This is a genomic window from Bacteroides pyogenes (assembly GCF_014196225.1).
Classification (GTDB): domain Bacteria; phylum Bacteroidota; class Bacteroidia; order Bacteroidales; family Bacteroidaceae; genus Bacteroides; species Bacteroides pyogenes_A.
This window is the reverse complement of sequence record NZ_JACIDI010000003.1, coordinates 57,672-173,014: the sequence shown is the minus strand read 5'-3', so window position 1 is coordinate 173,014 and position 115,343 is coordinate 57,672. Positions and strand designations below refer to the sequence as shown.

Below are 115,343 nucleotides of genomic sequence, written 5' to 3'. Positions count from 1 at the left end.
TATTGTTTATAGACTTCAAAGCTATATCGGAAAGATTGTACTTAGCTTGGATAAAACTCGCAAGATGCTTGCGGGTTACTTCATACTTTTGATAGGTAGATGCAGATTTAGATAGACCTATAAGCTGCTTCACATCATCATTGTGCTTCTGAAATAAATTCAGCAACGTTTCGTGGTTCTCCGTATGCCCTAAAAATTCATTCTTGATTTGCTCGGCAGTAACATAGTTTTCTCGCCGTTGCCGTTCATGGTAGATTTGGTGTAATGATGCTTTAATGTCTTCCAGTAACTTATTGAGTTGTGCGCAGGACTTCCCAGTTGCTTTACCAGCTTTCACACTCCAATTATCGGGATGGATACTTTGTTTGGTACTAAACTGGCAAATTTTTCCATCAACGGTAATTCTTGCCATGATTGTTACCTCTCCATTACGTTTTTCTGACCCTTTTTTTAGGTAGAAAAGGACTTTGAATGTACTCTTCATAATCTCACTTTTTAATGTTACAAAACTACTTTTAATGTGTTAATTGTGAGATATATACAGGCTGTGCAAATTTGGACAACGAGAGGTCATTTTTGGACAAATCGTTACCGTTTTTGTCCGGTATGGAATCGGTAACGATTTAGGCACAGATTTGTGTCTTTTGAGGTCTTTTTGGTGTCTTTTATACTGGACAAAATACAAACAAAAAAAGCCTACAAATCATTGACTTGTAGGCTTTTGTCTGTTTATTGTCTGTTTTTGTCCAGACCTTCCAGCGGAGAGACAGGGATTCGAACCCCGGGTACCTCGCGGTACAACGGTTTTCAAGACCGCCGCAATCGACCACTCTGCCACCTCTCCAAAAGCTTCCCGGCACGGAAGCGCTTTCTTTCAAAAGCGGTGCAAAGGTACGAATCCTTTTTAAATATGCAAACGTTCTATCTCTTTTTTCGTAAATAAATCGTATTTTTGCAAACCATTAGAAATTTAACAACTGTAAATAAACAAATTGACACAAAACCCATAGCAACTATTATAAATAAAAAAACAAGATGATATATCCCAAAAATTTCGAACATAAAATAGGATTTAAACAGATCAGGCAATTACTGAAAGAGAAATGTCTAAGCACTCTGGGGGAAGAACGGGTTGCTGAAATGAGCTTCTCTCAAAAATACGAAGAAATAGACGAGAAGCTAAATCAAGTAACGGAGTTCGTTCGCATTATCCGAGAAGAAGACAGTTTCCCGGATCAATTCTTTTTTGATGTCCGCCCATCGCTCAAACGAGTACGAATAGAAGGGATGTATCTGGATGAGCAAGAATTGTTCGATTTGCGGAGATCGTTGGAAACTATTCGAGATATCGTACGTTTTCTGAACCGAAATGAAGAAGAGGAAAATACTCCATATCCGTCATTAAAACTGCTGGCAGGGGATATCGCAGTGTTTCCTCAACTGATTGGCAAAATAGACGGCATTCTTAATAAATATGGAAAGATAAAAGACAATGCTTCCGCCGAACTTGCCCGTATACGACGCGAGCTCTCCAATACGATGGGAAGCATTTCCCGTTCACTAAACCAAATTCTACGCAACGCACAATCGGAAGGATATGTGGATAAGGATGTCGCTCCAACTCTACGTGACGGTCGCCTGGTTATTCCCATTGCTCCGGGACTCAAACGAAAGATAAAAGGAATCGTTCACGATGAGTCTGCCAGCGGGAAGACCGTCTTCATAGAACCGACGGAAGTAGTGGAAGCTAACAACCGCATTCGGGAACTGGAAGGAGAAGAACGACGGGAAATCATTCGCATTTTAACTGAATTCTCAAATATTTTGCGCCCTACCATCCCCGAGATTCTACAGTCGTATGAATTTCTAGCAGAAATAGATTTTATCCGCGCCAAAAGTTTTTTTGCTATACAAACGGGAAGTTTAAAACCGGCAATAGAAAACAACCGCTTAATAGATTGGACAATGGCAGTACATCCTTTGCTTCAAATGTCATTGGCGAAACATAGTAAGAAAGTGGTCCCCTTGGATATAGAACTCAACCGAAAGCAACGCATCCTTATTATTTCCGGACCGAATGCCGGAGGAAAATCGGTATGCCTGAAAACAGTCGGCTTGCTACAATATATGTTGCAGTGCGGAATGTTGATCCCCGTACACGAACGCAGCCGCGCCGGCATATTCAGCAGCATATTCATCGACATTGGCGATGAACAGTCTATCGAAGATGATTTGAGTACTTATTCCTCGCACCTCACCAACATGAAAATGATGATGAAACACTGCAACGAAAGCAGCTTGATACTGATCGATGAGTTCGGAGGGGGGACAGAACCGCAGATAGGCGGCGCTATCGCCGTAGCTGTTTTGAAACGTTTCAACGAGAAACAAACATTCGGAGTGATTACGACTCACTATCAAGATCTTAAACATTTTGCCGAAGATCACGAAGGAGTGGTTAACGGCGCAATGCTATACGATCGGCATTTAATGCAAGCTCTCTTTCAACTGCAAATAGGGAATCCGGGGAGTTCGTTCGCTGTGGAAATAGCACGAAAGATAGGATTGCCGGAGAAAGTCATTTCAGACGCATCTGAAATCGTGGGCAGTGAATATATCAATGCCGATAAATATCTGCAGGACATCGTACGCGACAAACGTTACTGGGAAGGAAAGCGCCAAGCGATTCGGCAACAGGAAAAGCAAATGGAGGAAACGATTGCCCGTTACCAAAAAGAGATGGAAGAACTGCAAAAATCACGAAAAGAAGTCATCCGTCAGGCGAAAGAAGAGGCGGAACGAATGTTGCAGGAATCGAACGCGCGCATTGAGAATACAATTCGTACCATCAAAGAAGCTCAAGCTGAGAAAGAAAAAACCAGAATGGCGCGACAAGAGTTAAGTGATTTCCGCACTTCGCTGGAGACGATTGCTTCCAAAGAGCTGGAGGAGAAAATCGCGCGTAAGATGGAAAGGCTGAAAGAAAAACAGGAGCGGAAGAAAAACAAGAAAAACGCTCCCCGCCCGGAAGCGCCATCCACTGCCGTTATTGCCAAACCGAATCCTATCAGTGTTGGCGAATACGTAAAAATAAAGGGTCAATCCAGCACGACCCCAACTCGCCCATGCGCAACGAAGGTTGGCGAATACGTAAAAATAAAGGGTCAATCCAGCATTGGGCAAGTGATGGAAATAATTGGGAAGAATGCCATAGTAGTTTTCGGAAGTATTAAAACCACTGTAAAGACCGAGCGCCTGGAACGTACGCAAACTATACCCAAAACCGAAGGAATTGCCAAAAGTACTTTTATCAGTACACAAACACACGATCGGATGTATGAAAAGAAACTTAGCTTCAAGCAAGATATCGATGTTCGAGGGATGCGTGGAGACGAAGCCTTACAAGCCGTCACTTACTTTATCGACGATGCCATTCTAATCGGCATGGAGCGCGTACGCATTCTTCACGGTACAGGAACAGGCATTCTCCGCACCCTCATTCGCCAATATCTGTCAACAGTACAAGGTGTCCGGTCTTTTTCAGACGAGCATATACAATTCGGAGGAGCGGGAATTACAATAGTCGATTTAGAGTAACTTGAAATATTTCATCAGAACTCCTTGTTCTGATGATGAAAACAACTAACTTTGCTCGTAAGACACAACAAGCCTCGCTCCTATTTAAAGAAATATCTGCAAAACTGACAAAGAATATGAACAACAACCTCTTGAGTGAAAAGCTTATCTATACAGGGGAAAGCACTACCCCTACGCATCTTCATCTCTGCACATACAACGCTATCAAAATGAAGGAAGCTAACGGAAGCAGCCTGCAAGCACTTGACGCAACTTTAGATGAAGAACAGATTAACTGGTTGCAGGTACATGGAATGAATAATACTGAAACCATCCGACAGATTTGTGAACGTTTTGAGATAAACTTTCTCACTTTACAAGATATTCTTAATGCAAATCATCCCACTAAAATAGAAGAAAGCGAAAAGCATATTGTCTTGATATTAAAAATATTCAAAATTGAAAAGAAAAAAAATGATGGAAATAAAGATATACAAGAAGGAGAAGAAAAGGAAAAGCTTCAACAACAGGTCTGCATTATTTTAGGAAACAATTTTATTCTGACTTTTCTGGAAGAAGAAACAGATTTTTTCGACGATGTAATCAACGCTTTACGAAACGATATTCTCAAAATAAGGCAACGGCAGAGTGACTATCTATTCAGTGTACTTCTGAACAGTGTAATGAGCAACTATATTTCCACAGTCTCGTTCATCGAGGATGCTCTTGAAGATTTGGAAGAAGAAATGCTCAATATTACCGATGAGAATAAAATTGGAATCCAGATTCAAACACTTCGCCGTGAATATATGATGATAAAAAAAACGGTTTTACCGCTCAAAGAACAATACGTTAGATTATTACGCACCGAAAATCTGCTTATACATAAAGCCAATCGTATTTTTTTCAATGACGTAAACGATCATTTGCAATTTGTACTTCAAACCATTGAAATTTGCAGAGAAACCCTCTCTTCTTTAGTCGACCTTTATATTTCCAACAACGATTTGCGAATGAACGATATAATGAAACGTCTTACCATTGTATCTACTATTTTCATTCCGCTTACATTTCTGGCAGGAGTATGGGGGATGAATTTCGAAAACATGCCCGAACTCAATTGGAAACACGGCTATTTATTAGCCTGGATATTAATGCTTATCATCGGAGTAATTGTATTCATATACTTTAAAAAAAAGAAATGGTATTAACAAACGCCCTATTAAAATATGAAATCAATCAAAGAACTATATCGCATAGGAACAGGCCCATCGAGCAGCCACACTATGGGACCTCGCAAAGCTGCAGAAACTTTTCTCACGCGTTATCCCGACGCCGCTTCATTCAAAGTTACACTCTACGGAAGTCTGGCCGCTACCGGACAAGGGCACATGACGGATGTGGCGATCATTGACACATTACAGCCTACGGCACCGGTAGAAATCGTATGGCAACCGAAAGTTTTCCTGCCTTTTCACCCCAATGCAATGACTTTTGCAGCATTCAACGCCAATCATAAGCTGTTGGGAAACTGGACTGTTTATAGCATCGGAGGAGGCGCTCTTGCAGAAAACAATGAAACATCGACTATCGAAAGCCCTGAAGTATATGATATGCATCTTATGACCGAAATATTGGGCTGGTGCGAACAAACAGGTAGAAGCTATTGGGAATATGTGAAACAATGCGAGGAGGAAGATATTTGGGATTATCTGGCTGAGGTATGGAACACAATGAAAGAAGCCATACATCGTGGACTGGAAGCGGAGGGAGTACTCCCCGGCCCGCTAAATCTACGACGCAAAGCCTCAACCTATTATATTCGTGCAACAGGATTCAAACAGTCGCTACGTTCACGAGGACTCGTTTTTGCCTATGCGTTGGCGGTAAGCGAAGAGAATGCCTCCGGTGGTAAAATCGTCACTGCTCCCACTTGCGGTTCCTGCGGAGTAATGCCGGCGGTGCTCTATCATTTGCAACAAAGCCGGGAGTTTAGTGACATGCGCATATTGCGTGCATTGGCTACAGCGGGCTTGGTGGGAAACATCGTCAAGCACAACGCATCCATCTCCGGAGCCGAAGTGGGCTGTCAAGGAGAAGTCGGCGTAGCTTGCGCCATGGCTTCAGCAGCTGCGAATCAGTTGTTCGGAGGCAGTCCTGCACAAATCGAATATGCTGCGGAAATGGGATTGGAGCATCATCTCGGAATGACTTGTGATCCGGTATGCGGACTGGTTCAAATTCCTTGTATTGAGCGTAATGCTTACGCTGCCGCCCGTGCTTTGGACGCAAATCTCTATTCGGCTTTCACCGATGGCATGCACCGTGTTTCTTTCGACAAGGTAGTGCAAGTTATGAAACAGACCGGGCATGACCTTCCGTCGCTCTACAAAGAAACCAGTGAAGGAGGATTGGCAAAAGATTATCAGCAAATGTAATCTGCAATATATTAAAGAATAAAGAACCTATGGATAAACATATATTTCGCCCCAAACCATCCGCATGGATATGGATATGTTTAGCAATGTTCGCCTTTATTATTTTTTTCTTTTTGTATTCAATTAAGCATGAAAGAAATTACTTTCTTATGGTAATGTTATTTGCACAGTTCGCCGTTTGCTTCAGGATATCACAAATATAGAACGTAAGTACACAAAAAGAAGAACAGCAAGATATATTATTGTGCACTATGCCAGCGGACAAATGTTTCACAACTTCTTTGAGATAGACGGAAAAATGTTCGATGTAGAACAGATGCTGCAAGTAATACAGAAACACTATCCGGAAATTACTATCCGGTAGTAATATTGTTTCAATCAAAAACAGGCAGGGAATAAAAACTCTTGCCAGCGAAATCCGTGGAGATTAGCGACAACAACATTACTCTATTCTCATTCTCAACGGGAGATAATATCATTCTCCCGTTTTTTCATCATAATCTTCCTCCAGCGATTCGACCCTTTCAATACTTATCCTGCCATCAGAAGTAACAATAATGGCAAGCGGGACATATAAATCGGTCTGAGGGTAGCAGACACTGGCGGCATAAACAATGCCATGCGAAGTTGTTTTATCGAATACAAGTCCTTCCAGAATAGATTTTTTCAAAAAATCGAGCTCAACTACAGACGCAAAATCAGCTTTTGTAAATGTCTTGTTCAACACCGTTTCACCACTTCGCGTCAGCTTCAACGTAATCTTATTGTCTACATAAATGTCTCCCATGTCATTGGTTACATGCGGAAGAGTTTCGTCGGGCATACGCGAAACCACCGAACGATATTCTTTATCTTTGAAGTTAATCCGGGTCTCGACCGTAGAAACCTGCATACGCTGCAATCCGTCGGCATCTACAGAATCCATTCCTGTAATGTTCGAGATTTCCTTAGCACTTCCTCCTTTACTGCTACAAGCCGCCGCAATAAACGACAACGACAAACCAAGTATGCAAATAACCTTTTTCATCCTGACTCTATGTATTGATATCAAACGCAAAAATAGCAAAAATCAAGTAACAAAACCTATTCTTTAATCATAAAACTATCTGATTCTTATTTTTTTTGTCTAATTTTGACGGCAAATTTTAGAAAAACAAAGATTAGCTATGAGTGACAAGAAAAAAAGGTATATTCTGCCTGAAGAAGAAATTCCGCATTACTGGTATAATATACAAGCCGACATGGTAAACAAGCCGATGCCTCCGTTGCATCCGACAACCAAACAACCGTTGAAGGCTGAAGATATGTATCCCATCTTCGCCGAAGAGCTGTGCCGTCAGGAACTGAATCAGACTGATGCCTGGATTGAAATTCCTGAAGAAGTGCGTGAAATGTACAAATATTATCGCAGCACCCCACTCGTACGTGCTTATGGATTGGAAAAAGCACTTGGCACTCCTGCGCATATCTATTTTAAAAATGAAAGTGTCAGCCCCATCGGTTCACACAAACTGAACTCGGCATTGGCACAGGCTTATTACTGCAAACAAGAAGGGGTGACAAACATCACCACCGAAACAGGAGCCGGACAATGGGGAGCCGCCCTCTCCTATGCAGCTAAAGTATTCGGTTTGGAAGCAGCCGTTTATCAAGTAAAAATCAGTTATGAGCAAAAACCCTACCGCCGCAGCATCATGCAAACTTTCGGAGCGCAAGTCACTCCGTCGCCTTCCATGTCTACACGCGCGGGCAAAAACATTCTGACTGCTCATCCCAATTATCAGGGGTCACTGGGAACAGCTATCTCGGAAGCCATCGAATTGGCACGTGTCACTCCCAATTGCAAATACACACTGGGATCGGTACTCAGCCACGTCACCCTGCATCAAACAGTAATCGGCTTGGAAGCCGAAAAACAAATGGAGATGGCAGGCGAATATCCGGATATGGTGATCGGATGTTTCGGCGGCGGTTCAAACTTTGGCGGAATCTCTTTCCCCTTCATGAGACACAACATCCTGAACGGCAAAAAGACCCGATTCATCGCAGCAGAACCTGCTTCCTGCCCTAAACTGACAAGAGGAAAATTCCAATACGATTTCGGTGATGAAGCCGGATATACTCCTTTACTTCCGATGTTCACATTGGGACATAACTTTTCTCCGGCTCATGTTCATGCCGGTGGTCTCCGTTATCACGGCGCAGGCGTTATTGTTTCTCAATTGCTGAAAGACGGTCTGATGGAAGCTACCGATATTCCTCAATTGGAATCATTCGAAGCCGGATACCTGTTTGCCCAGATGGAAGGAATTATTCCGGCTCCGGAATCTTGCCACGCCATTGCATCCGCCATCCGCGAAGCAAACAAATGCAAAGAAACGGGAGAAGAAAAAGTCATCCTTTTCAATCTCTCCGGACACGGGCTTATCGACATGGCTTCTTACGACAAATATCTCTCGGGCGATCTGATCAATTACTCACTTTCTGATGAAGACATACAAAAGAGTCTGAATCAGATAGGCGACTTATCCAAATAAGAAAAACATACAGTTTTTCATTCTATATCACCGGGTATTAAAAAGATATGATTATCTTTGAGGCAAATTTAATTGTTTAGAACTTAATTAATGTTCAGCCTCAAAGATATCATTTTCTACCTGCTCTTCTTATGTGTCGGAGCAAATTTTACTTTTGCCGCTTCGGATCAGATTACTTTTTCTCATATATCGATTAACGAAGGACTGTCGCAAAGTACAGTGTTCTCGATAGACCAAGACAAGCGAGGCAACATGTGGTTTGCCACATACGACGGAGTAAACAAATACGACGGCTATGCCTTTACTGTATACCGACATGATGAATCGAATCCCAACAGCATACCAAACGATATCTCAAGAATAGTCAAAGCAGACAGTCGGGGGCGTATCTGGATAGGAACACGCGACGGTTTATCATGTTATGACGAAGAAAAAGATCAATTTAAGAACTTCTTTTATCAGAAAAAGAGCGGACACATTTCCGTCAACGCCATTGCTGAAATCACTCCCGACCAACTGCTTATCAACACTTCCGAAGGGCTTACTCTTTTCGATGTAAAATCATCTGTATTCACCGCAGCCCCACTTAACCGACAAATGCGTGAATTACCCGTTTCCACCTTGTACAGATCGGGAAACCACATTTATATCGGAACCTTCAATAAAGGACTTTTCTGCTATTCCGTGTCGGAACGTACTCTTCAGAAAGTAACCCCAGCACTCGACGACAAACAGATTCAAGCTGTACTACAGCAATCTCCTACACAAGTATGGGTCGCCACCGAAGGACATGGACTTTTTCTCATCAATCCAAAAACAAAAAAGGCTAAAAATTATCTCCATTCCGCATCCGATTCAAAAAGCATCAGTTCGAATTATATCCGCTCTCTGGCACTCGACGGACAAAACCGGCTCTGGATAGGTACACTGAATGATTTGAATATTTTTCAAGAAGGAACCGATTCGTTTATATCCTACGGTAGCAGCCCGACGGAAAACGGAAGCCTGTCGCAACGTTCTGTACGTAGCATATTCATGGATTCGCAAGGAGGCATGTGGCTGGGTACTTACTTCGGTGGTCTGAACTACTACCACCCTATCAGGAACCGCTTTAAAAATATACGTCGTATACCCTACAAAAATTCGCTCAGCGATAATGTGGTGAGCTGCATCGTCGAAGACAAGGATAAGAATCTATGGATCGGTACAAACGATGGAGGATTAAACCTATACAACACAGCTAACGGGCAATTCACACATTACACCCTGCAAGAAAGCGAACGGGAAAGAGGTATGGGTTCCAACAATATCAAGGCCGTTTATCTGGATGAACCCGACGGACTGGTATACATAGGAACACATGCCGGAGGATTGAATATTCTTCATCGCTCCACCGGCAAGGTAGAGCACTTTGACCAAAAAAACAGCGAACTGATAAATGAAAATGTATATGCCATTCTTCCCGATGAAGAAGGCGGATTATGGCTCGGAACATTAGGCGCGCTTGTGCGATTCGAACCACGCAAGCAATCTTTCACAACCGTTGAAAAAGAGAAAAATGGAACTTTGTTTACCGCCAAACGGATTACTACATTGTTCCGCGATTCCGAAAAACGTTTGTGGATTGGAGGAGAGGAAGGAATTTCGGTCTACACTCAGCACAAAGGCGAATTGCAAAGAGAATCGGTCTTCCCAAAATCATCCATTACTGAAGCGTTTGTGAACTGCATTTACGAATCTTCCAACGGTATCTTTTGGATCGGTACACGGGAAGGAGTCTATTGTTTCAATGAGAAAAAGAAGAAGATCAACCGCTACACCACTGCAAAAGGATTGCCCAACAATGTCGTATACGGTATCTTAGAAGATTCTTTGGGACAGATATGGTTAAGTACGAACCGGGGAATTGCCTGTTTTCATCCGGAAACGGAAAAATTTCGCAACTTTACCGAATCGGACGGACTTCAGAGCAATCAGTTTACGTCTTCTTATTGCCGTACTTCCACGGGACAGATGTATTTCGGCGGTATCGAAGGCATTACAACTTTCCGCCCGGAGTTGCTGCTCGACAATCCTTATGCACCTCCGGTAGTCATTACACGATTACAGTTGTTCAACAAAACCGTTCGTCCCGATGATGAAACCGGTATCCTGACCAAAAACATCAGCGAAACGAAACGTATCACTTTGAAATCATCGCAAACGGCTTTTTCACTCGAGTTCGTCGTATCCAATTATATCTCCGGACAACACAATACGTTTGCCTACCAATTGGAAGGATATGATAAAGAATGGTATTACCTGACAGATAAACGTACGGTATCATACTCCAACCTGCGGCAAGGCACGTATCACTTCCATGTAAAAGCTGCCAATAGCGACGGCAAATGGAATACAACACCTACTACTTTGGAAATTATCGTTCTTCCGGTATGGTATAAGACGTGGTGGGCTCTCCTGTTGTTTCTCATTGCTTTCATAGCTTTTCTCACATTCGTTTTCCGCTTTTTCTGGATGCGCAAGAGTATGGCCGCAGAGTTGGAAATGGAACGGAGAGACAAGGAACACCAAGAGGAAATTAATCAAATGAAGATGCGATTCTTCATCAATATTTCTCACGAATTGCGTACGCCGCTCACCTTGATTCTGGCTCCGTTACAGGAGATTATCAACAGAATCAGCGACCGATGGACACGCAACCAACTCGAATATATCGGGCGAAACGCAAACCGTCTGCTTCATCTGGTGAATCAGTTGATGGACTACCGCCGCGCTGAGCTGGGTGTATTCGAACTCAAAGTGAAAAAAGGGAATGCTCACTGCCTCATTTCCGAAAATTTCCGATATTACGACAAGTTGGCTCGCCATAAGAATATTGCGTACTCACTACATTCCGAACTGGAAGAGAAAGAGATGCTTTTCGACCCGAATTACCTGGAACTTATACTGAACAATCTCTTGTCCAACGCTTTCAAATATACAGGAAACGGACAGAGCATCACCGTCACCCTGAAAGAAGACAACGGATGGCTGCTACTCCAAGTCAGCGATACGGGGATCGGCATCCCCATCAACAAGCAAGGGAAGATATTCGAACGTTTTTATCAGGTGGAAAACGAATATGTTGGCAGCGGCATCGGTTTGTCTTTGGTACAACGTCTGGTAGAATTACACCACGGACGTATCGAACTGGAAAGTGAAGAAGGCAAAGGAAGCTGTTTTTCCGTGCGCCTGCCGCAATCGATAGCAGTATATGCCGTATCGGAATTGGCCGACGAAGAGAATCCGGAAGAAGAGCAGGTATACTCCACCAATTCAAAAGAAATGTACTTCATCGACACAGAAACGGAAACAACCGAAGCGGTGGAATCACGCGATAAAAAGCGGGGAACCATCCTCATCGTAGAAGATAATCAGGAAATCAGGCATTACCTGACGAGCGGACTTGCGGAGCTGTTCAACACTTTGGAGGCCGAGAACGGTGAAAAGGCGCTGGAGATTCTAAAAGAAAACGAAGCGGATGTGATTGTGACCGACGTGATGATGCCTGTAATGGATGGAATCAAGCTGTGCAAGAACGTGAAACAAAATATTCGTACCTGCCACATACCGGTAATTATCCTCTCTGCCAAAACCGATATAAAACACCAAATGGAAGGATTGCAGGTAGGAGCCGACGACTATATTCCTAAACCCTTCTCGCTCTCTGTACTGACAACTAAGATACAGAATATGATGCGCACACGTCACCGAATGATCGAACGATATTCCAAATCTCTCGAAGTAGAACCGGAAAAAATCACTTTCAACGCTATGGACGAAGCGCTGCTAAAACGTGCCGTGTCTATCGTGGAGAAAAACATGGACAACGCCTCTTTTTCAACCGACGAGTTTGCCCGCGAAATGAACATGAGTCGCTCCAACCTTCACCTGAAGATGAAAGCCATCACAGGCGAATCGACTATCGATTTCATCCGCAAGATACGGTTCAACGAAGCGACAAAGTTACTCAAAGACGGCAGATATACGGTAGCTGAAGTCAGCACAATGGTAGGTTTCAACACTCCCTCTTATTTCGCCACCAGCTTCAAGAAATATTTCGGATACTTGCCTACCGAATATATCCGTAAGCTACGGGAAGGCAACTGAAAAAGTATTTAATACTGCATTAAAAGTTTCAGTCTCAATATTAAGTATATAGAGTAAAACTCTAAAATCGATATTATACAGCGCATAAAAGACGTAGAAAAACGTCTCTTACTTATAACTTACAAGCAAAATTACAATGGCTCTCACAAAACGGGAACTTTTTCAGTACCCTCCTTTCTAAACACAAATATTTTTTAGGCAGAAAAAGAAATCCGCCGTATTTCCACGACCGTTCGCATCCGATCGCCGACACAGCGTTTTGTTCAATGCGGTAAGTCAGCAAACACATAAAAGGTAATTCAACAAACCTGATATCAAATTCAACAAGATTAATATCATAAAATCATATTTAAACAAACCGTAAACAGTGCTGGAAGAGAGTTGCGACGAATTGCAGTAATTTTGCGAACAATAGACAATTTTATCATTCAATTCTAATCGAAAGAAGTATGAAGAACATCATTTTTTGCTTATTCGCATTATTCACATTGACCGGATGCACGGAAAATGACGACGAACCCTTTACCGGAGGGAATGGTTCGTTTACTATTCCACAACCGTATCCCGACAGCGTAATAGACTCGAAACTTTTCGATGTAATAGACCTCAATCGTACAGGTCTGGAAAAAGTCAAAGCACATTATGAGTCGGGAGAACTTTATTTTGCGACGCAAGAACTGCTAAACTATTATCGCCTGCGCAACCATGTGACCAACCCTTCCCTCTCGCTGTTTAATGTCACGGTATCGAGCGATGACCGCCTGAAAGCCGATTACGCAATGGATAAATCACGCTTTTTCGTCAACAATTTCTACGAAGACTCAGAGTCGAAAAAGCCATATTCGCTAGAAAAAGAAGGCAAAATAGACTGGGCATTCGTGCCTCAAAATGCCAGCGACGAATATCAAAAACAACTTCACCGCCATCAGTGGTTCATCCCCCAAGCCAAGGTATACCGTGTCACCGCAGATGAGAAATACATCCAATCGTGGATCAATGTATACACCGACTGGCTTAAGCAAAATCCGATACCCGCAACGGGGCCGAACACGACCACATGGTGGCAACTACAGGTCGCCGCACGCATCTCCGACCAAGTGGAACTGTTCGAATATTATAAAAACTCCGTTCACTTCACACCGCAATGGCTCTCCGTGTTTTTAGTAAACTTTGCCCGCCATGCCGATTTTCTAAAACAATACCCCTACAAAAGCGAAGGGAATATCCTCATCTCCCAAGCCAACGCATTGGCATACGCCGGAACATTGTTTCCGGAATTCAAAAATGCCGCAAGCTGGATGGAAGAAGGTTTCGGCATCCTCAGTCAACAAGCCGGCAAACAGTTTTTAAGCGACGGAATGCACATCGAACTCTCGCTTCATTACCATATCAGTACGCTTGCCGACTTTTACAGCGCAATGAAGCTGGCGGAAGCGAACAACCTGCGAAGCAAACTCCCCGCCAACTTAAGCGAATCGTTGGAGAAAGCCGCCGAAACCGTAATTCACTTCACCTACCCTACATTCTTCAATGCCAAAAGCAAAGAATATTGCGTGCCGGCGTTCAACGATTCGTGGAAAAGCAACTGGACACGCAGTGTATTGACACGCAACTTCAAGCGCTATCTGGAAATGTTCCCCACCAATAAAGACCTGCGTTACATGGTCTACCCGCAAGGCTCCGCGCCCGACACCCGTATGAAACTGTTCGACCGTGCCGGATTTTATGTGATGCGTAACGGATGGGACGAATCGTCTACCATGCTTATCCACAGCAACAATGCCAAGACATCCGAAGACAATCTGAAATTATACAGCCACAACCAGCCCGACAACGGGACATTCGAGCTCTATCACAACGGCCGGAACTTCTTCCCCGATGCAGGCGTGTGCAGCTATTCGGGCAATTCTGCCGCCAATGAGCTGCGCAAATGGTTTCGCCAGACTAAGGTACACAATACACTGACATTGGATGGAAAAAACATCACGCATGCCGATGGGCGTTTGCTGAAATCGGAAGAAGGAAGCAATGAGCTGATTGTCACCGAAAATGCAGGGTATTCGGACTTAACCCACCGCCGCGCCATCTTCTTTGTCGACAAAAAGTTTTTCGTACTGATAGACGAAGGGATAGGGAACGCTTCGGGAACAGTGAACCTGAATTTCAACCTACTCGAAGGAAACGAAAGCGAAGTAGTTGTCGACCAGCCTGCCAATGGTGCGCACACAGCTTTTACGGACGGAAACAACCTGCTGGTTCGCACTTTCAGCGACTCTCCGCTGACCTGCGTACCGTTTGAAAGCCGTGTTTCTTATGCTGTCGACGGAAAATACACCACACGCCGGGCATATTCCGTCGATATAAAAAAGGCAACCGACAAGACCGCACGTTACATCACCGTACTCCTTCCCGTCGAAGGCATTGCCGAAACGGCAACCGTCACGGCAAAGTTTACAGAAGAATACAAAGCCGAGGGCTCTTCCGTCGAAGTTACCGTCAACGGAAAGAAATATAATCTGGCATATACCTTATAATTTGCGAACATCATTAATCATCTAATATTCAACAACAATGAAGCTAAGACAGTTATCTTCAAGTTTATTAGCCTTTCTGACGGTGATACTTGTATCTGTAGCGGGCGTTTCCTGCTCCGATACCGAAACCACCGACGAAACCGGCTTTATCATTTATTATTCCGGAATGACCGACATCGGGCCATCCATGAGCGGAGTAATCGGCAGCCCTACGTATAAAGGCAATGCTCCGTCCGATTTTTCCATCACCGGCATCACCCTAAACGGAGAAACGGTGAACGGTGAACAATTCAGTATCGACCCGGCTACCGGAGCAATCTCCGTTTCAAGTAAAAAAGATACTCCGATAGGAATATACAGCCTGAGCATTTCCTGTGTTTCGAACGGAAAAACGTATCAGTTTAAAGACATCGTACAAGTAAATATGATGAAAGCCGTACCGGACGGAATCACAGTGGAACCGAACAAGCTTCAGGCAGAATATGCCGACGTAGCAGATCCGAACAGCGAAACGGCACTTCCCACGGCTCAGGTCAAAACAGACGGAAACCACGTATCAATCCGCAAATACGAGATAGCCCAAAGCGAATATTCCGATTGCTTCGCTATTTCTCAAACAGGCGAGATTTCCATTCTGAAAGGAAATCCCAAATTGGTGCCCGGAATCTATGTGCTGGCGCTGAAACTTACTACGGGAGCGACCGGAGAAGATGAAGGAATATTCGAGAATGCAGTGGAAATCAATATCACTTCCAAACCGCTGGAGCTGAAGTATTATCCCGACAACGGAAAGATAGAGGAAGAAACACCCCAAAGCGGTCAGACAACCTTCACAAGCAACGCTCCTACTCTGAAAGGTTCACCGGAAGGCATCGCATATTCCATCAAGAGTATCATGCCCGCTACCGATAAAATTACTATCGACTCCAAGTCCGGCGTATTGTCCGTTGCGGCGAACCACGGATTCAAAGCGAAAGAGAAGTTCGTTGTAAGCGTCCATGTAGCCAATGATTACGATAAGGAAGGGGTAGACTTCACAAACGTGTTTACACTCGAAGTCGTCGATTTCATCGCGCCCATTACCGACTTCGGATATCCCGACACAGAATGCGTACAGGCTGTGGAAACGGAAATAAAGCCCAATGCCGGCTTCAAAGGCGACGAAGTGAAGTTCGAGTTTGTCGAACCGGACCCTAAACTGGAAAGCGCACTGACTTTGGAAGTGGACGGGACAATCAGAGTAAAACACGGCAATGATATTCCTTTGGGCAATTACACCATCAAGGTAAAGGCCACCAACCCGAAGAGCGATCCCGAACATCCTGCCGTCGCAACGTTCACTCTCTCCGTCAAAGAGAATCCGAACTTCTTCACATACTTCCGCTACGGAAACAATATAGGGCTTACACCGGAAGAGAAGTATGCCGACCAGTTCAGGGTAGAAGCCGGAGGTAAGCTGAGCAGTGTACACCCCAAACCTGTAAAAACAGACGCAAAAGTTAAACTTCTCTGGAGCATTACGCCCATACATCAGGCTGCGGGAACGACTATCGATCCCGAAACCGGAGAAATAACATTAGCAGGTTTGAAAGCCTCTCAAACAGGAGCTGTTTTAGTAACCGCTACCGCCGGAGAAGGAAAAGCGGCTGTTTCTGTCACTCAGCCGGTATTCTTCAACTTTGCGCAAGAGTTGAGCGGAATACTTGTAGAGTATACTCCTTTTGTGATTCAAGCAAATCCTAAACAAAAGACCGTTTCGGTAGCGCCGACCGTAAAAGGAACGACTGTCACACCGGATTTCGTGATGGATTACCGCCGTTCGTTCAATTATTATCCGATTAAAGGTTCCCATAAGAAAGGGCAGCCTAAAGACAAAGATTCTTTCCTGTTCAAATTGTGGAGCAACTATTTCAACGGAGACGAATCGAAGACCGGAAGCAAAGACCCGCTTTCTTATTTCACAAACAAGAGCGATCTGACCAAACCTTTGGCTTATGTGGATAATAGCAACAACTTCACCATTGTGGTAAACCCCGAAAAGTGGACTGCCGACGGAGAGTATGCAAACGGATTGCTGTTCGGACAAATTCCCTTCTCGACGAAAGGGATAAAAGACTGCGACGACAGCAAAAACCCCAACAAGCATTTCCCGGTAGTGATTTGGCTGGATACAAAGTTTTAATATGTAACGCACTAATCTAAAAAGTATGCATAATATTTCAAATATAAAAACAATAAGCCAAAGAGGGTTTATAACCCTCCTGGCACTCATCATGACTATCGGTCTCTATGCTCAAAGCACAGCCAAAGGAGTAGTGCTCGATGAAACCGATATGCCCCTTATCGGAGCTACCATCATGATAAAAGGGCAGACCACTTCGGGCACCATCACCGATTTCGACGGAAACTTTACAATGCCGAAAGTAAAAAAGGGAGCGGTAATCGTCATCTCTTACATCGGATACAAGCCACAGGAAATTAAATACACAGGGCAACCCATCAAAGTGAAGCTGGAACCCGACAGCAAGACACTCGACGAAGTGGTCGTCGTAGGATATGGTTCGATGAAACGCGGCGATCTGACCGGCTCGGTCGCTTCGGTCGCTTCGAAAAACATCGAAGGCTTTAAAACCGGTTCTGTAGTGGAAGCTTTGGGAGGACAGATAGCCGGCGTGCAAATCACGCAGACGGACGGAACTCCGGGTTCGGGGTTTAACATCAATGTGCGCGGTGTGGGAACATTGACCGGCGACGCTACTCCTTTATATATCGTAGACGGATTTCAAGTAAGCAACATCGATTATCTAGCCAACTCGGACATCGAATCGATCGAAATTCTGAAAGACGCATCTTCCGCCGCCATCTACGGAGCCCGTGCCGCCAACGGGGTAGTCATGGTCACCACCAAATCGGGAAAAGCAGGCAAACCGTCCATCACTTACAACGGTTCGGCCAGTTACCGTAAGATTTCAAAAACACTCGACCTGCTCTCTCCCTACGAGTTTGTCAGGTTGCAGGGCGAAGTGAACGAGAAATACAAAGACACGTATTATAAACCGGGTAACGACGACAACGGCACGCCTTATATTTATCAATCGCTCGACGATTATACGGGTGTGAAAGGGATAAACTGGCAGGACGAGACTTTCAATCCCACCTGGTCGCAAGATCACAACATAGCCGTCAACGGAGGAAGCGAAGATACCAAATACGCGCTCTCTTTCTCACGATATGCCGAAAACGGAATTTTCAACAACAGCGGATTCGATAAAACTACCGCCAAGTTCCGGATTAATCAGAAGATAACCAAGCAGCTTTCGATGGACGCTACCATCAATTACGCCAATACGTTCAGAGAAGGAGCGGGCACTTCGGCAGACAACGGACGGTTCAACATGCTGGCTCAAATTCTGAGTGCGCGTCCTACGGGAGGATTAAAGATCGATGACGCCACCCTGCTGAACTCGGCCATCGACCCTGAGATGCTCGAAGACGGAACAAGCCTTGCTCAGGTGAATCCGGTGGTACAAACCGAATCGGTGACGAACACGAAACGTGCGGAAATGTGGTCGGGCAATCTCGCATTGACATGGCAAATCAGAAAAGGGCTGACTTTCAAGACAGCCGGAACATACAACACTACCAACAGCCGCGTGAACGTTTTCTACAAAAACGGTTCGAAAGAAGCGTTCCGTAACGGACAAAAACCTTACGGACAGACTCAAATGGGACGCGATGTGCGTTGGACGAACTACAACAACCTGACTTGGAAACAAAAAATCAAGAAGCATCAATACGACGTGATGCTGGGACAGGAAATCTCTTACCGGAGCAACGAATATCTGCTGGGGCAGGCGATGGATTTCCCGTTCGATAATCTCGGAAACGACAATCTGGGCATAGGAGCCACGCCGAGCAAAGTAGATACCGGCTTCGGTGAGAAAACATTGCTTTCGTTCTTTGCCCGAGGCAATTACAACTATAACAACCGCTATCTCCTGACGGCAACGTTTCGTGCCGACGGTTCTACCGTATTCTCAAAGAAAAACAAATGGGGATACTTTCCGTCCTTCTCCGCTGCCTGGCGTGTTTCGGAAGAAGCGTTCATGAAACCGGTGAAATGGATCTCTAACTTCAAACTTCGGTTGGGTTGGGGTACGGTAGGAAACGACGCTATTCCGAGTTTCCTTTCGCTCGATTTGTACGAGCCGAGCAAGTACGGCTCGGGAAGCACTACCATGACGGTATTGACTCCGAAGCAAATCAAGAACCGGAACCTGAAATGGGAAGGTTCTTCCACAGTCAATTTAGGTTTCGATCTGGGCTTCCTCGACAATCGCCTGAATGTTACTGCGGATTTCTTTATAAAAGACACCAAAGACCTCCTGTTGTCGCAATCGCTGGCGCATGTTACAGGATTCTCCGACCAGATGCAAAATATCGGTAAGATTCAGAACAGAGGATTCGAGCTGAGTGTGAACAGTGTCAACATACGGACCCGCGACTTCGACTGGCAGACTTCTTTCAACCTTTCGGTGATACGCAACGAACTGAAAGCGCTGGATTCCGGAGCCGATTACAGAACCACGCGTTCTCAATTCGACAGTAATTTCACGCAAGACGATTACATCGCTATCGTAGGACGTTCGCTGGGATTGATTTACGGATACGAATTCGACGGCATCTATCAGAGTTCCGATTTCTACACAACCCCCGAAGGCAGACAACAGCTGCGCGAAGGAATTACCGACAACACCCGGTACACACAAGGGGTAAGACCGGGTGTGGTGAAGTACAAAGACCGGAACGGCGACGGCATAATTACTACCGCCGACCGTACCGTGATCGGGAATACGCTGCCGAAATGGTTCGGAGGCATCACAAACAGTTTCCGGTTCAAGAATGTGGATTTGAGCTTCATGCTTCAGTTTAACTACGGAAACGACATTTACAACGCCACACGGCTGTATGCTACGCAAACCAGAAGCGGCAGACGGAATATGCTGGCGGAAGCGGCCGACCGCTGGAGCCCGACAAACGCTTCGAACAAAGTTCCGGCTTTCGACGGATACATCACCAACGATGTCTATTCGCGTTTTGTAGAAGACGGATCGTTCCTGCGTCTGAAAAATGTTACATTGGGCTATACGCTTCCGGCCAAATGGACGAAGAAAGCCTACGTATCGAAACTCCGCGTATACGCCACCGGACAGAATTTGTTCTGCCTCACCGGATACAGCGGTTACGACCCCGAAGTGAGCAGATACCAGGATCCGATGAGACCCGGACTCGACTGGGGAGCTTATCCCAGAAGCAAAGTATTTACTTTCGGACTTGATATTCAATTTTAAAATAAAATGAGCGCAATGAAAAAGATTTTATATATCATCATTTTATCTGTTTGCTGCACACTCTCCTTCTCTTCCTGCTCCGACTTGCTGGACGAGGAATCGAAAACGGAGGTTGCCAAAAAGAATTATATGAAAAACGCGGCGGAAGCCGAGAACGTATTGCTGGGCGTATACCGCAACATGGTGACCGACGCCATGTATGGATACAACATGTCTATTCTTTTCAATCTGGCGACCGACATCGCACAGGTGGAAGGAAGCACGAACGAGAATTTCCGTATCATTCCCACCAACTCTTTCCCTACCACTCAGGCGGAAGTGCAACAAACGTGGAAGACATTGTACAATGCCATCTACAATGCCAACGACTTCATGGAGGGGCTGGAACAGAAAGCCGGAAACTACTCCGACGGAGACAAAGTGCTGGCGCGCATTTATATGGCGGAAGCAAGAGGATTGCGCGCTCTGTATTACTTCGAGCTGGTGCGCCGCTACGGAAATGTGGCGTTGATGAGCACCACCCAAATGTCTCAACAGCCGCCTGCAACTTTCGAGCAGGCAGATCCGGCAAAAGTATACGAGTTTATCGAAGAAGACCTGAAGTTCGCCATCGACAACCTGCCGTATGCCGCGGACGACACATATCGCGTCAACAAAGAGTTCCGTTTCTCCAAAGGATCGGCTTTGGGCTTGCTGGCCAAAGTATACGCCACTTGGGCAGGTTATCCCGTAAAGGACGAAAGCAAATGGGAAGCCGCCGCACGCACAGCCAAAGTATTGATCGAATCGGGTAAGCACGGTTTGCTGAGCGACTTCGAACAATTGTGGAAAAATTCGGGAAGTAGCACATGGGACGCAACGGAGAGTTTGCTCGAAGTCAGCTTCTACACTCCCACTACCACGGGAGGAGCTTCGGACCCCTGCGGACGCATTGGCAAATGGAACGGCGTGAAGACCACAGTCATTGCGGGAAAGCGTGGCAGTTGCGCGGGCAACGTAAAGGTGGTGCATACTTTTGTACTCGACTGGCGAAAGAATGAAGGCGACCTCCGCCGTGACATATCCATTGCCAACTATCTTTACAATCCCGGCAAAACGCTTTACGCAAAAGGAAAGAACGATTCGGAAGAAACGGCTGCCGCTGCCGACCTCGACCCGGAAAAGAAACAGAAAGAGAAGCAGAATTATACTCCCGCCAAATGGGACATCGAGAAATACGTACCCCAGAGCAACGCGCTGATCAACAACGACAAATCGAACGTCAACTGGTACTTGCTCCGTTATGCCGACGTATTGCTGATTTATGCCGAAGCCGTCAACGAATGGAAGAAAGCTCCCGATGCGGAAGCGTATACGGCGGTCAATATGGTACGCCGGCGCGGTTACGGCAAACCGGTGACGGCAGCAGACAAGGCGGTCGACCTGCCGGAAGGTCTGTCGTATGAAAGCTTCCGCGAAGCCATTCATAAGGAACGCGCTTACGAACTGGCTTTTGAAGGGCATCGCCGCCTCGACCTTATACGCTGGGGCGTGTATTACGAAACAGTGAAAGAGACTTCGGTGGCGCTCGGACAATGGTGGACATCCGACGGATCGCCCAACTATGCGGCGGCGACTCCCGGATACACCACCAAGGGTAAGCACGAGCTCTATCCCATTCCGCAACGGGACATGGATCTTTGCAAGAAATTCATCCAAAACCCGGGCTGGGAAAAATAAAACTTACAATTAAACTTACTGACAACCATATTATCAAATGAATCAAATGAAAAAGAAACTTATTCTCTTAGCTTCGGTCGGCATAACGTTGGCTTCGTGCCATACTACTCCCCGGGAAGATTATCACTGGATACAGAAAGGAATCGATGCAGCTTCGGCACAACTCCGGTTGACGGCGGAAGAAATCCGGAGCACGGGACAACTCCCCCGCTCCATCCGTACCGGATACGATATAGACTTTCTGTGCCGCCAACTGGAAAGAGATTCGCAGACATTCAAAGATTCGTTGCGCGCCAACCCCGCTGCCGAAGAGATCGGTAAGCGCCGCCTTTGCGGAGTATACGACTGGACGAGCGGATTCTTCCCCGGATCTCTGTGGTATGCTTATGAACTCACGGGCGACGAAACGTTGAAAAAAGAGGCGACTCACTATACGAACCTGTTGAACCCGGTGCGTTATTACAAAGGAACGCACGACCTCGGTTTCATGGTCAATTGCAGCTATGGCAACGCCGAACGCCTTGCACCGAACGACACCATTGCGACGGTGATGAGAGAAACGGCGGACAATCTCTGCGGACGCTTCGACGATTCCATAGAAGCCATCCGTTCGTGGGACTTCGGGACGTGGAACTTCCCGGTCATCATCGACAACATGATGAACCTCGACCTTCTGTTTAACGTAAGCAACCGCACCGGAAACCCGAAGTACAAAGAGATTGCGCTGAAGCATGCCATGACCACCATGCGGCACCACTTCCACCCCGACTATACCTGCTGGCATGTGGTGAGTTACAACAACGACGGAACGGTGGAACGCAAGCAGACCCATCAGGGAAAGAACGACGATTCTTCATGGGCACGCGGACAAGCGTGGGCGGTGTATGGATACACCTCGTGCTACCGTGAGACGAAAGACAGCATCTACATGAACTTCGCCACGAAAATAGCCGATATGATAATGGAGCGTGTAAAGACCGAAGACGCCGTTCCTTATTGGGATTACGACGCTCCCGTCACCCGAGAGACTCCGCGCGACGCTTCGGCGGCAGCCATCACCGCTTCGGCAATGATCGAGCTGAGCACGATGGTACACAGCGGAAAGAAATATCTGGACTATGCAGAGAAAATCCTGAAAAGCCTTTCGAGCGATGCCTATCTTGCCAAAGAGGGAGAAAACCAAGGCTTCATCCTGATGCACTCTGTCGGCTCGCTGCCCAACGGCTCGGAAATAGATACTCCGTTGAACTACGCCGATTATTATTATCTGGAGGCCCTGAAACGGTTCATGGATTTGAAGAAACTGAAACTTCAGGACGGAGAAATCAAATCATTGTAAATTCCGGAAGCAGCATCGAGGTGAAGCAATACGTTCATTGAGGCGAAGCACTGTTTCAGCGAGGTGAAACAAAGTGTTTCATGCTGATGAAACAAAGTGTTCTATTCGGTGAAACAAAGTGTTCTATTCGGTGAAACAAAGTGTTTCATTCGGTGAAACAAAACGTTCATCACAATGAAACAGAGCTTCCGTCACAATGAAACAGAGCTTCCGTTACAATCAAACAGAGCCTCTATCACAATCAAACAGAGCCTCTATCACAATCGAACAGAGTCTCTCCCGCATCATTTACGGATGCGGAAGAAAGAAAAGAAACTAAAAAAACAAGAACTTCGGTATGAGAAAAAACATAGTTACATACATCGCTCTATGGATGATTGCCTGCTGCACGGGCAACGTCTGCGGGCAAGAACTGAGAAGCGAGGTATTCGGACTGCTCGACCTCGAACGTCCCGGCCTTGAAAAAGTGAAAACTCTCCACGAACAGGGGAAAGACGAAGAAGCGGCGGAAGCGTTGCTCGGCTATTACCGCGAGCGAACGGACGTGAGAACACCGGACATCGACCTGAAGCATATCAGCATCGGCAAGGAAGAGCAGAAATGGGCGGACGACGCGATGGAGCATACGTTCTTCGTACACAAGGGCTACCAGCCTTCGTACAACTACGGGAAAGACATCGACTGGCAATACTGGCCGGTAAAGGATAACGAGCTTCGCTGGCAGTTGCACCGCCACAAATGGTTCACTCCGATGGGGAAAGCCTACCGCACGTCGGGCGACGAAAAATATGCCCGCGAATGGACTGTACAGTATATCGACTGGATTCGGAAAAACCCGCTGGTGAAAATGAGCAAAAGAGAATACGAACTGGTGAGCGACGGCGAAATCAGGGGAGAAGTCGAGAACGTTCGTTTTGCCTGGCGCCCGCTCGAGGTGAGCAACCGCCTGCAAGACCAGACCTCTCAATTCCAGCTGTTCCTCCCCTCGCCCTCTTTCACTCCCCGATTCCTTACAGAGTTTCTGGTAAACTACCACAAACATGCCGTCCACATTTTGGGCAACTACTCCGATCAGGGCAACCACCTGCTGTTCGAGGCGCAGCGCATGATTTACGCCGGCGCGTTCTTCCCCGAATTCAAGGATGCCGCCGCATGGAGAAAAAGCGGAATCGAAATACTCAATCGCGAAATCAACGTACAGGTGTACCCGGACGGCGGACAATTCGAGCTCGATCCGCACTATCACCTGGCAGCTATCAACATCTTCTGCAAGGCATTGCGAATGGCCGATACAAACGGATTCCGCAACGAGTTTCCGAAAACGTATCTCGACACGGTGGAAAACATGATAATGTTCTACATGAACATCAGTTTCCCCGATTATACCAACCCGTGTTTCAGCGACGCCAAGCTGACCACCAAGAAAGAAATGCTCAAAAACTACCGCGACTGGCACAAACTGTTTCCTGAAAACAAAGCGATCCTCTACTTCGCCACCGAAGGAAAAGAGGGTGCTTTGCCCGATTATCTGTCGAAAGGATTCCTCACGTCGGGATTCTTCGTTTTCCGCAATTCGTGGAAAACAGACGCCACGCAGATGGTGGTAAAGGCGGGTCCGAAAGCTTTCTGGCATTGTCAGCCCGACAACGGAACATTCGAGCTGTGGTTCAACGGAAAGAACCTCTTCCCCGACTCGGGCTCGTACGTCTATGCCGGCGAGGGCGAAGTGATGGCGGAGCGCAACTGGCACCGTCAGACCGCTGTACACAACACGGTGACACTGAACAATCGCAATCTTGAAACAACCGAATCGGTGACCAGGCTCTGGCAGCCGGAAGGAGACGTACAGACACTCGTAACCGAAAATCCCGGATACAAGAACTTCAACCACCGCCGTAGTGTTTTCTTCGTAGACAACACGTATTTTGTCCTTGTCGACGAAGTGACAGGCAGCGCACGCGGCTTTGTCAACTTGCATTATCAGATGCCGAAGGGAGAAATCGCCAACAGTCGCGAAGACATGACCTTCGCGACCCGGTTCGATGACGGAAGCAATATGAAGCTGCAATGCTTCGGTCCCGAAGGAATGACGATGAAAAAGGAACCGGGATGGTGTTCTACGGCTTACCGTAAGCGGTACAAACGGATGAACGTGTCGTTCAACGTGAAAAAGGAAGATGAGAAAGCCGTACGCTACATCACTGTCATCTATCCCGTACGGAAGAGTGCGGATGCACCGAAGCTGTACGCCCGTTTCAAAAACAAAAAGTTCAGCGAAAACTCGCTGGAGGTGGAAGTAAAAGTGAACGGGAAGAAACAGTTGTTGCAGTATAAACTATAATATCCAAAGACACAATACCATGAACAGAAGAAGTTTTCTTAAAAATACAGGCTGGTCCTTTTTAGGACTGGCCGCTTCGGGCAGCTTGCTCCATTCGTGTGTAGCAGGCAGCAAGGAAGCGAAAAAGAGAATGCCGGGCGCAAGTAATTTGAAGTTGTACTGGGGCGACCTCCACAATCACTGCAACCTCACCTACGGACACGGAGATATGCGCGATGCCTTCGATGCCGCCAAAGGGCAGTTGGACTTTGTCAGCGTAACGCCTCATGCCATGTGGCCGGACATCCCCGGAGCCGACGATCCTCGTTTGAAATGGGTGATCGATTATCACACGGGAGCTTTTAAACGTCTGCGTGAAGGCGGATACGAGAAGTACGTCGCCATGACGAACGAATACAATAAAGAAGGCGAATTCCTTGCGTTCGTCGGTTACGAAGCCCACAGCATGGAACACGGCGACCACGTTGCGCTGAATTATGATTTGGACGCTCCTCTCGTGGAATGCACTTCGATTGAAGACTGGAAGCGCAAGGCTAAAGGGCACAAGGTATTCATCACCCCGCATCACATGGGTTATCAGGGAGGATTCCGCGGTTATAACTGGAAATGCTTCACCGAAGGCGATCAGACTCCTTTCGTCGAAATGTATTCCCGTCACGGTCTGGCAGAAAGCGATCAGGGAGATTATCCGTATCTGCACGACATGGGACCTCGCCAATGGGAAGGAACCGTTCAATACGGTCTGGAGCAGGGACATAAATTCGGTATCATGGCTTCTACCGACCAGCATTCGGGTTATCCGGGAAGCTATGGAGACGGAAGGATCGGCGTGTTGGCTCCGTCGTTGACGCGGAACGCTGTGTGGGAAGCCCTGAAGAACCGGCATGTATGTGCAGCCACAGGCGATAAGATACGAATAGACTTCCGCCTCAACGACGCGTTCATGGGTGACGTGATACGCGGAAACAGCCGGCGCATTTACCTGAATGTTGCGGGCGAAAGCTGCATCGACTATGTAGACATCGTAAAGAACGGACAAACCATCGCACGTTTGAGCGGGCCGTTGACACCGGTCGCGCCCGAAGGCGATACGCTCCGTTGCAAAGTAAAAGTAGATTTCGGTTGGAATCGTGAAGAGAAATACGTACATTGGCAGGGAAAACTGTCGGTGGATAAAGGAAGTATCCGCAGCGTCACTCCCTGCTTCCGAGGGGCGGCGTTCACTTCACCGCAAGAAGGCGAGACCGAGTTTCATACTCACGTGAACCGCATCCTGTCCATCGGTGAAAAGGAAACGGAACTCGACATGTACAGCACGAAGAATCCCAATACCACCACTGCCGCTACGCAGGCTGTAATTCTGGATGTGGAGATGCCGAAAAGCGGAAAGGTGATTGCGGAGTTCAACGGCAAGAAGTTCGAACATACATTGGGAGAATTGCTCGAAGGCTCACGCTCGCACTTCATAACCGGGTGGTTGAGCGAAGCGATTCTTTTCAACCGTGCCATGCCCGAAAGCTGTTTTACGATAGAACACTATATGGAGGACAAAGAGCCGCAACGGGATACGGATTATTATTATGTCCGTGTGCGCCAGCGCGACGGGCAATGGGCATGGAGTTCGCCTATCTGGGCGGAAAGAACATGACGGGAACAGACAGATCAGCATAAGCGCATGACAAATAAAGACAACAATCATGAAAAAGAGATACGCAATAGGAATCGATCTTGGCGGCACTTCGATCAAATATGCCCTCATCGACAATAAGGGCACGGTTCTGTTTCAGAATAAGCTGGCTTCGAAAGCCGAAGTTTCGGCGGAAGCCGTTATCGGCCAGTTGGTGAAAGCTGTAAAAGAAGCGAAAGAGTTTGCCGCCGGTCAAGGCTATACGGTAGAAGGTGTCGGCATCGGAACGCCGGGCATCGTAGATGCTTCCAATCGCATTGTGCTGGGAGGTTCAGACAATATCGAGGGGTGGGTAAACGTGCCGTTGGCCGACCGGATTGAGGCGGAAACGGAACTTCCCGCCGTATTGGAGAACGACGCCAATGCGATGGGTTTGGGAGAAACCATGTACGGAGCCGGACGAGGTGCGACATACATTGTCTTCCTCACGGTGGGAACCGGTATCGGCGGCGCCGTGGTTATCGACGGAAAGCTGTTCAACGGTTTTGCCAACCGGGGCACCGAGTTGGGACATATCCCTCTTATCCACAACGGAGAGCCATGTACGTGCGGTTCGGTGGGATGTTTGGAGCAATATGCGTCTGCATCCGCTCTGATAGGCCGTTTCAAGAAGCGAATCGCCGCGGCAAACATCACCTGTCCGGCTGAAGAGATAAACGGGGAACTCATTGTGCGGCTATACCGGCAAGGTGATCCGACAGCCATCGAGTCGCTCGAAGAACATTTCGATTTCTTAGGAAGAGGCATTGCGGGGCTGATTAATATCTTTAGTCCGCAGAAAGTTGTCATCGGAGGCGGATTATCGGAAGCGGGCGACTTCTACATCCGTAAAGTCAGCGAGAAGGCTCACCGGTATGCCATGCCCGACTGCGATATAAACACCGAAATCACGGCTGCTTCATTAGGCAACCGGGCAGGAAGTATCGGAGCGGCTTCACTCGCGCTCATGCGGTTTTCCGAAAGCAACGCTTTGTAATGCGAGCTGTCGATCGAGCCTCTCTTACTCATCATTGCAACGAATCGAACAAATACGTCAAACTAACTTTTTAAAAGATATGAAACACCTCTACATTCTCCTGCTACTGGCTTTGCTTCCCGGCAAGGGATACGCGCAAAAAAGCATAATGCGTCTCACACAACCCACCTTGATGCACGAAGTTCGCGAGACGCCTTCTCCCCTAAACGGGCAACACATTGCCATGAATCCCCCGAGATTTATGTGGCCCGACAAGTTCCCTCACTTAGGTGCTGTGCTCGACGGTGTGGAAGGTGAGGAACGCAAACCCGGAGTAACCTATCGGATTCGCATTGCCCGCGATCCCGAATTCAAATCGGGGCTGATCACAGCCGAACGGCGATGGGCTTTCTTCAATCCGTTCCGCCTGTTCGAAAAAGGAAAATGGTACTGGCAGCATGCTTATGTAGACAAGAACGGAAACGAGGAATGGTCGCCCGTATACCATTTTTACATCGATGAAAAGACGAAGACGTTCAATCCGCCGTCTTTGGAGGAAATGCTGAACAAGCTGCCCGGAGCGCATCCACGCATCTTGCTCGATGCCAAAGAATGGGACGATGTAATAGTCCGCAACCGGAACAATGTCGAAGCCCGCGCTTACATCCGGAAAGCCGGCAAATGTTTGTCGAGGCAACTGAAGCATCTGGAAGAAGAGATAGACACCAGCCAACTGGCAAAGCTGACGAATATCGTACAACGTCGGTCGGTATTGATACGTGAAGGACGTAAAATCGTAGACCGCGAAGAAGCGAACGTGGAAGCCATCGTACGGGCTTATCTGCTGACGAAAGACGAAAAATACTACCGGGAGGGAATGAAGCGGCTCACCGAAATACTGTCGTGGAAAGAGAGCAAGTTGTTTGCCGGCGATTTCAACCGCTCTACCATTTTGTCGATGTGCACTTCGGCCTACGACGCATTCCATAATCTGTTGTCTCCGTCTGAAAAGAAATTGCTGCTGGCGAATATCCGCGACAACGGACGGAGGTTTTTCAGCGAATATGTGAACCATCTGGAAAACCGCATTGCCGACAACCATGTGTGGCAAATGACGTTCCGCATTCTCAACATGGCTGCCTTCGCCACTTACGGCGAATTGCCCGAAGCATCGGTCTGGGCGGATTATTGTTACAACGAATGGGTATCGCGCCTGCCGGGATTGAACACAGACGGCGGATGGCACAACGGAGACTCTTACTTCCACGTCAACATCCGCACGCTGATCGAAGTGCCCGCTTTCTATTCCCGTATCAGCGGATTCGACTTCTTTGCCGATCCGTGGTATGACAATAACGCTCTTTACGTCATTTATCACCAGCCTCCGTTTTCGAAATCCGCCGGACACGGAAATTCGCACGAAACCCGGAAAAAGCCGAGCGGAACACGTGTAGGTTATGCGGAGGCTTTGGCGCGCGAACGAAAGAATCCGTGGGCTGCCGCTTATGTGAGAGCTATTCTGGAGAGGGAACCGGACATCATGAAAAGTACGTTTCTGGGCAAGTCGGGCGACCTGACCTGGTATCGTTGCACCACTCGCAAGGCGTTTCCGGAAGAAAAGCGTTCGCTGGCGGAACTTCCCTCGGCTAAAGTTTTCAACGAAACGGGAGTGGCTACCATGCACACTTCACTGGCGGAACCGGAGAAGAACGCGATGCTCTCCTTCCGCTCCAGTCCTTACGGAGCTACTTCCCATGCGTTGTCCAACCAGAATGCGTTCAACACATTCTACGGCGGGAAAGAAATATTCTACAGCAGCGGGCATCGTACCGGATTCACCGACGACCATTGCATGTACTCTTACCGGAACACCCGCGCTCATAACAGCATTCTGGCCGACGGGATGACACAAAAGATAGGAACGGAAGGTTATGGATGGATTCCCCGCCGATACGAAGGAGAAAAGATTTCGTATATGGTGGGCGATGCTTCCAATGCTTACGGGAAAGTTACTTCTCCTCTCTGGCTGAAACGGGGAGAGCTTTCCGGAACACGCTACACGCCGGAAAACGGATGGGACGAGAATAGAGTGGATCTGTTCCGCCGCCACATCATTCAGCTCGGTGCAACGGGTATATTCCTCATCTACGACGAACTGGAAGGTAAGGAAGACGTGAAGTGGAGTTACCTGCTTCATACCGTAGAGCTGCCGATGGAAGTAAAGGAGGATGCCGACAGAATCAGCGTAACCGGCAAGAACAAAGCGGGAGGCGTATCTGTCGCTCATCTTTTTTGCTCGGCGCCGACCGTGCAGGAGCTGACGGATACTTTCTTCTGCGCCCCCACGAACTGGAAAAACCAGACCGACTCCAAAGGAAAAGCGGTGAAACATCAGAACCACTGGCACTTCTCCGCCACTACCGCTCCGTGCCGTATCGCCCGCTTCCTGACGGTTGTCGACACGCACGGAAGCGACCGGCCGGATATGGAGGTAGTCCGTAAAAGAGATACGTTCCGGATAGGCGACTGGAGCGTGGAGTGCAACCTGAAGGAACACGGAAAAGCGGCGATATCGGTAAGCAACCGGAAAGAAAAGGTGTCGTTGACTTACGACGCCGGAAAGAAAGAAGGGGCGACCCTCGTGACCGAGAGAGTGAAAGGCAAACAGGTGGAACATACGCTCACGGATTATCTGCCCGACCTCGAGATATAAAGATACATGGCCCGCGATGTTTGCAAACATAGAAGGCATGAAAAGTAAGCAGAAAAACCCCGGTCCGTGCTTTTCATTCCGCTGTTTGCAAACATAGAAGGCAGGATAAGCGTTATCTTTGTAACGAATCATTCATAAACGAAAAAGAAAACATGAAATACATCGGAGCACATGTATCGGCATCGGGCGGCGTGGAACTGGCGCCTGTCAACGCACATGAAATCGGAGCGAACGCTTTCGCCCTGTTCACGAAGAATCAGCGGCAATGGGTAAGTAAGCCTTTGACGGAAGAAAGCATCCGTCTGTTTAAAGAGAATTGCGAAAAGTACGGTTTCAAACCGGAACATATTCTTCCGCACGACAGTTATCTCATCAATCTCGGCCATCCGGAAGAGGAAGGACTGGAGAAAAGCCGCACTGCCTTTCTGGACGAGATGCAGCGTTGCGAAGCCTTGGGACTGAAGCTGCTGAACTTTCATCCGGGCAGTCACCTGAACAAGATCGGCGTAGAAGAGTGTTTGTCGCGCATTGCCGAGAGCATCAACATGGCATTGGAAAAAACCGCCGGAGTAACGGCGGTTATCGAAAATACTGCGGGACAAGGCAGTAATCTGGGAAATGAATTTTGGCATTTGAAGTACATCATCGACCGTGTAGACGACAAGAGTCGCGTAGGAGTATGCCTCGACACTTGCCATACCTTCACAGCCGGCTATGATTTCCTGACGGACTATGACCGTGTTTTCGAAGAGTTCGACCGGGAAGTAGGGTTCGGCTATCTGCGGGGAATGCATATCAACGACTCGAAGAAAGCATTGGGCAGCCGTGTCGACCGCCACGACAGCATCGGTATGGGACTGATCGGGAACGCTTTCTTCGAACGGTTGATGAGCGATCCGCGGTTCGACAACATGCCTCTCATTCTCGAAACTCCGGACGAAAGCAAGTGGGCGGAAGAAATCGCATGGCTGAGAAAACTGTCCGTTGCGGCAACGGTTTGAAACGGCAGGGCCGTGACGGAATAATCCGGACGTATCATCCGTGCAACGGAAAAGCTGTTATTCCGAAAATAAATATCCGGCAGTAGAAACTCTGCAAGCAAAGCAGCCGCTTCGAAAAGATAATCTCCTTATCCAACCTTTCTTAAATTATGGAGCAAAGGTTGAATAAGGAGATTGCTATATCGTCCTTTCCGACGTATGTGATACGCTACATCGGCTTTTCCGTAAAATTCCTTTCAAGATTACTTACGAAAAGGACAATCTTTCTGTCTTTGACGATATCCGTCTCCCACTCTCTGCCCTCTCCTGCGGTCGTTTTTTTTTCCGAACTTATTCGCACCATTCTTCTCCATCCGGTAAACCTTCATAACCTGCCTCTGAGAAAGAAGTTTGCTGAATTCCCCGTAATATTTTTCGCGTATATCCATCATTTTACGACTTTGGGCAAACTGCTCCTTCAGCAGTTTGGCAATCTCGGCATCAGTCTTTTCGGAAAGCGGTGCAGTGTTGTTGTCAGATGCAAGAGATTTCTTCTTACTTGTTCCGGATATGCCATTTATCGAAACACAGCATTCGTGCAATTCCGTGAGGTATTTTTCGTACACAGGCGCAAATTTTGCAGCCGTAGCATCATCAAGCATCAGAGCTTTTACGGCACGATTTACCTTCATCTTTGTTATTTGCTCCCGGGTAGGAGCTTCTTTTTTCTCTTTATCGCCTTTGTTTTGAGCAAAAACAGATGAGTGCCCCACTATGAAAAGGGCAATTGCCATTACATAAACAATTTTAGTTCTCATAATCTTACGTTTTTTTTAGTTTTAAGATATATTGTTTTCAGAGAAGCTGACGAGCTCTTTCAACTCCTCGTCTGACAAATCACTGTTCCATTCGTTCATCGGCATTCTGAATCCCTGTTCGCGGTTCTATATACAAGTCTGCCGGGTTTGTTCTCCGTTAGTCATTTTTCCCAGGCTTTACCGATTAGAATACAGCAAAGAGAGAAAGTTAAACGGGAAGGAAGATTTTTGTTTTTTATTAACGAATGACTACCTGTTTCCATTCATGCTTTGTTAAGAAACATAACAGAATATATGGAGGGGTAAAATTAAGGGATATGGAGCATACCCAAGCCCCAAAGAAAACAAATAAAAAAACAGAAACAGGAAAAAACGAAATACAGAGTATGATGAGCGTACTCCAACCCGGATGATGCGCTCTCGCAGAAAGTTGAGAAGAAAATATTACCAGAATTTATTATGCTCCGTGCTATATTCAAAGCCGGCGCTTTTCAACCGGCTTACAATATCTTTCCGGTCTACATTCATATCTTCGCAAAGCTCGTCGAGCGAAGAATAACAATCACGCAATTTCGTATTGATAACGCTAAACAGTATCATCGGGTCTTTGGGCAATTCCATAACAAACAGCAATTTTGCTGCAAAAATACAATATTTCGTCCGAAATGTACCAATCAACAAGTTTTTTTACGGCCGATGATTCTCTTCTCCCTGCTTCTTTTATCAGCGGGATCGCTTTTTCAACTTCTCCACTGCATGCTCTAAAGATTCCGTGGGTTCGAGAATATTATAAGCTCCCCAGAAATCGGGATTCCAATATTCGAAAACCTTATCATAAAACACCTGTTTGGAGCCGAAAACTGCTTTGCCGGGTATCACGGAGCGTCCGGCTTCTTTTCTGTCTGTAACCACCATTTCGGTAAGAACGGTGTATCCGGAAGAGAATAACCGCCTTTTCCAATCGCATTTAAAGCGCATTTCATTGCGAATATAATTCAGGTATGTTTTTCCGTCGCGTTCGTTATAAGTAATCAAAAAGCTCACTTCCTGCGGTTTAAACCGCAACCCCAACGGCTTTTTATAAAGAATAGCCTGAATCGCTTTTATCTTATTGCTTATGTCGAGGCTGAATTCCGCACGGGTAAAAGCCAACTTCTCCCGGTCGACATACAATTTGCCGTAAAAGAGGGCGTAAGGCAATATCACTCCGGGCCGGAAACCGATCACATACTGCAAGCGGTTGTCAATCATTACAGGTTCTTCCATCCAGAGGTCATAGTGCTCCAAACTCTCCCGGTTCAGTAAAGCTTCGCTATTCTTCACTATATCGAGATAAAGAGACAGGTTAGGACCTCCTACCACCTTAACGGCCAGCGTATCGCTCAGCTTCGGACTCAACAAACGTCGCCCTTTATCGATCTTAACCTTGTCGAAGTCGGCCGTTCTCTCTTCATAAGACGTTTTAAGAATATCGATCACCGCCTCGGAGATACTGATATACCGCCGCCCCTTCTGCACGGTTTCACGATAGAATCCGGTCAACAAATCATCTTTCGTGCTGTAATTGACGGGGATTTTCTTTATCGCCTCCTCTACCACTGCCCGCGGATTATTCCCGAAAACGACGATCTCATGCAACAGGCTCTCCTGCGGAACCATCCATACCACGATCTCCGATTTCCGGTTTTCTTCCGGAGAGACACGAACATTGCGGTAACCGATATGAGAGAGCTCCAGAACCGGAGCAGTGTCTTCTTTTCTTATCTTCAACGTAAACAGTCCGTCGGCATTGGTCACAGTTCCAATGTGGCTCCCGAAAAGAGAAACATTTACATTCTCCAACGGTTTTTTACTTTGCTTGTCCTTCACCACTCCGGTAACGATAAGATAGCCTTCCATCTCTCCTTGTGCCCATAGATTAACTGTTCCTGTCGATAAAAAGCCCCATATCCACAAAACTAAAAGTATAACAGTGTTCTTCATTTTCATAAGGTTTTAATGGTAGTAACACGCATCATATACTAATATCGCAGAGGTTTATCTCGAATGCAAAAGATGTTAACCCTTTAATATATAAACAATTATTCTTTGCTTTTTTCTTCGTTTTTCATTATCTTTAGCCAATTATTAACACATTAATACAGATAAAGTATGGATTTGAAGAACTTAATTCAATCGGCATTGCCGGAACTCTTGAAAGGAAAAGTCGATATTCCGCAAGGACAGGATGCAAATATTTTCAGCGGTATCACGGATGCAGTAATGGGAGGTCTTAAATCTTCCGCCAAACAAGAAGGCGGAGCGGCAAATATTCTGTCGTTGCTGCAAGGAAAAAGCAGCGCAGGTTCCAGCCCGGTGACGAGCGCCATTCAGAACTTCTTTGCAAGCAACATTGCCGGGAAGCTGGGATTGGGCGAAGGGCTTGCAAACTCTATCAAAGATGCTCTGCCGGCAGTGGTAGACGGCATTGTGAAGAAAGTGGGCGAAGGAAATATCGATACGGCCTCTTTGGTTGCCTCGCTCACAGGCGACAAAGGCGGTATCATGGAGAGTATCAAGAATGCGGCTGGCGGATTGCTGGGAGGGTTTCTGAAGAAATAACCGGAATAATATCACTTTCCCCATATGAAGGGCAGAGAATGTCCGCCGGAAAGCAATGAACGTCTCATCCGGTTCTTTACCTGCCGCAAAGAGTTTGTCCGCCAAAGAGGGAAATGCAGACAAACAGTTTGCATATTTCCTTCGCGTCGCTCCTGATACCGGAACGATGACAAAGGGCTTATCCTCTTTCTTCTGCAGGAAGGATAGACAAGCTGTAGAAGGGCCATAAAAAACACAGCGGGATTTAAAAAAAAGGCGGCGGGCTTTGAAAAAAAGGCGGCGGGCTTTGAAATTAAACACGGTGATGTTTTTTTCAAAGCCCGCCGTGTTTTTTAAAGACTCAAAAGCTTATCTTTATTCTTTCCGGATTCTCAGGCTATTCCTCTTTATTGCCTATCTTCATCAAAGCAAGCCCGACGACAATCCAAAACAACTCCCGTATCCGGGTAATCAAAGCGGCATACACTCCATAAGCTCCTGAAAGGGAAAGTCCGCTCACGGCAAGCGCAAAACCACCCTCACGTCCGCCTAATTGCATAGGCAGAAAAAATAACAAGTTCGCCAACAACGAAGAGAATGCGGCAATCAGAATGCAATTGAGAAAACTTACATCCGTAGTCAGTACATTTAAAATCAACCAAATCTCCAGACAACTCAGCACACGTGCCATATACTCCAACAAAAGAGCTGCGTAAAAACTCCGTTTGTTTTGCTTATGCAAAAGAGCGATCTGGCGGTCGATGCTCTCCAGTTGTGCCCGGTGCGACTCTGCGAAGCGAGCCGCTTTCTTTCTCAGGAAAGGAATCCGGCTGCCCAAGCGGGTGAAAGCCACAGCCATTCCATACCGGTATCCTTTGAGCAAGAGCAGCCCGAGCAGCAAACAAAAGACGGTAATGGTTCCAAGCACGATACCCATTGCCGGACCCACAGAATATAAACAGACATAAAGCAAGACCGAACTGATCCAAAAGCAGAAATGCGAGAAGATATGCGTCATTACGTAGAGTATCACAGACGATGTAGCTCTCTCCAACCCGATGTAGGGTTTGAGTTCCATCACCCGGTAGGGTTCGCCTCCCATCAGCCCGACCGGAGTCACATAATTCAGGGCGAATCCCGTAACAGTATACTTGAAAAGACGCAGAAACGGCACTTTCGATTTACCCCCGCTACCGATAATGACATGCCACGACAAGGTATTGATGAGATAGACGAACAGCCACAGGAACAGGATCAAAGGCAGATAGACTCCCGCTTGCCTCAGATTTACCCAAAGCTCGCGGTAGTCCATATCGAAAGTGAGCAGCATAATCAAAACAGCCACCACGCCAAAAGCCAGAAACAGATTGCGGTATTTATTTTTCATCTCAGCGAATGTAATTGTAGTATGTATCGAAAAAACGCTTGAATCTCTTGCTTTTCATCAATCCTTTTTCAAAAATCAGCATCCCGAGAAGCGCACAGGCCACTCCAAGCACGACATCAATAATATAATGGTGGCAGGAATAAACGGCCGTAGCCCAGATTCCCGCCATAACAACAGCGAAAAGGGCGACCGCATACCATCTGCACCGATGGATAACGGCATAGGCAAGCGCGACCACCATGTATGCCGCATGCAGGGAAGGCACGGCTGCAAACACATTGGCGTTACGCCCGTAAATAGAGCCGAATATATTCATCCCCACCAGCGAATCGAATCTACCGAGTCCCGCCACATTACCCGGAGTATTCAGCATAGGCTCGAACCCGTATTCGATGGCATACCACGGAGGAGCCGCCGGATACAGATAATAGCCCACAAAACCGATAAGGTTGACAAACAGGAACACCATCGAAAACCTCAAATATGTTCTGCGGGCTTTCGTGAGATACAGCCAGACGCCGAACGCTATGGGAACAGGCACCCAGCAAAGATAAAAGATTCCTGCCAGAGCGTCTGCGAACGTCCAATGGCGTATGGCAAAATATTCGCACGGAATGAGCAGATCGCCCTGATACGTTATGCCGAACAGGCTCTTCTCCAAATGATACAACCCGGCCACATCCACCGGGTTAACCTCGTAATTGGGCCATATCCGCATCCAATCGTACGAAATGCCGAACACAGCGAAAGGGAGCAAAGCGACGGCCAGCTTACGGGTAGGCAAACCCAAGAAAAACAACAGCAAGTAAAGCCCTGCCATGAAAATGTGTTCCGCACGAAGTCCGATAAACAGTGCCGTAAGAAGGATGAAAAGCACTGTGCCTATCAATACGATTCCTGTTTCCTTCGGCGATGGCATTTTATTTATTTTCAGCATCATGATCCGCACCTCAGTTATCTTTCTTTTGGCCGTCCGCTTCCAACACTTTACGACAATGATTGATACGCACGAATGCAGTCGCATTGGCAAGAACCGCAATCAGAGTCAGAGGAACAACCAGAATAAGAATAGGATCGAAAGCCGTGACATGACCGAATATGCCCGTAAACAAGGCCCCCAAAGCAGTGAGAACCACCCGTTCGGGGCGTTGCATGACTCCCACCTTGCATTCGATTCCCAATCCTTCGGCACGGGCACGAACATAGCTCACCATCAGCGAGCCGATGAGGGCGATAAACGCGATAACCGAATAAAAGAAGTACCCTTCCATCAGCAGGAAATAACACAAGCCGAAGAAAGTCACCAGTTCGCTGTAGCGGTCGAGCACGGAATCATACAAAGCGCCGAACGCAGAACTCATGTTTCCTACCCGGGCCACGCGTCCGTCCATCATATCGAACAGACCGGCAAAAAGAATAATGCCCCCCGACCATCCGAGATATGAGAAATCTCCGTGTTCGGCATAAATGCTTGCATATACGAGTATGCCGGCTGCCACGGCATTCAAAAGGAAGCCTGCCGTGGTAATGAAGTTGGGAGTAATCCCGATTTTAATCATCCCCTTTATCACCGGGTCGATTATTTTATAAATCAACTGCTGTAAATAGTCTCTGTAGTTCATATTTTATTTTCTGTTTATTTTCTATTTCGTCTTTTAAACAGCCTTTTCGTATGGATGCTTCTATATACGAAAACCCGCTGCATGTTGTAATTCCAGATAAGCGCCACAAGAACCGCCACCGCAAGTTTAGGCATAATAAAGAAGTCGCTGAAGTATAAACTGAGCTTGTCGCGCACCCACGGAATCCTTCCCAGCGACTCGGTCAGCATATAGGTTCCCCATGTATTCAGCAGAATGCTGCAAATCCACACAAGGATAAACTTCACGGCTACGTTCGTCTTCTTCCCTTTCGACTTGAATGTCCATTTGTAATTGATGACACAGTTAAGAATTCCGCCATAGATAGCTCCCGCCAGAGTAGCATACACATAATATACATCAAACAGCCTGACCAGAAGAATCGTTACCAGAAAATCGGCAACCGTAGACATCTGCGCAGAGAGTTGCGCCCGTAAAAACATAAATATCCCGCCCTTACTCGAAATCGTCCGCCCGATCCGCCTCAACCAATCACCCATCTTACTCCTGCCAACAAGATAAAACTGTATAACCCTGCCAAAATATCATCCATCATCACTCCCACTCCTCCGCCAAAGCTCTCCATCTTCCGTATACCCCAAGGCTTGAATATATCAAAGACACGAAACAGGCAAAACGCCCCGAGCACATACCAATACCAATGAGCGTCATCAGGCACTGCCAACAAAGGAATCCATACACCGACCATTTCATCTATCACCACGCGTGAAGAGTCTTCGCCCCAATAAGGCTCCAATTTGTCTGCCGCCCAAATGCCGGCAAAAGTAAATGCTGCGGCAAGAAAAAGGGTAAGCCACCAAAGGAAGGAGTACGCAAGCGAATGATAGAGTATTATCCAAACGACGGAAGCCAGCAACGCCCCGGCCGTACCGGGCGCAACAGGAGAAAAGCCGGCGCCGAAGCCTGTACCTACAAGAACTGGTAGAAAGGGCGGTTTCATTGAAAGTAGGTTTGGAAAAATAAATTATACTAAATAAGCATTATATAGAATAAGTTTTCCGGATGTTGAAAACAAGCAGCCTGTCTCTTATTCTATTATATGCTCTAAATAGAAAAATAAGAAACTGTTTCAATTTTCCATAAAGAATCCACAGCCAATGATTTTCTTATTTTCGTTTATCCATCGAGATTTTTTATGACAATCGTCTCAAACAAAGAACGGGAAAATGGAAACAGTTTCCGAAGAGCCTGTCATGCAAGGCTACACAACAGTATTCACACTTTTCATTCTATATCTACCTTATGCCAGATAGTCCGGTTCTTTTTCACCTATCATTTGGCGCAAAGTTTGCTTCACCATTCTCCACTGAACAAACAAGTCATGTTCGGGTTGATGTTCGAAGTCGTGCATCGGACTCTTGCAGAAGAACGACAGCCAAGTCTGGATGCCGCACATTCCCGCACGCATGGCCAAATCGCTGAACAGCACCAGATCGAGGGCGATAGGCGCAGCCAAAATAGAATCGCGGCAAAGGAAGTTCACCTTGATTTCCATCGGATATCCCATCCATCCGAAGATGTCGATGTTATCCCATGCTTCTTTGTCGTCTTTACGGGGAGGATAGTAGTTGATGCGTACCTTATGATAGACATCGCCATACAAATCGGGGAATTTTTCCGGTTCGAAGATGGTGTCGATGACAGATAGTTTGCTCACCTCCTTCGTTTTGAAGTTGTCGGGATCATCGAGCACTTCACCGTCTCTGTTGCCCAGAATATTGGTAGAGAACCATCCGTTCACTCCCAGCATGCGGGTCTTGAACATGGGGGCCAATACCGTTTTCATCAGAGTCTGCCCGCTCTTGAAGTCTTTTCCGGAGATAGGTACGTTCATCTTCTTGGAGAGTTCCCACATAGCCGGTGTGTCTACACATAAATTGGGAGCTCCCATTACGAACGGAGCGCTTTCGGCAATGGCGGCATAGGCATAACACATACTCGGAGATATGACCTGCGTATTGTTTTCTTTCATCGCTTTTTCCAGAGCAGCCAGTGACATGTGCTCGTCGGAAAGAGGAATATAAATCTCGGTACTTGCCGCCCAAAGCACAACGATGCGCTCGCAGTTGTTGGCAGCTTTAAATTCGCGGATATCCCGGCGGAGTTGTTCTACCATATCCCAACGGGTAGCGGCTTTCTTAACATGCGTACCGTTCAAGCGCTTGGCCCAGTTATGGTCGAAAGCCGCCGGCATCGGTTTGACAGCTTCCAATTCTTCCTTTATACCGATTAAGTCTTTTTCTTTCAGAACTTCTGCATAAATGGCAGCTTCATATGCATTATCAGGAAAAATATCCCAACCACCGAACACGACGTCGCTCAAACAAGCCAAAGGCACTATATCCCTGATTAATTTTTCTTCGTTATTCCGGATACGCATGGTAGCCAACTGTGTGATAGATCCGATCGGCTTTGCCAATCCTTTGCGGGAAGCCAACGTTCCCGCAATCATAGTGGTGGCAACAGCACCACCTACTCCGGCTACCAATACGCCCAAACGTCCGGTAGCAGGTTGAACTCCTTGTTTCATATTTATTCTATTAAGATTAAACTAAATCAATTGCAAATTTAATCTTTATTCAGACAAACGAACACTCAATTCTCTCATAAAGTTTTCAATTAGCAGGATTTAACGTTTGTACACAATTTCATCGGTTCAAACCGATAGCAGCGTTTATGCTTGCCTACGGAAAAACGATACGGAATCTGGTCAGTCCGTCGTCATAAGTACGTAAAGAGAAGTTGCATCCGTGCTTCGTCAGAACCTCGCGGATAAAGATAAGCCCGATGCCTTGTCCATTGGGTTTGGTAGAGAAGAACGGGGTGAAAAGTTTCGATTCGGCTTCTTTGCCGATTCCTTTGCCGTTATCCACGACTTCGATGGTAGCCGGCGAAAGCGTACGAATCACGATTTCACCTCCGTTGCCGATGCTTTCGGCGGCGTTCTTGATGATGTTCACCAGCACCTGCTCGAAAAGAGCCGCATCCATTTTCACGTCAGCCACTCCTTCGTCGATATCCAGACGGATGGCAATGTTCCGTTCGGCGCACATGCCTTCCATAAACCGTTTGCAGGCAAAAACCAGTTCGTTCGGGTTGACAAGCGAGAGCGCAGGCTCGGGAATCTTCACCACGTCGGCAAAGCGGGTAATGAAACGGCTCATGGAGAAACAGCGCTCGGTACACACTCGCATCACATCGCAGATGTCCTCCATCCCTTCGTGCGAAGAGAGTTCCTGATCTATCGTATCCAAAGTGGAAGTAATGCCGGCCGTAGTGTTATTCACCTCATGCGCTATCATACGGATCACCTTTCCGTAGGCTTTCTTCTCAGCTTTCATCACCTCGTCGGTCAGGCTTTCTATGAGATAGAAAGGATGATGAAAACCCCGGTCGATGAAAGAGGAATGGGTGCACTTATAAATATTGGAGTTGTCGAGACGAATGGTAACGGTATTGCCTTTCGGCAAACGGAACAATTCGGCTGCGAGCGGCGAGTCGATTTCATTCAGTTTCTTGCCCGCCGCTTCTTCCGCCCGCACGCCCAGCATCTTCAGAGCCATCGGGTTCAGTTCCGAAACCTCGTAATCGAGAGACGTGATGACAACCCCCATGGGCGAAGCCTTGATCAGCAAATCGAGAAAATGATTCTGCTCGCGCAGGCGGAGACGCTCGTTCTTGAGTTGATCCATCATGCGGTTGAAAATATTGACGATGTGATCGGCTTCATGTTGCCCCACAGGGCTCAATCGGCTGCTGAAATCCTGTTCGCGCAGAAGGTCCATTCCCGTCCCGATAGTCTTCAACGGTTTTACCAGTTTGCGGTAAAAGAGTATCAGATACAGCAGAGTAAAAACGATCAGTCCCTCGCCTGCATAGAAATAGGCACGGGGCATTGCATCCGTCAAGTAGAGGAATAATCCGCAGAGTAGCAGAAGCAGAAAGACGAGTATGAAAAAAAATCCCCTGATGCGCATAAAGGTCAACTGTCTATGTGATACTTCTCAAGACGGCGGTAAAGCGCGGCGCGGCTTATACCCAAAGCTGCCGCTACCTTGCTCAGGTTGCCTTTATGGCATTCCAATGCCCGGAGTATGGTTTGCCGCTCTATCTCATCCAGCGTGAGTCCTTCGGGAAGCGCCTCTCCACCTGTGCCGGAATGTTCGGGACGAATGTACTGCGAATCGAAGTCGGCGGCGTCGAGCAACGGTTTTCCGGTTACCAATATGGTACGTTCCACGAGATTTTTCAGTTCGCGGATATTGCCCGGATAAGGCAAACGGCTCAGGAATTGCAGCGCGTCTGCGGAGAACTCCGTACGGGGCAGAGCGTTCTGTTCGGCTTGCCGGTCGGCAAAATATCTTGCCAGTAAGGGAATATCCTCACGACGCTCGCGCAAGGCGGGAAGTTTCACGGTAATCAGGTTGATCCGGTAGAACAAGTCTTCACGGAAAGTTCTTTCACTTACCATCTTGCGCAGGTCGGCATTCGTAGCGGACACTACGCGGACGTCGGTTTTACGGGGACGACTGTCGCCGAGCACTTCGAATGTCTGGTCTTGCAGAACTCTCAACAACTTCACCTGGCACGAGAAGTCCAGATCGCCTATTTCATCGAGGAAGATCGTTCCTTTATCAGCCATCTCGAACCGTCCCGCACGGTCGGTCACGGCATCGGTGAAAGCTCCTTTTTTATGACCGAACATCTCGCTCTCGAACAGACTTTGCGAAATACCTCCCAGATTTACTTTCACAAACGGACCTTTGGCACGCAGGCTGTTCCGGTGCACCGCTTCGGCTATCAGTTCCTTGCCGGTTCCGCTTTCACCGGTGATGAGTACCGATGCGTTTGTTTTGGCAATGCGGGCGACGGTGTCCAATACCTCCGTCAACTCCCTGCTGCGTCCGATGATTTGCCCCCGGTCGAATGCGACAGACGTCTCGGGCACATCCTCACGCGAAACGCCCGAAAGCTGTAAAGCCGTCTCTATGCGTTGCAGCAGAGCGGCATTGTTCCAAGGTTTGGTAATGAAGTCGAAAGCTCCTGCCTGCATTCCCTGCACGGCAAGCTGTATGCTTCCCCAAGCAGTCATCAGTATCACAGGCACATCCGGACGGAATATCCTGACTTGCCGGAGCAGGGTCAGCCCCTCTTCGCCTGTGGTAGAGAGAGTGAAGTTCATATCCATCAGGATGAGAGACGGAGCCACGGAGCGCACAATCTCCATAGCCTCTTTCGGATTAGAGGCTGTTTGCGGCTCATAGCCCGCCCGTTTCAGCATGAAACTGAGCGAGGAGCGTACGGCACTGTCGTCATCGATAATTAGAATCATGGTATTTGGCATAACAAACAACAAAAATAACAATAAAATTCCACTTTCCCGGACAAGAGTAACAAAAATCACGATCCACGTTTGCGGTTCTGTACAAAGCCTTATTTCCGTTCGGTGATTTTTTATCAAAACAGGATTCAAAACGAACCTTTTTACAGTACATATATACCCACCATGGTAGCCATATATATCCACCACGGTAGCCATATATACTCACCATAGGTAACCATATATACTCACCGCGGTAGCCATATATACATACCACGGCGGATATATATGCTCATCGTGCCGCCCATAGAAAGAGCACTTTATGCCGGATTGCTCCGTTTCAAAAATCCATAAGTTTCTTGAGGTGGTGTCCCCCCGTCCGGGAGAGATTACCTCCGAACGATGTCATCAAAGTCGGCTTCCAATTCCTTTCCGGTGTGGAAGTCCCAAAGCGTGAGACTTCGAATCTGATAGAAATAGTACCAATAATAATAAAGTTCGGAAATACGTTTCTTGCGTGCTTCATCCTTAGAGTTCTGGGCATCGTTCAGATCGAGCGTATTGATTTTCCCTATCAGAAATGTCTCGATGCTCGTTTTATAGCGTTGCCGGGCAATCTTATCCGCCTCTTCGGCAATGCGCAACTGTTGCGCCTGATTATTGAAATGCTCCACCAGCAGAAACACATCTTGATTGAATTTGATCTGTTCCTGACGTATTTTCGAAAGCACCACTTCGCGGTTGCTCTTTGCCACACGCACCTTTCCGCGACGCTTCCCCCAATCGAGAATAGGAATCTTTACTCCCACCTGCACGATTTGGTTATCCTGCAAGTTTTTGTAAACAGCCGGAAAGTCGCGGTGTTCTCCCGTATAACCGATACTGGCAAACAAATCGATACTGCGCAAGTCGCCGCGCGCCGCAGCTACGGCGTAGTCGGCCTCCAATTGCCGGCGCCTGATATTCCGGGCGAACGCATTCCGCTCCAACGCTTTATCCAGCACCAAATTGTACTCCATCAGCACATCGTCCACCGCATCGGGCAGCACGGGACGCAGTTTTTCTTCCTCACCTATCCCCAGAAAAGCGCGGAGCTGAAACATTTTGGCATTCAGGTCGCTGCTTGCCGTAGTCACGGCAGCTTTGGCTTTCAGGTCGGCAAGCTTCAACTGCAACAGCTCGTTTTCGGAGATTTGCCCCATTTCTCGTTTGGCAATCGCCACCTTATATAAATGCTCTGCGTTGGCCTCGTTCTGAGTGGCAGTGACCCACGTTTCTTCCGCCAGCAAAAGGTTGAAATAATAAGTTATGGCACGCATCGTCACCTCCTCCGTTGCCGTAATGAAAGCGGCTTTCGCTTCGGCGTAACGTACCGGTTCAATGCGGCGGTTCCACTTCACCTTGTTCACTCCAAAGACCGGCTGGATGAACTTCAGCGTAACGGGAACCGACATAAAGTGCCGGGAACCCTCCGAACCCAATTGTTTGATGTAATCGAGCGACGAGCTGAGCGACAGTTTACCGCCGGTGAGCCAGATATTCTGATCGACCGACAGATTGCCGGAAAGCCCCAACGTATTGTTGCGGACAAAGCTATACGATCCGTCGGGATTTTGGTACGAGCTGTACGATTTATTATAATTGGGCAGAGTACCCGACAGACTCATTTCGGGGAGTAAATCGGCGCGAAAAGTACGGTACTCCCAATAGGCTGTTTTCAGTTCATTCAACGCCACTGCCGCATCGACCGATTGGAGGCGCGCCATGGCAATCGCCTCACTCAATGTTATCGTCCGCTCCTCTTGTGCCGGGGCCATCCAAGGCAGGCAGCCCATCGCCAAAGCGAGCAGGTTCTTCTTCAAATTCATCATATCGTTATATCTCTTTGTTGTCAACTCTAATCTACTCTTCATGCAAAGCCTCGGCGGGTTGGATGCGAACGGCCTGACGCGCCGGATATAAGATACCGGCCACAATCATCAAAAGCATCAGCAAATAGGTGGCGCCCACTCCCGCAAAGAATCTGAGGAATTCCGCATCCATTGCCTTCTCCGTAAAATCCAGATGCACGAGTATATAGCAAATGACTGCGGCGGGTACGGCTGCCATCGTCAGCAAAGCAATGCCTTCCCTGTTCAATCTCGACCATATCTGCCGACGGTTGGAGCCTACCGCAATGCGAAGTCCGAGTTCGGAACGCCGTTGTTGCGTACGTATCCAAAACGTACCGACGACACCCAGAAAGATATTGGCTAAAAGGAAACTTACAAACCAGAAACGGATACTCACCCGATTGTAACTCCTTTGCTGGAAGTTTTTGCGCACATCAGCGTAATCGTGCACTCCCAGAATAAAAAGGTTGCCTACGCTCAGGTCTCTTTCGGAACGCTTCATCAAATCTTTGGCAAATGTGGAAGCAGTACCGGGCTTCACGCGTAAACAGACTTCCCATTCCCGTGGATAAAGGTCGGCATCCAATTGCGCCAAATCAGCTTCTGTGACAGGATACGCCAAATATCTGTCTCCGGCATTGGCCCAAAAGTCATTGTAACGTATCTTGGCAGAAACCGCTCCTATTTTATAGCTGTGGATAGAATCATCGGTGTACATGAAATTGTTTCCTTTCAGCCTACGGTCGCCGCGATACGAAGCGGGCCAGAAATTCTCGCCGATCACTTTATTCCCGTCTTGCAAAGCCTTCATCAGCTCATGATAGTCGCCCCCATCGGTGCTTTGGTAACGGAATACCTGAAAGAACTCCGGAGTGACCAAACGTTGGAGCACAAAGCGCTCCACGGTATCAATGCGTATATACCCCATGGAGTTGCTTCCGATGTAGGGACGGGAGTTACGGGATGCGGACACCGCCTCCACTTCCGGCAATTGCCGCAGACGGTTCATCAACTCTACAATATCTTCTCCCAATGTCGTTTTCTTGCGATCCTTAGGAATATAAGAGGCTCCGGTTTCGTTCTTTTGGCTGAGTTCCAGATAATAGGTGCCGGTAATATCAAAGCCCACCGGTTCGTAATAAGTACGCGCAGTGATATACATCCAATCTATTACATACCACAAAACCACGAAAACAATCAGCAGTTCCAGCCATAACCAAGCATTGGAACGGCGCTCATTCCACATTTGTTTTAACAATTGCATATCAGTTCAACTAATTATTTCCTGTAAATAAATTATCCTTCATTAATGGCGTTCACTATATTCGTCCGCGTCACTCTCCATGCGGGAATGCCTGCGCTCAGCAGATTGAGCAGGAAGCAAAACAAGAAAGCCAGCAGAAAAACAGCAGGATCGAACAGCAGGTCGACACACATCGCCCGCCAGTCGTTGACGCCTGTGCCCAGAAAATCGATAGAGAAAAGCATGCTTCCCAACAGAATCGTTGCCCCGTAACTCAATATCAGTCCGACAACACCGCCCAAGAGAGAATAAAGCATGTTCTCCGACAACACCTGCATCATCAGTCCTTTTCTCGAAGCGCCGAACGCCTTACGTATTCCTATTTCGGAGAGCCGCTTGCGCATTCGCGAATACGTCAATCCCGAAAGGTTGACTGCAGGCACAATGAGCAAAACAAGCAATGTCAGCAGATACTCCCTCACAGCTTCTTTCACCGCCGGAGGATTATTGGAGGAGTAGCGTTGGGCAGCTACGAAATACGTATCGGGTTGCCCGCGATACAACAACTCGAAATCCGGATAGTTAGCCATATAGCGGTCTCTCAAACGTGCCGCCTCTTCACGGATGGCAGGGAAATCCGCCTTTGAACGTGCCAGAATAAAAACACGGACAATCCCCATAATCCCGTCATGTCCCCATGACATTGTAAAAGCGCTTGTAGAACTCATCGGAATCCACACCTGCGAATAAGCGAACTGCGCCAATTCGGAGACGGGGCGAACCACTCCGGTTATCTGATAAGGAGAATGATTGAGGAGGAATGTCTTGCCTACCGCATCGGATGTACCGAACAATTGGCGGGCAATGTCTTCCGAAATCACCGCTTTAATAGCGCCGGCATCGAAGTCGGCTTTATCAAAAGGCTTGCCTGCAAGAAAATCGAAACGAAACACCCGCCAGAACGCATCATCGCATTGCATGACATTACTGCTCACAGCTTCTCCGCCCGAACGGCTCGCCAGCATGGTCTCCCTCCTGTTGGCAATAGATACCTCTTGAGGAACCGTCATCTCCTTAAAGCAGGCTTTAGCCGTTTTATAAGATACCGGGCCGTTGCCTTGTGTATTCACATTGTTTTTCTCTTGCAATCCGGCATACTGGAACAGCAATGTCCGTTCCCGATAAACTTCGGGAGCAAAAGGTGCCACCGTAGCTCTGAGAGTAATCACGATTACCATGATCATAGCAATAGCCATCGCAGTACCAAGGATAGAAATGGAAGAAATCAGCTTGTTTTGCCGGAGCAAGTAAAAGGCCTGTTTAAAGTAAATCTTCAGCATTATCGTCAATCTTTATATTGTAAATATATGTGTTACATCTTCTACGCTTTTACCGTGCAGTTGCCCACGCCTTCCAATTCCACTTTAGTCAGTTCGGGGGATGTGATGTAGAACATCAGCTTCTTACCATTCTTCACATTTTTCTCTTTATAGCTGATGGTCAATTTCCCGTTTTTTACGGTTATCCGGGTTTTATCCACGTATTCCTTTGGCCCTTCGATGCGGCAACCGTAGCCGGAAGATTGGGTAAAAACGATATTGCCCACAGATTCCAGCGTAATGGATGAGAACTCGCTTACCGGGACATTCTTACTTATATGTTGTGCGTTAAGCGGACAAAGAAACATACCGAACGATACGATAACAGCGGCTATGAAAATATGCTTAGTCATATGCTTACAGTTTTAAAAGGTTGTGATAAAATTAAAAGATTATTGAACCTGACGGCCGTCGAAAAAGCGAACGGTACGCGAGGTTTGTCCGGCTTGCTCTTCATTGTGGGTGACCATAACAATGGTACGCCCCTCTTCTTTGTTCAGACGATGAAGAAGTTCCATCACCTCCGCCCCCATTCTTGAGTCGAGATTGCCGGTAGGCTCGTCGGCAAGGATAATATCCGGATTGCCGATAACCGCCCGCGCGATGGCCACACGCTGGCACTGCCCTCCGGAAAGCTGCGTGGGAAAATGACGCATCCGGTGAGACAGGCCGACTTTCTCCAATACCTCCTGCGCCAAACGTTTGCGCTCGCTCCCTTTCACACCGCGATAAAGCAGGGGCAACTCGACGTTGTCAAGAACGTTCAGCGAATTTATAAGATGAAAAGACTGAAAAACAAACCCCAAAGTCCGGTTGCGCAAAGCCGCCAGCTCCTTATCTTTCATGCCGGCAGTGGACACGCCGTTTATCTCCACCGTACCCGCAGTAGGCGTATCGAGCAACCCCATAATGTTCAATAAGGTCGATTTCCCACAGCCCGAAGGCCCCATGATACTGAGAAACTCACCGCGTTCCACCGATAAGTTCACATTTTCCAAAGCCGTCGTTTCAATCTCTTCCGTACGGTATATCTTGGAAAGAGCAGTCAATGTAATCATAATTATAATGTTTTAAGTTTGATATTTAAATTTGATTCGATGCCGGCAAACAATAACAGCACAAGGCGACAGGCGGCATGCCCGCTATCTCAACTTGAGTTTATTCTTGTTTTTATATGAACTCATATCGCTGACTACCACCACATCGCCCGATTTCAGTCCGCCGATCACCTCCACATATTCGAAGTTCGATTCACCCAGTTGCACTTTCCGCTTCACCAGCTCATGTTCCGAAGCGCGCACAAACAATTCATATTCGCCGCTACCAACATAAAACGAACCGTTGGCGATGCGCATCACGTCTTCTTTCACCGCATTCATCACATACACATCCGTCTTCAGCCCCGACCGCAGGCGGCGGTTGTGATCGTCGTTAAGCTGAACGGTGAAAGAGATAACCCCGTTTTTCGAAAGAGGCGTCACGCTGCTCACCACGCCTTCCAGTTTTTCACTGCCGATTTTCACAATTACCTTTCCTCCGGCTGCCACACGGTCGCCATACGTGTCGGCGATTTCACCTTCGACTTTAAAATGACTCAAGTCCGAGATGACCGCCACTTGACTCCCCTTCGATATTTGCGCTCCGATCTGATTATTGATATAAGTCAGAATCGCTTTACGCGGAGAGCGGATTTGCGCGTCCTCAAAAGTACGCTTCATTTCCGCCAGACTTTTACGGAAGATGTTGAAGTCGAGCTCCTGCACTTTCAGTTCGGCGGAAGCGATTTCCCGCTCGTTGCTATATTGCTGCTTCAACTGTTCGTACTCCAACGCCGCCACATGATAGCTAAGCTCCGCCTGACGGACTTTGTCCGTCGTTCCTGCCCCCAGACTGTCGAGATAACGTTCGTTGCGCAGCTCCACCTTCATCCGGTCGAGCTTCATGGCCGATACCTTAATCTGCATGGCCATATCCGAAAGTTTTGTCTGATTGTTCACACGAAGCTGATCGAGTTTGTAACGGCGCATCTGCTCTTCGTCCAGCAGCTTCTTGTATTCCGTCTCCGTGCTTTGCAGGTCGAGTTTCAGTATAGGAGTACCCGCATCCACGCTGTCGCCTCCTTTCTTATAGACTTCGACAATCCTGCTGTTGATAGGCGAATTGATGATTTCTTCGAAAGCCGGAACCACTTTTCCCGACGCGCTCACACTTACCTCGAGCGTTCCTTTGTCGAGCGTGGAAAAAGTCAGCGTTTTTCTATCCACCCCCGCCCTCATGAAAGAGATGAGCACACTGACAGCTATCACAACGGCAATCCCTATCGACGAATAACGAATTATTTTTTTATTGCGCTCTTTATCGCGCACCTCTTTGGGTATTTCTCTGTCCATATCCGAGTATTTAATAAGTACATGTTTATTTTCGTTCATCCGATATGCCAAATCCGTGCCAAAAAGATAACAGGCTGAAAAAGAACAAAAAGCAAAAAAAACAGGGTGTCCGAAATCGGACACCCTGTTCGAATTTATCGTTCGGTTCACCCAGTTTCCACGTCAACGCAAGCGCAAGCGGTCGCCTACTTCGGGTACATAATCGCCCTCTTTGCGATTCATCTTATAGAGATTCTTCAACCGGATACCGAACTTCTGGGAGATAGCGTGCATCGAATCTCCATCCTTCACGATATAAACGGTATACTGAGGCGATGCTTTTTTCTTCTTCCCCTTCAGGTAAATAATATCTCCGTCGGTCAACGTATAATCCCGGTGCAGGTCGTTATACTTCACCAACTTACGCCATCCGATACCCAGCTCCTTGCCGATCGCCTCGAACGTATCGCCGTTGCGGGCAATCACATAGGCTATTCCGTTGGCGATGTACACCTGATGAGGGTTCATCAGCCACGGTTCTTTCCGCAACTTCCGGGTCGAATAGACTCCTTTCCGGTCGTATTTATAAAGGTCGTAGTCTTCGATGATGGTAATCAGCCGGTTGGCATACGACGGGTCGGTAGCGTAACCCGCCCTTTTCAGTCCGCGCGCCCATCCTTTATAATCGGTGATATCGAGGTTGAAAAGAAAAGCGTAACGGGCTCCCCGCTTAAGGAAAGCGGAATGATCTTCATACGATTCGCGCGGATGCCTGTACGCACGGAAACATTCTCCTCGCGCGTCATCATCGTGTCTCACCGTACGCCCTCGCCAATTTCCGCCGCATTTTATCCCGAAATGATTATTGCTTTTGCGCGCCAGCTGGCTGTATCCCGCGCCGCTTTCGAGCAGTCCCTGCGCCAATGTGATGCTTGCCGGAATCTTGTGGAGCTTCATCTGCTCCACAGCCAAATCGCTATACTTGTCTATATATTCCAAATAACGCGTATTTCTTCTTTGCGCCTGTACATGAATTGTTACAAACAAAACGACCAACAGTCCCGGAAGTCTATACCATTTGTTCCTCATATTCCTTCATATATCTGAGTTATTGAGAACAAAAGTCCGAAAAATAATTGGGAATATCAATCTCTTTCCTAACTTTGTGAAATTAAACATAAACCCCAACTCCTCACTTAATATGAAAGAACTGGCAATTACCGCTATCATTAAAGCATATCAATTGGAAGAACTGAACGAGGCCGACCGGATGTTGGTAAAAGCCGCCATGGATGCGACAAAAGGCAGTTACGCCCCTTACTCACGGTTCTCGGTAGGCGCGGCAGCCCGGCTGAAAAACGGGACGATAGTCACCGGAAGCAATCAGGAGAACGCCGCTTACCCGTCGGGGATATGCGCCGAACGGACGACTCTATTCTATGCCAACTCCCAATATCCCGACCAACCGGTGGATGCGCTGGCTGTTGCCGCCAGAACCGAACAGGACTTTTTAGAAGATCCCATCCCTCCCTGCGGCGCCTGCCGGCAAGTAATACTCGAAACCGAAAAGCGCTACGGACAACCGCTGCGTATCCTGTTGTTCGGGAAAAAGCATATATACGAAATAAAAACCATCGGCGACTTATTGCCGTTGTCGTTCGAGGCATCGGCCATGGAGATAAAATCATGACGACACTACAGTATCACAGCAAACTGAAAGGAACGCTCGCAATAACCGATTCTTATCATACCGAAACAGCGCTCCGGAAAGAAAAGGGACTCTACAAGTTTATCTGGGTGCGGAAAGGAAGCATTACCGTGGAAGTGGATCATCAGGAAATGTTGCTGGCAAAAGACGACGTGATTTCTCTGACGAACCTTCAGCATTTGGAATTCAAATCGATAGACGGAGAGTACTTTACGCTGCTCTTCAACGGAAACTTCTACTGTATCTACGGCAACGACCATGAAGTATCGTGCAGCGGATTCCTGTTCAACGGCTCATCGCACCTGATCCGCTTCACCCTGAACGAGGAGGAACACCGGCAACTGACCGAAGTGGTGCAGGCAATGGAAAAGGAGTTCAATACGGCCGACAGCCTTCAAGAAGAGATGCTGCGTATCACCTTGAAGCGTTTCATCATTCTTTGCACGCGTGTGGCACGGCAACGGCTGGATATCACAGCTGAAAAAGAGTCGAGTTTCGAAATTGTGCGTAAATACTACAACCTGGTAGACGAGCACTTCAAAACCAAAAAGCAAGTGCAGGACTATGCCGACCTTTTGCATAAATCGCCTAAAACTCTTTCGAATGTATTCTCGACATGCAAACTTCCCTCCCCGTTGCGGATCATTCACGAACGGGTGGAGGCGGAAGCGAAACGCTTGCTGCTGTACAGCAACAAAAGCGCCAAAGAGATAGCCGACTTGCTGGGATTCGAAGATCAGGCCTCTTTCAGCCGTTTCTTCAAGAACATGACGGGACAAAGCGCCGTTCAGTTCAGGAACCAACCCGGAGCCAACGCTTAGAAACGAAGGCGAGATTTATGGTTCCGCCAATCGGCGACGGATATAAAGAAAGCCGTCAAGCTACATGACAATCGGAAGGGAAAATCGGGGCAATACCGTTTTCTTGCGTGCATCGCAATAAAAAAGCCCCAATTGTTAAAACAGGGGCTATTTCGTGTACAAATTTCATAAAACGCTATCAATGAGTGCTTATTGTGGAGCTGGAGGGAATCGAACCCTCGTCCAAACGAGGAAATCATAAGCTTTCTACATGCTTATCTTTGCCTAAGTTTTCGTGCAGGAACAGAACCAAAGCCATCAATCCCTGCCTTATCCTCTAAAGTTTCATCCGAAACGCGAGGCCGCTTCGAACTATCCCCGATTTCACTGCACCACTTTACCGGAATGCTTCGGAGCAACAGCTTCCGAGTGATGTCTCGTCCCGACACCTTGTATCAGGATTAAGCTAATCTACTATACTTCGATTAAGCAGCAAGAGCGTAATTAGTTTCGCCAGATAAAGTTCTGATAACTGAGATTTAAGTGGAAATTACCGACCCACTGCATGCTTACCTACCATTTCTACCCGCTGTCAAATCCAGTCAACCCCAAATTTGTCCTTACAGGATAGTGGCTGTACGGAACTCTTTCCGAGGGAACAAAGATACGCAATATTTTCCGATTTTCGTTCCGGCATTAGCAATTATTATATCAAACCGTTATCTTTACACACCGAAAAACATGGAAAATAAGGAAACGATATGAAGAAGGCATTGATTACGGGTTGCGCGATCGGCATGCTTGCATGGGGCTGTTCGCCGAAAAAGCATAAAGCGGAACAAGCATTACAGGAACAGGAAGGAAAGCTGACCATGCTGGTTGGGACATATACTTCGGGCGAAAGCAAGGGGATATATTCGTACCGGTTCGACGAAGAAAACGGAACAGCCACGCTCTTGAGCGAAGCGGAGGTGGAGAATCCCTCTTATCTGGCAGTCGCTCCCGACGGAAATACGGTGTATGCCGTGAGCGAGCTGAACGATGAACGGGCGGCGGTGTGCGCGTTCGCTTTCGAGAAGGAGAAAGGGAGCTTCCGCCCGCTCAATGTGCAACCGACACAAGGCGAAGATCCGTGCTACATCATCACGAACGGCAAATATGCGGTGACAGCGAATTACAGCGGGGGAAGCATCTCCGTCTTCCCGATCGCGCCAGACGGCTCGTTGCTTCCCGCAGCTGAGGTACTAAAGCTCGAAGGTTCGGGCGCCGACCCGGAACGGCAGCGGAAGCCGCACCTGCATTGCGTACAATTCTCTCCGGACGGACGCCTGCTTTTTGCCAATGACTTGGGGACGGACAAGATTTATAAGTATGAAGTGGACGAAAATGCCGACGCGAACAACCGCAAGCCTTTCTTAAAAGAGGGCACACCCGCCGCATTCCGTGTGGCGGCAGGGTCGGGACCCCGTCACCTGACTTTCGCTCCCGGAGGCGAATACGCGTATCTCATCAACGAACTTTCGGGTATGGTGACAGTTTTCGCTTGTCGCGACGGAAACCTGACGGAGCTTCAAAGCATTGCAGCCGATACGGTGGGGGCACGCGGAAGCGCGGATATACACATCAGTTCCGACGGGCGGTTCCTCTACGCAAGCAACCGTCTGAAAGCGGACGGGATGGCCATCTTCCGAATCAATCCCGAAGACGGGCGGCTGACCAAAGCCGGATACCGGCTCACAGGGATTCACCCGCGCAATTTCGCCATCACCCCCAACGGAAAGTTCGTGCTCGTGGCTTGCAGAGACAGCCGTGCGATTCAGGTGTACGAACGGGACGAAGAGAGCGGACTGCTGACGAATACGAACAAGGATATTCCTGTGGACCGCCCGGTTTGCATCAAGTTTGTGCCTTGACCGGAGTTTCCGGTGGCAGGGGTAAAGAGGAGGTTCAAATAGAAAAGATCCGCCCGAATGTTTGTTAGGAATGGAGGAGTGTAAGGGATAACGGTTGTTTGCAGCGGTAACAACCCTTTCAGAGGATAGAAACAGAGGTTCTATCCCACAGAAACAGAGGCTCCATTTGGCAGTAACGAAGGCTTGGATTGATGAAAACAGAGACTGCATTTGATGAGAACAAAAGTTCAATTGAAAAGAAGCAGAGCCTTCATTCTACAGAAACAAAGCCTCCATTTCACAGAAACAAAAGCTTGGATCGATGAAAACAGAGCCTGCATTTGACGAGAACAAGAGTTCAATTGAAAAGAAGCAAAGCCTTCATTCTACAGAAACAAAGCCTCCATTTCACAAAAACAGAGCCTCCATTTCGCAGAAACAAAAGCTTGGATTGATGAAAACAAAGTCTGCATTTGATGAGAACAAAAGTTCAATTGGAAAGAAGCAGAGCCTTCATTCCACAGAAACAAAATCTGCATTTGACAGAAACAGATCTTTCATTTCACAGAAACAAAGCTTTCTCCTCCCAAAATCGTCCCGACCGTTGGGACATTCAAGCGGCTGCCCGAACCCCGAGTAGCCTCTTCACCGAAAAGAGGCGCGGCAAACAAACGGCTTGCAACCCACCGGCGGCATGCTCACCTCGCACCGCCGATGAAAGCGGTCACTCGAAGTAAAGCACCGTTCCTCCGTCCGATCCGGCATAACGTACCAACAACGAACGGATCATTTCGGCAGCCTCCGCTAATCCTTCTTTACCGTTATAGCCGTTCACGATGGCAAGAATATGCCTCGTTTCCACATTCATTTTCGCCCGTTCGTGGTCGCTGGTAGGCGTGCCGATGCCTCCTGCCGCATCCCTGTACACGGGTAGCCCTTCGATGTTGAGCATTCCCCGCCCGATGGCTTCAAACGGTTCTTCGGCTTTGCCGATGCCCAACTCGAGAAATTCCCCCTCTATCTTGTCCGCGTCGAACCCTCCGATGGAGTGCCCCGTGCGCAGGGAAACCAGATTGATTGCATCCACCAGCGTGTCTATCTGATACAGCGGAATGCCGCGCATCAGTCTGCGCCGCAACGCCTCGGCAGAGGGACGGTAGCGTCCCGGATCTTTCCCGCAGCGTTTGTAGGCCTCGCGCGTAGCGGCAATCACAGGCTGGTTCTTGATGTCTTCCATCCGTGTGGACGAAGTCAGCCAACCGGTAAATTCATCGATTTCCGCCCACAGTCCCTCGCAGTAAGGCGTATTCCTCACTTCCGCATACACAGCCGCACCGGCAAACACGGGGCAGGCTTTCTTTATTTCTTCGGATACTTTGATTTCAAACATGCTTTATGATGGTTTCCCGCACTATATAAAGCGCGGCATTTGATAAGTTGTTTTTTTCGTCAACATAATGCCCGACAGGATTCTTCCCGACTGTATGCCCAACCGTCTTGCCGAAAAGAACTCTTCGTGACGAATGTAGGTGCAGATGCCCGCAACCTCTATCTGGGCGATAGGAACACCCGCTTCCAGCAGCTGAAGCTCGTTGGCTCTCCACAAGTCGAGGTGGTGTTTCCGGGTAGGCTTGTTCCAAACGAATATGGAATCGAGGTTGAAATTCTTCTTGCGGAAGGCTTCGTACACCTCCTCTCCCACCTCATATGATTCGAGAGAGATGCTCGGACCGATGCAGGCGATAAAGTCTTCGGGATATAAATCGTAGTTCTCCTTCAAGGCGGTCAAGGTCCAAAAGGTGATGGACTCCAGCGTTCCTCGCCATCCGGCATGGATGATTCCCACCAGATTCTTCTTTTTGTGGTACAACATCACAGGCACGCAATCGGCGGTCGAAACACAGAGGCAATAGCCCGGCAAAACGGTGATAAGCGCGTCCACCCCTTCGAGCATTTCCTTTTTCTCATCGGGAGAAGCAAAGTGGTAACGGTCGGATATGACCATACAGGTACTTCCGTGCACCTGACGGGGAATAACCAATTCGGCAGGTTGCACAGGCAACACGTCGAGAAGAAGCCGTTGGTTCTTCCGCACATTTTCTTCATCGTCGCCGCAAAAAGGCGAACAGTTGAACGTGCCGTACGCACCTTCCCCGCATCCGCCGTAACGGGTGGTCACAAAATGAGAAATGTCGGGGCAGGCACTCAACAGCCTGAACCCCAACATCCTTTTATCTTTGGTGAGTGGTATCATTCTTCCTCCCAGTCTTCCTCTTCATATTCATAGTCGAAATCCGAATCATCCTCGTCGGTGTCCTCGTACTCGTATTCAAAGTCTTCATCCTCACCCATATCTTTCAACTCCTCTTTCAGCTTGCTTACGTCTTTCGGACGGTGCACAATCGTTTCTATCTTGTTGCTCTCTTTATTCAGCTCCTCCCACAAGATATCCTTGAGTTCGGCGATTCCCAAGCCGGCAACGGAAGAGATGAACACATGCGGAATGCTTTCGGGCAAAGTGGGTTCGATCTCATCCATGAGTTCCCGATCGAGCATATCGCTCTTGGTGATTGCCAACACCCTTTGCTTGTCGAGCATCTCCGGATTGAAAGTGCGCAGTTCGTTGAGCAGTATTTCGTATTCCTTGCGGATGTCGTCGCTATCGGCGGGCACCATGAAAAGCAGCAAAGAATTGCGTTCGATGTGCCGAAGAAAGCGCAACCCCAGACCTTTTCCCTGGCTGGCTCCCTCGATGATACCCGGAATATCCGCCATGACGAACGACTTTCCGTCGCGATATGAAACGATTCCGAGATTGGGTTCGAGCGTTGTGAAAGGATAATCGGCAATCTTCGGTTTCGCCGCCGAAATGGAAGAAAGCAAAGTAGACTTGCCCGCATTGGGGAATCCCACCAATCCTACATCCGCCAGCAGCTTCAACTCCATGATGACGGTCATTTCCTGCATCGGCTCGCCCGGTTGCGCAAAACGAGGCGCCTGGCGCGTCGCCGTCTTGAAATGCCAGTTACCCTGACCGCCCCGACCGCCTTTCAGCAAGATAACCTCTTGCCCGTCATCGGTCACGTCGCAGAGGTATTCGCCGGTTTCGGCATTGTAAACCACCGTTCCGCACGGCACCTCAATCACCTTGTCGGCTCCGTCTTTGCCCGAACTTCGGTTCTTACTGCCCGACTCTCCGTGCCCCGCCATCGCATGGCGGTCGTACTTCAAGTGAAGCAGCGTCCAATAGTTACGGTTGCCCCGCAAGATGATATGACCTCCTCTTCCTCCGTCGCCCCCGTCGGGACCTCCGTTGGGACAATATTTCTCGCGCCTCATGTGCGTAGACCCTCTTCCGCCCTTTCCGGAACGGCAGTATATCTTTACGTAATCAACAAAATTCGATTCAGCCACGTCAGTATATAATTAATGAATAATCGGGAAATAAATAGAAACGAATGAGTACCGGATACTCTACCGGGCATCAAACGCTCTCTATCGCGTCGCAGATATCGGCAAAAATGCCTTCCATCGTACCCAGCCCTTTGATGTGGCGGTATTTTTTTTCGTTCTTATACCAGTCTATCAGCGGAGCTGTCTGCGAATGATACACCTGCAAGCGTTTCTTGATGGTTTCTTCGTTGTCGTCGGCACGACCGGAATCTTGCCCGCGTTTAATCAGGCGCGTCATCAATTCATCCTCCGGCACGTCGAGATCCAACATAACCGACACCTCCTGTCCCCGCTCCGACAACATTTTTTTCAACGCCTCCGCCTGGGCGATCGTTCTGGGAAAACCGTCGAAGATAACGCCTTTGCTCTCTCCGAAGCTGTCGAATACGCTTGCCAGAATATCGATCATCAGTTCGTCCGGAATCAGCTGTCCCTGATCGATGTAACCTTTTGCGGTCTTACCCAGTTCCGTTCCGTTTTTAATCTCAGCACGCAACACATCTCCCGTAGAGATATGGTTGAGTCCATACTTCGCTACAATACGTTCGCTCTGCGTTCCTTTTCCCGAACCCGGAGCACCGAAAATTACAACATTCAACATTTTTGTTTATGATTTTAATATTTACAATCTTTCTTTCTCGATCCGATTCCCGCTCCTGCCGGCTTGCTCATTCCACCACCGTATAGATGTCGGGATAATTGCGTCCGAATCCGTCGTAATCCAATCCGTAGCCCACAATAAAGTCGTTCGGAATATTCATCGCGATGTATTGGATATCCAAGTCCACCTTCAGCTTGTCGGGTTTCACCAAAAGCGAAGCGATATGGATGGATTCCGGATGCCGGGTTCCCAGACTTTCGACCAAACGCTGCATAGTCAGCCCCGTATCTACAATGTCTTCTACAATCACTACCGTGCGTCCGGCAATATCCTCGTTCAGTCCGATCACCTCCTTAATGGTTCCGGTAGAAGCCACTCCCTGATAGGAAGCCAGCTTTACGAAAGACACTTCGCAGGGGATAGTGATGTGCTTCATCAAGTCGGAGGTAAACATGAAAGAGCCGTTCAATACGCTCAGAAACAAGGGATTCTTTCCTTCCAGATCGCGATTGATCTCATTTGCCACGCGAATCACTTCCCTCTGAATGTCGTGCGCTTTAATGGAAACGGTAAATTGTTTGTCTTTTATCTGAATGGTATCCATAACCGGTAATTTTAAAAAAGTTGAGGCAAAAGTACTATTTTTATTCGACTCTATGTATCAACTTTTACAATTTCTTTGAGAGAACAGGCAGATTAAGACAGGCATACCGCAAGAAAATGGCTGCCGAAACAGAGAAAGACAACCAAACTATGGTTTATCAACCACATGACAAAATATTGAAAGAGCCTCATCGGTATAAACAGGAAAGCCGTTTCAGCCCACAAACCTGAGGCTGAAACGGCTTTTAATGCATCCGTGCTATTTATCCGGAAACCTTCGCACTAAAATTATTCAGATGCGAGAGGTCTTTCTAACGCATCTCTTTGTTCTTTATCCGGAAATGATGGGGCTAATCAAATGCCCAACGATTTCTTCACAGCTTCTACCTTTTCCGTCGCTTCGGCATCGGCGTTGGCGAAACAGTTGCGGCATCCCATATCGCCGGTGACTTCCATATAGAATTTAATCTTCGGCTCGGTTCCCGACGGACGAACGGAAACTTTACTTCCATCTTCGGTGAAGTATTGCAGCACATTCGATGTATCGGGCATATCGAGTTTCGTTACATTGCCTTTGTCATCCGTTTGCTCCAATACCTGATAGTCTTTCCGCAAAACCACTTTCGAACCGCCCAGTTCTTTCGGAGGATTCGAGCGGAAGTTCTCCATCATGGCTTTAATCTCTTCGGCTCCGCTCTTGCCCGGCTTCACCACATTAACCGTAACTTCTTTGGAGAAACCGTATTCAACATAAATATCGAGCAGCAACTGATAGAGCGATTTGCCGTTGTCTTTCGCCCAAGCGGCTATTTCCGCAATGAGGCAGCAGGCAGAAACCGCGTCTTTATCGCGAACAAAGTCGCCGGCAAGGAACCCGTAGCTTTCTTCACCGCCGCCGATGTATTTCTTTTTACCTTCGCGGATGCGTATTTCGCGCGCAATCCATTTAAATCCGGTATAGCAATCGAGCATTTCGATTTGGTTCTTATCGGCAATTTTCTTGATCAGTTCGGTGGTCACGATAGTCTTTACACAGAATTCGTTTCCTTTAATCTTGCCCAATTGCCTGTATTGGGTCAGGATATAGTAAAGATACATCATACAAGTTTGGTTACCGTTGATCAGCACCCATTCGCCTTTATCGTTTTTGCAAGCGATACCCACACGGTCGGCATCCGGATCGGAAGCCATCACAAGGTCGGCGTCGATCTTCTTAGCCAGATCGATAGCCATGGTCAATGCTTCGGCGTTTTCCGGATTCGGAGAAACGACTGTCGGGAAATCTCCGCTCTTCACCATCTGTTCGGGCACGGTAGATACATTTTCGAATCCCCACATTTTCAGAGCTCGCGGAATCATCGTCATGCCCGTACCGTGAATCGGCGTATAAACAATCTTCATGTCTTTATGACGGGCAATAGCTCCCGGATCGAGAGACACCGTCTGCACCGCGTCGAGGAATATCTTGTCTATCTCCTCGCCGACGATTTGAATGAGCGACGGATTGCCTTCGAACTTAATGTCGGCGGCTGAGGCAATCTTATTTACTTCATCGATGATGCCTTTATCGTGCGGAGCCAATACCTGAGCGCCATCGTCCCAATAAGCTTTATATCCGTTATATTCTTTCGGGTTATGCGAAGCCGTCAGTATAATACCGCTCTGGCAACCCAAATGACGAATGGCGAAAGACATCTCCGGCGTAGGACGCATATCTTCGAAAAGATATACTTTAATGCCGTTGGCGGAGAATATATTGGCGGAAGTTTCCGCAAACAAGCGGCTGTTGTTGCGGCAGTCGTGCCCTACCACCACCGAAATCTGAGGAAGATCCTTGAAGCACTTCTTCAAATAGTTGGAAAGCCCCTGTGTGGCGGCTCCTACCGTGTAGATATTCATACGATTGCTGCCTACACCCATAATTCCGCGCAAACCGCCGGTTCCAAACTCCAGATCTTTGTAAAAAGCTTCTATGAGTTCGGTTTTGTCCTCACTGTCGATCATACGTTTCACTTCAGCCTGAGTTTCGGCATCATAGGCCGGGGTCAACCACTTCTTGGCTTTCTCAGTGACCTGTTTAATAAGTTCCTGATTTTCCATATTGTATTATTTTATAAATTAATTACTTTTACCTATCCGTTGTTTTTACAACACACAAATTTAAAATAATAAGTTTATAATTCCTACCGGTTCGTAGGAAAAAAGACATTATTTCACCAAATATCTGTCTCCGGTTCGTTTCACATACTCCTCAAGGAATTCTTTCGGATAGCCCGGACGAATGACTGTGGCAGGCTGACCGATGGAATTCCGTTCGAACACTCCGTCTTTCATTCGTTTCACCACCCCGTCGTTGTATTTCACAATCAGGAAAGTTCCCAATTCTTTCCATGTATCGAGCGTCTTGCGGGCAGTTTCGTCCGTATAGCCGGTCAGAAATTCGACCGCTGCTTTTTTATCTTTCTCCAGCAAACCGGCAGCAGTTTCTTCCACCTTTTCCTGCATCCGATTGAATGTTTCTTCCAATTCACGCTGGACGGATCTCAAATCACCGATCATCAAATCGTAACGAGGATATATCATGTTCGACACCCAATTGAATATCCAAAAGGAAGAGTTCCATGAAAATGTGATATAGTCGGCATTGTTCACACGGGTGTAGCAAACGGGAGCCTTTGTGGCACAGCAATATACAGGCGTAAATACGGTCATATTCGCGTCATCTACCCCAAACCAGAGTACGCCCCCTATGGCATCGGGCTTATCCGCACGCATCTGCGCCACAAACACAAAACCGGTCTGCTGGGTAGAGATGGGGCGTTCGTTGAAATATTCCTTATCTCCTACTTTAAAGTTTAATGGAGACAGACGATAAGGCATTTTATACGGACCGGCTCCGAAGTCGTTCGAAATATCCAGCGGAGTGCCTTCGTAATGGTCGCGCATCATATCCTTCACATCCTGTACCGAAATTTTCCGGTTCGGTCGTACAAACAACGGCATCGGTTCATCGGTATCCCCTTCTATATAAGGAAGGAACTCGTTGCCGCGGTCGGTAAACCGATTGAAATAGCTCCATACTCGTGCTTCGCAGAAACGGCGGGCACCAAAATCGAGCGGAGCGTAAGCCTCAGCAAAGCTGAATTCTTTATTCACACCGTTGAAATATCCTCTTTCACGAGCGAATGAAACAACATCCGGGGAGTATATACAATTCTCTTTATCGTTCATATCGAACCGATGGATACGGGCTTGGTTGGCATGAGCCGAAATACAATCATCCGGCACACGAACCGCCACCCATACGGCACCGCGGATACCGGGGCCTTTACCGATCATTTCCATTATCCAAATCTCGTTGGGATCGGCAATGGTGAACGACTCCCCGCTGCTGTAATATCCGTATTGTTGCACCAAGTCGGTCATTACTTTAATTGCTTCACGAGCAGTACGCGCGCGCTGCAACGTAATATAAATCAGGCTTCCATAGTCGATGATTCCGGTAGAATCGGTCAGTTCGGGACGTCCTCCGAAAGTGGTTTCCCCGATTGTCAGCTGAAACTCGTTCATATTGCCAATCACATTATACGTCCGGCGTGCCTGCTCGATCTCCCCCAAATACTTACCCGTATCCCATTCGTGTACTTTCATCATCGTGCCTTCAGGATAAGTGGCGGCGGGATAATGGTAAAGCTCCCCGAACAATCCGTAAGAGTCGGCGGAATAGGAAACAATGGTCGAACCGTCGGCAGAAGCGTTTTTACCGACAATGAGATTCGTACAGGCGAAAGTGTTCGCCAAAGCTGCCAAAAGCATTACAGCAGATAAAAGGATTCTTTTCTTCATACGTCAACTATATTATTAATTAATTACCATACAAAACTATCTCGAGCAACCGAACGGTTACCGCAACCGTCGGTTACAGTTATTTCCACTACATGCTTTCCGCCTTTCTTCATATACTTCGGATTCAGCTTGCACTCCCAATAAGGCTTTACCATATTGGGGCGTCCGAAAAGAGCGTACTTCCCATCAATTGTTCCCCGGAATGAGCGGATACCCGTCTCCTTGTCCTCAATCCGATAAACGATTTTTTCGTTTTTAACCCAAAGGTTTTTGCCGACCGGTGTTATTTCCGGCGGGACGGTATCCATTGCTACCGTATAAGTGCCCAGTTCACGGACCGATGTTTTCATAAATCCATCTTCATAAATACCGCCCACACTATGCGTTTTACCTTTAGGAGTAATGCGGGCCACATAATATTTCGTGGTATCCGCTACCGGTTTTCTGCGCAAGCCTATGCGAAGTTCGGCGGAGGTATGAAGCGAAAGCGGTTCCTCATGCAGTTGATAAGTAAAAGCCACCGCTCCGCTATCTGCTTTCATGCGGTAAGAAAGAAGAACATCGTCATACAAAGCCCCTTTGGGGACGACCAGTGTCATGCCCGGTTCCTGTAGAAAGTTCGTTTTATTCCAGTCGAAAAAATATTTTTCACGATACTGCAAAGGTTCGATCGGTTGTTCTTTCCCAATTACGGTAAACAAGTAACGGGAGGTATTGCCGAAAACATCACTCAAAGTGTAAACAAACTTATACTCCCGCTCTTCGTCGATAGTCACCCAGCCTCGATTTCCCTGCGGCGCATTCAACATCCGCAAAGTATTGCCCGGATCGATAAACGATTTCATATACCCACCGTAAGTCCACGAATTTATCTGCGGATTCTCTTCGTATGAGAAGCGATCGACCGTACTGCGGAACATTTCCTTGCCATCGACCGTCAGAACCACTGAATAAACTCCGTAATGATTGTTGGCTCCATCCATATAGTCGTACGCTTTGATACCCGCCCCTATCATGCCCCAAGCCTCTATGGGGCGCGTATCTTTTCCATCGGGAAGAATCACTTTGTTTTCCTGTAGGCCTTCTACCACTCCCATCCCCGGTTTTGGGAAAAGCATTATCCCATCGGCTTTAGGTGGTCGAGTATCTTTTATTTTAGTCCGGAAGAAAGGCATGGGATCTACGTAATCTCCCGTTTCCGTTTCGAATACATCCAAGTGCAGGTGCGGTCCGAACGAATAACCCGTGTTGCCGCTCCAAGCAATTTGCTGACCGGCTTTTACCGGATACTCGTCGGGAGCCGGAATAATTTCCACTTCCCAGCTTTCTTTTTCATATTGAAGTTTTTCCACCCTTTGGGCAATGGGAGAAAGGAAACCGTTCAAATGACGGTTGATAGTCGTATATCCGTTATGATAACGCACATCGAGCACATAACCCGAGCCGTTGGTGACACGGATACGCGAAATGTATCCGTCGGCCAATGCCCGTACGGGCTTACCTACGACGCCCCCGGTTTTAAAATCCAACCCGCCGTGGAAATGGTTCGAACGGATTTCTCCGAAATTACCGCTCAAGGTAAGCGGAAAGTCGAAAGGCGGTACAAAGCTTGCTTGTTTCTTCTGTGCGTATCCTCCGATACAAAAAGCCAGCATTAGAGCAGCTATATATAATTTCATGGTTCACATTCTTTTTTCATTTTCGCAAAAGTAAACCATTCAAAGTAGAATATGAAATAATAGAGATGGAAATATCAAAGATTTCTCGTCTGGTAATGCAGAAAACAACCAAATAACAAAATAAGAAAGTAGTTAATAAATCTTTTATTATCCATATTCCCCTCACATATTGCACAACTTACTAATGGAATTTTGTACTTTTGCAAGCTATTTTAATAACATCCAAAATTTAAGTTCTAAATCAATGAGAATATCTATCAATGTGATGGCAATAACCATTGCTTGTGTATTAACAAACGTAAACCCTATTTCAACATCCGCAACTACTCCCGAAACTCATCATCCAGGCTGGTTCAACAAAAAGAAAAAGAAGAAAGCCGAAAAGGAAGAAAAAAGTAAAAGCGATTACGAGAAATTAATGGAAGGCAGTAAGGTGAACAAAGGTATGTTCAATGTCTTACAGAAAAAAAATGAGTACTATTTCGAAATTCCCACCTCTCTATTAGGACGCGACTTGCTGATTGTAAACAAGTTGCAGCGTGTCCCCTCAGAACTCAACGAAGCCGGAGTAAATCGCGGTGTAAACTACGAAAATCAGATGATTCGTATGGAATGGGACAAAAGCGCCGGAAAACTGATGTTCCGCCAGCAACGCCCGCTTCCTTTGACACCCAAAGAAGATGCGATCTATCGTTCCGTACGGGACAATTTCATATCTCCGCTCATCGCCGCCTTTAAGATTGAAGCCATAAACAGCGACTCGACGACGCTGGTCATTAAAATAAACGATATATACGACGGAACGGAGACGAGTATCAACAATGTATTTACCAATATCAACCTCGGAACATCCGCCATAAAGAATCTCTCACGCATTTTATCGGTAAAAGCTTTTCCGAACAATGTGATTGCCACGTCGGAACTGACTACCAAAGTAACGGAAGGAACGACAACCGTTCACGTTACGGTGGAAGCCAGTTCTTCTATCTTGCTATTGCCCGAAAAACCGATGATGGGACGTTTCGACAATCAAAAGGTAGGATATTTTACCAATCCGTTGCTTAGCTTTAGCGACAACCAGCAGAGAAGCGATAAAGCACAGTTTATCACTCGGTGGCGCATGGAACCCAAGCCGGAGGACAGGAAGAAATACTTGAAAGGTGAGTTGGTAGAACCCGCCAAACCAATTGTTTTCTATATCGACAACTCCACGCCTTATCAGTGGCGGTCGTATATCAAGAAAGGTATTGAAGACTGGCAGTCGGCCTTCGAAAAGGCAGGATTCAAGAATGCGATCATTGCTAAAGAGATAACAGATAGCATGCACATCGATATGGATGATGTAAGTTACTCGGTATTGACATATGCCGCTTCAGAGAAAAAGAATGCCATGGGTCCTTCATTGCTTGATCCGCGCTCCGGAGAGATTCTCGAAGCTGATATTATGTGGTGGCACAACGTGCTTTCGATGGTACGCGAATGGATTACTGTTCAGACCGGAACCATCGATCCATTGGCACGAAGCGCCCAATTGCCCGACGCATTGATGGGAGACGCCGTACGGTTTGTCGCTTGCCATGAAGTCGGACACTCGTTGGGTTTGCGCCACAACATGATGGGATCGTGGGCTTTCCCCACAGACTCTCTCCGTTCCGAAAGTTTCACTTCACGGATGAACTCGACCTCCTCTTCCATCATGGACTATGCCCGTTTCAATTATATCGCTCAACCGGGTGATGGAGTCAAGGTTCTCTCTCCCCACATCGGTCCCTACGACAAATTTGCCATTGAATACGGCTATCGCTGGTATGGCAAAAACAGTCCGGAAGAAGAAAAAGACGATTTATTCGAGTTTCTGAGCCGGCACACCGACCGTCTCTATAAATACAGCGAAGCACAAGACATACGCGACGCAGTAGACCCGCGCGCGCAAAACGAAGATTTGGGCGACGACCCGGTTCGTTCGTCTCTTTTGGGCATCGCCAATCTGAAGCGCATCGTTCCGCAAATTCTGGAGTGGAGCACTACCGGAGAGAAAGGACAGACATACGAAGAGGCTTCACGCTTGTATTATGCTGTTATCAACCAATGGAACAATTATTTGTATCATGTATTGGCAAACATCGGCGGCATTTATATTGAAAACACCACTGTCGGCGACGGAGTGAAGACGTACACTTTCGTCGAAAAAGAGAAGCAGCAAGGTGCATTGAAATTCTTGTTGAATGAAATATTGACCTATCCGAAATGGTTGTTCGACGCCGAAGTCGGAACATACACTTATCTTTTGCGGAACACCCCCGTAGGAGTGCAGGAAAATGCGCCTACACAGGTTTTAAAAAACGCTCAGGCATATATTCTTTGGGATCTTTTAGGAAACAACCGCCTGATGCGTATGATCGAAAACGAATCGAAAAACGGAAAGAGAGCATTCACCGTGGTAGAACTGATGGACGGGCTCCACAAACACATCTTCGGGATCACCGAGCGTGGCGGACGCCCGAATGTCTTGGAACGTTCGCTGCAGAAAAACTTTCTGGATGCCCTGCTGACTGCCGCCGCCGAACCTGAAGCAGTGAAGATTAATAAAAAATTGGCGGAAGAGCATTTTTTAATCGATCACTCGAACGGCTTCTGCAGTTGCCATGCGGCCGAACAGCGCAGTCTTCACAATCCCGACAGAATGGGAGCGCCGCGTACATTGAACTTTTACGGCACACAACTCAACCGCATCTCCGATGCAATTTCTGTGAAGCGAGGCGAATTGTTACGGATCAAGAAATTGCTGCAAAACCGTGTCGCGACTTCCGATACCGCTACCCGATATCATTACGAAGACATGATTTTACGCATCAATACAGCTTTAGGAACGAAATAAATCAATTTAATTTACATTAATTTATTCATCAATGAGAAAAAAACATTTATTCATTTTAATATGCCTGCTTGCCAATGCGTTGGCAATAGCAAAAGCAGGCAATCGTATCATTATGGGAATTGTAGTTTCGGGCGAAGATAACGAGCCTCTTATCGGAGCGTCTGTATACATCCACGCCGATGATTTGAAAAAGGCGGGAATCTCTCAGACATCCTTAGGAACCATTACCGACATCGACGGCAAGTTCTCGCTACCTATTCCCGAACAAATTACCCGGTTCTTCTGTAGTTATATCGGTTATCAGGAACAAGCTGTCAACATACAAGGCAATAAGAAAAACTATCACATCATACTCCAGCCCTCATCGCATACGCTGGCAGACGTAGTGGTGACAGGATACCAGACGCTGGAGCGTCGCAAACTGACTGCCGCCATCTCCAAAGTGGAGCTTTCGGATGCTATGGTAGGGGCAACGAAAAGCATCGACCAGGCATTGACGGGACAGATTGCCGGAGTGGCGGTGACCAATACTTCCGGTGCGCCGGGCGCGCCCGCACGTATCCGTATTCGGGGAACTGCTTCTTTGAACGGTACTCAAGATCCGTTATGGGTACTGGACGGCATCCCATTGGAAGGAACAGACATTCCGAAGCTTGACAGAATCAATGGCGAAGACAATGACATCAACAACATCAGCCAGTCGTCCATCGCCGGGCTTAGTCCGAACGATATCGAAAGTATTACTATCCTGAAAGATGCCGCAGCAACGGCTATCTATGGAGCGCGTGCTGCGAACGGAGTTATTGTGGTAACCACCAAAAGAGGTAAAGCAGGAAAACCGGTGATACATTTCAACACGAAATTGACTTATTCGCCGAATCCGAGTATTTCGCAACTCAATCTGCTGAATGCTGAAGAGAAAGTAAATTTAGAACTTGAATTACTGAAAGAAATGCATGAATTTGCTTTCGAAACATATCCTACTTACAAGGAAAAAGGAGGAGTAGCCGCCATACTAAATAAACATAACTTAATGAATGATTATCGGACCAACGGTTGGAATGGACTTCCTTCCGATGTTCAGGATGCTATCAACCGATTGAAAACTATCAACACGGACTGGAACGATATTCTTTTCCGCGATGCTTTTACCCAAGAATACAACCTGAGCTTATCGGGCGGCAGTGAGAAAGTAACCTACTATAATTCTTTGGGATACTCCAACGAAAACGGTAATGTGCCGGGTGTGAACATGACACGTTTCAACCTGACCAGCAAAACATCTTACCAGATAAACAAACTGCTTAAATTCGGTCTTTCGATATTTGCCAACCGCCGGAAAAACCAAAACTTTGTCACAGACTCGAAAGGACTGGCAAATCCTATTTTTTACTCACGCACCGCCAATCCTTATCTAAGCCCCTATGATGAGAATCATCATTATGTTTACGATTACGATATAGCATCTAGTGATAAAGCGGATGAAAAGAGAGGCTTCAATATATTTGAAGAACGTGACAATACCAGTAACGAAACAACCGTAACTGCAATCAATTCCATATTCGATGCCGAACTCCGTTTCAACGACCAATGGAAACTTACATCACAGATAGGCTTGCAATGGGACCAATCAGCGCAAGAAAAATATGTGGGAGCAAACACATTTAACATGCGTAACACGCGTGAAAACGGGAAATATGGCGGTGGGAAATATTTATATCCCGAAGGAGGAATGCACTCCTACTCTCATTCCTCAACTTCCCAAATAACGTGGAAATTGCAAGGAGAATATAAAAATACATTCAAAGACATTCATGATGTGCAAGTAATGGCAGGTTCGGAAATACGTAAGAATTGGTTCGACACACACTCATCCACCGCTTATGGATACGACCCCAAAACGCTTACCAACATCAATATTGTTTTCGAGAATGAAAGTAAAGCTCAAGGAGTAAAGCTACATACTAAGAATTATGTGGAAAACGCATTCGCCTCTTTCTATGCCAACGGATCTTACTCTTTGATGAACCGCTACACCCTCGGCGCCAGCGTGCGTATGGACGGCTCAGACCTTTTCGGTGTCGACAAGAAATACCGCTACCTGCCTATCTATTCGTTCAGCGGACTATGGAGAGCATCCAACGAAAGCTTTATGCAACCGATAAAATGGATAGACAATCTGGCGCTTCGCTTCTCATACGGATTGCAAGGTAACATAGATAAAAGTACTTCACCGTTTTTAGTCGGAGTATACGAAAAGGCAAGTATCATGCCCGGATACGTCGAAGATATTATTCGTATCAACTCTGCTCCCAACAGTAAACTGCGTTGGGAAAAAACCGCCACATACAATATCGGATTAGACTTTGCCGTATTGAACCAAGCTGCGAATGTCAGCGTCGATTATTATTATCGAAAAGGAACAGATTTGATCGGCATCAGGATGCTTCCTTTGGAAAACGGATTCAACAGCATGAACATCAACTGGGCGAGCATGGAGAATAAAGGAATCGAAATTAACCTTCAGACGCGGAACATCACTACCAAGCACTTTTTCTGGTACACTAATTTCAACTTTGCCTACAATCAAAATAAAGTATTGAAGGTGATGACTCCGGACAACCAGACAATGCCCGGCTTGGAAGGCTATCCGGTAGGAGCCATATTCGCATTGAAGACAAAAGGTATCGATCCTGAAAACGGACGAATCAAGATTATAGGAAAAGACGGTAAAGAAACAACGTTGGAAGCATTGTATAAAATGACAGATGAATCAGGAATAGGTTTTTGGGGACCAAATGTGAATCCTAAAGAGGAAAGAGAGTTTTACAGCTACATGGGAACGTCCGATGCCCCCTACTCGGGAGGATTTATGAATACTTTCAGTTATCGTAACTGGGAGCTGAATGTAAACTTCGCATACAATTTGGGAGCGCATGTAAAAACTGCGCCCACATATAGTTTGACCGACTATGATCCGGGACGGAATACGAACCGGGATATCCTGAACAGATGGACACCTGAGAATAAAGAGGGAAGCTTTCCCGCTCTCAACACACGTAATAACTTCCCTGCCGATTACTCATTATTGAATGACCGCCCGCAAGTAGCAAGAGCATTGGATATTTGGGTAAAACCACTCAGCTATGTACGGTTGCAAAACATACGTTTGGCTTATCGCTTGCCGGCCGAATGGCTTCGTTACATTCGTCTGAACGGAGCTACCGTAGGATTGGAAGCACGTAACGTATGTGTGTTCGGTTCGAGCTACAAGAATTACCTCGATCCCGAATCGATGAGCAATATTTATGCGACGCCTATACCGCGTTCATTCACATTCAATCTAAATTTGAATTTCTAAACAACAAACATCATGAAAGTAACTAAATATACCACACTCGCCTTTACGATGGCAGGATGTCTTCTGCTTTCGTCTTGCGACAGTTTTCTAGACATTCAACCCGTAGGAAAAGTAATTCCGAATACGTTGTCCGAATATCGGTCTCTGCTAACCAAAGCCTATCAGCAACCTTTCAATGACAGGGCCATATGCGATATGCGCACGAACGATGTAATTATAAAAGACGACAACCACGAGCAAGGCGTTTATGGCGAAATTGAAAAATGGAATGACGGATCGTTCAAAACATCCACTTATTCTTTCAACTGGGAGGTTTATTACTCCATTATATATTATGCCAACGCCATCATCGACAATAAAAGCAAAATTAAAGAAGGCAGCCGGGAGGAAATAGATCAGCTCGTGGGAGAAGCTTATTTCTTAAGAGGCTATATCCATTTTATATTGGTGAATCTCTACGGAGAACCGTATGGTAAAAAAGGGGGCCCTCAAAAAAAAGCCATTCCCCTAAAGCAGGACGTAGATTTGGAAGCCATTCCCACACGAAACACGGTAGAGGAAATCTACACAGCTATTTTGGATGATATTGCAAAAGCCCGTACTTTGATAAATAAAGAGACATGGGAAGAAAGATATCTCTACCGCTTCTCTACCATAGCTGCAGATGCTTTTGCTTCACGCGTGCATTTATACATGGGAAAATGGGAAGAGGCATATGCGGAGGCGGAAAATGTTTTGGCAAAGAAATCGTCTCTGGAAAACATGAACCAAGCCGACAGTAAAATGCCTAACGAGTACCAGTCGGTCGAAATCATCAACGCATACGAACAAATTCAGTCTTCTTCTACACAAAGAGCCTGCTGGGCAGGGGAAGAACTGCGCAAAACATACGACACAGCCAATGACTTACGGCTGAAAAAATACTTCGGAGAACCGAACAAAGACGGGAAGTACTCCATTGCCAAAGCAGATGGAAGCTCCAAATACCGTTGTTCCTTCCGCACCGGAGAGATTTACCTGAACGCAGCCGAAGCTGCGGCCCGGTTGAACAAACTGCCGGAAGCCCGCAAGCGATTGTTGCAACTGATGGAGAAGCGTTATACGCCGGAAGGATATGCACAGAAAAAGAAAGCTGTGGATGGAATGCAACAAGACGGGCTGATAAAAGAAATCCTGGAAGAGCGTGCCCGCGAATTGGCCTTCGAAGGACACCGATGGTTCGACTTACGACGCACCACCCGCCCCAAGATGGAAAAAACGCTGGAGGGCAAGAAGTTTGTATTGCAACAAGACGATCCGCGCTACACGTTGCGTATTCCTGTGCCGGCAACCGAAGCCAATCCGGGATTGCTGAACTGATTTCCGGAAAAGACAGCCATAAAAAAACAACATTCTGTTGTTAAACATCCCCTTACGAGCAACAACGTAAGGGGATTCTTTGTAATTTCGGGCATGTTTAACCTTAAAATGTAACAATATGATTATCGGAGTACCTAAAGAGATTAAGAACAATGAGAATCGGGTGGGCATGACACCTTCCGGAACAGCAGAGTTAGTGAAAAGAGGACATCAGGTTTACATCCAGCACACTGCGGGAATCAACAGCGGTTTCCCGGATGAAGCGTACGAGGCTGTGGGCGCTAAAATTTTACCGACCATAGAAGATGTATATGCCACCGCAGACATGATTGTAAAAGTAAAGGAACCTATCGCACCCGAATACAACCTGATTAGAAAAGGGCAATTGCTGTTTACCTATTTTCATTTTGCTTCCGATAAAGAACTGACATTGGCGATGATCGCCAACAAATCTATTTGCTTGGCATACGAAACGGTGGAAAATCCGGACCGTTCGCTGCCTTTGCTGATTCCGATGAGCGAAGTGGCGGGACGGATGTCTGTACAAGAAGGTGCGCGCTTTTTGGAAAAGCCGCAGGGCGGAAAAGGAATTTTGCTGGGCGGAGTACCCGGAGTGAAGCCCGCCAAAGTACTCATCCTCGGCGGAGGAATAGTAGGAACCAATGCGGCACAGATGGCGGCAGGAATGGGCGCCGACGTAACTATCGCCGATGTGAATCTGGCACGCCTGCGCTACCTGAGCGAAGTATTGCCTAAGAACGTAAAAACTTTATATTCTTCTGAATTAAGAATTAAGAAAGAGTTGCCGGATGTCGATCTGATTATCGGTTCCGTCCTGATTCCCGGAGACAAGGCCCCGCACTTGATCACGAGATCCATGTTGTCGATGTTGCAACCCGGCACAGTGCTTGTCGACGTGGCAATAGACCAAGGCGGATGTTTCGAGACCTCCCACCCTACCACGCACAGCGAACCGACTTATGTCGTAGACGGAATCGTGCATTATGCGGTTGCCAATATTCCGGGAGCCGTACCTTACACTTCCACCCTGGCACTGACCAATGCCACGCTTCCGTACGTCATCGCTTTGGCTAACAAGGGTTGGGAAAAAGCTTGCAAAGAAATTCCGTCCCTGCAACCGGGATTGAACATCGTGGAAGGCAAAGTGACGTACAAGGCCGTAGCAGACGTATTCGGTTTAAGATATGAACCTGTTTTCTTATAAGGCAGCATTGTAAATAACTCTTCGATTGCCGCCCTTTTCCCTTTCACCTCATTCTTACGATGCACCGGATGCTTCGGAAAAGAGGTGAAAGGGGCTTTTTCAAATCGGAACTTTCTGCCTTTTCTTTCATTATCTCCTACGTCACGATCGATGTAAATGGGTGTTCATGCAGCACGAACGGAGCAAAAAAAAACAATGGAATGTTTGAAAAAAAAGCCCGCGGGCTTTAAAAAAAAGGCGGCGGGCTTTGAAAAAAACACGGCGGGCTTTGAAATCAAAGGCGGCGGGCTTTTTTGTGAAAGAATATAAAGGTATTTTCAAACGCCTGCTGAAAAGAGGAAGGCGCTTATATGCACAATCAGAAATAAGTCTTTGCTACAGCTTGCCGGTAAGCTTCCAACAGGTCTTTCATCACCTCGCTTGCAGACTCGCGACGGGAAACAAGAGCAGCAACCTGCCCTATCTCCAACTCTCCCTGCTCCAGATCGCCTTCAAAGATTCCTCTTTTCGCACGCCCTTTGCCGAGCAGCACACGCAATTCTTCGACGGAAGCTCCGCGGCTTTCCGCCTCTTCCACTGCATCGCGGAAAGCATTCTTTACCAGACGCACAGGGCTCAGCTTTTTCAGCAGCAATTTCGTATCTCCTTCACCTAACCCCAGACAAAGCGACTTAAACTCTTCGCTTGCCGAACTCTCATCGGTCAGGGCGAAACGCGTACCGATCTGAACGCCTTCGGCGCCCAGCACCATAGCCGCCAGCATGCTTTCTCCGGTAGCTATGCCTCCGGCTGCAATCAAAGGCAGTGTGGTTGCCCTGCGCACCGAAGGTATAAGGCAAAGCGTAGTGGTTTCTTCGCGCCCGTTGTGTCCTCCGGCCTCAAAACCTTCGGCTACTACGGCATCTACACCCGCTTCTTCACATTTCACGGCAAAACGCGAAGAAGATACGACGTGAACCACCGTGATGCCCCGTTCTTTCAGCCAAGAAGTCCACGTCTTCGGGTTTCCGGCGGAAGTAAAAACGATTTTCACTTTCTCCTCCACCACGATATCCATGATCTCTTCAATCTGAGGATACATCAAAGGAATGTTCACACCGAACGGCCGGTCGGTAGCCGCCCGACATTTGCGGATATGTTCGCGAAGGGTTTCCGGATGCATGGAACCGGCTCCGATAAGCCCCAGCCCGCCGGCATTGCTCACCGCAGAAGCCAGCCGCCAACCGCTGCACCAAACCATACCCGCCTGCACAACGGGATATTGGATGCCGAAAAGAGAAGTAATTCTGTTCATCATGATATCATATTGAAAACAAGTTCTGAATGTATAACGCTTTCGGCAAATAATCTGTTCAGCAAAAAGCGTCGGGCTTACACGTATCGGCAACAAGCCGCATGAATTCCATCAAACATTCCGTCGGTCACGAGATTTTTGCCGGAGAACGCATGCCATACCGCCGCGCCTCTTCAAGGAACAATCTGTTGAACGGGAGCATTGATCGATACTGTTACAGAGTCGCCATAAGTTTTCAGAACTTCCAGCGTACGCGCGCGGCGTTTCTTACCCTTCCAGTCCCAGAAATCTTTGGTAAAAACCAACATCAGATCGAGACCGCCGATCGCCACCCCCGCCGCTCCGTAACAGTGCACAGCCACATGTGGAGGAACGAAGTCGGCGCCTCTTTGCAGAGTTCCCCTGCCCGTGACGCCTTTCCCTAAGTTTATCGTGTTCGGCTTATAACCGGTACGGGCGTATAGATGAAAAAAGGGATCTCTCCGCCAAGTATCTTTGGTTATCCGGATTTTCTTCCGAAACACCGGATCCCAATCATAGCGCGTAGTAGGCGTATAGGGCATTAAGCTGAACACAGGGACGGCTTTGGGCAACACAGACGGAAGCGACTCGTCGGGAGACAGCCATCTTTTTTCTTCCGAGATACGAGGGTCGGCCGTACCGACCGAAAAGTCGATAGCCTGAAGTGCCTTCCGGTTCAGACGCAACTCCCCGTCGGCTTCGAGCATTTTCCGCAATTTCACCGAATCCTGCTTCGACCATTGGGCATAGCATCCCCCTGCCGACAGTAAAAACACTGCCGATATAAGCCATCTCGTTCTCATTCTCTGTTGTTATTTGCCTGCCGGATGCTTTTGTTTATTTACCACCATCTGTAACCCGTGCCGCAGAGAGGTTCGTCATAACACGGATCGATGCTCCATCTGGTTCTGGGATATTTCCGTTCCTCCCACCAACGGCGGTAACAGGCCGCCGCATCGAGCACTTCCTCGTCCGTCAAAAAATAAATCGGTTCGTAATTTTCGGCATTCGCCAACACCATTTTGCATCCTAATGACGGAGGCGTACCCTGGCGTATGTATTCTATCGTCCAGAGCATACATTCTCCCAAACGGATTTTCCCGTTGTTCATATTATAGACCGACGGGAAAGAGGGAATAATGGTGAGGTCTTCGGCATATTTCAGCAAATCGGGGATATCCTTCTCGGCAAAATGAGGAACCTCTACGACTCCTTTTTCATTCTGCATCTTATACTTGCCCGCTTTCAGTTGCTTTACGAAAACCGAAACATCGGGATTGTTCTGATCCATCTCTTCGCCGTTGCACCCGGTAAAGGAAACAAGCGCGGCAACAGCCATCCATAATATCATTAATGTCTTTTTCATTGCAGCAGATAGTTAGTAAGTCATGCGGAGTCCGCAAAGCAAATTTAAGTTAGTAGGCCGTTTCGTACGGACTGTAGCCAGTTGCGAATCAGTCTTGAAATGGTGAGAGATGCCGGGTTCGGCAAAAACAGCCAGTCTGTCGGTAAGTTTGTAACGGACACCTGCGGCGGCAGTCAAAGCGAGTTGCACGGGTTCTTCCTTAAAACTGTTGTCGGGCGCGCCCGACACGCATTTATCCGCCACTCCGCCTACGGTAGCGTAAATATCCCATTTTTTTGTTTCCGCCAACATCACATTCATTTTTACAGGAATGCCTATATAATGTAGTTTCCGTCCTTCCGAACGCAAGTTCGAATAAAGCAACCCGGTTTCTATGCCCAAGCGTCCGTTCAGCATACGCTCTACTGTCACCCCGCCCGAAAGAGGCATTTTATAGGTTCCACCATCTGCCGGAAGCGCTGTGCCGCCTTGTATTTTTACCGCCCAACGATGTTTCTTTTCGCTCCGGGCATTTGATGGAGCACAGGCAACGCTCTCCTCGTAAACGGGAACCGGATCGGCATTCACATTGGCTGCTTTCCAATATCCGTCGTGCGATTGCCCGGTTCTTTCACCCTCCTGCCTTACAGCAGCAGAGGCCGAAATAGAAATGGAAACGGACAAAGTGATGGAGACGGAATCCGGGTCTTCGTCGTTTGCATACTGCGGAAGCATGCCGTACGATTTCGGAGCCTGCTTCGACAATATCGGTTTTGCCAGCTGAGGAAGCCGTTTGACACGGATACCGTCTCCATCGGGTATGCCTTCGCGGGAAGCGACTATCTGCGTGAACGCCTCACTTATTTCCTCTTTGGGAGAGAAGAACCAGACCACCGCCGTCGACGCGGCCAATACCAGCAGCACAGAAGCTGCCGCCGCCACACGGAAAAACAGCAACCGGCGGCGTTGCTGCCCGGCCACAAGAATGTCCTGTTGCAGCTTTTCCCAGAATCCGTCGCGCACTGTCAGTCCGGTGTCCCCAAGACGTGTACGGAACAGATCGGTTATTCCATCATTTTCTTTCTTCATGCTTTGTGTACTCTTTAATTCTTTTTGCCAACAAACACTTTGCCCGATGCAATTGCGAGGTAGACGAATGCTCTTTGATACGAAGCATGGCGGCTATCTCTTTGTGAGACCTCTCTTCAAATACATAAAGATTGAATACAGTGCGGCAACCATCCGGCAATTCGGCGATAAAAGCCATCAATTGCTCTTCGGAGATCTCCTCTCCCCTCATATCCGGCAAGTCCGGAACTTCGGGAAGCTGCTCTTCATGCACTACCAACCGACTCATCTTTTTTTCCCGCCTCAGATAGTCGATCGATTGAGTCACCATCACCCGTGTAATCCATGTAGTGAGGGAAGAATCGCCTCTGAACGAAAAATTGGTAAAGATCTTGATGAAAGCGTCGTGCAATACATCGTGCGCCGCATCCATATCGCCCGTATAGCGGAAACATACCGCCAGCATCCGTTGAGCATAGAGAGTATAAAGTTGTTTGCGGGCCGAATCGCTTCCCGCCCGACAGCCCTTTATAAGTTCTATCTCGTTTTCCAAAGCCAAATGTCTTTTTAAATCGAACGTATGTATGCGCCGTTTATCCTTTAGACGCAAAAGAATGAAGAGTGCTGCAAGAGTATCTGCTAAAAGAAGTTAACGAAGCAGAAGAAAATCACATCATCAACATGCTTTAAAGCTCATGTCGAGTCCCTTCACCGAATGCGTGAGCGCACCCACCGAGATAAAATCTACGCCGGCTTCGGCATAAGCGCGCAACGTGTCGAAGGTAATGCCGCCGGACGATTCGGTTTCATATTTTCCTCCCACCATTTCCACCGCTTTCTTCGTTTGCTCGGGTGTGAAATTGTCGAACATGATACGGTCTACCCCGCCCAAGCGAAGCACCTGCTCCAGTTCATCGAAGTTGCGCACCTCGATTTCTATTTTAAGATTCTTGCCTTTGCTGCGGCAATATTCTTTGGCACGGGTAATCGCCTTGTCGATTCCGCCGGCAAAGTCCACATGATTGTCTTTCAGAAGAATCATGTCGAACAGTCCGATGCGGTGGTTCACTCCGCCCCCTATCTTCACTGCCATTTTTTCGAGGATGCGCATGCCCGGAGTTGTCTTGCGGGTATCGAGTACACGCGTATGAAGTCCTTCGAGTCGGGCGGCATATTTGCGGGTCATGGTAGCGATACCGCTCATACGTTGCATCACATTCAGCATCAGACGCTCGGTCTGGAGCAACGACTGCACCTTACCTTCCACAATCATCGCCACGTCGCCGGGCTTCACCTCCGCTCCGTCATTGATAAACACTTCCACTTTCATCGTGGGATCAAAACGGTTGAAAATTTCTTTCGCCACTTCGATTCCCGCCAGCACGCCGGCTTCCTTTATCAACAGCTTCGATTTTCCCATCGCCGTATCGGGAATGCACGAAAGCGTGGTGTGGTCGCCATCGCCGATATCTTCCGCAAAAGCGAGATCGATCAGTTTATCGATCAATTCCTTTTCTTTATTCATTTGTCTTATCTATTCTTATTTGATGTATCACATATTGTTCTTCCGACTTCTTCAGGAAACAATTCACACGATACTTACCGTTGTTTGTTTTCAGCGTACCGATAACAAAACCCGACTCATCGCGCTTCCCCTGATGATTGACATTAAACCCGTCGACCTTGTTCCGCGCGAAGAAGTCCTGCATCATCGCAGCGGCTTTCTGCTTGTCCACATTGGCGGAATTGGAGGGAAGTATCAGATTGACTTTATCGCCCATGTATTTGCTCAACTCTTGCGAGCTACCCTTGCTCAACGCCGCAACTACCCCCGAAGGTATTTCCTGAGCCATGAGCAAAGGAAGAAACAGAAGTAAAACAGCTATTATCAGAAGTACTCGTTTTTTCATAAATACAAGCTTTTATGTTGAAGTTCAACGTCTAAACATTCAACGATTTACAGGCAAAGGTAAACATTTATTGCAAAATAACACAAAAAAGCCGTATTTTTGTACAATAAATCAGAATTGTAAACGCATGAAAACAACCCTGCTCGTGGTAGGAAGAACGGTAGAACCACATTATATTACCGCCATCAACGACTACGTACAACGGACAAAACACTTTATTTCGTTCGACGTGGAAGTGATTCCGGAGTTAAAGAACACCAAAAGCCTTTCCACAGATCAGCAAAAGGAAAAGGAGGGCGAACTGATCATAAAAGCGCTCCAACCGGGAGACGTGGTCGTGCTGCTCGACGAACGGGGCAAAGAGATGCGTTCGCTGGAGTTTGCCGAATATATGAAACGGAAGATGAATACCGTAAACAAACGGTTGGTTTTCATCATCGGCGGGCCTTACGGCTTCTCCGAGAAAGTGTACGGAATGGCGCACGAGAAAATTTCGATGTCGAAAATGACTTTTTCGCATCAGATGATACGCTTGATCTTCGTCGAGCAAATGTACCGGGCAATGAGCATATTGAACGGAGGCCCTTATCATCATGAATAATCCGTACCGGAAGCGGTTTGCCGCCATCGGGCGGTGAACGTGCCGGCACCGGAAGCCGGACATATTGGGAAAGAGAGAACGGGAAATCGGCAAAGGATGTCCGGGAAATCGGCAAAAGATGCCTGGGAAACCGGCAAAGGATACCCGTGCAAACAGGAACGAACCCCAATGAACAAGAGTTGCAGATATACAATATTCTTCTTTTCTTTGCAACCGAAAACTAATATCAACTCACATGAAACACAAAATTCTCGCACTACTCAGTATGGCTGCGCTAAGCGGCGGAGCCTTTTCACAAAATGTTCATCTCAATCCGCAGCCGCAGGAAATACGATCGGGACAGGAAGAGATCGCACTGCCGGCTTCTTTCCGGCTCGTCGGAGCGGAAGACGCCAATCCGAAAGCAGTGGCACGGCTTCAAACTCTGTTGGGAAACAATATTCAAAAGCAGGGGCTTCCGGTTTATATCGGAGAGAAAAATGACAAAGCCATGCGCAAATTCAAAAAGATGATACCCGACAAAGCGGAAGGGTATTACCTTGCCGTAAACGGCAGCGGGATTGTGCTTGCCGGAAGCGATGAACGGGGAACGTTCTATGCGGTGCAGACGTTGAAACAACTGCTTACCGGCGGACTGCCTTCGGACAGCCTGAGAAACCGGCTGCCGGAAACGGAGATAAAGGATTACCCCGATATCCGGTTCCGCGGCGTGGTGGAAGGTTTCTACGGGACTCCCTGGAGACATGAAGACCGGATGCGGCAGCTTCGCTTCTACGGTGAGAACAAACTGAACACTTATATTTACGGACCTAAGGACGATCCTTACCACAGCACACCTCATTGGCGCCTTCCCTACCCCGGCAAAGAGGCGGGAGAGCTGAAGAAACTGATTGAAACGGCACATGAGAATGAAGTCGACTTCGTATGGGCCATCCATCCGGGGCAGGATATACAATGGAACGATGCCGACCGCGAAAAAGTAATCGAGAAGTTCGAACGGATGTATCAGTTGGGTGCACGTTCGTTCGCTGTCTTCTTCGACGACATCTCGGGCGACGGAACAGACGCGAACCGTCAGGCGGAACTGCTCAACTACATCGACCGCAAGTTTGTCAAAGAGAAAAAAGACGTGACTCCGCTCATTATGTGTCCTACGGAGTATAATAGGAGTTGGTCGAACCCGAAAGGCAATTACCTGACGACGTTGGGTACGCAACTTCATCCCGATATTCAGATTATGTGGACGGGCGACCGGGTGATCGCGGACATGACGCGCGAGGGATTGAACTGGATCAATGAGCGCATTCGCCGTCCTGCCTACATCTGGTGGAACTTTCCGGTATCCGATTACGTGCGCGACCATTTGTTGATGGGGGCAGTGTACGGCAATGAAAAAGGCATAGAGAAAGAGATGTCGGGCTTTGTTTCCAATCCGATGGAGCGCGCCGAAGCGTCGAAAATAGCGCTTTACGGGGTAGCGGCTTACGCGTGGAACATGGAAATGTTCGATTCGCAGCAGGCGTGGGAGAAAGGAATTGCCGCTCTGCTGCCCGACGCTGCGGACGCGCTGCTGACGTTCTGCAAGCACAATTCGGACTTGGGACCGAACGGACACGGTTACCGTCGAGTGGAGTCGGTAGAGATACAGCCCTTCGCCGAACGCTTTGCGCAAGCGGTTTCGGCCGGTAAGGAAACGGACATCGACGACCTGATCCGACTGAAAGCGGAGTTCGAAAAAATCTCCGAATCGGCCGATATCCTGCTGGCGAGCGAAAGCAATCCTACGCTGATCGATGAAATCAAACCGTGGCTTTACCGCTTCCGCCTGTTGGGAAGCATGGGAAACGAGGCGCTCTATCTTCAGGAAGCGTTGAAGCACCGGCAAAGGGAAGTGTTCGAACGTAAATACGCTCACCTGAAGTCGTTGCAGAAACTAAGCTACGAAATCGACCAGAGCTACAATCAGAATCCGTATCAGCCCGGCGTGAAAACCGGAAGCAAAGTGCTGACACCCTTCATCGACACCTTGTTTGCCGCCGCCACCCGGCAGTTTAACCACGCATACGGCACGCAGTTGAGCGTAACTACCCTGTATTCGCCCCACAAGCTGACAAGCGATATCGGGCAACTGCGCAACCAACCGCTGCAAACGAAGAACAACACCGTACTCATCTCCCCGTTGCTGGAAGTCCTGAAGTGGCCTGCCGGAAAGTTTGTGGAGATTAAATTCGACCGGACATACGCGGCTTTCGAGCTGGATATTCATTTCGGGAAAAAAGAGTTGCCGTCGTGGGGCAAGTGCGAAGTAACCGCCGACGGAAAGACTTGGGAAGAAGTGGAAGTGTCGAAGGGCGTCAAGAACAAAGCGGTGAAAGCGATCCGCTTCTACAATGCAGGAGACAAAGAAGAGCAAATCCATTTCAGGAAATTTGCCGTAACGCTTCGGAAGTAACAACGCACAAGATGTGTCGGAGCCGGAAAGCTTGCTCGTGTTAAACGGCAAACTTTCCGGCTCCTCTTCATCGATAAGCAGATGATCGGCTTTTCTTCTGCCACCGAGCTTCCGTCATGACGGAAGAATCATGCAAACGATGCACTGTTCGTCCGTCCGCAACGGCTTGTTCCTTTCTTAACACAAAGTAATCCCTATGCCATGGCTGCCTGATCTGGGCAAAACAAAGCATTGAAGCATGCAAAACAGCGATTTCGTTTGAGCAAGACAAAGCCTCCGTTTGAGCGAAAGAGAAGCTCTGTTTAAGCAAGTCAGAAGCTCTGCTCAGGCGAAAGAGAGCTTTTACTCAAGCAAAGCGAAGCTCTGTTCAGGCAAAAGAGAGCTTTTGCTCAAGGAAAGCAGAAGCTCTGTTCAGGCGAAAGAGAGTTTTTGTTCAGGCAAAGCGAAGCTCTGTTCATGCAAAAGAGAGGCTTTGTTCAAGCGAAGCAGAAGCTCTGTTCAGGCGAAAGAAAGTTTTTGTTCAGGCGAAGCAGAAGCTCTGTTCAGGCGAAAGAAAGTTTTTGTTCAGGCAAAGCAGAAGCTCTGTTCAGGCGAAAGAGAGTTTTTGTTCAAGCGAAACTGAAGCTCTGCTCATGCAAAAGAGAGCTTTTGCTCAAGGAAAGCAGAAGCTCTATTCATGCAAAAGAGAGTTTTTATTCAAGCAAAGCGAAGCTCTGTTCAGGCGAAAGAGAGTTTTTGCTCAAGCAAAGCGAAGCTCTGTTCAGGCGAAAGAGAGTTTTTGTTCAGGCAAAGCAGAAGCTCTGTTCAGGCGAAAGAGAGTTTTTGTTCAAGCAAAGCGAAGCTCTGTTCAGGCGAAAGAAAGTTTTTGTTCAGGCAAAGCAGAAGCTCTGTTCAGGCGAAAGAGAGTTTTTGTTCAAGCGAAACTGAAGCTCTGCTCATACAAAAGAGAGGCTTTGTTCAAGCAGCCCCAAGAATCTCTTCCGCAGTAAGTCCGAAGCCGGAACGGGCAACCGGGCTTTGCTTCAGGCAAGACAAAACTTCATTCGCTGCACGAACTGCCGCGTCACTCCCGATTCATCAACCGTTGCTCCGCCATCTGCTCGTATTTCGTTCCCGGCCTGCCGTAGTTGGCATACGGATAAATGGAAATTCCGCCGCGTGGCGTAAACAGCCCGGTCACTTCGATATATTTGGGATTCATCAGCTTTATCAAGTCTTTCATGATGATATTCACGCAGTCTTCATGAAAAGCTCCATGATTACGGAAGCTGAACAGATAAAGCTTCAGGCTTTTGCTTTCCACCATCTTCACATCGGGAATGTAACTGATGCGAATCTCCGCAAAATCGGGCTGTCCCGTAATGGGACACAAGCTGGTGAATTCGGGGCAATTGAATCTTACCCAATAATCATTGCCGGGATGTTTGTTGTCAAAAGCTTCCAACACTTCGGGAGCGTAGTCTTGCTTATACTCGGTGCTTCTGCCCAACAGGGACAATTGTTCTTTCAGTTCGCTCATAACTTATAATGATTGTTTCAGATACTTCTCCAAACCTTCGCGGCGAAGCTTGCAAGCCGGGCATTCACCGCATCCGTCGCCCTGAATGCCGTTATAACAAGTCAGGGTTTCGCGGCGTATCAAGTCCATCACGCCCAGCTCATCCGCCAAAGCCCACGTCGCCGCCTTGTCTATCCACATCAGCGGCGTGTGAATCACGAAGTGTTCATCCATCGCCAAGTCCAACGTCACGTTCAACGACTTGATAAACGCGTCGCGGCAATCGGGATAACCGCTGAAATCGGTCTGCGAAACACCCGTCACCAACTGACGGATGCCACGTTCGCACGCATACACCGCAGCAATGCTCAGGAAGAAGAGGTTGCGCCCCGGCACGAAAGTGTTGGGAACACTGCCCTCCGGCTTCTCCTTATCCATCTCCATCGCAGCATCGGTCAGCGAGTTGCGTCCCAGAGTGCCGATGAAAGACACATCCATCACATCGAACGGCACGTTTGCTCTCGCCGCAATACCCTGTGCCAGCTCCACTTCTTTCTGATGTTTCTGTCCGTAAAGGAAACTCAACGCACGAACCTCCTTGAAATGTTTCTTTGCCCAAAACAGACATGTGGTCGAATCCTGCCCTCCGCTGAACACAACCAACGCAGCTTCCTTATTCACGTCAGATTTCCTTTATCTTTAATACATTGTAAGAGATATCCGTGTCGTAAACATCGGTTCCGTCGATTCTTTTTATGGCTTTTACCACCCGTATCGTAACAGGCAGAATGAGAACCTCGTACATGGATTTCAGCACCACCTGCAGTGCCATGATGACAAGCAGCTCCTTCCAGGCGATGATACCTGCGAAAGCTATCGGAAAGAAGATGATCGAGTCGGCGGTCTCGCCCACTACCGTAGACCAAATGGCTCGTGCCGAGAAGTTTTTCCCTCCGCTCGCCACTTTCATCTTGCTCATGACATAAGCATTAAGGAAAGAACCTACCAGAAAGGCCAGCATGCTGGCGGCAAGAATGCGGGGAGCCATGCCGAACACGAAATCGAAATGCTCCTCACCTTCCCAGAAAGGCGCGGCGGGTAAAGCAACGGCTATCAATCCGAGCGCAACAACGAAGAAATTCATGGCAAATCCGCTCCAGATGATAAGGCGAGCCTTTTTGAACCCCCAGACTTCGGCAATGCAGTCGTTGATGATATAAGAAACGGGGAAGACCAATAATCCGGCGGTCACCGTCAGTCCGCCCACTTGAATGACTTTTGTTTCGAGAAGATTGGCTGCAATGAGGCATACATTGAAAAGAATGCCCAGCAACATGAAGGGTACAGATACTTTTTCTTTCATAACTCCTGTTTTTTACGTGGTGTTCTAGAATACACGGCCGCTATTCACGGCATCGCATGTCTTTAATTTTCGGGGTGCAAAGATAGAGGAAAAAAATCAAAAAGACAACCATCTTTCCTGTTATAATCCGCTAAAATAACTTTTCAGGGCATCGACATACTCCTCCATCGCTTTTCTCCCGTCGGAAGTCAGCCGGCAGAGGGTACGGGGTCTCTTGCCGACAAAACTTTTTTCGACTTCGATATATCCCGCCTCGCTTAGTTTATCCAGCTGAATGCTCAGGTTTCCTGCCGTCGACTGCGTCTTTTCTTTCAAATAAACGAAGTCGGCCTCTTCCACCGATAGGAGAATAGACATGATGCCCAGCCGGAGCTGCGAATGTAATAATGGATTCAGTTCTTTGAGCATCGTTTCATATCGTTATTCATTATATGTCCGGGAATAATCATCATCACCACAAAGATAGCGGCAAACATCAGCAATTTATCATACCCATGAATAAATAAAGAGATGAAAGAGAGCAACAGACCGATCGCCCCGCCTATGATATGCACCTTATACTTCGCAATCAAGCCGGTGAGTGTCACCCCCATCGACATCAACAACGGCATGAGGAAAAGAACGTCTATCCGCACCACAAAAGCGAGAGAAGAGAGGCAGAAACTGACGATGCCGAACAAAGCCCACATCTGCGTTGTAATGCGGTCGATATAATTCCTCGTTCCTTTCTTTCCATGCTTACGTTCGAAGAAAATCGTCAGCGGAAGGGCGGTTAAAGGCAAAGCAAACCAAAGGAAATTCACCTGCCACATGCCTGTATATAGCCACAAAGACCATACTGCCAGCGATATAACGACGGTAGCATATCCCCAAATCAGCAAGGGATAGGCCGCATGACGCGCCGTATTCTCCTGCGTCTCCCGAATCATCCGGGCGATAAGTTCCAAACTTTCTTTTTCGGAAATCTTCTTGTCTTCCATAATCCATCAATTTTGTTTCAAAAATAATATAGTCTGTTTAATAAATCAAGCGTAACCGTTTATTTCCCGTCCAGATCTTTTAAAGTATAGTCCGCTGCCAGAATCCATCGGCAAGCTATCGCGCACGGAAAGAGGACGACCGCCTTCTTGCTGCCCTCTGCCGAAACAGAGAGCAGTCAAGCCGATCCATAAGGCAAACATTATCCGTTTCATACACCTTATTTATATATAGGGTAGTACAACTCGACTTTCACGGTAGCCGGCTTGTCGGACTCTTTCTTACATTTCTCGCGCACATACCCCTCCAACGGTCTGCCCTGTTCATCCTTGTCCAAATCCATATTTTCATTCTCGTCGTGAAAAAGCGACAGAGTAAATTTTTCCCAAGGCACATCCTTCAGGACGACTATCGCAGTTCTTTCGGTAGCTTTTATCATGGCATATACCGGTTTCGACGTTTCATCCTTTTGAGCCATCACGAGGATACTGCCCTTCGCGTTGCGAATACCGCGTACTTCTACCGTTACATCCTGAGCACAAACACCCATTCGGCAGCAAACAACTCCCAAAACAATAAGCAACAAACGTTTCATCTCGATTTCTCCTTATTCGTTAGTGAATAAAATTAATTAGTTTATTTTATAAACCATATATGGATTAAAAAAAACAAGGAGCTGCGCATCTCACTTGTTCGAAAGCAAAGATAAATAGGTTTATTTTATAAACCAAATGTTTTAGAAGAAAAATCAAAAAAAAGAATCCTTCCCATCCTTTTCAAGTATGAAAGGATAAGAAGGATAACTACTCAAAACTTCAAATGTAGTATCTTTGGAAAAATCTCTCTTGCAGAATCAGGAAAAATCTTTCAGTTCTTCCTTCAAGCGCTTGCGGATAAAGAACAGGCGGCTCTTCACCGTCCCCATCGGAAGGTTCAGCTTTTCGGCAATTTCTCTGTATTTAAATCCGGCAACGAACATCTGGAAAGGAACTTTCATCTCTTCGGGAATGGAATGAATCACCTTATATAAATGTTTCATGTCATAAGCCGTTTCGAAACGGTCGCTGTCTTCGTCTTCTATCAGGCTTTGCTGATGGATGGAATAATTATCGTCGATAATATTCATCTCACGCACCGCACGGCGGTAATTGTTGATAAAAATATTCCGCATGATAGTATACATCCATCCTTTCAGGTTTTTGGCATGAGTGAATTTCTCTCTGTTATCCAACGCCTGCAACACGCAATCCTGCACCAAATCGTTTGCAGAGTCGCGGTTTGAAGTTAATTTATATGCAAAACGACGTAAATCCTGCTCCATCGCCAATATTCCTTGAGTAAATTCCATCTTCTCCATGTCGTAGTCAATTAATCTAATTAGTACGATGCAAAGATCTTCTTTTTTAGACTTATTATAAATAGCAATTCTTCCATGAAGTTTGGCAATTTTTCCTTTCATAAAGAAAAAGAGGGCATAGCAGGAAGAAAAACGATGAAATAGCCGAAAACGACGGTTGAAAGATTGCAAACAAAAACGGCGACCACTGAAAAAACACGGACAGTTGCTGAAAGGAACATGAAAGTTCGCTCAGAAAGACACGAGATGCCGACAAAAGAGACACGGACGCTGCTGAAAAAAGTATGGACAGCCGCTGAAAGGAACATGAAAGTCCACTGAGAAAGACACGAGATGCCAACGAAGGAGACACGGACGTTGCTGAAAAAAGCATGGACAGCCGGTGGAAAGGAACATGAAAGCCCGCTCAGAAAAGCATAGAAAGGATCGAAAAAAACACGGTCGGCCTCTGAAAAAAAGCCCGCGGGCTTTGAAAAAAAGGCGGCGGGCTTTGAAATCAAACACGGCGGGCTTTTTTTAAAAGGCGGCGGGCTTTTGAAATCAACCATTCCGATAGCCGAATCAAGTGCAAGAAAAGGCAAGGATGAACGTATGCTATCAGAATTTATAATCGATTCCGATACCGAACACTTTATTGGTACGATCGAACACATCTTTACCGGGAACTTTAGTCCCGTTATAACTGGCCGTTTCTTTGGTGTACGTATCGTATTTCGTCCAGAAGTAAGCGACATTCAATTTCATGTTTCTCATTAAATTGAAGCCCGCCCCTACTCCATACGAATACGAGCTTACGGCAAAACTCATATCGCTCTGATAGCTGTCTTCCACACCGTATTTGGTGCGCTGCATGCCGCCGCTCACTTGCGCCCACTTGCACACATCCCATTCGATGCCGGCAAGATATTCGTTCGTACCGTTCTTTATAAAATGCTGTTTGCCCATTTTCTCTCCGGTAGCCAAATTCACCGCATCGGCCATGCGGGCATGAGTATCGAAGAAATGGTGATAACCTACGGAAGCACGCAATACCGGCAGAATTTCATACGAAACTCCTACAGTCAGCAAGCTCGGAATATCGTGAGGCGTGTTTACACCGTCTTTAAACAAGCCGGTGTCGTCTCTGGATGTTTTATTCTCTACATTCAAATGCGTATTGAATTCGTATTTCACACCCACATTCCATTTGCCCATTTTAAAGTCCAAACCCAAAATCGGAGTAACACCCCATCCGTTCTGGTCGCAGTCGAGTTCTTTGTCGGCGGTGTTTTCCGCATGGTCTTTATATTGATCGCCGAGTTTGCTGAAGAAGTCATGCGCGGAAATCATATCCCCATTCGGATTCAGTTGAGGGTGTCGCGGATTGAAACGCATGTTGCGCAGATAGCCTACATAACTGTTGCTCACATAGTTCATGCGTACCCCTGCAAAAGCCGAAAGATAATCGGCAATCTTATAGGTGGCTCCCATTTGGAGACCGAAGATCATCTGCTTTCCGCGAATATAACTGTCCAAAGAATATTGATTGGCAGGGATTCCCGCTTTCGAAACCAACAAAGGCAGCATTGCCACCTGCGATTCGAACGAACCAAGTCCCTGATTGAAGGTAGCTTTTCCACCGCCGCCCGTAAGAGCGAAACTTCCGGAAAACGTCCAGTCGCCTTTTCTATAAGCGGCAAAAAGTGAAGGGATGAACGGAGCGGAAGCCTCGCCTTTGAACTCTTTTGTAGCATTACCGCCGAAACCGGCAAAAGGTGCGAAGGTAGAAGTAATGGTACGGGTCTGAAAAGCGCTCTGCCCGTTGAACGAAAGGTGAAAGCCTTCGTCGATAAAAGCAAGTCCGGCGGGATTGGAGTATACGGCGTCGATTTGTGTGGAAGCATCGCGCGCCAACATTCTCAAGAATAAGATATGTTGGTTTGTATTTGTCAGGAGACCTCCTGCAAAAGTTGGAATTGAAACGAATAACATTGCAATACCAAACAAGGATAATTTTCTCATTTAAATCTTTTTTTAGTTATTTCGGGCGCAAAGGTACAACAATATTGCACATAAAAAAGGCTTATGTGCATTTTTCTTCTTCATGAGAGGCATTTTTCACCGATTCCACATAGTTACCAATGAAACGATAGACAAGAAATACTCCGTTAATCAAGCATAAATAGATAAACAAATAGATTCATCCGTATGTTAATTACATAATCAAAATAAAAAGACAAATTTTATGGCATACACAATTGCGTTTTTCGGCACCAAGCCCTACGATGAAGTTTCATTCAACAACAAAAACAAGGAGTTCGGATTCGAGCTTCGCTACTATAAAGGACACCTGAATAAAAACAACGTTTTGCTTACACAAGGAGTAGATGCGGTTTGTATCTTCGTGAACGATATTGCCGACGCGGAAGTTATCCGGACGATGGCCGCCAACGGAGTAAAACTGCTGGCCTTGCGATGCGCCGGTTTCAATAATGTAGACTTGAACGCGGCCGCCGCAGCCGGAATAACCGTAGTACGCGTTCCCGCATACTCGCCTTATGCCGTGGCGGAGTACACGGTAGCGCTCATGCTTTCGCTCAACCGGAAGATTCCACGGGCATCATGGCGCACCAAAGACGGGAACTTCTCGCTACACGGACTGATGGGATTCGACATGCGGGGCAAAACTGTGGGGATTATCGGCACGGGGAAAATAGCCAAAATACTTATCCATATCTTAAAAGGATTCGGAATGAATATACTGGCATACGATCTTTACCCCGATCATAACTTCGCCCGTGAGCAACAAATCGTATATACTTCGCTCGACGAACTGTATCATCATTCGGATATTATCTCGCTCCACTGCCCGCTGACGGAGCAAACCAAATACCTCATCAACGACTATTCCATAAGCAAGATGAAGGACGGAGTGATGATTATCAATACCGGGCGCGGGCAACTCATCCATACCAACGCGCTGATCGAAGGACTGAAGAACAAGAAGATCGGTTCTGCCGGACTCGACGTGTACGAGGAAGAAGGAGAGTATTTCTACGAAGACAAATCGGACCGTATCATCGACGATGACGTATTGGCGCGCCTGCTTTCATTCAACAATGTAATCGTAACATCGCATCAGGCGTTCTTCACGCAGGAAGCGATGGAGAATATCGCCACAACCACGTTGCAAAACGTAAAGGATTTCATGAACGGCAGGCCGCTGCCTAACGAAGTAAGAAAGTAAGTTTGCCATTTATTCCATAAAATTTCACCAAGATATGAATATCAATCTGGCCGATATCCGGCAAGAATACAGCAAAAGCGGATTACGGGAAAGCGATCTTCCCGACGATCCGCTTCTGCTTTTCGACAATTGGCTGCAAACAGCCATCGACGGGGATGTAAACGAACCGACCGCCGTTCTGGTGGGAACCGTATCGCCTGAAGGAACGCCTTCGACACGCACCGTGCTCCTCAAAGGATTGCATGACGGACGGTTTATTTTTTTCAGCAACTACGAAAGCCGCAAGGGAAAACATTTGGCGGCCAACCCGCACATATCGCTTTCTTTCGTGTGGCACGAACTCGAAAGGCAGGTACACGTGGAGGGAATTGCCACGAAAGTGCCCGCCGAAGAATCGGATGAATACTTCGGAAAACGCCCTTACAAGAGCCGGATCGGGGCGAGAATATCTCCTCAAAGCCGGCCGATTCGCAGTCGCATGCAACTGATACGCGCGTTTGTGAAAGAAGCGGCGCGATGGATAGGAAGAGACGTAGAACGCCCCGAACATTGGGGAGGTTATGCCGTGACACCCTCGCGAATCGAATTTTGGCAGGGCCGCCCGAACCGTTTGCACGACCGCTTTCTATACACCTTGCAGCCTGACGGAAAATGGGAAATCGTTCGTCTGGCTCCCTGACTCAGCCGTTTATCCGCTTCACTGTCACACCTATACTTCTAAGGAAGCGCTTTTCATCCTATGAATCCGCTTCCTTTTTCAGCTCATCATCGAGCCTATACCTCTAACGAGGCACTCTACATCTTATCAATCCGCTTCGGTTTTTCAGCTCATCAGCAGGCCTATACCTCTAACGAGGCGCTCTACATCCTATCAATCCGCTTCGGTTTTTCAGCTCATCAGCAGGCCTATACCTCTAACGAGGTGCTCTACATCTTATCAATCCGCTTCGGTTTTTCAGCTCATCAGCAGGCCTATACCTCTAACGAGGCGCTCTACATCTTATCAATCCGCTTCGGTTTTTCAACTCATCATCGAGTCTATACTTCAAGGAGGCGGTCGGTCGCCCGCCTCCGGTTTCCTTTCTTCCGTTTGCCGCCATACCGCAACGGAACAAAGCAAATAATACTCCCACGCCATGATTTCTGCTTTTTTGCTTGGTCACCCCGATCAGAATATGTAATATTGCAAACCTAACAGCTATCAGCCTATGAGACTCCATTACATATATCATAGCGGGTTTGCCGTTGAAGCGGAGGGCGTAACCGTCATCATCGATTACTACAAAGACTCTTCGGAAACCGAACGCAACCGGGGCATCGTGCACGATTATCTCCTGCAAAGGCCCGGCCGAATCTATGTGTTGTCCACTCACTTCCATCCCGACCACTTCAACCGCGAGGTGCTGGAATGGAAAAACTTCATCCGGACATCCGCTATATATTCTCCAAAGACATCTTAAAACAGCGGCGCGCGGCGAAAGAAGAAGCGACTTACATCAAAAAAGGAGAAATATACGAAGACGAATGCCTGCGGGTCGACGCATTCGGATCGACAGACGCAGGAAGTTCTTTCCTCATTCATCTGCAAGGCCTGAGCATTTTTCATGCGGGCGACCTGAACAACTGGCACTGGAGCGAGGAGTCTACGGAAGAAGAAATACGCAAGGCGGACGGAGACTTCCTTGCGGAACTGAAAGATCTGAAAGAGAAAGCTCCGGAAACAGACCTGGCATTATTTCCGGTAGACCGAAGAATGGGAAAAGACTACATGAAAGGCGCCAAACAATTCATCGAACAAATAAAAACAACTATATTTGTACCCATGCACTTCGGAGAAGATTACGAAGGCGGAAACGCATTCCACCGTTTTGCCGAAGAAGCTGGCATCCGCTTCATTGCGATCGGCGGAAGGGGCGAAAGTTTTGAAATTACCCAATAAACACAATTATAAGTATGAATAAGTTATCGATTCTATTTCTCGCATTGTTTCTTGTCTGCCTGCCGGCGACAATGAAAGCGGACCCTTCGGAAAAACAGCAAAACGACAACAAATACTTGGCGGGAGCGGTTCCCGAAGTAGACGGCAAAGTCGTTTTCTCCAAAGAATTTCAGGTTGCAGGCATGAGCCGGGAAGAAATCTACGACCGTGCTTTGCAATGGATGACCGTCCGCCTGAAAGAAAACAAGAACATAGACAGCCGCGTAGTTTATCCGGATCGGGAGAAAGGGATCATCGCAGGCGTGGGAGAAGAATGGATTGTGTTCAGCTCCACCGCCCTGTCGTTAGACCGGACGCAAATCAATTATCAGGTAACCGTGCAGACGGATGCGGAGAAATGCGTGGTGAATCTGGGAAAAATCCGGTTCACCTACCGCGAAAAAGAGAAGTATAAAGCGGAGGAATGGATAACCGACCGCTACGCGCTGAATAAGACTAAAACGAAATTGGTGCGCGGGCTGGCGAAATGGCGCAAGAAGACCGTAGACTTTGCCGACAACATGTTCGCCGGTTTAGCCGCTGCATTGGGAACAACGGAAACTTCCGCACGGGAGGAGAAGAAAGCGGAGGAGAAGAAAGCGGCGGTTGCACCTGTGGCCCACCCTGTCGCCATCAGCTCGCAGCCAGATGCTACCAAAGCTGTCCGGACAACGGCGCCGGAATATCAGGAGGCCGACCTGAAGCAGATACCGGGTGAAATATACGCCCTGATGGGAAACGGAACGTTGGTGATCAGCATCGGCGACGACGAGTTCAACATGACAAACATGACGGCCAATGCCGGCGGAGCTTTAGGATACCTCTCGGGCAAAGCGGTTGCTTACTGCACACTCTCGCCCGATCAACCTTTCGACGCGGTGGAAAAGGCCGAAAAGTATGTATTGAAACTGTATGCCCCGAACGAAAAAACTCCTTCGGCACTGATTCATTGCAAGAAGTTGCCCGCACAAAATGCCCCGCAAGAGGGTCGGCCCCGCACGTATGTCGGCGAAATCGTCAAACTCATCTTAAAGAAATAAAACAAGATTCTGCATATGGAAATAAAAGGAAAATTCGATCACTTCAACATCAACGTAACCGATCTGGAAAAGAGTATCCGGTTTTACAGAGATGCGCTCGGCCTTCGGGAGCATCGTCGCAAGGAAGCATCCGACGGCTCTTTCATTCTGGTGTACCTGACGGATAGCACAAACAGCTTCCTGCTGGAGCTTACTTGGCTCAAGGACCATCCCCAACCATACGAGCTGGGAGAGAACGAAAGCCATTTGTGTTTTCGCGTGGCAGGCGACTACGAAGCCGTACGCCGGTATCATAAAGAAATGGGATGCGTATGTTTCGAGAACACTGCCATGGGGTTGTACTTCATTAACGACCCCGACGATTATTGGATTGAGATTCTTCCGGCTTAGCCTTTCTGCCGCAAAACGCAGCCAAAGAGCCGACAAAGGAATATAAACGGGACGCGGGTTTACGCCGATCGATGCAGGAGGGCACTCTTCCCTGCTGCTTGAATCGGCGTAAATCCGCCTCTCTTTTCATACAGGACCCATATTGAACAGTGCAACAGAAAGCCCCGATGCACGTAAGCTCACATTTGTTTTTCAGAAAGTTTCACAGCAGCGGAGCAGGGAGCTACGGTGTATGGGACGTAATTCAACGCTTGTTTTTCTGCATGTTGCACAGCACCGGAGCAGGGAACCATAGTGCTTGGAACGGGAATTCACCTGTGTTTGCCGGAATATGCCGCAGCACCGAAGCAGGGAGCGAAGCCGCATGGGATGTAATTCGCGCTTGTTTTTCTACATGTTGCGCAGCAGCGGAGCAGGGAACCATATTGCTTGGAACGGGAATTCACCTGTGTTTGCCGGAATATACCGCAGCAGCGGAGCAGGGAGCGAAGCCGCATGGGATGTAATTCGCGCTTGTTTTTCTACATGTTGCGCAGCACCGGAGCAGGGAGACATGTGTTTGGAATGCAAATCGTTCGTGTATCTTCCGACCTTTTGAATTAAGGGAACCTCTCCGCCGCTTTCGGCAATGCGGCGATTCCTTCTCTGCAACGGAACAATTCCGGTTATTGCCGGGCTTCATCATGCTTTTTTCACAGGAAAAACAAAAGTTCGCGAGGAGCAAACAGAGGCTCTGTCAGTTTATAATAGCGGAATCAGTAAAACGAACCAAGCTCCCACCGGTTGAACGGGAAGCACTGTCAGGTTCTAATAAAACGTTAGAATTAATCGCAAGACAGGTCTGAAGGCTGAAAACAAAGCACTGTCAGCCCCGCAATGAAGGCTTTCTTAATTTGGAGCAGAAGTTTCGTATGGTTAGAGCAAAAGCATTAACAGCCCTGTATTTTCAGGTTCCCCGCTTGAGCAGGGTGCAGTAAGGCTGGAACGAGGGCTTTATCAAATTCAAGTAGAGGGTATGCCAAGTTGTAACGAAGTCCTTGTCAGATTGAGACGGAACTCCCGCAAGATGGGCAAAGAAGTTCTGTTGAGTCCAAGCAGAGGCTCTGTCAAGTTGAAACAGAAGCTTCGTCAGGCTGAAGCAGAGGCTCCGTCAGGCCGAAACAGAAGCTTTGTCAGGCTGAAGCAGAGGCTCCGTCAAGCTGAAGCAGAGGCTCCGTCAGGCCGAAACAGAAGCTTTGTCAGGCTGAAGCAGAGGCTCCGTCAAGCTGAAACAGAAGCTTCGTCAGGCTGAAGCAGAAGCTCCGTCAAGCTGAAGCAGAAACTCCGTCAAGCTGAAACAGAAGCTTCGTCAGGCCGAAGTAAAAGCTCCGTCAAGCTGAAGCAGAGGCTCCGTCAGGCCGAAACAGAAGCTTTGTCAGGCTGAAGCAGAGGCTCCGTCAAGCTGAAACAGAAGCTTCGTCAGGCTGAAGCAGAGGTTCTATCGGATTGGAACCAAACTTCTTTGGGAGTGCCGGAAGGGGAAAAGCCTTCACTGCAGAGGTTCTATCGGATTGGAACCAAACCTCTGTCGTTCCGTGAAGAACCTGATCCACTGCTTTGCCCATGTCTTTAGTTCATCGAGGCTGGCCCCCTATCGTTCCGCGAAGTCGATACAAAATACTACTTCCCTTGAAGCAGATTGCTTCAGCGCGTTATCCACCCCTTCCATGCTTCCGCAATCAGCACGGTCAATCACTTATCACATGGCAAGGCACACCTCACTCTCATGACAGGCATCTATGCCCGGCACGATGTAATATGAAGCCGCAACAAAAGTCTATACTCTGCTTAAAACCCCAACGATCGCTTTCCCGATCCTTATTTCTTATGGCGGTTCGCCCGCTTCTTCCGGATATCGGCTTTCATTTTAGCCGCACCCGACCCGTGAAGACCACGAATATAAGTCGCCTTCTTCGCCTTCGTCTTTACCTTCCCCTCTTCTTTGGGCTTGTCTTTTTTGCCTTTAAAGACGATGCCGCCCATGATTGCCTCTTCTATACTCATATATTATCCACTTTTTCAACAGCAAAGATACTCATTTCCCGCGAAATCTTTATCTTTGCCATGCCTAACAAGAAACAACTCCGGATGGAAACAACAATCTTACCCGCAGAGAAAGACCCGATGGGAGCTGCAATCCATGAATTCTTCAACCGCCGCAACGCCGGCAGGCTGAGGGTATTCTCCTCTCAGTTCGATGAAGATGAAATTCCCGTCAGGCAACTGTTCCGGAGCTTTTCATCCATGCCGGCGATAGAGCGGACAGCCTTGCAACTGGCTCAAGGACGCATTCTGGATGTAGGCGCCGGAAGCGGTTGCCATGCGCTCGCGCTTCAGGAAATGGGCAAAGACGTTTGCGCCATCGACGTCTCGTCCCTTTCGGTCGAAGTGATGATACAGCGGGGAGTGAACGACGCACGCCTCATCAACCTTTTCGACCAAAGCTTCCGGGAATCTTTCGATACGATTCTCATGCTGATGAACGGCTCGGGCATCATCGGCAAACTGAGCAACATGCCCGCTTTCTTTCAAAGGATGAAGCAGATGCTTCGACCCGGAGGCTGCATCTACATGGACTCCAGTGACCTGAGTTACCTCTTTGAAGAAGAAGAAGACGGAAGCATCCTTATCGACCTGGCAGGGAACTATTACGGAGAAATAGACTTCCGGATGAAATACAAGGATATCGAAGGCGATTCGTTCCACTGGTTGTACGTGGATTTCGAAACACTCGGTCTCTACGCCTCCGAATGCGGGTTCAAAGCCGAATTGGTAAAACGAGGAAAACACTACGACTACCTGGCAAAATTGACCGTTGCTTGAATCTTCTGCCCATAAGAGACAGTGTCACAACCTCATGAACAAGCAAGTTTGGCATCCGTTGCCCGAATCTTCTGCCCGTAAGAGCTACACACCACTCCCGATAAACAAAAGGAGTATATTCAGAAACAAGTGTAGACTCCGAATCGACTTATACCAAACTTTTCATTTCACCGCCTGTGTATTTCTGTCCAGGCAGGGTAAATCCCGAATCGACTTATATCAAACTCTTCAAATCAACTTGCAAGATTTGCCCCAAACAGTATCTCGAAAAAGAAACCTTACGCGAGCTTTTGCCCCGAATCAGCGGTGCAAAGCTCTTATTCAGTAAAAGAAACTTCTTTTTATATAGCCATCAAAAAGTTAACTGACAAGCAAATGCCATAAATCGAAAACAAAGATAAGAAGCAATAACGAAAAAAAGAATTGGATGTAATACTGTTCATAAAGAAGCATTTCCAAACAATATATAACTTCAAAAAGACGGGAAAACGGATTTATATCAGAGCGGGGAGTGCGCCAAAGTACAGCAGGAACTGGCCGGCTCTTTCATTTCACCAGTTTGTCGAAAGAATCTAAAAAAACGTCAGAAGTAGATGCGGAATGATGACAATCTGCATTTATAAAATCAGTTTTTGCCACCCCTATCTCCATCCCTCCCAAAACAAGAATCCTCCGAAACCGGCCATAATAACCGATTTCGGAGGATTCTTTGAGGTTCCTGGCGGATTCGAACCGCCGTACACGGTTTTGCAGACCGCTGACTAAGCCACTCATCCAAGGAACCAAATCTTTTCGATTGCGGTTGCAAAGGTAGTGTTTTTTTTATAATAACCAACTATCCACAACACTTTTTCTTTGAACTTTTCTTCTGCGACTTACATTCATTGCGCTTCTTTTCCATGAGCTCCTTTAATTCACAACCAGTTACGCACGTCGAACAGGGATTCTTATTCTCTTCGGTTCGGCGTAAAAAAAGAAGCACTCCGTATAAAACGCGGATTATACAAAGTAAAACGATTATCCCGACAACCCATTCCTGCCAATTAATCATATAAATTCTCCTATTTTATCGAACAGCAAAGAAAATGGAAAGCCGGCATACGGCGTAACTCGTTTTCAAAGCCCGTCACTGACAATTAAACAAACAATCTTCCTATCTGATAAACGGCGAAAGAAAGCAGCCAAGCCAGCAGAGTAGTATAAGTGGCCGCGAAAAGCGCCCATTTCCAACTGCCGGACTCTTGCTTTATCGCCGCCAATGTAGCGATGCAGGGAAAATAAATCAAAACAAACAGCATATAGCAAAAAGCGACCAAAGGGGTGATGGAAATTCGTTCGGACAAGCTGACAGTATCGGCATTGGCATCGCCCGCATAAAGAACACCCAATGTACTTACAACCAACTCCTTCGCTCCCGCACCGGACAGTAACCCTATGCCCAGCTTCCAGTCGAATCCCAGAGGTTTGATAACCGGTTCCATCGCACGCCCCAGTTGACCGATGTAAGAGTTTTGCTGTTGCTCTGCAACTGTAGCATACGTCTCGTGATTGGGATAATACCCCAAAAACCAGATAATGATAGAAGCAATCATAATGATTCCACCCATTTTTCGCAAATATTGCGCTCCCTTCTCCCACGTGTGACGGAAAATGGATTTTGCGGTCGGCATTCGATAAGGGGGGAGTTCCATAACAAAAGGAGTATCGTCGCCTTTCACCAGAAACTTGCTCAACAACCGGGCGAACACAACAGCCAGCAGTATACCGATGGCATAAATGCTTAGCAATACCAGGCTGGCACTACCGGGGAAGAAGGCCCCAACCAGCAACAAGTATATGGGCAAACGGGCGCTGCAAGACATCAACGGATTGATCAACATGGTGATAAGGCGACTTTTACGGTTTTCGATGGTGCGGGACGCCATTACTGCCGGCACATTGCACCCGAATCCCATAACCAACGGAATAAATGATTTACCATGCAACCCCATTTTATGCATGATTTTATCCATGATAAAGGCCGCACGAGCCATATATCCGGAGTCTTCCATCAGCGAAATACAAAAATAGAGAATAAGAATGTTGGGCAGAAAGACGATCACTCCCCCTACTCCTCCTATAATTCCGTCGATGATCATATCTTTCAAAGGTCCGTCATTCATGTATCCGTGGACAAAATCTCCAAGCACTCCAACCACCCACTCAATTCCTTTCATAGGATACTCGCCCAATACAAAAGTAGCCTGAAACATCAAGAACATAAAAAGGAAAAAGATGGGATAGCCCCAGACACGATGCGTTACAACCGCATCAATCATCTTGGTAGCTTGCTGCTTCTCCAAATGATTGTCAGTGAAAGTTTCTTTCAACGCTCCGCTGATAAAAGCATATTTAGCGTCTGTTACAGCAGATTCACACTCTTCGCCGTTTGTCTCCTTAAAGCGTTTTGCCATTTTATCACGGATACCGATAATTTCCCTGCCATTAGGCAACCGGATTGCCAGATGCTCTATGTCCGGATCATTCTCCAATAACTTAATGGAAAGGAAGCGTGTAGAGTATTTGTGGCGGATGGATTCATTCTTCGACACTTCTTCTTTCACAGCATCGATCGCTTTCTCCAAATCGGGTCCATGATTAATGTGAATATGGCGGAAAACCCGTCCTGCCGTTTGATGCGCATGCGTATAATCTTCCGGATGTTCTTCCTCATGGTACATACGATCTTCCAGCGAATCGTGCCATTCCATCAGATCTTGCAAAACCTCAGGATTCATTCGCCCTTTCTTATCGAAAAAATCTACTCCTTCGTACAGATTGATCACTACATGAAAAAGCGTATCAATGCCTTTATTCCTTTTACATACCGTAGGTATCATAGGCACACCGAACAATTTGCTCAAAAGTCTATAATCCAATCGGTTGCCGCTCGCTTCCAATTCATCGTAAATATTGAGGGCTACCACCATACGCACGTTCATATCGATCAGTTGGGTGGTGAGGTAAAGATTCCGCTCCAGATTGGAGGAGTCGACAACATTAATGATCACATCGGGTGTTTCGTCGATAATATGGCGGCGTACGTACAGCTCTTCGGGAGTATATGCTGACAAAGAATAAGTACCCGGAAGATCAACCAAGCGGAAGTGATAGCCTTCGAAGTTGAAGTATCCTTCCTTGGCATCCACTGTTACTCCACTATAGTTGCCTACATGCTCGTGAGCTCCCGAAGCCAAATTGAACAAAGACGTCTTGCCACAATTCGGATTTCCCACCAATGCGACGTTTATTGTACGGCGCTTCCCCAGAGCAATTCTCTTTAACGCTTCTTCTTTTACGAAAACATCTTCCGGCAAACCTTCGCGGCAAACCGTATCAGTGATATTCCTTTGCGCTTCTTCTTCACTGATTACCTCAATCATCCCGGCTTCCTGACGGCGAAGAGATATCTCGTAACCTAATATTTTGTATTTTATCGGATCCCTTAACGGAGCATTCAGCAACACTTCAACCGTTTTGCCCTTAATAAAGCCCATTTCCACAATACGTTTGCGGAAACCTCCGTGACCCATCACCTTGACTATCACACCTTTCTCACCTGTTCTTAAATCGGACAAACGCATAGCTATCTTAAATTTTCGGCAAAGATAATCCATAACTCCCGAGTGCGCAAATTATTTAGATTGTTTTCAAATAGCAAGAAATTATTCCTTGTTTTCTCAGTTATATTGTATTTCCATTTTAAGACGAACGAAAGCAGGATGATATGGCTGAAATCTAAAGAATAATTATTACCTTTGCTCACGTGATAACAAATCGGGTAAAGCAATATATTGAAAAGGAAAATCTCTTTTCACCGGAGAGTAAAATTCTTGTGGCATTGAGCGGTGGCGCCGACTCGGTTGCTTTGCTGCATCTTCTTCATTCCGCCGGCTACCGGTGCGAAGCTGCTCACTGTAACTTTCATTTGCGAGGTGCAGAATCCGACCGGGACGAGCAGTTTGTCCGTCGGCTTTGCCGCAAACTCGGCATTCCGCTTCACAGCATCCGTTTCAACACGTCCGGATATGCCGCCGAAAAACATATCTCCATAGAAATGGCAGCCAGAGAATTGCGGTATGAATGGTTTGAAAAGCTACGAGTGAAACATGGGGCAGACACGATCGCCGTAGCACATCACCGGGACGACAGCGTAGAGACAATACTGCTAAACCTTATCCGGGGAACCGGAATAAGTGGCTTACTGGGTATCCGCCCGCGCAACGGAACAATTGTCCGCCCGCTACTTTGCGTAAGTCGGGAGGAAATCATCCGTTACCTGCAACACATTAAACAGGAATATGTAACCGACAGCACGAATACGGAGGATGAATATACCCGCAATAAAATCCGCTTGCACCTGCTTCCGCTGATGGAAGAGATCAACCCTTCGGTCAGGAAAACCTTGACGGAAACAGGAAATTACCTGAACGAAGTCTATGCAATTTACCGTAAAGGAATTGCAGATGCCAAAGAACGGGTAATAACACCCGAAGGAATCCGTATCGACGCATTGCTGAAAGAACCAGCGCCGCGAAGTGTTTTATTCGAAATTCTTCACCCCCTGGGTTTCAACTCTTCGCAAATTAATAACATCGCATCCACCCTGCAAAGTCAACCGGGAAAAGTTTTCATCAATAAGAAACGAAGAGTGATCAAAGACCGAGATCTTCTGCTGATCGGCCCCCTTAAACCTGAGAAAGAGAGCGAACCGCCTTTTCGGTTAATCAGTGAAGAGAAAATGTACACACCCGATTTTCATATCCCGAAAGGAAAAGAATTTGCTTGCTTCGATGCCGATAAATTAGATGCTCCCCTGTATTGCCGCAAGTGGCAAATAGGAGATGTGTTCGTGCCCTTTGGCATGAAAGGGAAGAAAAAAATAAGCGACTATCTGACCGACCGCAAATTTTCCATTCGAGAGAAAGAGCAGCAATGGGTGCTTTGCTGCGGCAAACGCATCGCATGGCTAATCGGTGAACGAACGGATAACCGCTTCCGGATAGATGAGCACACACAACGGATCATAGTTTACCGGACCATATGATGAACCATTAACTTATAGCAAGACAACACAATAATAAGTGATTAATTACAAAAACTTACAACCTTTTTACATAAAAAATGTTTAATCGCATCGAAAATTAAAAATATTTCCTATCTTTGCCTCGTTGAATGAGTCCTACTATTCAACTCAATCGGCGTACAACATCCCAAAATCATAATAAAGAACAATATATGCTCGCATATCTCATATCTGTAGCCTCGAGGCTGTAGTCACGTCACTCATATCTCAAATAAGATAACATTATTAATAATTTACCATACTATATGTATAACATTATTCAATTGAACGACAAAAACTTGTCGGAACTTCAAGTTATTGCCAAAGAACTGGGTATAAAGAAGACAGAATCTTTGAAAAAAGAGGAACTTGTTTATAAAATACTCGATGAACAGGCAATAGCGGGCGCTACTAAAAAAGTAGCTGCGGACAAACTGAAAGAGGAACGCAAGGAAGAAAAGAAAAAGCGTTCGCGTGTTGCCGCTCCCCAAAAGGAAGACAAAGTAATGTCGGCAACAAAAGACGGGGAAATAACCAAACCCAAAGCCACACCCGATCCACAACCGCAAGTACTTCCAAAAGAAAAAACGGCCGGTAGAGACGACGAAAGTTCTGCCACAGCAGAAAAAACAGGAAAAACAACCGAATCGAAGCGTAAAGTCGGACGTCCCCGTAAAGAAACGGCAAAGGCAAAGAAAGAAGCAGAAACTGTAGCAAAAACAGAGAAAACAACCGAAGAAAAAACTGTCGCCGAGAAGAAAGCCGTTGTTGCAGACGATGTGCAGACAAGCAAAGAAACGGAGAAAAAAGCAGAAACACCTAAAACGACTCCGGAAACGGCAACCAAGCCGAACAAACCCGCACCTGTTGTCGATGAAGAAAGCGCTATCTTATCAAGCGCAGATGAAGATGATTTCATCCCCATCGAAGATTTACCGTCCGAAAGAATCGAACTTCCCACCGAGCTTGTCGGCAAATTCGAAGCAACCAAAGCCGAACCCGCTCAAGCCCCTACCGAACCGGGAACCCAACCGCAACAGCGTCCGCGCATCGCCCGTCAACGCGACAACAACAATGCCGGAAACAACAATGCCCAACGCAACAATCCGCGTCAGCAAATGCAACGCCCTGCCCAGCAGAATAACTTAAACGAAAGCACCCAGCCGCAGCAACAGGAGCGAAAAGCTCCCGAACCACGTGAAAAGGCTTACGAATTCGATGATATCCTGAGCGGAACAGGCGTGCTCGAAATCATGCAAGACGGATACGGATTCCTCCGTTCTTCGGATTATAATTACCTTTCTTCACCTGACGACATCTACGTATCGCAGTCGCAAATCAAACTGTTCGGGCTGAAAACAGGCGATGTAGTGGAAGGTGTCATTCGCCCGCCGAAAGAAGGAGAAAAATACTTCCCGCTGGTCAAAGTATCAAGAATCAACGGCCGGGATGCGGCATTCGTACGCGACCGTGTTCCATTCGAGCATCTGACCCCGCTCTTCCCGGACGAAAAGTTCAAGCTTTGCAAAGGAGGGTATTCCGATTCGATGTCTGCCCGCGTAGTAGACTTGTTTTCACCGATCGGCAAGGGACAGCGCGCATTGATCGTCGCCCAGCCGAAGACAGGTAAAACTATCCTGATGAAAGATATTGCCAATGCCATTGCTGCCAACCACCCGGAAGTTTACATGATTATGCTCCTGATAGACGAACGCCCTGAAGAGGTAACGGATATGGCACGCAGCGTAAATGCGGAAGTCATTGCGTCTACATTCGACGAACCTGCCGATCGCCACGTGAAGATAGCGGGCATCGTACTCGAAAAAGCCAAACGACTGGTAGAATGCGGACACGATGTGGTTATCTTCCTCGACTCCATTACCCGCTTGGCGCGCGCTTACAACACTGTATCTCCCGCCTCGGGCAAAGTTCTCTCCGGCGGTGTGGACGCCAATGCGTTGCACAAGCCGAAACGGTTCTTCGGCGCAGCCCGTAACATCGAAAACGGCGGTTCGCTCACCATCATCGCCACTGCATTGATCGATACGGGTTCGAAAATGGACGAAGTGATTTTTGAAGAATTCAAAGGTACCGGCAACATGGAATTGCAGCTCGACCGCAACCTGTCCAACAAGCGTATCTTCCCGTCAGTCAATATTACGGCTTCCAGTACTCGGCGCGACGATCTGTTGCTCGACAAAACTACGCTCGACCGCATGTGGATATTGCGCAAATATCTTGCCGACATGAATCCGCTCGAAGCGATGGATTTCGTAAAAGACCGTCTGGAGAAAACCAAAGACAACGACGAATTCCTAATGAGCATGAACAGTTAATAAAAATTGATGTTTTCCGACATTTATCGGAAAACAAGAGTATTCGAATTACCAACGATGCACGCAAAACCGTATGACGGCAGCGCGCGACATCGGCGGTAATTCTTTATTTTGTACAAAATCCTTTCGTTTACGTTCAAAAAGTCGGCATACAAGCCGCCTGCTTCTTGTTTTTCGTTACTTTTGTTTGAAAATCATTTTATCACTTAATTCTAACCGGAATGAGAATAATTTATCCGTTTATGGGATTGGCACTATGCGGTGCAGCAACCCAAGCGCAAGAAAAACCCAATATTTTAATCATCCAATGCGACCATCTGACCCAGCGTGTCGTAGGCGCATACGGACAAACCCAAGGCTGTACGCTTCCTATCGACGAAGTGGCGGCACGGGGAGTCATCTTCTCCAACGCTTACGTGGGATGCCCCCTGAGCCAGCCCTCACGTGCGGGGCTATGGAGCGGACTGATGCCTCATCAGACGAATGTGCGTTCCAATTCCGCTGAACCCGTAAACACACCTCTGCCGGACAGCGTACCGACACTGGGAAGCCTTTTCTCGGACCACGGATATGAGGCCGTACATTTCGGAAAGACACACGACATGGGCGCGTTAAGGGGCTTCAAGCATAAGGAACCCGTACCCAAGCCTTTCACCGATCCGGATTTTCCGGTCAACAACGACAGCTTCCTCGATGTGGGGACTTGCGAAGACGCGGTGGCATACCTGAGCAATCCGCCCCAAAAACCATTTATCTGCATCGCCGATTTCCAAAACCCGCACAATATTTGCGGATTCGTAGGCGAGAATCAGGGCGTGCATACCGACCGCCCCATCAGCGGAGAACTTCCGGAACTGCCTGCTAACTTTGAAGTGGAAGATTGGAGTCAAATCCCTATTCCGATTCAATACATCTGTTGCGGACACCGCCGTATGACACAAGCCTCTCAGTGGAGCGAAGAAAACTACCGCCACTATATTGCCGCTTTCCGGCACTACACCAAGATGGTATCGCGGCAGATAGACAGCGTGCTGAAAGCACTCTATTCCACACCCGCAGGCAAAAATACTATCATTGTGATCTTAGCCGACCATGGCGACGGAATGGCTTCGCACCGCATGGTGACCAAACACCTCAGTTTTTATGATGAAATGACGAACGTTCCCTTCATCTTTGCCGGTCCGGGCATCAAGCAACGGAAGAAACCTGTATCCGAATTGCTCACCCAGCCTACATTAGATCTTCTGCCCACACTTTGCGAGCTGGCAAATATCCCTGTCCCCTCAGATAAAGCCGGTATCAGCCTTGCTCCGACGTTGAAAGGAGAAAAGCAGAAAAAGACACACGCCTATGTGGCTTCGGAGTGGCATACCGAATACGAGTACATCACTACTCCCGGACGGATGATACGAAGCCCGAGATACAAATACACGCATTTTCTGGAAGGGAACGGTGAAGAGCTTTACGACATGAAAAAAGATCCGGGCGAGCGAATAAATCTCGCCAAAAACCCGAAATATACCGCGATACTTGCCGAACACCGTGCATTGCTCGACGATTACATTACCCGCACCGGAGATGATTACCGCAGCCTAAAAGTAAACGCCGATGCCCGCTGCAGAGAGCATACTCCGGGATACCCGCATCATAGAGGCCCCAGTGTTCGTGAACTGATTAAAAAGAGATAAAGTCTCCGTCTAAGAAATTTTTCACGTTTGTCTAAAGAGTCACTGAAAAGCGACCATGTTCATGTGTACAGCGTACACATAACAAATTGGACAAGTCAGGAAAGTTTCCTATTATGAAACAAATCATCTTCCTCAGAACGAAGACATTGTAATATTAAAGGGGGTCTTTTTATCCACTTGTTAGAACTGCGCCGTGGAAGTCGTATTAAGAGTGAAGAAGCTATCATTCTCAACGACAAGCAGAACAATCTGCTACCGGATATTAGGTCGGTGTAGCATATCAAACTTGGATCGAACGAGGCAAGTGTCTTCGCTGAAATCAACAATAAGATATCTCGCTCCTTAAAATAAAGGAAACCATTCACACCCACTTGTCACGCAGAGCAATACGTATCAACTCTGCCACATTCTTGGTTCCAAGCTTCTGTGTGAGGTTCTTTCGATAGGTCTTGACGGTCTCTACGCTGAGAAACATACGGTCGGCTATCTCCTGATTGGTGCAGCCGTCCACGATGTGGCGGAGTAATTCCTGTTCGCGAGTAGTGAGCCATACGGCTTGGTTGATACGTTTCTTCATCATCCGGTCGATTTCAGTGCTGAAAAATGTATTGCCGGCCATAACAGTCTCAATACCTTTCACCACTTCCTCCGACAAGGCATTTTTCTGGATGTATCCCGATGCTCCAGCGGCAAGGGCACGGTTGACCATCGTATATTCATCATAAGTAGTGAGCATCAGTATCTTCACGTCCGGATATTTTTCATGTACCTCTTCGCAAAAATCGACACCGCTTCCATCGGGCATAGAGATGTCTAAAAGGAGCACATCAGGACACCTGAACAAAAGTGTTTTACGACATACATCAAGTGTGTGAGACTTATCCACGACTCTGGCGATGCCTGATTCTTCGATTGCGGCCTGCAACCCTTCGACCAACATGCGGTGGTCATCCGCGATATGTACCTGTATCATGACGTAAGTTCTATTTCTATGGTTACTTCCGTACCCGTGCCGGGTAAGGAATATACATTGATTGTACCATTGTAAGCAGCAATGCGGTTACTCATGTTAGTAAAGCCAGCCCCGTATGCCACCGTTTCGAGATCGAATCCTTTGCCGTCGTCCTGCACGGAAAGAGAGACGAGACGTTCATCAACTGTCAACTGAACATTGATACGCGTAGCGTCAGCGTGCTTCATCGCATTATTAATGAGCTCGTAGGCACAACGGTAGATAAGCACTTCGAGACGGCTGTCGAGCCGCGGATTCTCACCGAAAAACTGGAAATTCGCCATTGGAACAGAACGACAGAAATCCTCCAACGAGGTTTTGATACCATAGCGTGAAAGTGAATCGGGCATCATGTTGTGCGCCACGTGGCGAAGTTCTTCCATCAGTTCGTCGAGCATCTTTCGAGCTTTGTTGAACCGTTCTGCATCTGCCGGCGGCAGTACGGAAAGACTTTTGATACCGTACAAATGCAGTTTGATAACCGAAAGCATGCCCCCCAACCCATCGTGTAAGTCACGTGCCAAGCGGGTACGCTCGGCATTTTCTCCGTCTAACAAAGCAAGTGTGGCTACAAGTTGTTTCTCCTGCTTCAACTGCTTGACCTGCTGCTCAGCGAGCTCACGTTTCTGACGGATCAAACGGTAGCGATACATGAGCATCCCCATTATCAGCAAAAGAACAAGGAGCCCCGACACACTCACTATAATATAAAGTCGTTTTTCCTTTTGCAAGGAAGAAATCTGGAGTTGTTTCTTTTCAGTCTCATATCTGATCTCCATGTCCGCCATAGTCCGATGAAAGCCCTTCACGTTCTGTTCGTTCACCAGCCGGGCATATTGGCGGAAAAAATATGAAGATTTTTCCCTATTACCGAGTTGTAAATTAGCAAAAGCTAAATTATAGGCCAATTCAGGAGCGGTATCGAGCATCGTAGAATCGTTTTCCCATGCTTTGAAAGCTATGGTCTCACATTCGCCATATCGGTTTTGCTCTCGATAGATAGTAGAAAGTATCTGCAGACCTATGGTTTCGAGGCGCGTATCACTGAATTCACGCGCCAGCCGGATACTTTCTTCCGTATATTCTATGGCTTGAGGGTACTCTCGTTTCAAAGTATAAATCTTGGCTATGGCTTGATCGCAATATATTTCGAATGTTTTATAACCTAACTTGAACCATTCGTTTGCTTTAAGTTCATATTCCAAAGCAAGATCGAGTTCGCCTTTCTCCATATAGATAAGCCCCAGTTCATAGTAAGCCATACGGTCTTCAGGTATATTATACTTTTTGCTCAAATCGATATTCTTTCGAATATAATATTCGGCACGGTCCAAATTACCTAATTCCCGATAGAGCGAGCCGATATTCGACAAGGCATTGAACTGACTCGAAGTGTCGTTGATGGCTTCGCTTATCCGGAGTACCGTCATGCAATTGTCGAGAGTTTCAATATAGCGGTTCTGCCGATAATTCCAATGGGCTATACAACGGTAAGCTTGTACTTCTTCGCGACGGTCTTTCAGCTTGACAGCACAAGCAAGCGATTGGTCGAGATACATCTTGGCCGAATCATATTGCATCAACATGTTGTGATAGACTCCGAGCGAACGAGTGAAATGTGGAATTTCCTTTGTCACCTTTTCCCTTTCAGCTATCTCCAATCCTTTTTTCAAACAAGCGATGGTGCGGTGCGTGTCATAGCTTCCGTACCAATTGGACAATAACCGATAGATGCCGACCTGCTCTTTAGGTGTCAGCTCCGAAGTACGCAACACGCCCCACAGGGAATCCGGATAGGCTTCCCTCGTATCGTTCGTCACCGTTTTACCGCCTTGTGCAAAGAGAAAGGGGAAGATAGAGAGCGACAGCAGGATTATTATAGCGTATGTTCTTTTCATCTTGTCGGATAGTTGAGATTCAAATGTTTCTGTCGCAAAATTATATCCCTCATATGAAACGCAATACCCCACTTGTGGGAGTTTTCACGAGCCATAACCATCTTTTCGACAGTCTTTATACTTGTAGCACTGTTCGGTAGAGTCGAATTTTGCTTTTGACATCTGGCATCAGTTTCCGAAACTTTCACCTCTCTGAACGGGAAACTTGTACTCTAATCATCACCTTACTCCCGTTACAAATCACCTCTGATTATCATGTATTTAAATACATTATGGCAGTATCTCGCATCATTTGCAGGCTTCCACCCGCTTTGGGAGGTCGCAGCTCACCGAAAAGTCGCCGTCAGGCAAATTATTCAGCATCGTTGTCTGATGATCATTAAATGTCGGTGACATTACATATCCCAAAAACTGCTTTATGCAGAACGTTCTGCAATATATTTCGGAAATACACCCTTGGCGGTAGCATATTTTTACCAATAACATACAAATTACTCCTTTCACCCTATAATTAAGATCAACTCAATCCTGCCACTGATGGTAATTTACCATATAAAATCATTTCGGATTATACAAAGGTATATTTTTTACGATGATCAGCAATGCCATTGAGCGTATATTTTATGGTGAACGAACTGATTTTTCTTCACAAAATACCGGATTACCCTTTTATCTCAAACCGAAGCCCATGAAGAAGTGGCGGTATTTTCCACCCGTAAATGAAAAAACATCATCGTTCCCAACTTTCGGATGTGTTTTTTTTTGCCTGTTGACCGAAAAACTCCTACAAGTAGGGTATTGCTTCCGCAGGAAGAGGAATAACTTTGAGGCATAATATAGAAGCAATATAACATCTAAATAACAAGACTATGAGACAAATTTTCTTTACTACCCTAATGAGTATTATGATGACGAGCCTCTTCTCCTGTTCGGGAGACGATGACAAAGAGAAAGTGGAAACAGGAAGCATCGTGGGCACGTGGACAGCTAAGGTATCGGGCTATGACCTGAAAATGAAGATCACCCCGACCGACTTCCGTTTCGACATTTCCAAACCCGGACAAGGCGGGACGTACGACAAGGGAGAATACCTCATAAACAGTGGTAAGGCAACATTCGTGGGCATGCAAGATGCTCTCTTGGGTACGGGAGGACTGATAGACGGAAAACTCGTACTTACGTTTGTCAACCCGATGGTCATCGGCATGATCGGCACACAGGCGGCAAGCCAAACCGTATTCACTCGTGAAGAAGGAGAAGAAGGCGACGGGACGGGATACTTAGTTGTCCAGAATCTGAGCGAAAACTGCGACATTACCATGCTCAAGCTCTACGATGCCGATGGCAATCTTCTCAGTACGGATGAAGATCGGCTCCCCCCGGAATACCAATTTTCCTACGAACTACCTGTGGGCAACTACATCGGTGAATTGACCGATGCAAAAGGAAAGACTTTCCGCTCGGGTGTATTCAAAATCATCAAGAATAAATACACCGTGCTTCAATACGACGGCTCTTCCGCTTGGCTGGAAGCCACAGGGGTGGACATGAGCTCGAAAGCTGTCCGAAGCCTACAATCTCCGGTCTGCCGCCGTGTCGCACGAAACACGGCAGAAAACGTTATACCAGACAGAGAGAAAACGGCACCGTGAGTTTTCAATCCCGCATTTCCCCAGAAGGTTTGAAAAAAGAGAAAGAGGGAGGGAAAGCTGTCCCGGTCATCAATCTGCCTCCTTAAAACCCACGAGGGTTTCCATAGAAACCCTCGACCATTTTTCAGAAAACCCTCGAGGGTTTGGGGCAAAAAGGTAGACCCTTCAAGAGAGAAGGTTAGGGCCCCCTGAAATGCAAAGTCGGACAGACGGTTCAAAAACGTACAAACGGTAGAATTTATCAGTATAATTATAAATGTAAAAATCAAGAATTATGGCAAACAGACCATTGGCCTACACGCTCAGCGAGCGTAAGGCAACTGTCGGCAAACTGGCTGGCAAAACTGTGATTCAGGCAAGTCCCACGGGACGCAAACGGGTAGATCACCGCACATTCTGCGAAGAAGTGGCACGCGCCACCACTTTCACAGGAGCAGAAGTGGAAGCGGTGCTGCGGCTGGCCTCCGAAATCGCCAAACGACACGTTGAGAATGGCGATATCGTAGATTTCGGCGACATCGGGACGCTCCGCCCCTCATTCCAGAGCAAGCTCGTGGAAAAAGGCAAAGAGGAATTCAATGCAAACGTTCACATCACCAAGCCCGTTGTGAAACTCTCGCCCTCGAAACGGTACTTCACTCTCACGGGCGTGAGCTACGAACGGACAGAAGTCTCCGCCAAAAAAGCCAAGAAGCCAACGCCCTCGCCCGGCGGTGGAGGCGAAGCCCCCGATCCCGGTACATAAGAAAAAGCGATAACGGGTTGCCCAAAAACAACGGTCTATCGAACCGTCACCTGACGAGAACTGCAGGACAGCCCCAAAGAAAATGGCGCTTGCCCTGCGATTCTCTTTCCACCAGACTGATTATTAAACGCCTCCCCCCTCTCCCATAAGGAAAAAACGAAAGAAATCATGAAAAGAAGAATCTTCAATTACATGGCAGCGACATTTTTCGGGCTGTCGCTGGCAGGCATTGCCGGAGCTATACTCGTGTACCGCAAACTTCCGGCAGGCCGATGGCTGGCGCTGCTGCCAGCCGCCCTCTGCATGGCAGCAAGCTTTCTTTCCTTCAACCTTGATCGGGAAGAAGTGGTGTTGTGGATGATGCTCGGCGTTTTCTTCCTTATTCCCTACTTCCTGCTCCGCTATCTTCTGCACAGGAACGGCATGGACAAGCCATTCGAGAAATACCTTGTCGGCAACATCTACGTATTGCCAGCCGTCGCGCTTATTGTTCAATTGGGCGACAAGAAATACCGAACGAAAAGTTGGGAAGGATATGGCATATCAATGGTGCAATCGATGGACGGCACCCAAACTGTAACGATCTATGCCGGGGAAAACACCGTAGCCTATTCGGTGTATGCCCGACTGAAATATGAACTGGATAACGGTGTACTGACTATTCTCAGGAACACAATGACTCTGTTGAAGAACTAACTTCTAACCCGCCTCTGGCAACAAAGGCATAAAATAAAAGAATATGAAACTAATAACAAAATGGATGACTGCGATACTTTTAGTATCCCTATTTCACGGTTGCAGTCCCTCTGCGGAGGATGTGCTGAAAAAGTACGAATCATATGTCCGATTAACAGCGGAGGGGAATAAACCTCCCGTCTCGTTCGAAATCATGGATGGCATTCCTCTGGTGATAAGCTATTCATCAACGTTGATAAACAGCAGTCAGGAACACGTAAGCGAGCTGGCCGGTCGCTGGTTCGTAGCCGACGCACTGAATCCCGAAGTGCGGCTGCCCGCCAAGGTGAAAGTTAGGACGATTGCCGATATGTCGGCGAAGAACACGACACAATCCGTGTCATACGGACATAGCCTTGCGCTCGACAGCATCAAAATACCATTCTTGCTTATCGGTTTTGAAGGCATCGCTCCTACCGAATCGAAAGAGGCAGCCATCCCTCCACTGTTCTTCCTTGTCGAGAATAAGAAAGGAGCCGTAAGCGTACTCACCCCCGTGCCCCGCATTGCAGACAACCTGTTTACAGCAACCTACACGCCCATGTTTTTCACCGAACAGAAATATTCGGGAGAAATACCTTTCGAGAACGCGAAGAACATAACGCTGGAAATGACGTTGTCGCGCGATTTGAAGCAAGTCATTCATTTGAACCTATCTGCGGAAAGATTGAAAATGAACCCTTCGGAGAAAGGAGTGAGTAGCCTCGTTTTTCAAGGTGGATTCGAGACAAGAGATTCTATCAATGTCATCGATGGCAAAATAACACAAGGGCAAAAACCGTTAATCTGCGACTTGACAGTTACGAATGCCTGCATATACGGGCAGATAAAATTTAAAATGGATATGGGTAGCACAAAATCGGTATATGCTGTGCTCAAAAACACCACCACACCACAAGATATTCCGGAAGGGATTTTAAAAAACAATGAACGAAAACATTAATCTGCCTTTGGCAACGGGGCATAAAACAAACAAAAAGATGAAACGAATATTTGCATTGACCGCCCTGCTCACCGCCGTCATCGGTTCGGCGATGGGGCAGACAAAAATCCGCACGGCGGAGGAGCTGATGGCTATTGGCACGGACAAAGAAGCTCTGAGCGGTTCATACATATTGATGAATGATTTGACGCTCGACGGATGGATGCCCATCGGACGGATGGACAAGGACGGTGAAACAGGATTTAGCGGAACTTTTGACGGAAACGGCCGCACAATAACGCTCAACAGCTTTTATCCTGAAACGGATAACAGAAGTGTCGGACTGTTTGGGGTTGTTGACGGAAAAGGCGAGATAAAGAACTTGCGCGTAGCCGGCAAACCGACTTATACCGACGGACAGAAATTCCTATATATAGGCTGTATAGCCGGAGTGAACAAAGGAAAAATTACATGTTGTGTTTCGACTGCCGAACTTACTTGCGAGTACGCCCAAACAGAACCTCACAAGAAAGTGAAAGCACTCTCGGGATATGAAGGAGGACAATACGGCGGCTGTATCGCAGGCGTCAATAATGGTGAAATACGGCATTGTTACTCCAACGGAAGCATACGCGTGGCATTAGGCTCTGCAGCAGGGATCGCCTGCGGTAACGGCTTGCTCGTAACAGGAAGTTTAAGCATCGGGATAGGATCGGGAGGCATGAGCATGGGTGCAACTCCAGGATCATCGAAAGGCAAGTACGGCTTTATCGAGTATTGTTATTCCGAAGCATCGGTGTTTTCCTCAGGAAATGCCGGAGGAATTGTCGTAATCACTCATGGCACATGCATCATGAATAATTGTGCGGCATTGAACCGTCTGATTGAGGTCAGAGGTGCAGGAAAACCTTTGCCCAAAGCCTCTCCGTTTCCAGGCGGACTGTTTGGAAAGACAATGTTTTCCCATGCCAAAACGCAGTTTTACTATCTTGAAAACATGTCTCTCCGCCGCTACGACGGTAACGATGTGGAGCAACCGCCCGTGAAACTGACACCGAAGCGTGCCGTTCCGCTTTCAACCATACAGAAAGAATCGTGGTGGCGTTTGCCCGACGGAGCCGACAGGAATATGAAGCAAAAGATGATTGCCTTCCCGTTCGGGTCGGATGAAACCGCACCGTGGAAATGGGACGAGCAGCGGAAACGGCCTGTACTGCATTGGGAAGCAACAAACAGATGACAAACAACAAATATTCATTCACACTACTCATACATTATTATTATGAAAAAGAAAATCACAGTTACCGTAGTCAACGTTTCAAAAAGAGTTGTTCTAACAGTCGCTTTTTTGGTCATGGTTACAACAGTCTCATGGGCGCAACAACAAAGACAAGTTCCCAATAAACGCACACAGTGGGGTGTCAAAGCGGGACTCAATGTGAGTAGCATCGGAGGTGGCAACTACAACAACATTAAGGCTAAAGCAGGTTTTCAC

Annotated in this window: 91 protein-coding genes, 2 tRNA genes, 1 other RNA gene and 1 pseudogene (2 of these 95 cut by a window edge); 42 read left to right on the top strand and 53 right to left on the bottom strand. The window is 47.5% G+C overall.

Annotated elements, in window-relative coordinates; all coding sequences use genetic code 11:
• A protein-coding gene (locus GGR07_RS03070) for a site-specific integrase (RefSeq protein WP_039419989.1) crosses the window boundary here: on the bottom strand, positions 1–484 show its 5' end (the start). Its footprint begins 746 nt before the window's first position; 484 of the gene's 1,230 nt are visible here — the first part of the coding sequence; its start codon is at positions 482–484; its stop codon lies beyond the left edge, outside the window.
• A gap of 275 nt (positions 485–759) precedes the next feature.
• Positions 760–844: transfer RNA gene (locus GGR07_RS03065), tRNA-Ser, on the bottom strand.
• Positions 845–1,035: 191 nt separating this feature from the next.
• Here GGR07_RS03065 and GGR07_RS03060 point away from each other — a divergent pair.
• The 3 genes from GGR07_RS03060 to GGR07_RS03050 all read left to right on the top strand — a co-directional run bounded on the left by GGR07_RS03060 (position 1,036) and on the right by GGR07_RS03050 (position 6,014).
• Positions 1,036–3,597, top strand: a complete 2,562-nt coding sequence (locus GGR07_RS03060) for an endonuclease MutS2 (protein WP_034542545.1) — start codon at positions 1,036–1,038, stop codon at positions 3,595–3,597.
• Between the two features lie 116 nt (positions 3,598–3,713).
• Complete coding sequence (corA, locus tag GGR07_RS03055; RefSeq protein WP_039972616.1) at positions 3,714–4,787, top strand: magnesium/cobalt transporter CorA; 1,074 nt, start codon at positions 3,714–3,716, stop codon at positions 4,785–4,787.
• 18 nt (positions 4,788–4,805) lie between these two features.
• The gene (locus GGR07_RS03050) at positions 4,806–6,014 is read left to right on the top strand and encodes an L-serine ammonia-lyase (protein WP_034542547.1); all 1,209 of its coding nucleotides are present in this window, start codon (positions 4,806–4,808) and stop codon (positions 6,012–6,014) included.
• A 475-nt stretch (positions 6,015–6,489) separates the two neighbouring features.
• Here GGR07_RS03050 and GGR07_RS03045 read toward each other — a convergent pair whose 3' ends face one another.
• A complete protein-coding gene (locus GGR07_RS03045; protein WP_021645478.1) occupies positions 6,490–7,041 on the bottom strand; it encodes a DUF4738 domain-containing protein in 552 nt (183 codons plus the stop codon).
• A gap of 139 nt (positions 7,042–7,180) precedes the next feature.
• Here GGR07_RS03045 and GGR07_RS03040 point away from each other — a divergent pair, with 139 nt between their 5' ends.
• From GGR07_RS03040 to nfo, 12 genes are all read left to right on the top strand, one after another.
• Entirely contained in the window at positions 7,181–8,551 is a 1,371-nt protein-coding gene (locus tag GGR07_RS03040) for a TrpB-like pyridoxal phosphate-dependent enzyme (RefSeq protein ID WP_021645477.1), read from the top strand.
• Positions 8,552–8,641: 90 nt separating this feature from the next.
• The gene (locus GGR07_RS03035) at positions 8,642–12,700 is read left to right on the top strand and encodes a hybrid sensor histidine kinase/response regulator transcription factor (protein WP_021645476.1); all 4,059 of its coding nucleotides are present in this window, start codon (positions 8,642–8,644) and stop codon (positions 12,698–12,700) included.
• A 449-nt stretch (positions 12,701–13,149) separates the two neighbouring features.
• Entirely contained in the window at positions 13,150–15,234 is a 2,085-nt protein-coding gene (hepC, locus tag GGR07_RS03030; protein ID WP_021645474.1) for a heparin-sulfate lyase HepC, read from the top strand.
• Positions 15,235–15,271: 37 nt separating this feature from the next.
• Positions 15,272–17,416 (top strand): surface glycan-binding family protein, encoded by a 2,145-nt coding sequence (locus tag GGR07_RS03025; protein WP_021645473.1) that lies wholly within the window; start codon positions 15,272–15,274, stop codon positions 17,414–17,416.
• 25 nt (positions 17,417–17,441) lie between these two features.
• On the top strand, positions 17,442–20,585 hold the full coding sequence (locus GGR07_RS03020; RefSeq protein WP_122056621.1) for a SusC/RagA family TonB-linked outer membrane protein: 3,144 nt from the start codon (positions 17,442–17,444) through the stop codon (positions 20,583–20,585).
• Between the two features lie 15 nt (positions 20,586–20,600).
• Complete coding sequence (locus GGR07_RS03015; protein WP_122056721.1) at positions 20,601–22,304, top strand: RagB/SusD family nutrient uptake outer membrane protein; 1,704 nt, start codon at positions 20,601–20,603, stop codon at positions 22,302–22,304.
• A 37-nt stretch (positions 22,305–22,341) separates the two neighbouring features.
• Positions 22,342–23,643: a DUF4995 domain-containing protein gene (locus GGR07_RS03010; protein WP_122056622.1), complete on the top strand. Its 1,302-nt coding sequence runs from the start codon at positions 22,342–22,344 to the stop codon at positions 23,641–23,643.
• Positions 23,644–23,980: 337 nt separating this feature from the next.
• Entirely contained in the window at positions 23,981–25,984 is a 2,004-nt protein-coding gene (gene hepC / locus GGR07_RS03005; RefSeq protein ID WP_122056623.1) for a heparin-sulfate lyase HepC, read from the top strand.
• A 19-nt stretch (positions 25,985–26,003) separates the two neighbouring features.
• Positions 26,004–27,632, top strand: coding sequence for a PHP domain-containing protein (locus GGR07_RS03000; RefSeq protein WP_021645466.1), 1,629 nt, complete (start codon positions 26,004–26,006; stop codon positions 27,630–27,632).
• A gap of 49 nt (positions 27,633–27,681) precedes the next feature.
• Positions 27,682–28,647, top strand: coding sequence for an ROK family protein (locus GGR07_RS02995; RefSeq protein WP_034542548.1), 966 nt, complete (start codon positions 27,682–27,684; stop codon positions 28,645–28,647).
• A 79-nt stretch (positions 28,648–28,726) separates the two neighbouring features.
• A complete protein-coding gene (locus GGR07_RS02990; protein ID WP_122056624.1) occupies positions 28,727–31,339 on the top strand; it encodes a DUF4962 domain-containing protein in 2,613 nt (870 codons plus the stop codon).
• A gap of 152 nt (positions 31,340–31,491) precedes the next feature.
• Entirely contained in the window at positions 31,492–32,340 is an 849-nt protein-coding gene (nfo, locus tag GGR07_RS02985; RefSeq protein ID WP_122056625.1) for a deoxyribonuclease IV, read from the top strand.
• Positions 32,341–32,582: 242 nt separating this feature from the next.
• On the opposite strand, the gene GGR07_RS02980 is transcribed toward nfo, so the two are convergent.
• From GGR07_RS02980 to GGR07_RS02970, 3 genes are all read right to left on the bottom strand, one after another.
• The gene (locus tag GGR07_RS02980; protein WP_021645461.1) at positions 32,583–33,137 is read right to left on the bottom strand and encodes a hypothetical protein; all 555 of its coding nucleotides are present in this window, start codon (positions 33,135–33,137) and stop codon (positions 32,583–32,585) included.
• A gap of 444 nt (positions 33,138–33,581) precedes the next feature.
• Entirely contained in the window at positions 33,582–33,758 is a 177-nt protein-coding gene (locus GGR07_RS02975) for a DUF4250 domain-containing protein (protein ID WP_034542549.1), read from the bottom strand.
• A 102-nt stretch (positions 33,759–33,860) separates the two neighbouring features.
• Positions 33,861–35,120 (bottom strand): carboxypeptidase-like regulatory domain-containing protein, encoded by a 1,260-nt coding sequence (locus GGR07_RS02970; RefSeq protein WP_034542600.1) that lies wholly within the window; start codon positions 35,118–35,120, stop codon positions 33,861–33,863.
• A gap of 168 nt (positions 35,121–35,288) precedes the next feature.
• Between GGR07_RS02970 and GGR07_RS02965 the strand changes: the two genes are divergently transcribed.
• Positions 35,289–35,738 (top strand): DUF937 domain-containing protein, encoded by a 450-nt coding sequence (locus GGR07_RS02965; protein ID WP_021645456.1) that lies wholly within the window; start codon positions 35,289–35,291, stop codon positions 35,736–35,738.
• Positions 35,739–36,114: 376 nt separating this feature from the next.
• Here GGR07_RS02965 and GGR07_RS02960 read toward each other — a convergent pair whose 3' ends face one another.
• From GGR07_RS02960 to GGR07_RS02890, 15 genes are all read right to left on the bottom strand, one after another.
• Entirely contained in the window at positions 36,115–37,104 is a 990-nt protein-coding gene (locus tag GGR07_RS02960; protein WP_034542551.1) for a lysylphosphatidylglycerol synthase transmembrane domain-containing protein, read from the bottom strand.
• A 1-nt stretch (position 37,105) separates the two neighbouring features.
• Positions 37,106–38,023, bottom strand: coding sequence for a phosphoinositol dihydroceramide synthase (locus GGR07_RS02955; protein ID WP_122056723.1), 918 nt, complete (start codon positions 38,021–38,023; stop codon positions 37,106–37,108).
• A 31-nt stretch (positions 38,024–38,054) separates the two neighbouring features.
• On the bottom strand, positions 38,055–38,726 hold the full coding sequence (locus GGR07_RS02950; protein ID WP_021645452.1) for a CDP-alcohol phosphatidyltransferase family protein: 672 nt from the start codon (positions 38,724–38,726) through the stop codon (positions 38,055–38,057).
• A 14-nt stretch (positions 38,727–38,740) separates the two neighbouring features.
• Entirely contained in the window at positions 38,741–39,244 is a 504-nt protein-coding gene (locus GGR07_RS02945) for a GtrA family protein (protein ID WP_034542552.1), read from the bottom strand.
• A complete protein-coding gene (locus GGR07_RS02940) occupies positions 39,229–39,705 on the bottom strand; it encodes a phosphatidylglycerophosphatase A family protein (protein ID WP_034542553.1) in 477 nt (158 codons plus the stop codon). Before GGR07_RS02940 ends, GGR07_RS02945 begins: the two co-directional genes overlap by 16 nt.
• Before the next feature lie 300 nt (positions 39,706–40,005).
• A complete protein-coding gene (locus tag GGR07_RS02935) occupies positions 40,006–41,295 on the bottom strand; it encodes an inositol-3-phosphate synthase (RefSeq protein WP_034542555.1) in 1,290 nt (429 codons plus the stop codon).
• Between the two features lie 154 nt (positions 41,296–41,449).
• The gene (locus tag GGR07_RS02930; RefSeq protein WP_034542601.1) at positions 41,450–42,742 is read right to left on the bottom strand and encodes a sensor histidine kinase; all 1,293 of its coding nucleotides are present in this window, start codon (positions 42,740–42,742) and stop codon (positions 41,450–41,452) included.
• Between the two features lie 5 nt (positions 42,743–42,747).
• On the bottom strand, positions 42,748–44,097 hold the full coding sequence (locus tag GGR07_RS02925) for a sigma-54-dependent transcriptional regulator (RefSeq protein ID WP_027326359.1): 1,350 nt from the start codon (positions 44,095–44,097) through the stop codon (positions 42,748–42,750).
• Between the two features lie 377 nt (positions 44,098–44,474).
• On the bottom strand, positions 44,475–45,953 hold the full coding sequence (locus tag GGR07_RS02920; RefSeq protein ID WP_027326361.1) for a TolC family protein: 1,479 nt from the start codon (positions 45,951–45,953) through the stop codon (positions 44,475–44,477).
• A 34-nt stretch (positions 45,954–45,987) separates the two neighbouring features.
• Positions 45,988–47,241, bottom strand: coding sequence for an ABC transporter permease (locus tag GGR07_RS02915; RefSeq protein ID WP_027326362.1), 1,254 nt, complete (start codon positions 47,239–47,241; stop codon positions 45,988–45,990).
• Between the two features lie 32 nt (positions 47,242–47,273).
• On the bottom strand, positions 47,274–48,560 hold the full coding sequence (locus tag GGR07_RS02910) for an ABC transporter permease (RefSeq protein ID WP_034542558.1): 1,287 nt from the start codon (positions 48,558–48,560) through the stop codon (positions 47,274–47,276).
• Positions 48,561–48,601: 41 nt separating this feature from the next.
• Positions 48,602–48,952 (bottom strand): GIN domain-containing protein, encoded by a 351-nt coding sequence (locus GGR07_RS02905; protein WP_021645443.1) that lies wholly within the window; start codon positions 48,950–48,952, stop codon positions 48,602–48,604.
• A 39-nt stretch (positions 48,953–48,991) separates the two neighbouring features.
• On the bottom strand, positions 48,992–49,657 hold the full coding sequence (locus tag GGR07_RS02900) for an ABC transporter ATP-binding protein (protein ID WP_021645442.1): 666 nt from the start codon (positions 49,655–49,657) through the stop codon (positions 48,992–48,994).
• Between the two features lie 84 nt (positions 49,658–49,741).
• A complete protein-coding gene (locus tag GGR07_RS02895; RefSeq protein ID WP_122056724.1) occupies positions 49,742–50,989 on the bottom strand; it encodes an efflux RND transporter periplasmic adaptor subunit in 1,248 nt (415 codons plus the stop codon).
• 162 nt (positions 50,990–51,151) lie between these two features.
• Positions 51,152–52,057, bottom strand: coding sequence for a glucosaminidase domain-containing protein (locus GGR07_RS02890; protein WP_021645439.1), 906 nt, complete (start codon positions 52,055–52,057; stop codon positions 51,152–51,154).
• Between the two features lie 112 nt (positions 52,058–52,169).
• Between GGR07_RS02890 and cdd the strand changes: the two genes are divergently transcribed.
• On the top strand, positions 52,170–52,658 hold the full coding sequence (gene cdd, locus GGR07_RS02885) for a cytidine deaminase (protein ID WP_027326366.1): 489 nt from the start codon (positions 52,170–52,172) through the stop codon (positions 52,656–52,658).
• Positions 52,655–53,497, top strand: coding sequence for an AraC family transcriptional regulator (locus GGR07_RS02880; RefSeq protein WP_021645437.1), 843 nt, complete (start codon positions 52,655–52,657; stop codon positions 53,495–53,497). The genes cdd and GGR07_RS02880 overlap by 4 nt, the downstream gene beginning before the upstream one ends.
• Positions 53,498–53,689: 192 nt before the next feature.
• Here the strand turns inward: GGR07_RS02880 and ssrA are convergent.
• Positions 53,690–54,086, bottom strand: a transfer-messenger RNA (tmRNA) gene (gene ssrA / locus GGR07_RS02875).
• A gap of 151 nt (positions 54,087–54,237) precedes the next feature.
• Here ssrA and GGR07_RS02870 point away from each other — a divergent pair.
• Positions 54,238–55,389, top strand: coding sequence for a lactonase family protein (locus GGR07_RS02870; protein ID WP_021645435.1), 1,152 nt, complete (start codon positions 54,238–54,240; stop codon positions 55,387–55,389).
• Between the two features lie 703 nt (positions 55,390–56,092).
• Here GGR07_RS02870 and GGR07_RS02865 read toward each other — a convergent pair.
• From GGR07_RS02865 to GGR07_RS02830, 8 genes are all read right to left on the bottom strand, one after another.
• Entirely contained in the window at positions 56,093–56,758 is a 666-nt protein-coding gene (locus GGR07_RS02865; RefSeq protein ID WP_021645433.1) for a B3/B4 domain-containing protein, read from the bottom strand.
• 21 nt (positions 56,759–56,779) lie between these two features.
• Positions 56,780–57,622, bottom strand: coding sequence for a peptidoglycan editing factor PgeF (pgeF, locus tag GGR07_RS02860; RefSeq protein WP_021645432.1), 843 nt, complete (start codon positions 57,620–57,622; stop codon positions 56,780–56,782).
• Complete coding sequence (obgE, locus tag GGR07_RS02855) at positions 57,619–58,782, bottom strand: GTPase ObgE (RefSeq protein ID WP_034542560.1); 1,164 nt, start codon at positions 58,780–58,782, stop codon at positions 57,619–57,621. Before obgE ends, pgeF begins: the two co-directional genes overlap by 4 nt.
• A 70-nt stretch (positions 58,783–58,852) precedes the next feature.
• The gene (locus GGR07_RS02850; protein ID WP_021645430.1) at positions 58,853–59,422 is read right to left on the bottom strand and encodes an adenylate kinase; all 570 of its coding nucleotides are present in this window, start codon (positions 59,420–59,422) and stop codon (positions 58,853–58,855) included.
• A gap of 67 nt (positions 59,423–59,489) precedes the next feature.
• Entirely contained in the window at positions 59,490–60,026 is a 537-nt protein-coding gene (gene hpt, locus GGR07_RS02845; RefSeq protein ID WP_021645429.1) for a hypoxanthine phosphoribosyltransferase, read from the bottom strand.
• Positions 60,027–60,379: 353 nt separating this feature from the next.
• Positions 60,380–62,125: a phospho-sugar mutase gene (locus GGR07_RS02840; RefSeq protein WP_021645427.1), complete on the bottom strand. Its 1,746-nt coding sequence runs from the start codon at positions 62,123–62,125 to the stop codon at positions 60,380–60,382.
• Positions 62,126–62,233: 108 nt separating this feature from the next.
• Positions 62,234–63,871 carry a C69 family dipeptidase gene (locus tag GGR07_RS02835; RefSeq protein WP_021645426.1) on the bottom strand — a complete coding sequence of 546 codons (1,638 nt, stop codon included), beginning with the start codon at positions 63,869–63,871 and terminating at the stop codon, positions 62,234–62,236.
• 23 nt (positions 63,872–63,894) lie between these two features.
• A complete protein-coding gene (locus GGR07_RS02830; protein ID WP_034542562.1) occupies positions 63,895–65,550 on the bottom strand; it encodes a M23 family metallopeptidase in 1,656 nt (551 codons plus the stop codon).
• Positions 65,551–65,794: 244 nt separating this feature from the next.
• Between GGR07_RS02830 and GGR07_RS02825 the strand changes: the two genes are divergently transcribed.
• The 4 genes from GGR07_RS02825 to ald all read left to right on the top strand — a co-directional run bounded on the left by GGR07_RS02825 (position 65,795) and on the right by ald (position 74,373).
• On the top strand, positions 65,795–68,428 hold the full coding sequence (locus tag GGR07_RS02825; protein WP_021645423.1) for a zinc-dependent metalloprotease: 2,634 nt from the start codon (positions 65,795–65,797) through the stop codon (positions 68,426–68,428).
• Positions 68,429–68,459: 31 nt separating this feature from the next.
• Positions 68,460–71,789, top strand: a complete 3,330-nt coding sequence (locus GGR07_RS02820; RefSeq protein ID WP_122056626.1) for a SusC/RagA family TonB-linked outer membrane protein — start codon at positions 68,460–68,462, stop codon at positions 71,787–71,789.
• A gap of 12 nt (positions 71,790–71,801) precedes the next feature.
• Positions 71,802–73,148, top strand: a complete 1,347-nt coding sequence (locus tag GGR07_RS02815) for a RagB/SusD family nutrient uptake outer membrane protein (RefSeq protein ID WP_021645421.1) — start codon at positions 71,802–71,804, stop codon at positions 73,146–73,148.
• Between the two features lie 118 nt (positions 73,149–73,266).
• A complete protein-coding gene (gene ald, locus GGR07_RS02810) occupies positions 73,267–74,373 on the top strand; it encodes an alanine dehydrogenase (protein ID WP_021645420.1) in 1,107 nt (368 codons plus the stop codon).
• A 358-nt stretch (positions 74,374–74,731) separates the two neighbouring features.
• Here ald and GGR07_RS02805 read toward each other — a convergent pair whose 3' ends face one another.
• The 7 genes from GGR07_RS02805 to GGR07_RS02775 form a co-directional block, all read right to left on the bottom strand.
• Entirely contained in the window at positions 74,732–75,667 is a 936-nt protein-coding gene (locus GGR07_RS02805) for an NAD(P)H-dependent flavin oxidoreductase (protein WP_034542603.1), read from the bottom strand.
• A 173-nt stretch (positions 75,668–75,840) separates the two neighbouring features.
• On the bottom strand, positions 75,841–76,491 hold the full coding sequence (locus tag GGR07_RS02800; protein WP_021644441.1) for a DUF4858 domain-containing protein: 651 nt from the start codon (positions 76,489–76,491) through the stop codon (positions 75,841–75,843).
• Between the two features lie 38 nt (positions 76,492–76,529).
• Positions 76,530–77,054 (bottom strand): DUF4943 family protein, encoded by a 525-nt coding sequence (locus GGR07_RS02795; RefSeq protein ID WP_021644440.1) that lies wholly within the window; start codon positions 77,052–77,054, stop codon positions 76,530–76,532.
• 12 nt (positions 77,055–77,066) lie between these two features.
• Positions 77,067–78,122, bottom strand: coding sequence for a porin family protein (locus GGR07_RS02790; protein ID WP_021644439.1), 1,056 nt, complete (start codon positions 78,120–78,122; stop codon positions 77,067–77,069).
• Positions 78,106–78,654, bottom strand: coding sequence for an RNA polymerase sigma factor (locus GGR07_RS02785; protein WP_122056726.1), 549 nt, complete (start codon positions 78,652–78,654; stop codon positions 78,106–78,108). Before GGR07_RS02785 ends, GGR07_RS02790 begins: the two co-directional genes overlap by 17 nt.
• A 123-nt stretch (positions 78,655–78,777) precedes the next feature.
• Entirely contained in the window at positions 78,778–79,626 is an 849-nt protein-coding gene (nadC, locus tag GGR07_RS02780; RefSeq protein ID WP_122056627.1) for a carboxylating nicotinate-nucleotide diphosphorylase, read from the bottom strand.
• Positions 79,619–80,011, bottom strand: coding sequence for a DUF4783 domain-containing protein (locus GGR07_RS02775; protein WP_034542566.1), 393 nt, complete (start codon positions 80,009–80,011; stop codon positions 79,619–79,621). Before GGR07_RS02775 ends, nadC begins: the two co-directional genes overlap by 8 nt.
• 127 nt (positions 80,012–80,138) lie before the next feature.
• On the opposite strand from GGR07_RS02775, the gene rlmH reads away from it, so the two are divergent.
• On the top strand, positions 80,139–80,612 hold the full coding sequence (gene rlmH / locus GGR07_RS02770) for a 23S rRNA (pseudouridine(1915)-N(3))-methyltransferase RlmH (RefSeq protein ID WP_034542568.1): 474 nt from the start codon (positions 80,139–80,141) through the stop codon (positions 80,610–80,612).
• Positions 80,613–80,847: 235 nt separating this feature from the next.
• The gene (locus tag GGR07_RS02765; RefSeq protein ID WP_122056628.1) at positions 80,848–83,064 is read left to right on the top strand and encodes a beta-N-acetylglucosaminidase; all 2,217 of its coding nucleotides are present in this window, start codon (positions 80,848–80,850) and stop codon (positions 83,062–83,064) included.
• Between the two features lie 1,063 nt (positions 83,065–84,127).
• Here GGR07_RS02765 and queF read toward each other — a convergent pair.
• From queF to GGR07_RS02715, 10 genes are all read right to left on the bottom strand, one after another.
• Positions 84,128–84,583, bottom strand: a complete 456-nt coding sequence (gene queF / locus GGR07_RS02760; protein WP_021644431.1) for a preQ(1) synthase — start codon at positions 84,581–84,583, stop codon at positions 84,128–84,130.
• A gap of 3 nt (positions 84,584–84,586) precedes the next feature.
• Positions 84,587–85,243 (bottom strand): 7-cyano-7-deazaguanine synthase QueC, encoded by a 657-nt coding sequence (gene queC, locus GGR07_RS02755; protein ID WP_034542575.1) that lies wholly within the window; start codon positions 85,241–85,243, stop codon positions 84,587–84,589.
• A 1-nt stretch (position 85,244) separates the two neighbouring features.
• Positions 85,245–85,925 (bottom strand): queuosine precursor transporter, encoded by a 681-nt coding sequence (locus GGR07_RS02750; RefSeq protein WP_021644429.1) that lies wholly within the window; start codon positions 85,923–85,925, stop codon positions 85,245–85,247.
• 120 nt (positions 85,926–86,045) lie between these two features.
• Positions 86,046–86,333 (bottom strand): winged helix-turn-helix domain-containing protein, encoded by a 288-nt coding sequence (locus GGR07_RS02745; RefSeq protein WP_021644428.1) that lies wholly within the window; start codon positions 86,331–86,333, stop codon positions 86,046–86,048.
• The gene (locus GGR07_RS02740) at positions 86,318–86,905 is read right to left on the bottom strand and encodes a hypothetical protein (protein ID WP_021644427.1); all 588 of its coding nucleotides are present in this window, start codon (positions 86,903–86,905) and stop codon (positions 86,318–86,320) included. Before GGR07_RS02740 ends, GGR07_RS02745 begins: the two co-directional genes overlap by 16 nt.
• 45 nt (positions 86,906–86,950) lie before the next feature.
• The gene (locus tag GGR07_RS02735; protein WP_021644426.1) at positions 86,951–87,118 is read right to left on the bottom strand and encodes a hypothetical protein; all 168 of its coding nucleotides are present in this window, start codon (positions 87,116–87,118) and stop codon (positions 86,951–86,953) included.
• 5 nt (positions 87,119–87,123) lie between these two features.
• Positions 87,124–87,498 carry a DUF2141 domain-containing protein gene (locus GGR07_RS02730; RefSeq protein WP_034542579.1) on the bottom strand — a complete coding sequence of 125 codons (375 nt, stop codon included), beginning with the start codon at positions 87,496–87,498 and terminating at the stop codon, positions 87,124–87,126.
• A gap of 258 nt (positions 87,499–87,756) precedes the next feature.
• Positions 87,757–88,260: an RNA polymerase sigma factor gene (locus tag GGR07_RS02725; protein ID WP_027325490.1), complete on the bottom strand. Its 504-nt coding sequence runs from the start codon at positions 88,258–88,260 to the stop codon at positions 87,757–87,759.
• A 98-nt stretch (positions 88,261–88,358) separates the two neighbouring features.
• Positions 88,359–88,808, bottom strand: a complete 450-nt coding sequence (locus GGR07_RS02720) for a hypothetical protein (RefSeq protein WP_034542581.1) — start codon at positions 88,806–88,808, stop codon at positions 88,359–88,361.
• A gap of 49 nt (positions 88,809–88,857) precedes the next feature.
• Positions 88,858–90,261, bottom strand: coding sequence for an OmpP1/FadL family transporter (locus GGR07_RS02715; protein ID WP_021644421.1), 1,404 nt, complete (start codon positions 90,259–90,261; stop codon positions 88,858–88,860).
• A gap of 223 nt (positions 90,262–90,484) precedes the next feature.
• Here GGR07_RS02715 and GGR07_RS02710 point away from each other — a divergent pair, with 223 nt between their 5' ends.
• The 7 genes and pseudogenes from GGR07_RS02710 to GGR07_RS02680 all read left to right on the top strand — a co-directional run bounded on the left by GGR07_RS02710 (position 90,485) and on the right by GGR07_RS02680 (position 95,400).
• Positions 90,485–91,486 carry a 2-hydroxyacid dehydrogenase gene (locus GGR07_RS02710; RefSeq protein WP_034542583.1) on the top strand — a complete coding sequence of 334 codons (1,002 nt, stop codon included), beginning with the start codon at positions 90,485–90,487 and terminating at the stop codon, positions 91,484–91,486.
• Between the two features lie 34 nt (positions 91,487–91,520).
• Positions 91,521–92,165 (top strand): pyridoxamine 5'-phosphate oxidase, encoded by a 645-nt coding sequence (pdxH, locus tag GGR07_RS02705; RefSeq protein ID WP_034542585.1) that lies wholly within the window; start codon positions 91,521–91,523, stop codon positions 92,163–92,165.
• A 60-nt stretch (positions 92,166–92,225) separates the two neighbouring features.
• Positions 92,226–92,681 (top strand): hypothetical protein, encoded by a 456-nt coding sequence (locus tag GGR07_RS02700; protein WP_147298156.1) that lies wholly within the window; start codon positions 92,226–92,228, stop codon positions 92,679–92,681.
• 13 nt (positions 92,682–92,694) lie between these two features.
• Positions 92,695–93,425, top strand: a pseudogene (locus GGR07_RS02695) (MBL fold metallo-hydrolase).
• 14 nt (positions 93,426–93,439) lie between these two features.
• On the top strand, positions 93,440–94,504 hold the full coding sequence (locus tag GGR07_RS02690) for a DUF4468 domain-containing protein (RefSeq protein WP_122056630.1): 1,065 nt from the start codon (positions 93,440–93,442) through the stop codon (positions 94,502–94,504).
• Between the two features lie 15 nt (positions 94,505–94,519).
• Complete coding sequence (locus GGR07_RS02685) at positions 94,520–94,894, top strand: VOC family protein (RefSeq protein WP_034543210.1); 375 nt, start codon at positions 94,520–94,522, stop codon at positions 94,892–94,894.
• A 167-nt stretch (positions 94,895–95,061) separates the two neighbouring features.
• The gene (locus GGR07_RS02680; RefSeq protein ID WP_147298157.1) at positions 95,062–95,400 is read left to right on the top strand and encodes a hypothetical protein; all 339 of its coding nucleotides are present in this window, start codon (positions 95,062–95,064) and stop codon (positions 95,398–95,400) included.
• A 1,351-nt stretch (positions 95,401–96,751) separates the two neighbouring features.
• Here the strand turns inward: GGR07_RS02680 and GGR07_RS02675 are convergent.
• Positions 96,752–96,937, bottom strand: a complete 186-nt coding sequence (locus GGR07_RS02675) for a hypothetical protein (protein ID WP_021644410.1) — start codon at positions 96,935–96,937, stop codon at positions 96,752–96,754.
• Between the two features lie 84 nt (positions 96,938–97,021).
• On the opposite strand from GGR07_RS02675, the gene GGR07_RS02670 reads away from it, so the two are divergent.
• Positions 97,022–97,756: a class I SAM-dependent methyltransferase gene (locus GGR07_RS02670; protein ID WP_034543213.1), complete on the top strand. Its 735-nt coding sequence runs from the start codon at positions 97,022–97,024 to the stop codon at positions 97,754–97,756.
• Positions 97,757–98,468: 712 nt separating this feature from the next.
• Here GGR07_RS02670 and GGR07_RS02665 read toward each other — a convergent pair.
• The 3 genes from GGR07_RS02665 to feoB all read right to left on the bottom strand — a co-directional run bounded on the left by GGR07_RS02665 (position 98,469) and on the right by feoB (position 101,379).
• Positions 98,469–98,540 (bottom strand) — tRNA-Cys (locus GGR07_RS02665).
• Between the two features lie 51 nt (positions 98,541–98,591).
• Positions 98,592–98,807: a hypothetical protein gene (locus GGR07_RS13855; RefSeq protein WP_034543208.1), complete on the bottom strand. Its 216-nt coding sequence runs from the start codon at positions 98,805–98,807 to the stop codon at positions 98,592–98,594.
• Between the two features lie 85 nt (positions 98,808–98,892).
• A complete protein-coding gene (gene feoB / locus GGR07_RS02660) occupies positions 98,893–101,379 on the bottom strand; it encodes a ferrous iron transport protein B (RefSeq protein WP_034543207.1) in 2,487 nt (828 codons plus the stop codon).
• 182 nt (positions 101,380–101,561) lie between these two features.
• On the opposite strand from feoB, the gene tilS reads away from it, so the two are divergent.
• The 3 genes from tilS (at position 101,562) to GGR07_RS02645 (ending at position 106,884) form a co-directional block, all read left to right on the top strand.
• Entirely contained in the window at positions 101,562–102,842 is a 1,281-nt protein-coding gene (gene tilS, locus GGR07_RS02655) for a tRNA lysidine(34) synthetase TilS (RefSeq protein ID WP_039972398.1), read from the top strand.
• Positions 102,843–103,126: 284 nt separating this feature from the next.
• Positions 103,127–105,196 carry a transcription termination factor Rho gene (gene rho, locus GGR07_RS02650; RefSeq protein WP_021644402.1) on the top strand — a complete coding sequence of 690 codons (2,070 nt, stop codon included), beginning with the start codon at positions 103,127–103,129 and terminating at the stop codon, positions 105,194–105,196.
• A 221-nt stretch (positions 105,197–105,417) separates the two neighbouring features.
• Positions 105,418–106,884, top strand: coding sequence for a sulfatase family protein (locus tag GGR07_RS02645; RefSeq protein WP_034543206.1), 1,467 nt, complete (start codon positions 105,418–105,420; stop codon positions 106,882–106,884).
• Positions 106,885–107,245: 361 nt separating this feature from the next.
• Here the strand turns inward: GGR07_RS02645 and GGR07_RS02640 are convergent, their stop codons facing one another.
• Positions 107,246–107,857, bottom strand: coding sequence for a response regulator (locus tag GGR07_RS02640; protein ID WP_021644400.1), 612 nt, complete (start codon positions 107,855–107,857; stop codon positions 107,246–107,248).
• A complete protein-coding gene (locus tag GGR07_RS02635) occupies positions 107,854–109,794 on the bottom strand; it encodes a tetratricopeptide repeat-containing sensor histidine kinase (RefSeq protein ID WP_021644399.1) in 1,941 nt (646 codons plus the stop codon). Before GGR07_RS02635 ends, GGR07_RS02640 begins: the two co-directional genes overlap by 4 nt.
• A gap of 869 nt (positions 109,795–110,663) precedes the next feature.
• Between GGR07_RS02635 and GGR07_RS02630 the strand changes: the two genes are divergently transcribed.
• The 6 genes from GGR07_RS02630 to GGR07_RS02605 form a co-directional block, all read left to right on the top strand.
• Positions 110,664–111,446, top strand: a complete 783-nt coding sequence (locus GGR07_RS02630) for a hypothetical protein (RefSeq protein WP_147298158.1) — start codon at positions 110,664–110,666, stop codon at positions 111,444–111,446.
• A gap of 274 nt (positions 111,447–111,720) precedes the next feature.
• On the top strand, positions 111,721–112,191 hold the full coding sequence (locus GGR07_RS02625) for an HU family DNA-binding protein (protein WP_021644394.1): 471 nt from the start codon (positions 111,721–111,723) through the stop codon (positions 112,189–112,191).
• A gap of 168 nt (positions 112,192–112,359) precedes the next feature.
• Positions 112,360–112,887, top strand: a complete 528-nt coding sequence (locus GGR07_RS02620; protein ID WP_147298159.1) for a hypothetical protein — start codon at positions 112,360–112,362, stop codon at positions 112,885–112,887.
• Positions 112,888–112,930: 43 nt separating this feature from the next.
• Positions 112,931–113,869, top strand: a complete 939-nt coding sequence (locus tag GGR07_RS02615) for a hypothetical protein (RefSeq protein ID WP_147298160.1) — start codon at positions 112,931–112,933, stop codon at positions 113,867–113,869.
• Between the two features lie 37 nt (positions 113,870–113,906).
• A complete protein-coding gene (locus GGR07_RS02610) occupies positions 113,907–115,088 on the top strand; it encodes a hypothetical protein (protein ID WP_147298161.1) in 1,182 nt (393 codons plus the stop codon).
• Between the two features lie 114 nt (positions 115,089–115,202).
• Positions 115,203–115,343: the start of a porin family protein gene (locus GGR07_RS02605; RefSeq protein ID WP_172545195.1), read on the top strand. The gene runs 432 nt beyond the window's last position; 141 of the gene's 573 nt are visible here — the first part of the coding sequence; the start codon lies at positions 115,203–115,205; the stop codon falls past the right edge of the window.

What these genes read in the sequence shown, in the direction of transcription:
- GGR07_RS03060 (WP_034542545.1), top strand. Translation starts at nt 1,036, where the DNA reads ATGATATATCCCAAAAATTTCGAACATAAAATAGGATTTAAACAGATC.
- corA (WP_039972616.1), top strand. Translation starts at nt 3,714, where the DNA reads ATGAACAACAACCTCTTGAGTGAAAAGCTTATCTATACAGGGGAAAGC.
- GGR07_RS03050 (WP_034542547.1), top strand. Translation starts at nt 4,806, where the DNA reads ATGAAATCAATCAAAGAACTATATCGCATAGGAACAGGCCCATCGAGC.
- GGR07_RS03045 (WP_021645478.1), bottom strand. Translation starts at nt 7,041, where the DNA reads ATGAAAAAGGTTATTTGCATACTTGGTTTGTCGTTGTCGTTTATTGCG.
- GGR07_RS03040 (WP_021645477.1), top strand. Translation starts at nt 7,181, where the DNA reads ATGAGTGACAAGAAAAAAAGGTATATTCTGCCTGAAGAAGAAATTCCG.
- GGR07_RS03035 (WP_021645476.1), top strand. Translation starts at nt 8,642, where the DNA reads ATGTTCAGCCTCAAAGATATCATTTTCTACCTGCTCTTCTTATGTGTC.
- hepC (WP_021645474.1), top strand. Translation starts at nt 13,150, where the DNA reads ATGAAGAACATCATTTTTTGCTTATTCGCATTATTCACATTGACCGGA.
- GGR07_RS03025 (WP_021645473.1), top strand. Translation starts at nt 15,272, where the DNA reads ATGAAGCTAAGACAGTTATCTTCAAGTTTATTAGCCTTTCTGACGGTG.
- GGR07_RS03020 (WP_122056621.1), top strand. Translation starts at nt 17,442, where the DNA reads ATGCATAATATTTCAAATATAAAAACAATAAGCCAAAGAGGGTTTATA.
- GGR07_RS03015 (WP_122056721.1), top strand. Translation starts at nt 20,601, where the DNA reads ATGAAAAAGATTTTATATATCATCATTTTATCTGTTTGCTGCACACTC.
- GGR07_RS03010 (WP_122056622.1), top strand. Translation starts at nt 22,342, where the DNA reads ATGAATCAAATGAAAAAGAAACTTATTCTCTTAGCTTCGGTCGGCATA.
- hepC (WP_122056623.1), top strand. Translation starts at nt 23,981, where the DNA reads ATGAGAAAAAACATAGTTACATACATCGCTCTATGGATGATTGCCTGC.
- GGR07_RS03000 (WP_021645466.1), top strand. Translation starts at nt 26,004, where the DNA reads ATGAACAGAAGAAGTTTTCTTAAAAATACAGGCTGGTCCTTTTTAGGA.
- GGR07_RS02995 (WP_034542548.1), top strand. Translation starts at nt 27,682, where the DNA reads ATGAAAAAGAGATACGCAATAGGAATCGATCTTGGCGGCACTTCGATC.
- GGR07_RS02990 (WP_122056624.1), top strand. Translation starts at nt 28,727, where the DNA reads ATGAAACACCTCTACATTCTCCTGCTACTGGCTTTGCTTCCCGGCAAG.
- nfo (WP_122056625.1), top strand. Translation starts at nt 31,492, where the DNA reads ATGAAATACATCGGAGCACATGTATCGGCATCGGGCGGCGTGGAACTG.
- GGR07_RS02980 (WP_021645461.1), bottom strand. Translation starts at nt 33,137, where the DNA reads ATGAGAACTAAAATTGTTTATGTAATGGCAATTGCCCTTTTCATAGTG.
- GGR07_RS02975 (WP_034542549.1), bottom strand. Translation starts at nt 33,758, where the DNA reads ATGGAATTGCCCAAAGACCCGATGATACTGTTTAGCGTTATCAATACG.
- GGR07_RS02970 (WP_034542600.1), bottom strand. Translation starts at nt 35,120, where the DNA reads ATGAAGAACACTGTTATACTTTTAGTTTTGTGGATATGGGGCTTTTTA.
- GGR07_RS02965 (WP_021645456.1), top strand. Translation starts at nt 35,289, where the DNA reads ATGGATTTGAAGAACTTAATTCAATCGGCATTGCCGGAACTCTTGAAA.
- GGR07_RS02960 (WP_034542551.1), bottom strand. Translation starts at nt 37,104, where the DNA reads ATGAAAAATAAATACCGCAATCTGTTTCTGGCTTTTGGCGTGGTGGCT.
- GGR07_RS02955 (WP_122056723.1), bottom strand. Translation starts at nt 38,023, where the DNA reads ATGCCATCGCCGAAGGAAACAGGAATCGTATTGATAGGCACAGTGCTT.
- GGR07_RS02950 (WP_021645452.1), bottom strand. Translation starts at nt 38,726, where the DNA reads ATGAACTACAGAGACTATTTACAGCAGTTGATTTATAAAATAATCGAC.
- GGR07_RS02945 (WP_034542552.1), bottom strand. Translation starts at nt 39,244, where the DNA reads ATGGGTGATTGGTTGAGGCGGATCGGGCGGACGATTTCGAGTAAGGGC.
- GGR07_RS02940 (WP_034542553.1), bottom strand. Translation starts at nt 39,705, where the DNA reads ATGAAACCGCCCTTTCTACCAGTTCTTGTAGGTACAGGCTTCGGCGCC.
- GGR07_RS02935 (WP_034542555.1), bottom strand. Translation starts at nt 41,295, where the DNA reads ATGAAACAAGGAGTTCAACCTGCTACCGGACGTTTGGGCGTATTGGTA.
- GGR07_RS02930 (WP_034542601.1), bottom strand. Translation starts at nt 42,742, where the DNA reads ATGCGCATCAGGGGATTTTTTTTCATACTCGTCTTTCTGCTTCTGCTA.
- GGR07_RS02925 (WP_027326359.1), bottom strand. Translation starts at nt 44,097, where the DNA reads ATGATTCTAATTATCGATGACGACAGTGCCGTACGCTCCTCGCTCAGT.
- GGR07_RS02920 (WP_027326361.1), bottom strand. Translation starts at nt 45,953, where the DNA reads ATGAATTTGAAGAAGAACCTGCTCGCTTTGGCGATGGGCTGCCTGCCT.
- GGR07_RS02915 (WP_027326362.1), bottom strand. Translation starts at nt 47,241, where the DNA reads ATGCAATTGTTAAAACAAATGTGGAATGAGCGCCGTTCCAATGCTTGG.
- GGR07_RS02910 (WP_034542558.1), bottom strand. Translation starts at nt 48,560, where the DNA reads ATGCTGAAGATTTACTTTAAACAGGCCTTTTACTTGCTCCGGCAAAAC.
- GGR07_RS02905 (WP_021645443.1), bottom strand. Translation starts at nt 48,952, where the DNA reads ATGACTAAGCATATTTTCATAGCCGCTGTTATCGTATCGTTCGGTATG.
- GGR07_RS02900 (WP_021645442.1), bottom strand. Translation starts at nt 49,657, where the DNA reads ATGATTACATTGACTGCTCTTTCCAAGATATACCGTACGGAAGAGATT.
- GGR07_RS02895 (WP_122056724.1), bottom strand. Translation starts at nt 50,989, where the DNA reads ATGGACAGAGAAATACCCAAAGAGGTGCGCGATAAAGAGCGCAATAAA.
- GGR07_RS02890 (WP_021645439.1), bottom strand. Translation starts at nt 52,057, where the DNA reads ATGAGGAACAAATGGTATAGACTTCCGGGACTGTTGGTCGTTTTGTTT.
- cdd (WP_027326366.1), top strand. Translation starts at nt 52,170, where the DNA reads ATGAAAGAACTGGCAATTACCGCTATCATTAAAGCATATCAATTGGAA.
- GGR07_RS02880 (WP_021645437.1), top strand. Translation starts at nt 52,655, where the DNA reads ATGACGACACTACAGTATCACAGCAAACTGAAAGGAACGCTCGCAATA.
- GGR07_RS02870 (WP_021645435.1), top strand. Translation starts at nt 54,238, where the DNA reads ATGAAGAAGGCATTGATTACGGGTTGCGCGATCGGCATGCTTGCATGG.
- GGR07_RS02865 (WP_021645433.1), bottom strand. Translation starts at nt 56,758, where the DNA reads ATGTTTGAAATCAAAGTATCCGAAGAAATAAAGAAAGCCTGCCCCGTG.
- pgeF (WP_021645432.1), bottom strand. Translation starts at nt 57,622, where the DNA reads ATGATACCACTCACCAAAGATAAAAGGATGTTGGGGTTCAGGCTGTTG.
- GGR07_RS02850 (WP_021645430.1), bottom strand. Translation starts at nt 59,422, where the DNA reads ATGTTGAATGTTGTAATTTTCGGTGCTCCGGGTTCGGGAAAAGGAACG.
- hpt (WP_021645429.1), bottom strand. Translation starts at nt 60,026, where the DNA reads ATGGATACCATTCAGATAAAAGACAAACAATTTACCGTTTCCATTAAA.
- GGR07_RS02840 (WP_021645427.1), bottom strand. Translation starts at nt 62,125, where the DNA reads ATGGAAAATCAGGAACTTATTAAACAGGTCACTGAGAAAGCCAAGAAG.
- GGR07_RS02835 (WP_021645426.1), bottom strand. Translation starts at nt 63,871, where the DNA reads ATGAAGAAAAGAATCCTTTTATCTGCTGTAATGCTTTTGGCAGCTTTG.
- GGR07_RS02830 (WP_034542562.1), bottom strand. Translation starts at nt 65,550, where the DNA reads ATGAAATTATATATAGCTGCTCTAATGCTGGCTTTTTGTATCGGAGGA.
- GGR07_RS02825 (WP_021645423.1), top strand. Translation starts at nt 65,795, where the DNA reads ATGAGAATATCTATCAATGTGATGGCAATAACCATTGCTTGTGTATTA.
- GGR07_RS02820 (WP_122056626.1), top strand. Translation starts at nt 68,460, where the DNA reads ATGAGAAAAAAACATTTATTCATTTTAATATGCCTGCTTGCCAATGCG.
- GGR07_RS02815 (WP_021645421.1), top strand. Translation starts at nt 71,802, where the DNA reads ATGAAAGTAACTAAATATACCACACTCGCCTTTACGATGGCAGGATGT.
- ald (WP_021645420.1), top strand. Translation starts at nt 73,267, where the DNA reads ATGATTATCGGAGTACCTAAAGAGATTAAGAACAATGAGAATCGGGTG.
- GGR07_RS02805 (WP_034542603.1), bottom strand. Translation starts at nt 75,667, where the DNA reads ATGAACAGAATTACTTCTCTTTTCGGCATCCAATATCCCGTTGTGCAG.
- GGR07_RS02800 (WP_021644441.1), bottom strand. Translation starts at nt 76,491, where the DNA reads ATGAGAACGAGATGGCTTATATCGGCAGTGTTTTTACTGTCGGCAGGG.
- GGR07_RS02795 (WP_021644440.1), bottom strand. Translation starts at nt 77,054, where the DNA reads ATGAAAAAGACATTAATGATATTATGGATGGCTGTTGCCGCGCTTGTT.
- GGR07_RS02790 (WP_021644439.1), bottom strand. Translation starts at nt 78,122, where the DNA reads ATGAAGAAAGAAAATGATGGAATAACCGATCTGTTCCGTACACGTCTT.
- nadC (WP_122056627.1), bottom strand. Translation starts at nt 79,626, where the DNA reads ATGAATAAAGAAAAGGAATTGATCGATAAACTGATCGATCTCGCTTTT.
- GGR07_RS02775 (WP_034542566.1), bottom strand. Translation starts at nt 80,011, where the DNA reads ATGAAAAAACGAGTACTTCTGATAATAGCTGTTTTACTTCTGTTTCTT.
- rlmH (WP_034542568.1), top strand. Translation starts at nt 80,139, where the DNA reads ATGAAAACAACCCTGCTCGTGGTAGGAAGAACGGTAGAACCACATTAT.
- GGR07_RS02765 (WP_122056628.1), top strand. Translation starts at nt 80,848, where the DNA reads ATGAAACACAAAATTCTCGCACTACTCAGTATGGCTGCGCTAAGCGGC.
- queF (WP_021644431.1), bottom strand. Translation starts at nt 84,583, where the DNA reads ATGAGCGAACTGAAAGAACAATTGTCCCTGTTGGGCAGAAGCACCGAG.
- GGR07_RS02750 (WP_021644429.1), bottom strand. Translation starts at nt 85,925, where the DNA reads ATGAAAGAAAAAGTATCTGTACCCTTCATGTTGCTGGGCATTCTTTTC.
- GGR07_RS02745 (WP_021644428.1), bottom strand. Translation starts at nt 86,333, where the DNA reads ATGCTCAAAGAACTGAATCCATTATTACATTCGCAGCTCCGGCTGGGC.
- GGR07_RS02740 (WP_021644427.1), bottom strand. Translation starts at nt 86,905, where the DNA reads ATGGAAGACAAGAAGATTTCCGAAAAAGAAAGTTTGGAACTTATCGCC.
- GGR07_RS02735 (WP_021644426.1), bottom strand. Translation starts at nt 87,118, where the DNA reads ATGAAACGGATAATGTTTGCCTTATGGATCGGCTTGACTGCTCTCTGT.
- GGR07_RS02730 (WP_034542579.1), bottom strand. Translation starts at nt 87,498, where the DNA reads ATGAAACGTTTGTTGCTTATTGTTTTGGGAGTTGTTTGCTGCCGAATG.
- GGR07_RS02725 (WP_027325490.1), bottom strand. Translation starts at nt 88,260, where the DNA reads ATGGAGAAGATGGAATTTACTCAAGGAATATTGGCGATGGAGCAGGAT.
- GGR07_RS02720 (WP_034542581.1), bottom strand. Translation starts at nt 88,808, where the DNA reads ATGGTTGATTTCAAAAGCCCGCCGCCTTTTAAAAAAAGCCCGCCGTGT.
- GGR07_RS02715 (WP_021644421.1), bottom strand. Translation starts at nt 90,261, where the DNA reads ATGAGAAAATTATCCTTGTTTGGTATTGCAATGTTATTCGTTTCAATT.
- GGR07_RS02710 (WP_034542583.1), top strand. Translation starts at nt 90,485, where the DNA reads ATGGCATACACAATTGCGTTTTTCGGCACCAAGCCCTACGATGAAGTT.
- pdxH (WP_034542585.1), top strand. Translation starts at nt 91,521, where the DNA reads ATGAATATCAATCTGGCCGATATCCGGCAAGAATACAGCAAAAGCGGA.
- GGR07_RS02700 (WP_147298156.1), top strand. Translation starts at nt 92,226, where the DNA reads ATGAATCCGCTTCCTTTTTCAGCTCATCATCGAGCCTATACCTCTAAC.
- GGR07_RS02690 (WP_122056630.1), top strand. Translation starts at nt 93,440, where the DNA reads ATGAATAAGTTATCGATTCTATTTCTCGCATTGTTTCTTGTCTGCCTG.
- GGR07_RS02685 (WP_034543210.1), top strand. Translation starts at nt 94,520, where the DNA reads ATGGAAATAAAAGGAAAATTCGATCACTTCAACATCAACGTAACCGAT.
- GGR07_RS02680 (WP_147298157.1), top strand. Translation starts at nt 95,062, where the DNA reads ATGCACGTAAGCTCACATTTGTTTTTCAGAAAGTTTCACAGCAGCGGA.
- GGR07_RS02675 (WP_021644410.1), bottom strand. Translation starts at nt 96,937, where the DNA reads ATGAGTATAGAAGAGGCAATCATGGGCGGCATCGTCTTTAAAGGCAAA.
- GGR07_RS02670 (WP_034543213.1), top strand. Translation starts at nt 97,022, where the DNA reads ATGGAAACAACAATCTTACCCGCAGAGAAAGACCCGATGGGAGCTGCA.
- GGR07_RS13855 (WP_034543208.1), bottom strand. Translation starts at nt 98,807, where the DNA reads ATGATTAATTGGCAGGAATGGGTTGTCGGGATAATCGTTTTACTTTGT.
- feoB (WP_034543207.1), bottom strand. Translation starts at nt 101,379, where the DNA reads ATGCGTTTGTCCGATTTAAGAACAGGTGAGAAAGGTGTGATAGTCAAG.
- rho (WP_021644402.1), top strand. Translation starts at nt 103,127, where the DNA reads ATGTATAACATTATTCAATTGAACGACAAAAACTTGTCGGAACTTCAA.
- GGR07_RS02645 (WP_034543206.1), top strand. Translation starts at nt 105,418, where the DNA reads ATGAGAATAATTTATCCGTTTATGGGATTGGCACTATGCGGTGCAGCA.
- GGR07_RS02640 (WP_021644400.1), bottom strand. Translation starts at nt 107,857, where the DNA reads ATGATACAGGTACATATCGCGGATGACCACCGCATGTTGGTCGAAGGG.
- GGR07_RS02635 (WP_021644399.1), bottom strand. Translation starts at nt 109,794, where the DNA reads ATGAAAAGAACATACGCTATAATAATCCTGCTGTCGCTCTCTATCTTC.
- GGR07_RS02630 (WP_147298158.1), top strand. Translation starts at nt 110,664, where the DNA reads ATGAGACAAATTTTCTTTACTACCCTAATGAGTATTATGATGACGAGC.
- GGR07_RS02625 (WP_021644394.1), top strand. Translation starts at nt 111,721, where the DNA reads ATGGCAAACAGACCATTGGCCTACACGCTCAGCGAGCGTAAGGCAACT.
- GGR07_RS02620 (WP_147298159.1), top strand. Translation starts at nt 112,360, where the DNA reads ATGAAAAGAAGAATCTTCAATTACATGGCAGCGACATTTTTCGGGCTG.
- GGR07_RS02615 (WP_147298160.1), top strand. Translation starts at nt 112,931, where the DNA reads ATGAAACTAATAACAAAATGGATGACTGCGATACTTTTAGTATCCCTA.
- GGR07_RS02610 (WP_147298161.1), top strand. Translation starts at nt 113,907, where the DNA reads ATGAAACGAATATTTGCATTGACCGCCCTGCTCACCGCCGTCATCGGT.